The sequence below is a fragment of the Streptomyces griseofuscus genome, from assembly GCF_014673495.1.
GTDB lineage: Bacteria > Actinomycetota > Actinomycetes > Streptomycetales > Streptomycetaceae > Streptomyces > Streptomyces murinus.
Genome location: NZ_CP051006.1, coordinates 4,505,413 through 4,617,037 on the forward strand (window position 1 = coordinate 4,505,413; position 111,625 = coordinate 4,617,037).

102 protein-coding genes, 6 tRNA genes, 3 rRNA genes, 1 pseudogene and 1 riboswitch (1 of these 113 cut by a window edge) are annotated in these 111,625 nt (G+C 70.5%); of the genes and pseudogenes, 59 read left to right on the forward strand and 53 right to left on the reverse strand.

Features of this window, described 5'->3' with window-relative positions; genetic code table 11:
- Positions 1–136 precede the first annotated feature (136 nt).
- Complete coding sequence (locus HEP81_RS20060; RefSeq protein WP_037650674.1) at positions 137–454, reverse strand: histone-like nucleoid-structuring protein Lsr2; 318 nt, start codon at positions 452–454, stop codon at positions 137–139.
- Between the two features lie 310 nt (positions 455–764).
- On the opposite strand from HEP81_RS20060, the gene purS reads away from it, so the two are divergent.
- Genes purS through purL form a run of 3 tightly spaced genes read left to right on the forward strand, consistent with a single transcriptional unit; the run spans position 765 to position 3,969 of the window.
- Positions 765–1,037 carry a phosphoribosylformylglycinamidine synthase subunit PurS gene (gene purS / locus HEP81_RS20065; protein WP_037650676.1) on the forward strand — a complete coding sequence of 91 codons (273 nt, stop codon included), beginning with the start codon at positions 765–767 and terminating at the stop codon, positions 1,035–1,037.
- Positions 1,034–1,714 carry a phosphoribosylformylglycinamidine synthase subunit PurQ gene (gene purQ / locus HEP81_RS20070; protein ID WP_037650679.1) on the forward strand — a complete coding sequence of 227 codons (681 nt, stop codon included), beginning with the start codon at positions 1,034–1,036 and terminating at the stop codon, positions 1,712–1,714. Before purS ends, purQ begins: the two co-directional genes overlap by 4 nt.
- Positions 1,711–3,969 (forward strand): phosphoribosylformylglycinamidine synthase subunit PurL, encoded by a 2,259-nt coding sequence (gene purL / locus HEP81_RS20075; RefSeq protein WP_037650681.1) that lies wholly within the window; start codon positions 1,711–1,713, stop codon positions 3,967–3,969. Before purQ ends, purL begins: the two co-directional genes overlap by 4 nt.
- Before the next feature lie 59 nt (positions 3,970–4,028).
- On the opposite strand, the gene HEP81_RS20080 is transcribed toward purL, so the two are convergent.
- Entirely contained in the window at positions 4,029–4,613 is a 585-nt protein-coding gene (locus HEP81_RS20080) for a Uma2 family endonuclease (RefSeq protein ID WP_037650685.1), read from the reverse strand.
- Positions 4,614–4,719: 106 nt separating this feature from the next.
- Between HEP81_RS20080 and HEP81_RS20085 the strand changes: the two genes are divergently transcribed.
- The 4 genes from HEP81_RS20085 (at position 4,720) to purM (ending at position 8,844) form a co-directional block, all read left to right on the forward strand.
- Positions 4,720–5,517 (forward strand): maleylpyruvate isomerase family mycothiol-dependent enzyme, encoded by a 798-nt coding sequence (locus HEP81_RS20085; RefSeq protein WP_037650687.1) that lies wholly within the window; start codon positions 4,720–4,722, stop codon positions 5,515–5,517.
- Between the two features lie 45 nt (positions 5,518–5,562).
- Positions 5,563–6,009 (forward strand): META domain-containing protein, encoded by a 447-nt coding sequence (locus tag HEP81_RS20090; protein WP_037650690.1) that lies wholly within the window; start codon positions 5,563–5,565, stop codon positions 6,007–6,009.
- A gap of 203 nt (positions 6,010–6,212) precedes the next feature.
- Positions 6,213–7,742, forward strand: coding sequence for an amidophosphoribosyltransferase (purF, locus tag HEP81_RS20095; protein ID WP_037650693.1), 1,530 nt, complete (start codon positions 6,213–6,215; stop codon positions 7,740–7,742).
- 34 nt (positions 7,743–7,776) lie between these two features.
- Complete coding sequence (gene purM, locus HEP81_RS20100) at positions 7,777–8,844, forward strand: phosphoribosylformylglycinamidine cyclo-ligase (protein WP_037650696.1); 1,068 nt, start codon at positions 7,777–7,779, stop codon at positions 8,842–8,844.
- 92 nt (positions 8,845–8,936) lie between these two features.
- Here purM and HEP81_RS20105 read toward each other — a convergent pair whose 3' ends face one another.
- Both HEP81_RS20105 and HEP81_RS20110 read right to left on the reverse strand, forming a co-directional pair.
- Positions 8,937–9,185, reverse strand: coding sequence for a DUF3073 domain-containing protein (locus HEP81_RS20105; protein ID WP_037650699.1), 249 nt, complete (start codon positions 9,183–9,185; stop codon positions 8,937–8,939).
- Positions 9,186–9,503: 318 nt separating this feature from the next.
- Positions 9,504–10,607 (reverse strand): Leu/Phe/Val dehydrogenase, encoded by a 1,104-nt coding sequence (locus HEP81_RS20110; protein ID WP_037650702.1) that lies wholly within the window; start codon positions 10,605–10,607, stop codon positions 9,504–9,506.
- Positions 10,608–10,805: 198 nt separating this feature from the next.
- Between HEP81_RS20110 and HEP81_RS20115 the strand changes: the two genes are divergently transcribed.
- Both HEP81_RS20115 and bldC read left to right on the forward strand, forming a co-directional pair.
- Positions 10,806–11,648, forward strand: coding sequence for a DUF8083 family protein (locus HEP81_RS20115; protein WP_037650706.1), 843 nt, complete (start codon positions 10,806–10,808; stop codon positions 11,646–11,648).
- A gap of 554 nt (positions 11,649–12,202) precedes the next feature.
- On the forward strand, positions 12,203–12,409 hold the full coding sequence (gene bldC, locus HEP81_RS20120) for a developmental transcriptional regulator BldC (RefSeq protein WP_003949541.1): 207 nt from the start codon (positions 12,203–12,205) through the stop codon (positions 12,407–12,409).
- Positions 12,410–12,851: 442 nt separating this feature from the next.
- Here bldC and HEP81_RS20125 read toward each other — a convergent pair whose 3' ends face one another.
- The 3 genes from HEP81_RS20125 to hrpA all read right to left on the reverse strand — a co-directional run bounded on the left by HEP81_RS20125 (position 12,852) and on the right by hrpA (position 17,345).
- The gene (locus HEP81_RS20125; protein ID WP_167739826.1) at positions 12,852–13,004 is read right to left on the reverse strand and encodes a DUF6274 family protein; all 153 of its coding nucleotides are present in this window, start codon (positions 13,002–13,004) and stop codon (positions 12,852–12,854) included.
- A 224-nt stretch (positions 13,005–13,228) separates the two neighbouring features.
- Positions 13,229–13,303 (reverse strand) — tRNA-Asp (locus tag HEP81_RS20130).
- A 97-nt stretch (positions 13,304–13,400) separates the two neighbouring features.
- Positions 13,401–17,345 carry an ATP-dependent RNA helicase HrpA gene (gene hrpA, locus HEP81_RS20135; protein ID WP_037650709.1) on the reverse strand — a complete coding sequence of 1,315 codons (3,945 nt, stop codon included), beginning with the start codon at positions 17,343–17,345 and terminating at the stop codon, positions 13,401–13,403.
- 162 nt (positions 17,346–17,507) lie between these two features.
- Here hrpA and HEP81_RS20140 point away from each other — a divergent pair, with 162 nt between their 5' ends.
- Positions 17,508–18,548: a membrane protein gene (locus HEP81_RS20140; RefSeq protein ID WP_037650712.1), complete on the forward strand. Its 1,041-nt coding sequence runs from the start codon at positions 17,508–17,510 to the stop codon at positions 18,546–18,548.
- On the opposite strand, the gene HEP81_RS20145 is transcribed toward HEP81_RS20140, so the two are convergent.
- The 5 genes from HEP81_RS20145 to HEP81_RS20165 all read right to left on the reverse strand — a co-directional run bounded on the left by HEP81_RS20145 (position 18,545) and on the right by HEP81_RS20165 (position 20,912).
- On the reverse strand, positions 18,545–18,886 hold the full coding sequence (locus HEP81_RS20145; RefSeq protein WP_051849826.1) for a hypothetical protein: 342 nt from the start codon (positions 18,884–18,886) through the stop codon (positions 18,545–18,547). The two genes, HEP81_RS20140 and HEP81_RS20145, sit on opposite strands and share 4 nt — an antisense overlap.
- A gap of 77 nt (positions 18,887–18,963) precedes the next feature.
- Positions 18,964–19,037, reverse strand: a tRNA-Phe gene (locus tag HEP81_RS20150).
- Between the two features lie 24 nt (positions 19,038–19,061).
- Positions 19,062–19,136: transfer RNA gene (locus tag HEP81_RS20155), tRNA-Asp, on the reverse strand.
- A 39-nt stretch (positions 19,137–19,175) separates the two neighbouring features.
- Positions 19,176–19,248, reverse strand: a tRNA-Glu gene (locus tag HEP81_RS20160).
- A gap of 80 nt (positions 19,249–19,328) precedes the next feature.
- Positions 19,329–20,912 (reverse strand): metallophosphoesterase family protein, encoded by a 1,584-nt coding sequence (locus HEP81_RS20165; protein ID WP_037650714.1) that lies wholly within the window; start codon positions 20,910–20,912, stop codon positions 19,329–19,331.
- 83 nt (positions 20,913–20,995) lie between these two features.
- On the opposite strand from HEP81_RS20165, the gene HEP81_RS20170 reads away from it, so the two are divergent.
- The 7 genes from HEP81_RS20170 to HEP81_RS20200 all read left to right on the forward strand — a co-directional run bounded on the left by HEP81_RS20170 (position 20,996) and on the right by HEP81_RS20200 (position 27,505).
- Positions 20,996–21,346, forward strand: coding sequence for a metallopeptidase family protein (locus HEP81_RS20170; RefSeq protein ID WP_037650716.1), 351 nt, complete (start codon positions 20,996–20,998; stop codon positions 21,344–21,346).
- Between the two features lie 149 nt (positions 21,347–21,495).
- A complete protein-coding gene (locus HEP81_RS20175) occupies positions 21,496–22,014 on the forward strand; it encodes a hypothetical protein (protein ID WP_037650851.1) in 519 nt (172 codons plus the stop codon).
- Between the two features lie 218 nt (positions 22,015–22,232).
- The gene (locus HEP81_RS20180) at positions 22,233–24,389 is read left to right on the forward strand and encodes a DEAD/DEAH box helicase (RefSeq protein ID WP_051849827.1); all 2,157 of its coding nucleotides are present in this window, start codon (positions 22,233–22,235) and stop codon (positions 24,387–24,389) included.
- A gap of 112 nt (positions 24,390–24,501) precedes the next feature.
- Positions 24,502–26,013, forward strand: a complete 1,512-nt coding sequence (locus HEP81_RS20185) for an amino acid permease (protein WP_037650718.1) — start codon at positions 24,502–24,504, stop codon at positions 26,011–26,013.
- Between the two features lie 88 nt (positions 26,014–26,101).
- Positions 26,102–26,174, forward strand: a tRNA-Lys gene (locus HEP81_RS20190).
- A gap of 66 nt (positions 26,175–26,240) precedes the next feature.
- Positions 26,241–26,777 carry an NADPH-dependent FMN reductase gene (locus HEP81_RS20195; protein ID WP_037650720.1) on the forward strand — a complete coding sequence of 179 codons (537 nt, stop codon included), beginning with the start codon at positions 26,241–26,243 and terminating at the stop codon, positions 26,775–26,777.
- Positions 26,774–27,505 (forward strand): leucine-rich repeat domain-containing protein, encoded by a 732-nt coding sequence (locus tag HEP81_RS20200; protein ID WP_243279500.1) that lies wholly within the window; start codon positions 26,774–26,776, stop codon positions 27,503–27,505. The genes HEP81_RS20195 and HEP81_RS20200 overlap by 4 nt, the downstream gene beginning before the upstream one ends.
- 35 nt (positions 27,506–27,540) lie before the next feature.
- On the opposite strand, the gene HEP81_RS20205 is transcribed toward HEP81_RS20200, so the two are convergent.
- Positions 27,541–28,194 (reverse strand): DUF2637 domain-containing protein, encoded by a 654-nt coding sequence (locus HEP81_RS20205; protein WP_051849828.1) that lies wholly within the window; start codon positions 28,192–28,194, stop codon positions 27,541–27,543.
- 379 nt (positions 28,195–28,573) lie between these two features.
- Between HEP81_RS20205 and lspA the strand changes: the two genes are divergently transcribed.
- From lspA to HEP81_RS20230, 5 genes are all read left to right on the forward strand, one after another.
- Entirely contained in the window at positions 28,574–29,098 is a 525-nt protein-coding gene (lspA, locus tag HEP81_RS20210) for a signal peptidase II (protein WP_037650723.1), read from the forward strand.
- Between the two features lie 23 nt (positions 29,099–29,121).
- Positions 29,122–30,303 (forward strand): dihydrofolate reductase family protein, encoded by a 1,182-nt coding sequence (locus tag HEP81_RS20215; protein ID WP_037650725.1) that lies wholly within the window; start codon positions 29,122–29,124, stop codon positions 30,301–30,303.
- A gap of 46 nt (positions 30,304–30,349) precedes the next feature.
- Positions 30,350–30,423: transfer RNA gene (locus HEP81_RS20220), tRNA-Met, on the forward strand.
- Positions 30,424–30,723: 300 nt separating this feature from the next.
- Positions 30,724–30,890, forward strand: a riboswitch (cyclic di-AMP (ydaO/yuaA leader).
- A gap of 9 nt (positions 30,891–30,899) precedes the next feature.
- Positions 30,900–31,967: a M23 family metallopeptidase gene (locus HEP81_RS20225; protein ID WP_037650726.1), complete on the forward strand. Its 1,068-nt coding sequence runs from the start codon at positions 30,900–30,902 to the stop codon at positions 31,965–31,967.
- 79 nt (positions 31,968–32,046) lie between these two features.
- Positions 32,047–32,991 carry an aldo/keto reductase gene (locus HEP81_RS20230; protein WP_037650728.1) on the forward strand — a complete coding sequence of 315 codons (945 nt, stop codon included), beginning with the start codon at positions 32,047–32,049 and terminating at the stop codon, positions 32,989–32,991.
- 1 nt (position 32,992) lies between these two features.
- Here HEP81_RS20230 and HEP81_RS20235 read toward each other — a convergent pair whose 3' ends face one another.
- The 4 genes from HEP81_RS20235 to HEP81_RS20250 form a co-directional block, all read right to left on the reverse strand.
- A complete protein-coding gene (locus HEP81_RS20235; RefSeq protein WP_037650730.1) occupies positions 32,993–34,396 on the reverse strand; it encodes a PrsW family intramembrane metalloprotease in 1,404 nt (467 codons plus the stop codon).
- 54 nt (positions 34,397–34,450) lie between these two features.
- A complete protein-coding gene (gene trmB, locus HEP81_RS20240; protein WP_037650732.1) occupies positions 34,451–35,263 on the reverse strand; it encodes a tRNA (guanosine(46)-N7)-methyltransferase TrmB in 813 nt (270 codons plus the stop codon).
- A gap of 13 nt (positions 35,264–35,276) precedes the next feature.
- Entirely contained in the window at positions 35,277–36,524 is a 1,248-nt protein-coding gene (gene lhgO, locus HEP81_RS20245; RefSeq protein ID WP_037650735.1) for an L-2-hydroxyglutarate oxidase, read from the reverse strand.
- Between the two features lie 85 nt (positions 36,525–36,609).
- The gene (locus HEP81_RS20250; RefSeq protein ID WP_037650737.1) at positions 36,610–38,034 is read right to left on the reverse strand and encodes an NsdA family TPR-like regulatory protein; all 1,425 of its coding nucleotides are present in this window, start codon (positions 38,032–38,034) and stop codon (positions 36,610–36,612) included.
- Positions 38,035–38,743: 709 nt separating this feature from the next.
- Here HEP81_RS20250 and HEP81_RS20255 point away from each other — a divergent pair.
- Both HEP81_RS20255 and HEP81_RS20260 read left to right on the forward strand, forming a co-directional pair.
- Positions 38,744–40,807 carry an asparagine synthase-related protein gene (locus HEP81_RS20255; RefSeq protein ID WP_037650739.1) on the forward strand — a complete coding sequence of 688 codons (2,064 nt, stop codon included), beginning with the start codon at positions 38,744–38,746 and terminating at the stop codon, positions 40,805–40,807.
- A gap of 164 nt (positions 40,808–40,971) precedes the next feature.
- Positions 40,972–44,223: an ATP-binding protein gene (locus tag HEP81_RS20260; protein WP_435841346.1), complete on the forward strand. Its 3,252-nt coding sequence runs from the start codon at positions 40,972–40,974 to the stop codon at positions 44,221–44,223.
- Positions 44,224–44,229: 6 nt separating this feature from the next.
- On the opposite strand, the gene HEP81_RS20265 is transcribed toward HEP81_RS20260, so the two are convergent.
- Together HEP81_RS20265 and HEP81_RS20270 are read right to left on the reverse strand one after the other, a co-directional pair.
- A complete protein-coding gene (locus HEP81_RS20265) occupies positions 44,230–46,056 on the reverse strand; it encodes a sigma-70 family RNA polymerase sigma factor (protein WP_167739827.1) in 1,827 nt (608 codons plus the stop codon).
- 214 nt (positions 46,057–46,270) lie between these two features.
- A complete protein-coding gene (locus HEP81_RS20270; RefSeq protein ID WP_037650743.1) occupies positions 46,271–47,065 on the reverse strand; it encodes a TetR/AcrR family transcriptional regulator in 795 nt (264 codons plus the stop codon).
- Positions 47,066–47,441: 376 nt separating this feature from the next.
- Here HEP81_RS20270 and HEP81_RS20275 point away from each other — a divergent pair, with 376 nt between their 5' ends.
- From HEP81_RS20275 to HEP81_RS20285, 3 genes are all read left to right on the forward strand, one after another.
- A complete protein-coding gene (locus HEP81_RS20275) occupies positions 47,442–48,803 on the forward strand; it encodes an NAD(P)/FAD-dependent oxidoreductase (RefSeq protein WP_037650745.1) in 1,362 nt (453 codons plus the stop codon).
- Positions 48,804–48,935: 132 nt separating this feature from the next.
- Positions 48,936–50,591 (forward strand): ATP-binding SpoIIE family protein phosphatase, encoded by a 1,656-nt coding sequence (locus tag HEP81_RS20280; protein WP_037650746.1) that lies wholly within the window; start codon positions 48,936–48,938, stop codon positions 50,589–50,591.
- A 52-nt stretch (positions 50,592–50,643) separates the two neighbouring features.
- The gene (locus HEP81_RS20285) at positions 50,644–51,429 is read left to right on the forward strand and encodes a methyltransferase domain-containing protein (protein WP_037650748.1); all 786 of its coding nucleotides are present in this window, start codon (positions 50,644–50,646) and stop codon (positions 51,427–51,429) included.
- Between the two features lie 61 nt (positions 51,430–51,490).
- Here the strand turns inward: HEP81_RS20285 and HEP81_RS20290 are convergent, their stop codons facing one another.
- Positions 51,491–52,753, reverse strand: a complete 1,263-nt coding sequence (locus HEP81_RS20290; RefSeq protein ID WP_172624440.1) for an MDR family MFS transporter — start codon at positions 52,751–52,753, stop codon at positions 51,491–51,493.
- A gap of 134 nt (positions 52,754–52,887) precedes the next feature.
- On the opposite strand from HEP81_RS20290, the gene HEP81_RS20295 reads away from it, so the two are divergent.
- The 4 genes from HEP81_RS20295 (at position 52,888) to rrf (ending at position 59,208) form a co-directional block, all read left to right on the forward strand.
- Positions 52,888–53,436, forward strand: a complete 549-nt coding sequence (locus HEP81_RS20295; protein WP_037650751.1) for a MarR family winged helix-turn-helix transcriptional regulator — start codon at positions 52,888–52,890, stop codon at positions 53,434–53,436.
- Between the two features lie 637 nt (positions 53,437–54,073).
- Positions 54,074–55,598, forward strand: a 16S ribosomal RNA gene (locus tag HEP81_RS20300).
- A gap of 300 nt (positions 55,599–55,898) precedes the next feature.
- Positions 55,899–59,020, forward strand: a 23S ribosomal RNA gene (locus HEP81_RS20305).
- 71 nt (positions 59,021–59,091) lie between these two features.
- Positions 59,092–59,208: ribosomal RNA gene (gene rrf / locus HEP81_RS20310) — 5S ribosomal RNA — on the forward strand.
- The 16S, 23S and 5S rRNA genes sit together here, the layout of an rRNA operon.
- A 72-nt stretch (positions 59,209–59,280) precedes the next feature.
- On the opposite strand, the gene HEP81_RS20315 is transcribed toward rrf, so the two are convergent.
- Entirely contained in the window at positions 59,281–59,829 is a 549-nt protein-coding gene (locus HEP81_RS20315) for a cysteine hydrolase family protein (protein ID WP_037653498.1), read from the reverse strand.
- 52 nt (positions 59,830–59,881) lie between these two features.
- Between HEP81_RS20315 and HEP81_RS20320 the strand changes: the two genes are divergently transcribed.
- Positions 59,882–60,442 carry a GNAT family N-acetyltransferase gene (locus HEP81_RS20320; RefSeq protein WP_172636914.1) on the forward strand — a complete coding sequence of 187 codons (561 nt, stop codon included), beginning with the start codon at positions 59,882–59,884 and terminating at the stop codon, positions 60,440–60,442.
- A gap of 12 nt (positions 60,443–60,454) precedes the next feature.
- On the opposite strand, the gene HEP81_RS20325 is transcribed toward HEP81_RS20320, so the two are convergent.
- The 9 genes from HEP81_RS20325 to HEP81_RS20365 form a co-directional block, all read right to left on the reverse strand.
- Positions 60,455–62,002, reverse strand: coding sequence for a type IV secretory system conjugative DNA transfer family protein (locus HEP81_RS20325; protein ID WP_037653496.1), 1,548 nt, complete (start codon positions 62,000–62,002; stop codon positions 60,455–60,457).
- Between the two features lie 13 nt (positions 62,003–62,015).
- Positions 62,016–63,428 (reverse strand): ATP-binding protein, encoded by a 1,413-nt coding sequence (locus HEP81_RS20330; protein ID WP_037653495.1) that lies wholly within the window; start codon positions 63,426–63,428, stop codon positions 62,016–62,018.
- Between the two features lie 14 nt (positions 63,429–63,442).
- Entirely contained in the window at positions 63,443–65,002 is a 1,560-nt protein-coding gene (locus HEP81_RS20335) for an SCO6880 family protein (RefSeq protein WP_037653493.1), read from the reverse strand.
- A complete protein-coding gene (locus HEP81_RS20340; protein WP_037653492.1) occupies positions 64,999–66,351 on the reverse strand; it encodes a hypothetical protein in 1,353 nt (450 codons plus the stop codon). Before HEP81_RS20340 ends, HEP81_RS20335 begins: the two co-directional genes overlap by 4 nt.
- Positions 66,341–67,171: a DUF8175 domain-containg protein gene (locus tag HEP81_RS20345; protein WP_037653491.1), complete on the reverse strand. Its 831-nt coding sequence runs from the start codon at positions 67,169–67,171 to the stop codon at positions 66,341–66,343. Before HEP81_RS20345 ends, HEP81_RS20340 begins: the two co-directional genes overlap by 11 nt.
- Before the next feature lie 124 nt (positions 67,172–67,295).
- A complete protein-coding gene (locus HEP81_RS20350; RefSeq protein ID WP_014673544.1) occupies positions 67,296–67,604 on the reverse strand; it encodes a hypothetical protein in 309 nt (102 codons plus the stop codon).
- A 359-nt stretch (positions 67,605–67,963) separates the two neighbouring features.
- Positions 67,964–69,259 (reverse strand): S53 family peptidase, encoded by a 1,296-nt coding sequence (locus HEP81_RS20355; protein WP_037653490.1) that lies wholly within the window; start codon positions 69,257–69,259, stop codon positions 67,964–67,966.
- Positions 69,260–69,645: 386 nt separating this feature from the next.
- Entirely contained in the window at positions 69,646–70,995 is a 1,350-nt protein-coding gene (locus HEP81_RS20360) for a S53 family peptidase (protein WP_037653489.1), read from the reverse strand.
- A 257-nt stretch (positions 70,996–71,252) separates the two neighbouring features.
- Positions 71,253–71,855, reverse strand: a complete 603-nt coding sequence (locus tag HEP81_RS20365) for a TetR/AcrR family transcriptional regulator (protein ID WP_037653488.1) — start codon at positions 71,853–71,855, stop codon at positions 71,253–71,255.
- A 66-nt stretch (positions 71,856–71,921) separates the two neighbouring features.
- Between HEP81_RS20365 and HEP81_RS20370 the strand changes: the two genes are divergently transcribed.
- The 5 genes from HEP81_RS20370 to HEP81_RS20390 all read left to right on the forward strand — a co-directional run bounded on the left by HEP81_RS20370 (position 71,922) and on the right by HEP81_RS20390 (position 76,755).
- Entirely contained in the window at positions 71,922–72,845 is a 924-nt protein-coding gene (locus HEP81_RS20370; protein ID WP_037653487.1) for an oxidoreductase, read from the forward strand.
- 136 nt (positions 72,846–72,981) lie between these two features.
- A complete protein-coding gene (locus tag HEP81_RS20375; RefSeq protein WP_078967240.1) occupies positions 72,982–73,809 on the forward strand; it encodes an SDR family oxidoreductase in 828 nt (275 codons plus the stop codon).
- Between the two features lie 139 nt (positions 73,810–73,948).
- Complete coding sequence (locus HEP81_RS20380) at positions 73,949–74,719, forward strand: trypsin-like serine peptidase (protein WP_037653486.1); 771 nt, start codon at positions 73,949–73,951, stop codon at positions 74,717–74,719.
- 148 nt (positions 74,720–74,867) lie between these two features.
- Positions 74,868–75,875, forward strand: a complete 1,008-nt coding sequence (locus HEP81_RS20385; RefSeq protein WP_037653545.1) for a bifunctional lytic transglycosylase/C40 family peptidase — start codon at positions 74,868–74,870, stop codon at positions 75,873–75,875.
- A gap of 175 nt (positions 75,876–76,050) precedes the next feature.
- Positions 76,051–76,755: a phosphatase PAP2 family protein gene (locus tag HEP81_RS20390; protein WP_037653485.1), complete on the forward strand. Its 705-nt coding sequence runs from the start codon at positions 76,051–76,053 to the stop codon at positions 76,753–76,755.
- 46 nt (positions 76,756–76,801) lie between these two features.
- On the opposite strand, the gene HEP81_RS20395 is transcribed toward HEP81_RS20390, so the two are convergent.
- On the reverse strand, positions 76,802–78,397 hold the full coding sequence (locus HEP81_RS20395) for an FAD-binding oxidoreductase (RefSeq protein WP_037653483.1): 1,596 nt from the start codon (positions 78,395–78,397) through the stop codon (positions 76,802–76,804).
- A 330-nt stretch (positions 78,398–78,727) separates the two neighbouring features.
- Here HEP81_RS20395 and pstS point away from each other — a divergent pair, with 330 nt between their 5' ends.
- The 4 genes from pstS (at position 78,728) to pstB (ending at position 82,860) form a co-directional block, all read left to right on the forward strand.
- On the forward strand, positions 78,728–79,858 hold the full coding sequence (gene pstS, locus HEP81_RS20400) for a phosphate ABC transporter substrate-binding protein PstS (protein ID WP_037653544.1): 1,131 nt from the start codon (positions 78,728–78,730) through the stop codon (positions 79,856–79,858).
- A gap of 125 nt (positions 79,859–79,983) precedes the next feature.
- The gene (pstC, locus tag HEP81_RS20405) at positions 79,984–80,988 is read left to right on the forward strand and encodes a phosphate ABC transporter permease subunit PstC (RefSeq protein WP_037653482.1); all 1,005 of its coding nucleotides are present in this window, start codon (positions 79,984–79,986) and stop codon (positions 80,986–80,988) included.
- A complete protein-coding gene (pstA, locus tag HEP81_RS20410) occupies positions 80,985–82,046 on the forward strand; it encodes a phosphate ABC transporter permease PstA (RefSeq protein WP_037653481.1) in 1,062 nt (353 codons plus the stop codon). Before pstC ends, pstA begins: the two co-directional genes overlap by 4 nt.
- Positions 82,047–82,083: 37 nt before the next feature.
- Positions 82,084–82,860, forward strand: a complete 777-nt coding sequence (pstB, locus tag HEP81_RS20415; RefSeq protein WP_037653480.1) for a phosphate ABC transporter ATP-binding protein PstB — start codon at positions 82,084–82,086, stop codon at positions 82,858–82,860.
- Between the two features lie 91 nt (positions 82,861–82,951).
- On the opposite strand, the gene HEP81_RS20420 is transcribed toward pstB, so the two are convergent.
- Positions 82,952–83,224, reverse strand: a complete 273-nt coding sequence (locus HEP81_RS20420) for an NUDIX hydrolase (RefSeq protein WP_398738182.1) — start codon at positions 83,222–83,224, stop codon at positions 82,952–82,954.
- Positions 83,225–83,289: 65 nt separating this feature from the next.
- Between HEP81_RS20420 and HEP81_RS20425 the strand changes: the two genes are divergently transcribed.
- The 5 genes and pseudogenes from HEP81_RS20425 to HEP81_RS20445 all read left to right on the forward strand — a co-directional run bounded on the left by HEP81_RS20425 (position 83,290) and on the right by HEP81_RS20445 (position 85,714).
- Entirely contained in the window at positions 83,290–83,571 is a 282-nt protein-coding gene (locus tag HEP81_RS20425) for a hypothetical protein (RefSeq protein WP_387906442.1), read from the forward strand.
- Positions 83,555–84,085, forward strand: coding sequence for a DUF6879 family protein (locus HEP81_RS20430; RefSeq protein WP_037653478.1), 531 nt, complete (start codon positions 83,555–83,557; stop codon positions 84,083–84,085). Before HEP81_RS20425 ends, HEP81_RS20430 begins: the two co-directional genes overlap by 17 nt.
- Positions 84,082–84,779 (forward strand): annotated as a pseudogene (locus tag HEP81_RS20435) (Scr1 family TA system antitoxin-like transcriptional regulator). Before HEP81_RS20430 ends, HEP81_RS20435 begins: the two are co-directional and overlap by 4 nt.
- Before the next feature lie 61 nt (positions 84,780–84,840).
- Positions 84,841–85,281 carry a glycine-rich domain-containing protein gene (locus HEP81_RS20440; RefSeq protein ID WP_190276014.1) on the forward strand — a complete coding sequence of 147 codons (441 nt, stop codon included), beginning with the start codon at positions 84,841–84,843 and terminating at the stop codon, positions 85,279–85,281.
- Positions 85,282–85,303: 22 nt separating this feature from the next.
- Complete coding sequence (locus HEP81_RS20445) at positions 85,304–85,714, forward strand: hypothetical protein (RefSeq protein WP_172636916.1); 411 nt, start codon at positions 85,304–85,306, stop codon at positions 85,712–85,714.
- A gap of 90 nt (positions 85,715–85,804) precedes the next feature.
- Here the strand turns inward: HEP81_RS20445 and HEP81_RS20450 are convergent, their stop codons facing one another.
- Together HEP81_RS20450 and HEP81_RS20455 are read right to left on the reverse strand one after the other, a co-directional pair.
- Positions 85,805–86,803: an inorganic phosphate transporter gene (locus HEP81_RS20450; RefSeq protein WP_037653475.1), complete on the reverse strand. Its 999-nt coding sequence runs from the start codon at positions 86,801–86,803 to the stop codon at positions 85,805–85,807.
- A 7-nt stretch (positions 86,804–86,810) separates the two neighbouring features.
- On the reverse strand, positions 86,811–87,431 hold the full coding sequence (locus HEP81_RS20455; RefSeq protein ID WP_037653474.1) for a DUF47 domain-containing protein: 621 nt from the start codon (positions 87,429–87,431) through the stop codon (positions 86,811–86,813).
- Positions 87,432–87,665: 234 nt separating this feature from the next.
- Here HEP81_RS20455 and HEP81_RS20460 point away from each other — a divergent pair, with 234 nt between their 5' ends.
- Positions 87,666–88,010, forward strand: a complete 345-nt coding sequence (locus HEP81_RS20460) for a metal-sensitive transcriptional regulator (protein WP_037653472.1) — start codon at positions 87,666–87,668, stop codon at positions 88,008–88,010.
- A gap of 16 nt (positions 88,011–88,026) precedes the next feature.
- Here HEP81_RS20460 and HEP81_RS20465 read toward each other — a convergent pair whose 3' ends face one another.
- Complete coding sequence (locus tag HEP81_RS20465; RefSeq protein ID WP_164932561.1) at positions 88,027–88,188, reverse strand: hypothetical protein; 162 nt, start codon at positions 88,186–88,188, stop codon at positions 88,027–88,029.
- A 160-nt stretch (positions 88,189–88,348) separates the two neighbouring features.
- Positions 88,349–89,215 (reverse strand): SCO4651 family lipoprotein, encoded by an 867-nt coding sequence (locus HEP81_RS20470; RefSeq protein WP_037653471.1) that lies wholly within the window; start codon positions 89,213–89,215, stop codon positions 88,349–88,351.
- 114 nt (positions 89,216–89,329) lie between these two features.
- Here HEP81_RS20470 and HEP81_RS20475 point away from each other — a divergent pair, with 114 nt between their 5' ends.
- Positions 89,330–89,488, forward strand: coding sequence for a hypothetical protein (locus HEP81_RS20475; RefSeq protein ID WP_164932560.1), 159 nt, complete (start codon positions 89,330–89,332; stop codon positions 89,486–89,488).
- Here HEP81_RS20475 and HEP81_RS20480 read toward each other — a convergent pair.
- The 14 genes from HEP81_RS20480 to HEP81_RS20545 form a co-directional block, all read right to left on the reverse strand.
- A complete protein-coding gene (locus tag HEP81_RS20480; protein ID WP_037653470.1) occupies positions 89,485–89,904 on the reverse strand; it encodes an NUDIX hydrolase in 420 nt (139 codons plus the stop codon). The genes HEP81_RS20475 and HEP81_RS20480 overlap by 4 nt on opposite strands.
- Positions 89,901–90,938: a CHAD domain-containing protein gene (locus HEP81_RS20485; RefSeq protein WP_037653469.1), complete on the reverse strand. Its 1,038-nt coding sequence runs from the start codon at positions 90,936–90,938 to the stop codon at positions 89,901–89,903. The genes HEP81_RS20480 and HEP81_RS20485 overlap by 4 nt, the downstream gene beginning before the upstream one ends.
- Entirely contained in the window at positions 90,919–93,273 is a 2,355-nt protein-coding gene (locus tag HEP81_RS20490; protein ID WP_172636917.1) for an RNA degradosome polyphosphate kinase, read from the reverse strand. Before HEP81_RS20490 ends, HEP81_RS20485 begins: the two co-directional genes overlap by 20 nt.
- 256 nt (positions 93,274–93,529) lie before the next feature.
- A complete protein-coding gene (locus HEP81_RS20495) occupies positions 93,530–94,519 on the reverse strand; it encodes a hypothetical protein (RefSeq protein ID WP_037653467.1) in 990 nt (329 codons plus the stop codon).
- On the reverse strand, positions 94,516–95,388 hold the full coding sequence (locus HEP81_RS20500; protein ID WP_037653466.1) for an ABC transporter ATP-binding protein: 873 nt from the start codon (positions 95,386–95,388) through the stop codon (positions 94,516–94,518). The genes HEP81_RS20495 and HEP81_RS20500 overlap by 4 nt, the downstream gene beginning before the upstream one ends.
- The gene (locus tag HEP81_RS20505; protein WP_037653464.1) at positions 95,385–95,771 is read right to left on the reverse strand and encodes a GntR family transcriptional regulator; all 387 of its coding nucleotides are present in this window, start codon (positions 95,769–95,771) and stop codon (positions 95,385–95,387) included. The genes HEP81_RS20500 and HEP81_RS20505 overlap by 4 nt, the downstream gene beginning before the upstream one ends.
- Before the next feature lie 101 nt (positions 95,772–95,872).
- A complete protein-coding gene (mshD, locus tag HEP81_RS20510) occupies positions 95,873–96,799 on the reverse strand; it encodes a mycothiol synthase (protein ID WP_037653463.1) in 927 nt (308 codons plus the stop codon).
- A 124-nt stretch (positions 96,800–96,923) separates the two neighbouring features.
- Positions 96,924–97,754 carry a serine hydrolase domain-containing protein gene (locus tag HEP81_RS20515; protein ID WP_037653462.1) on the reverse strand — a complete coding sequence of 277 codons (831 nt, stop codon included), beginning with the start codon at positions 97,752–97,754 and terminating at the stop codon, positions 96,924–96,926.
- A gap of 40 nt (positions 97,755–97,794) precedes the next feature.
- A complete protein-coding gene (locus HEP81_RS20520; protein ID WP_037653460.1) occupies positions 97,795–99,276 on the reverse strand; it encodes a sensor histidine kinase in 1,482 nt (493 codons plus the stop codon).
- Positions 99,273–100,007, reverse strand: a complete 735-nt coding sequence (locus HEP81_RS20525; protein ID WP_037653459.1) for a response regulator transcription factor — start codon at positions 100,005–100,007, stop codon at positions 99,273–99,275. The genes HEP81_RS20520 and HEP81_RS20525 overlap by 4 nt, the downstream gene beginning before the upstream one ends.
- A gap of 153 nt (positions 100,008–100,160) precedes the next feature.
- The gene (locus HEP81_RS20530; RefSeq protein WP_037653458.1) at positions 100,161–100,409 is read right to left on the reverse strand and encodes a hypothetical protein; all 249 of its coding nucleotides are present in this window, start codon (positions 100,407–100,409) and stop codon (positions 100,161–100,163) included.
- Between the two features lie 85 nt (positions 100,410–100,494).
- Complete coding sequence (locus HEP81_RS20535) at positions 100,495–101,544, reverse strand: S1C family serine protease (protein WP_037653457.1); 1,050 nt, start codon at positions 101,542–101,544, stop codon at positions 100,495–100,497.
- 154 nt (positions 101,545–101,698) lie between these two features.
- The gene (locus tag HEP81_RS20540) at positions 101,699–102,724 is read right to left on the reverse strand and encodes a LacI family DNA-binding transcriptional regulator (RefSeq protein ID WP_078967239.1); all 1,026 of its coding nucleotides are present in this window, start codon (positions 102,722–102,724) and stop codon (positions 101,699–101,701) included.
- 149 nt (positions 102,725–102,873) lie between these two features.
- A complete protein-coding gene (locus tag HEP81_RS20545) occupies positions 102,874–103,653 on the reverse strand; it encodes a response regulator transcription factor (RefSeq protein ID WP_037653454.1) in 780 nt (259 codons plus the stop codon).
- Between the two features lie 179 nt (positions 103,654–103,832).
- Between HEP81_RS20545 and HEP81_RS20550 the strand changes: the two genes are divergently transcribed.
- The 4 genes from HEP81_RS20550 (at position 103,833) to HEP81_RS42370 (ending at position 106,753) form a co-directional block, all read left to right on the forward strand.
- Positions 103,833–104,657: an alpha/beta hydrolase family protein gene (locus tag HEP81_RS20550; RefSeq protein ID WP_106979870.1), complete on the forward strand. Its 825-nt coding sequence runs from the start codon at positions 103,833–103,835 to the stop codon at positions 104,655–104,657.
- A 51-nt stretch (positions 104,658–104,708) separates the two neighbouring features.
- Positions 104,709–104,963 (forward strand): MoaD/ThiS family protein, encoded by a 255-nt coding sequence (locus tag HEP81_RS20555; RefSeq protein ID WP_037653452.1) that lies wholly within the window; start codon positions 104,709–104,711, stop codon positions 104,961–104,963.
- A 4-nt stretch (positions 104,964–104,967) separates the two neighbouring features.
- Entirely contained in the window at positions 104,968–106,236 is a 1,269-nt protein-coding gene (locus HEP81_RS20560) for a hypothetical protein (protein WP_037653451.1), read from the forward strand.
- 64 nt (positions 106,237–106,300) lie between these two features.
- Complete coding sequence (locus HEP81_RS42370) at positions 106,301–106,753, forward strand: DUF6879 family protein (protein ID WP_338058774.1); 453 nt, start codon at positions 106,301–106,303, stop codon at positions 106,751–106,753.
- Here the strand turns inward: HEP81_RS42370 and HEP81_RS20570 are convergent.
- Both HEP81_RS20570 and HEP81_RS20575 read right to left on the reverse strand, forming a co-directional pair.
- Positions 106,740–107,012, reverse strand: a complete 273-nt coding sequence (locus HEP81_RS20570; protein ID WP_037653447.1) for a DUF397 domain-containing protein — start codon at positions 107,010–107,012, stop codon at positions 106,740–106,742. The genes HEP81_RS42370 and HEP81_RS20570 overlap by 14 nt on opposite strands.
- The gene (locus HEP81_RS20575; RefSeq protein ID WP_037653446.1) at positions 106,994–107,836 is read right to left on the reverse strand and encodes a DUF5753 domain-containing protein; all 843 of its coding nucleotides are present in this window, start codon (positions 107,834–107,836) and stop codon (positions 106,994–106,996) included. The genes HEP81_RS20570 and HEP81_RS20575 overlap by 19 nt, the downstream gene beginning before the upstream one ends.
- Positions 107,837–108,016: 180 nt before the next feature.
- On the opposite strand from HEP81_RS20575, the gene HEP81_RS20580 reads away from it, so the two are divergent.
- From HEP81_RS20580 to HEP81_RS20590, 3 genes are read left to right on the forward strand one after another with little or no spacing between them, the layout of a single operon-like run.
- Positions 108,017–108,283, forward strand: a complete 267-nt coding sequence (locus HEP81_RS20580; RefSeq protein ID WP_051850008.1) for a hypothetical protein — start codon at positions 108,017–108,019, stop codon at positions 108,281–108,283.
- Positions 108,280–108,513, forward strand: coding sequence for a hypothetical protein (locus tag HEP81_RS20585; protein ID WP_051850007.1), 234 nt, complete (start codon positions 108,280–108,282; stop codon positions 108,511–108,513). Before HEP81_RS20580 ends, HEP81_RS20585 begins: the two co-directional genes overlap by 4 nt.
- Positions 108,514–108,545: 32 nt before the next feature.
- Positions 108,546–108,908 carry a DsrE family protein gene (locus HEP81_RS20590; RefSeq protein WP_037653445.1) on the forward strand — a complete coding sequence of 121 codons (363 nt, stop codon included), beginning with the start codon at positions 108,546–108,548 and terminating at the stop codon, positions 108,906–108,908.
- A gap of 19 nt (positions 108,909–108,927) precedes the next feature.
- Here the strand turns inward: HEP81_RS20590 and HEP81_RS20595 are convergent, their stop codons facing one another.
- Positions 108,928–109,191 carry a DUF3099 domain-containing protein gene (locus HEP81_RS20595; protein ID WP_037653444.1) on the reverse strand — a complete coding sequence of 88 codons (264 nt, stop codon included), beginning with the start codon at positions 109,189–109,191 and terminating at the stop codon, positions 108,928–108,930.
- Positions 109,192–109,365: 174 nt separating this feature from the next.
- Here HEP81_RS20595 and HEP81_RS20600 point away from each other — a divergent pair, with 174 nt between their 5' ends.
- The 4 genes from HEP81_RS20600 to HEP81_RS20610 all read left to right on the forward strand — a co-directional run.
- Positions 109,366–110,112, forward strand: coding sequence for an LmeA family phospholipid-binding protein (locus tag HEP81_RS20600; protein WP_037653443.1), 747 nt, complete (start codon positions 109,366–109,368; stop codon positions 110,110–110,112).
- Between the two features lie 207 nt (positions 110,113–110,319).
- Positions 110,320–110,400, forward strand: a complete 81-nt coding sequence (locus HEP81_RS42685) for an Ms5788A family Cys-rich leader peptide (protein ID WP_350751515.1) — start codon at positions 110,320–110,322, stop codon at positions 110,398–110,400.
- A 124-nt stretch (positions 110,401–110,524) separates the two neighbouring features.
- Positions 110,525–111,370 carry a sulfurtransferase gene (locus HEP81_RS20605; RefSeq protein WP_037653440.1) on the forward strand — a complete coding sequence of 282 codons (846 nt, stop codon included), beginning with the start codon at positions 110,525–110,527 and terminating at the stop codon, positions 111,368–111,370.
- A gap of 30 nt (positions 111,371–111,400) precedes the next feature.
- A protein-coding gene (locus HEP81_RS20610) for a DUF1416 domain-containing protein (protein ID WP_006348354.1) crosses the window boundary here: on the forward strand, positions 111,401–111,625 show its 5' portion. It continues 63 nt past the right edge of the window; only the first 225 of its 288 coding nucleotides appear in the window; the start codon lies at positions 111,401–111,403; the stop codon falls past the right edge of the window.

Below are 111,625 nucleotides of genomic sequence, written 5' to 3' on the forward strand. Positions count from 1 at the left end.
GTCTCAGACATTAGCTGATCAGCAGGGGGGTAGCGCAAGTCGGCTCCCCGGGCGGCCGCTCCGGCGCCCCAAGTGCACGGCGCCCAGGGCCCGCTGACGGACCCTGGGCGCCGCCCCTTCGCGGGCCTGGCACGCCTCACTGCGCGCTGCTGAACGCCTCGTAGACCTTCTTGGGGATGCGCCCGCGCGCGGGCACGTCCATCTTGTTGGCCTGGGCCCAGGCGCGCACGGCCGCCGGGTCGGGAGCGACCTCGGTCTGCTTGTACGCCTTGCCGGAGCGCGACCGCTTGCGGCCGGCCTCGACGAACGGCGCGAGCGCCTTGCGCAGTTTCTTGGCGTTGGTTTCGTTCAGGTCGATCTCGTACGACTTGCCGTCGAGTCCGAAGGCGATCGTTTCCGCCGCTTCCGAGCCGTCGATGTCGTCAAAGAGAGTGACCACGACCTTTTGCGCCACGAATATCGGTCCCTTCGTGCGGCACGTCGATACAGCTCACCGGCGTCGACATGCCGAGTATCGGCTATTGCCAATTCATTTGTACAGTGCCCGGCAATGCAAAGTGAAGCCCGACTAAATCCGTCCGCGTGTCCGAACGCAATAGGGGTTGCGGGCGGCCCGTCGAACTTTCCCAGAACTTTTCACGACCACCGGGCTCCGACACCCGATCGTGATGCGCCTCACGTAGTTTCCTCCAACTCTACTCGCGTAGAAATTTTGTGCGGGTAGTCTGAAGGAACCTGCTCAGCACCACACATCGGGAGTGCCAGTGGCACGCGTCGTAGTCGACGTCATGCTCAAGCCGGAGATCCTCGACCCCCAGGGCCAGGCGGTCCAGCGTGCGCTGCCGCGCCTGGGATTCGAAGGGATCTCGGACGTCCGTCAGGGAAAGCGTTTCGAACTGGAAGTTGACGGCCCGGTCGACGAGGCCGCGCTCGCCCGCATCCGTGATCTCGCGGAATCCTTCCTCGCCAACACGGTGATCGAAGACTTCACCGTCAAGGTGGAAGAGGGCGCGGAAGTCGCGGAGGCGGCGAAGTGACCGCTCGTATTGGCGTCGTCACTTTCCCCGGGAGCCTGGACGACCGGGACACCCAGCGCGCGATCCGTCTCGCGGGCGCCGATCCGGTCGCCCTCTGGCACAAGGACAAGGACCTCAAGCAGGTCGACGCCGTGGTCCTGCCCGGTGGTTTCTCCTACGGCGACTATCTGCGGGCCGGTGCCATCTCCCGTTTCTCGCCGGTCATGGACACGGTCATCGAGCAGGCGAAGGCCGGCCTCCCGGTCCTCGGTATCTGCAACGGCTTCCAGGTGCTCACCGAGGCCCATCTGCTGCCCGGCGCGATGCTCGGCAACGACCACCTCCACTTCATCTGCCGCGACCAGAAGCTGCGGGTGGAGAACGCGGAGACGGCCTGGACCGGCGACTACCGCCAGGGCCAGGAGATCCACATCCCGCTGAAGAACATGGACGGCCGGTACGTCGCCGACCCGTACACGCTCGACAAGCTGGAGGCGGAGGGCCGTGTCGTCTTCCGCTACCTGGACATGAACCCGAACGGCTCGCTCAACGACATCGCCGGCGTCACCAACGAGGCGGGCAATGTCGTCGGCCTGATGCCGCACCCCGAGCACGCCGTCGAGCCGCTGATCGGTTCCGGCCGTACCGACGGCCTCCCCTTCTTCACCTCGATCCTCAAGAAGCTGGTCAACGCATGAGCCGGACGCCTCTGGACACGGTCGAGCACGCGGCCGCGACCCCCGACGTCGAGCTGCCCTGGGCCGAACTCGGCCTGAAGAAGGACGAGTACGAGCGGGTGGTGGAGATCCTCGGCCGCCGTCCGACCGGCGCGGAACTCGCCATGTACTCGGTCATGTGGTCCGAGCACTGCTCGTACAAGTCCTCCAAGGTCCATCTGCGCCAGTTCGGCGAGAAGGCGCCCGAGTCGGACGCGCTGCTCGTCGGCATCGGCGAGAACGCCGGTGTGGTGGACGTCGGCCAGGGCTACGCGGTCACCTTCAAGGTCGAGTCGCACAACCACCCCTCGTACGTGGAGCCCTACCAGGGCGCGGCCACGGGCGTCGGCGGCATCGTCCGCGACATCATCGCGATGGGCGCCCGCCCGGTCGCGGTGGTCGACCCGCTGCGCTTCGGCGCGGCCGACCACCCCGACACCAAGCGCGTCCTGCCGGGCGTGGTCGCGGGCATCGGCGGCTACGGCAACTGCCTGGGCCTGCCCAACATCGGCGGCGAGGTCGTCTTCGACGCCTGCTACCAGGGCAACCCGCTGGTCAACGCCGGTGCCATCGGTGTGATGCGGCATGAGGACATCCACCTCGCCAAGGCTTCCGGCGCGGGCAACCAGGTCATCCTGTACGGCGCCAGGACCGGCGGCGACGGCATCGGCGGCGCCTCGATCCTCGCGTCCGAGACGTTCGACGACGCGAAGCCCTCGAAGCGGCCCGCGGTGCAGGTCGGCGACCCCTTCCAGGAGAAGCTGCTCATCGAGTGCACCCTGGAGGCGTTCCGGGAGAAGCTGGTCGTCGGCATCCAGGACCTGGGCGCGGCCGGACTCTCCTGCGCGACCAGTGAGCTGGCGTCCAACGGCTCCGGCGGTATGCGCGTGACCCTGGACGACGTCCCGCTGCGCGACTCGACGCTCTCGCCCGAGGAGATCCTCATGAGCGAGTCGCAGGAACGCATGTGCGCGGTCGTGGAGCCGGCCAAGGTCGAGCGCTTCCTGGAGATCTGCGCGAAGTGGGACGTCATCGCCACCGTCATCGGTGAGGTGACCGACGGCGACCGGCTGGAGATCTTCTGGCACGGGGGCAAGATCGTCGACGTCGACCCGCGCACGGTCGCGCACGACGGTCCGGTCTACGAGCGGCCGTACGCGCGCCCGTCCTGGCAGGACGAGCTCCAGGCCGACGACGCGAACAAGCTGCCGCGCCCGGCGACTTCGGAGGAGCTGCGCGAGCAGGTCCTGAAGCTGGTGGCGTCGCCGAACCAGGCGTCCAAGAAGTGGATCACGCAGCAGTACGACCACTTCGTGCAGGGCAACACGGTGCTGGCGCAGCCCGAGGACTCGGGCATGATCCGGGTGGACGAGGAGTCCGGCCTCGGCGTCGCCATCGCGACGGACGGCAACGGCCGTTACACCAAGCTGGACCCGTACACGGGCGCGCAGCTGGCGCTGGCGGAGGCGTACCGGAACGTGGCGACGACGGGCGCGAAGCCGCTCGCGGTCTCGGACTGCCTGAACTTCGGCTCGCCCGAGGACCCGGCGGTGATGTGGCAGTTCGCGGAGGCGGTACGCGGCCTCGCGGACGGCTGTCTGCAACTCGGCACCCCGGTGACCGGCGGCAATGTCTCGCTCTACAACCAGACGGGCGAGGCGGCGATCCACCCGACGCCGGTCGTCGCGGTCCTCGGTGTGATCGACGACGTCGCCCGCCGTACCCCGGTCGCCTTCCAGGAGGAGGGGCAGCTGCTCTACCTCCTCGGCGACACCCGCGAGGAGTTCGGCGGCTCCGCCTGGTCCCAGGTGATCCACGACCACCTGGGCGGTATGCCTCCGGTGGTCGACCTGGAGCGTGAGCGGCTGCTGGCCGAGATCCTGATCTCCGCCTCCCGTGACGGCATGATCGACTCCGCGCACGACCTGTCCGACGGCGGTCTGATCCAGGCCGTGGTGGAGTCGGCCCTGCTCGGCGGGAAGGGCGCGCGCCTGGTCGTCCCGGACGGCCTGGACGCCTTCACCTTCCTCCTCTCCGAGTCGGCCGGCCGCGCCCTCGTGGCCGTCCCCCGCTCGGAGGAACTGCGCTTCAACGACATGTGCGGTGCCCGCGGCCTCCCGGTCACCCGCATCGGCGTCGTGGACGGCGACTCGGTGGAGATCCAGGGCGAGTTCACCCTCTCCCTGGCCGACCTGCGCGAGGCCCACGAGAACACGATCCCGTCCCTGCTGGCGTAGGCACGGAACCGGCCTCCCCCGCCCGGATTCAGGTTCCGGGCGGGGGATTCTCGCGAGGTTCAGCGGACGTAGTTCTTGAGGATCTCCGTGTCCAGCTCGATGTTCATCGGGCCGGGAACGAGTACCTTCTCTCCGAACTTCGCGGTGTGGACGTCGCGGTATCCACCGACGTGCCGGTCCGGGTTGCTGTGCACGGTGACGGTGCAGGCGTCCCGGTCGATCAAGAGATACAGCGGGATTCCTGACTGGCCGTACGCGGTCGGCTTCTCGTGCCGGTCCCGCCGGTCGGTGTCGGAGTCGTACGAGGTGACCTCGACGACCATGAGGGCTCCGGCCGGGTCGGCCCACTCGCCGTGTCCAGCGAAATGGGCCATGGGCGCCAGCACCGCATCCGGCTTTGCCCTGCCTTCTCGGTATGCCTCCACCCGGAGCCCCTGGCCGTAGACCAGATCCAAGTCGGGCCGGACTTGCATACACCGCCGGGCAAGCCAGGAGACGATCACGTTGTGGTCTCCATCCGTCACCTTCTTGACTCCGATCCGTCCGTTGATGAACTCCAACGTGACGGTCTCGGGAGCGGCGGAGGCGATCGTTTCGAACTCCTGCACCGACATCTGAGACGTGCGCTCGGCCATAACCGTCATGTTGCACCCCCTTCCAGGCGGAAGCCAGCCTTGCCCGCTCCCGGCGACCCGGCGCGGGTTTCCGTCGGTGCTCACCCACACGGGTGAGAGCGCATAAGCTCCCCCCATGCCCCCGGCCAAGAAGCGTGCCCGTACGTACGATCCCGTCCGGACCCGTGCCGCGGTCCTCGGTCAGTTCGGGGCGGTGCGGGATGCCGTACGGGGGCTGAGCCAGGAGCAGTTGGCGGGGGATACCCGGCTCGCGGGCTGGTCCGTGCGGGAGTTGGTCGTGCACATCGGGATGGCGGTGACGGCCGTACAGCGGGCGATCGCGCATCCCGAGCCGGCCAAGGCGGACGCCGTGCTGCTCGACTGGCCGTTCGCGACCGCCGCCAACTCCGCCGCCATCGACGCGTTCACCCGGGACCTCACCGCCGAGCATCCCGACCTCGACGCCTACCTCGCGGACATCGACGCCTCCCTGCGCGGCCTTCTCGCCGAGCACCCCGGCAGCCGGCTGCTGCCGACCAACGCCGGGGTCCTGTCCCTGGACGACTACCTGGTCACCCGGGCCGTCGAACTCGTCGTGCACACCGACGACCTGAACGCGGCCGTGCCGGGGCTCGACGTGCCGTACGACCGGCAGGCGCTGGCCGCCACCACCCGGCTGCTCGCCGACGCGCTCGCCGCGAAGGCGCCCGGCGGCTCCACCGAGGTGCGCGTGCCGCCGTACGCCGTGGTGCAGTGCGTGGAGGGGCCCCGGCACACCCGCGGCACCCCGCCCAATGTGGTGGAGACCGATCCGCTGACCTGGGTACGGCTCGCCACCGGGCGGACGGACTGGCGGACGGCCGTGGAGGACGCCAAGGTCAGCGCGAGCGGGGAGCGGGCCGATATCGGCTGGCTGCTGCCGGTCATGTCCTGAGGGGGACCGAGGGAACCGGGCGAAGCGCTTGGCCGTCGTAACGGTATGAAACGGACCAAAGCGCCCGCCGTCCTCGCCCTTCTCCTCCCTCTGGCGGTGGCCTGTGGCGCCGCGCCCGCGCACAGTGGAGCGGTGACCGTCGACGAACCCCTGGCCGGCGTCGAGTGGCGCGTCGTGAGCGTCACCGCCCAGGGCGCCACCCACCCCGCGCCGGCCTCCGCCCGGCTGCTCGTCCGCGACGACGGAACCGCCGCGGGCAACCTCGGCTGCAACAGCTTCAGCGCCCCCGTCACCCTGCGCGGCGACGGCGTCACCTTCGGACCGCTGCGCACCACCAGGATGGCCTGCGACAACGCCCGGATGGCGTTCGAGCGGCTGCTCGGCGGGCTGCTCGGCGGCCAGGCGCTCACCGGTACCCCCGACCACGGCAAGCTCACGCTCACCACGAGTCACGGAGACCACGTCAACCTCGCCCGCAGCACACCAGAATGATGTGCGACACCTCACTCACGCATACGGCCAAACCGCCCCGCGAGAAGTCGCGGACGGCCGGAGATATCCCCGAGTGACGCCGGACACGCCGTTCTGACCTGCGTAGACGTGGAAAGCGACAAGGTGATCCGGTAACCGCCCGGCCGTTACGACCGCGTATCCCCAATTCGGACCAGTGGTCGATCTCGCCTACACTCGGTGCCGTGCCACGTGGTGACGGTCGACTCAATCACGACCTGCTCCCCGGAGAGAAAGGCCCCCAGGACGCGTGTGGCGTCTTCGGTGTCTGGGCTCCGGGTGAAGAGGTCGCAAAGCTCACGTACTTCGGGCTCTACGCCCTCCAGCACCGGGGTCAGGAATCCGCGGGAATCGCGGTCAGCAATGGCTCCCAGATCCTCGTCTTCAAGGACATGGGCCTGGTCTCCCAGGTCTTCGACGAGACCTCTCTCGGATCACTCCAGGGTCATATCGCGGTCGGACACGCCCGCTACTCGACCACCGGTGCCTCCGTGTGGGAGAACGCCCAGCCGACGTTCCGCGCCACCGCGCACGGCTCGATCGCGCTCGGCCACAACGGCAACCTGGTCAACACGGCGCAGCTCGCCGAGATGGTCGCCGAACTCCCGAACGAGAACAACAGCCGCTCCACCCGGGTCGCGGCCACCAACGACACCGACCTGCTGACGGCGCTGCTCGCCGCCCAGGTCGACGAGGACGGCAAGCCGCTGACCGTCGAGGAGGCCGCCCATCAGGTCCTCCCGAAGGTCCGGGGCGCCTTCTCGCTCGTCTTCATGGACGAGCACACCCTCTACGCCGGCCGTGACCCCCAGGGCATCCGCCCACTGGTCCTCGGCCGCCTGGAGCGCGGCTGGGTGGTCGCCTCCGAGTCCGCCGCCCTGGACATCTGCGGCGCCAGCTTCGTCCGCGAGATAGAGCCGGGCGAGTTCGTCGCCATCGACGAAAACGGCCTGCGCAGCTCGCGATTCGCGGAAGCAAAGCCCAAGGGCTGTGTCTTCGAGTATGTGTACCTGGCCCGCCCGGACACCGATATCGCCGGCCGGAACGTGTACCTCTCCCGGGTGGAGATGGGCCGCCGGCTCGCCAAGGAGGCCCCGGTCGAGGCCGACCTGGTGATAGCGACCCCGGAGTCGGGCACCCCGGCCGCCATCGGCTACGCCGAGGCCTCGGGCATCCCGTTCGGCGCGGGACTGGTGAAGAACGCCTATGTGGGCCGTACGTTCATCCAGCCCTCGCAGACCATCCGCCAGCTGGGCATCCGGCTGAAGCTGAACCCGCTCAAGGAAGTCATCAAGGGCAAGCGCCTGGTGGTCGTGGACGACTCGATCGTGCGCGGCAACACCCAGCGGGCCCTGGTGCGCATGCTCCGCGAGGCGGGCGCAGCCGAGGTGCACATCCGCATCTCCTCGCCGCCGGTGAAGTGGCCCTGCTTCTTCGGTATCGACTTCGCCACCCGTGCGGAGCTGATCGCCAACGGCATGACGATCGACGAGATCGGCACCAGCCTCGGCGCCGACTCGCTCTCCTACATCTCCATCGACGGCATGATCGACGCGACCACCATCGCGAAGCCGAACCTGTGCCGCGCCTGCTTCGACGGCGAGTACCCGATGGAGCTGCCGGATCCGGAACTGCTCGGCAAGCAGCTGCTGGAGACCGAGCTGGCGGCCGGTCCCGCCGAAACGGCCGCGGCCGACGCGATCCGTCGCCCGTAACACCCCGCAGTACGACACGAAAGCTCTCACAGTCATGTCTGAGACAACTGGTGCCAGCTACGCAGCGGCGGGCGTCGACATCGAGGCGGGCGACCGCGCCGTCGAGCTGATGAAGGAGTGGGTCAAGAAGACCCGGCGTCCCGAGGTCCTCGGTGGCATCGGCGGCTTCGCCGGACTCTTCGACGTCTCCGCCCTCAAGCGCTACGAGCGCCCCCTGCTCGCCTCCGCCACGGACGGCGTGGGCACCAAGGTGGACATCGCCCGCCGCCTGGGCGTCTACGACACCATCGGCCACGACCTGGTCGCCATGGTCATGGACGACATCGTGGTGTGCGGCGCCGAGCCGCTGTTCATGACCGACTACATCTGTGTCGGCAAGGTCCACCCCGAGCGGGTCGCCGCCATCGTCAAGGGCATCGCGGAGGGCTGTGTACTGGCCGGCTGCGCCCTGGTCGGCGGTGAGACGGCCGAACACCCGGGCCTGCTCGGCGCGGACGACTTCGATGTCGCGGGCGCCGGTACGGGCGTCGTGGAGGCCGACCGGCTGCTCGGCTCGGATCGCATCCGCAAGGGTGACACCGTGATCGCCATGGCGGCCTCCGGGCTTCACTCGAACGGGTACTCCCTGGTCCGCCACGTCCTGCTGAACACGGCGGGTCTGGCCCTGGAGTCGGAGGTGGCCGAGCTCGGCCGCACCCTCGGCGAGGAACTGCTGGAGCCCACCAAGATCTACTCGCTGGACTGCCTGGCGCTGACCCGCACGGCCGATGTGCACGCCTTCAGCCACATCACCGGCGGCGGTCTCGCGGCCAACCTGGCCCGGGTGATCCCGGACGATCTGCACGCCGTGGTCGACCGCACCACCTGGACCCCGGGCGCGATCTTCGACCTGGTCGGCAGGACCGGGAACGTGGAGCGCCTGGAGCTGGAGAAGACGCTGAACATGGGCGTCGGCATGATGGCGATCGTCCCCGAGGAATCCACCGAGGTGGCCCTCGCGACGCTGGCCGACCGGGGCGTCGAGGCCTGGGTGGCCGGCGAGATCACCGAGCGTGGCGACAAGGACAGCGGCGCGGAGCTGGTGGGGGACTACGCGAGCTGACGCCCGGTGTGGTGCCCGCGAGACCTGCTCGCGGGTAGCACAGAAGCCGGTCGGTGGCTGTGCCACCGACCGGACTGGTGCTCAGTGCAAGGTCAAGCGCCGCGACGGTGTTGTGAGGGACCGTCGTCCTCGTCGTCGTCGTCCTCATAGAGGTCGGCGTAACGGGAGTAAAGGTCGTCCTCGTCCTCGTCATCGTCCTCGAAAGGCTCGCCGTTCGGCGGCTGGTTCGAAGTTGATGCGCCCAGTTCACTGGCCAGACGTGACAGGTCAGTCCCACCGCTGTTGTACTTCAGCTGGCGGGCGACCTTTGTCTGCTTGGCCTTGGCCCGGCCGCGCCCCATGGCTCGACCCCCTCGGTGACGGGGCTCGACGGCCCCAGAGTCTGACACGCGTTCATGATCTGGATCGGACTCTCCGTGGAGAGGCCGGTCCGTAGGGCTTCCACGGTACCTGAGCCCGCGCCCATACGGTACGTCGCCCGCAGCACGCGCGTGTGCACAGAACCTTCGAGGCGCCCTGTCCTCGCTGGTCAGTGGCGATTTTAACCACTTATCGGGGAACGACCCGCCGATGGAAGTGAGAGTTCTCTCTAACCGGCCCTCGGCGGGTACCGCTCATGTGTGCGAACTGGGGTGCGCGCAGCCTTTCGCGCGACCGGGTCAGTGCCCGGTGCGGCCCGCGCGCGCCTCGGCCATCCGCTGCTCGGCGATCCGGTCGGCCGCCGCGGCCGGCGGAATTCCGTCTTCCTTCGCACGTGCGAATATGGCCAGCGTGGTGTCGAAGATCCGCGTCGCCTTCGCCCTGCACCGCTCGAAGTCGAAGCCGTGCAGCTCGTCGGCCACCTGGATGACCCCGCCCGCGTTCACCACGTAGTCCGGCGCGTAGAGGATCCCGCGGTCGGCGAGGTCCTTCTCCACACCCGGGTGGGCGAGCTGGTTGTTGGCCGCGCCGCACACCACCTTGGCGGTGAGCACCGGCACGGTCTCGTCGTTCAGGGCGCCGCCGAGCGCGCAGGGCGCGTAGATGTCCAGGCCCTCCAGCCGGATCAGCGCGTCGGTGTCGGCGACCGCCGTCACGCCCTCGTGCTCGTCGAGGATCCGCTGGACGGCGTCCGGGCGGACATCCGTGATGACGACCTTCGCGCCCTCGTCCAGCAGGTGGCGCACCAGATGGTGGCCGACCTTGCCGACCCCGGCGACACCGACCGTGCGATCGCGCAGCGAGGGGTCGCCCCACAGGTGCTGGGCGCAGGCGCGCATGCTCTGGTAGACGCCGAAGGAGGTCAGCACCGAGGAGTCGCCTGCGCCGCCGTTCTCCGGGGAGCGGCCGGTGGTCCAGCGGCATTCGCGGGCCACCACGTCCATGTCGGCCACATAGGTGCCGACGTCGCAGGCGGTGACGTAGCGCCCGCCGAGGGAGGCGACCATCCGGCCGTAGGCGAGCAGGAGTTCCTCGGTCTTGTCGCGCTCCGGGTCGCCGATGATCACGGCCTTGCCGCCGCCGTGGTCCAGGCCGGCCATGGCGTTCTTGTACGACATACCGCGCGCGAGGTTGAGCGCGTCGGCGACGGCCTCGGCCTCGGTGGCGTACGGGTAGAAGCGGGTGCCGCCGAGGGCCGGGCCCAGAGCGGTGGAGTGGAGCGCGATCACGGCCTTGAGGCCGCTGGCGCGGTCCTGGCAGAGCACGACCTGCTCATGACCGCCCTGCTCCGAGTGGAACAGGGTGTGCAGGACATCAGCAGGCGCGCCGGTTACGTCGGTCACTGTGGTGACTCCTGTGTACTAGCGGCGAGTGGGGCCAGCTCCCGTACGGGTGGCGGGTGCTGGTGGCATGAGCGTAGAGCCTGGGTCCGGGCACCGTCCGCGCAGTGTTCAGGATCACCCGCACGGGCTCACCGCACCTTCTTGGCCATGGCACGATTTGCAGTGTTTCCAGCCGGGTTCGATGGGGAGGGAGCAGGCGTGCCGAAGGTTTCCTCCGTGGTCGTCCCCTATGCCGCCTACCTGCGCGTGTACGAGCCGCTGGGCGCCTTCCCGGAGCCGGAGCGCGGCCACTGGGCGCGCTACGCCCGCCGCCGGGACCGGCCCTCGTACCAGGACGAACTGCGGCGCTCGCTGGCCGACTTGGTGCCGACCCCGCCCATCGCGGTACCGGTGCGCGAGAGCGGCGACGCCTTTGTGCTGGAGGTCGACGGGGTGGTCTGCGTGTGCCCCTGGCGGACCCGGCTGCGCGGCTGGCAGGCGCTGGAGGAACTCGGCGCGGAGCTGCCCCCGCCGGTGCTGGACGCGGTGCTGCCCCCGGTGGTGCGCCGGCAGGCGGCCCTGGACTACGAGCGCTGGCTCGGGCGCAATCCCGACGCCCGCCCGTGGATCCGCACGGCGACCTGGCAGGTGCCGGTGAACTGGTTCGTGCTGGTCACGGACGAGGAACGGCGGTACGACAAGGGGGCCGCCGAGGCGCCCCCGGTGCTGCGCTACCGCACGCCGATGGTGCAGGCCCGGCGCCGGGTGGCCAGGGCGCTGCGCACCCTGAAGGAGTCCGTGGGGGAAGGGCCGCTGGTCGACGGTCTGCTGGACGTCGGCCGCTGGCTGGAGGAGTTCCATCCGAGGTCGCTGGTGGAGCTGGACTACGGCGGTCTGGTGCATGTGCTGCCGGCCGACGAGTTGGCGGACGACCACTCGGCGGCGGATGTGGCCGAGGGCATCGAGGCGCTGCGCCGGGGGGACGAGGCCGCGGCCGGGGAGGCGTACGCGCGGCTCGTGGAGCGGTGGCGTGCGGTGCGGGATCGGCGTTCGGCGAACTGACGTTCAAACAGAAACCGCCAGAACGTGATCCGCGTCACAGCTCAGACGGCGTTCAACGGCGTACGGTCAAGCGCGCTTCACCCAACTGACGGGGCGTCGGCCCCGATCCGGGCGTTTGCGTCAAGGACGCCCGAAAGGTGATGGACTGCACGTACGGGGCCCTTGCGCCTCTTCCCCCTCCTCATGCCAAAATAGGACAAGGAGTCCGGGGAGGGCTCCTTCCGTCCAAGTGTGGTGCACTATGGGCGGAATCTCTGCATTGCACGCTTTGGGGGGTCTGATGCCTCCTGATCGCCCTGTGACTGATCGTCACGGTGGCGTGACTGTCCGCTATGGCATGGTCCATCGGCTTCCGTCGCTGATGAACACCTGGGAGGGCAATTCCATCGGTTTGGCCGACCGGGCTGGACAGATGGTGTAGTTGTAGTGCCGAGGACAAGCCGTTCGTCCTATAACCGACTCGACTCGCGTCCGCCATTTCGGGCAACGCGGGTCAAGGTGCAGAATTTAGAGGAAAGAACCGAGAAGGTTCGGTTCTCCCGAGGAGGCCGCTCATGACCGCTCGCACCCCTGATGCCGAGCCGCTGCTGACCCCGGCTGAGGTCGCCACCATGTTCCGCGTCGACCCCAAGACGGTCACGCGGTGGGCGAAGGCCGGCAAGCTCACGTCGATCCGCACGCTCGGCGGGCACCGCCGTTACCGCGAGGCTGAGGTCCGCGCTCTGCTCGCGGGCATCCCGCAGCAGCGCAGCGAGGCCTGACCGAGCAGGCGGAACAACTGAATACAGGGCGAAACGGCAGGCCCCCCAACCTGCCGAGGCGCCCGAAACCCTAGCTTCAAGCGACGCGGGACCTGCCCCAACAGGCCCCACGCCCAGGCCGAAAAGAACGTTGTAGGCAAGCGACACAGGGTGCGTCGTCGATCGCGCTGGACTCCGCCGGGTCCAGCGCGATCTGTTTTGTGCGCTGGTCGGGGGCGGGGTGAAGGGTCGATGAGGGTGCCGAGGGCGCACTCCGGTATGGAGTGCAATTGCACATATTAAATTGACCCGTTGTAGGAGAGGTGTAAGTTGCGCTGTTCTGAAAACTCATGCAGTGACACCCGTCACATGCCGGGTGACTTGTTGCCGCGGGCATGCGTACGCTAATGGAATCACCGGTTCCACTCTCCCCTGCGTGAAGGGGAGTTGGGACCCGCGCCGGTCACGCCGTACGAGATGGCCGGCCCTCGCTCATCGCCAGCCGCAGCAGCCGGTGGCAGTCCGGGCAGTGCCGGGTGAGATGCCGGTACGACGAGGCGGCCGCGAGGTGCGCTCGCAGCAGCGCCCGCGTCTCGTGCCTGACCGAGGTCCCCATGTCCTTCTGGGTACCGAGTGAAGTGGACGCAGTCAAGGCCGCGCGACGGCATGGAAGCGTCCGTAAGCGCCCAGACGGGGCCGCGTGAGCTTCTGATCGGGTTTGCCGACTTTCGTTGCCCTCAGGGGCCGTCAGGCGGCGCCGTGCGGGCGCGACTCCCCCTCTGGGGCCGGGACATGAGTAAGGCCCGCGATCCTCAAGGGATGCGGGCCTTACTTCTGCTGCGGTCCTGACGGGATTTGAACCCGCGGCCTCCACCTTGACAGGGTGGCGAGCACTCCAAGCTGCTCCACAGGACCAGGTTTCGCGGCACTTGGCTTGTTGCTTTGTGCTGCGAGATGAGACTGTACAGGAGGTGGGCCCGCCAGGTCGAACTCACCCCCTGTGAGCGGTCGGTTACGGTGCGGCCGCGTCGATCGCCTTCACGATCCGCTTGTCGGAGACGGGGTACGCCGTGCCCAGCGCATGCGCGAAATAGCTGACCCGCAGCTCCTCCAGCATCCAGCGGATGTCCAGGACCTGCTGCGGAACGGGCCGCCCCTGCGGAAGCTGCTCCAGCAGCCAGGCGTACTCGTCCCGCATCTCATGGACCTTCTCCATACGCGTGGTGTCCCGCTGCACGTTCGCCGGCATCTGCTGGAGCCGCCGGTCCGCCGCCACCAGGTACCGCATCAGATCCGGCAGCCGGCGTATCCCCGCCCAGGTGACGAACCCGGGCTTCACCAGCGCGTCCAGCTGCTCGCGGACGTCCGTGAGGTTCGCGAGGAGCGCGGGGCTGCGCACGGCCTTCAGGCGCCGCTCACAGGCCCCCCACGCGGCCAGCACCTGCTGCACCTGGCCGACCGTGCGCACCGTGGTGTCCACGATCTCGGCGCGCACCTTGTCGTACAGCTTCCGGTACGACTCCTCGTCCCACGCGGGGCCGCCGAAGTCCGCGATCAGCTTGTCCGCGGCGGCCATCGCACAGTCGTCGAACAGGGCCTGGATCGACCCGTGCGGATTGGCGGACAGCCCCAGCTTCTGCTGGTTGCTGAGCTTCTCGGACGCGAACTTGGCAGGGTTCACCGGGATGTTGCGCAGGATCAGCCGCCGGGTGCCCTTCCACATGGCCTCCGCCTGCTCGGCCTCCGTGTCGAAGAGCCGTACGGAGACCGTGTCGCCGTCGTCCACCAGCGCCGGGTACGCCCTCACCGGCTGTCCGGCCCGGCGCGTCTCGAAGACCCGGCTGAGCGTGCCGATCGTCCAGTCGGTCAGCCCCTCGCGCTCCAGGGCGGGCCCGCCCTCGCGGGACGCGGACGCCGCCGCGGCCTGGGAGAGCGCCTTGCGCGCCTTCGGCTTCAGGCTGAGCTTGAGCGCCTCCAGGTCCTTGTCCTCGGCCAGCTTCCGGCGCCGCTCGTCGACGATCCGGAAGGTGATCCGAAGATGCTCGGGGACCTTGGCCCAGTCGAAGTCCTCCGCCTCGAACGGCACCCCGACCATGCGCTTGAGCTCACGCGCCATCGTCACGGTCAGCGGCTCCTGGAGGGGCACCGCCCGCTCCAGGAACGCCTTGGCGTAGTTCGGCGCGGGCACGTAGTTGCGCCGGATCGGCTTGGGCAGGGACCGGATCAGCTCCGTGACGACCTCTTCCCGCAGGCCCGGGATCTGCCAGTCGAAGCCCTCGTCGGTGACCTGGTTGAGGACCTGGAGCGGGATGTGCACGGTCACACCGTCCGCGTCCGCGCCCGGCTCGAACTGGTAGGTGACCCGGAACTTCAGGGCACCCTGCCGCCAGCTGTCCGGATAGTCGTCCTTGGTGACGGCCTCCGCGGACTCGCGGATCAGCATCTCCCGCTCGAAGTCCAGGAAGTCCGGCTGCTCGTGCCGCTTCCGCTTCCACCAGGAGTCGAAGTGCGCGCCCGAGACGACATGTTCGGGCACCCGCTGCTCGTAGAAGTCGAACAGCGTCTCGTCGTCCACCACGATGTCCCGGCGCCGCGCCCGGTGCTCCAGCTCCTCGACCTCGCTGAGGAGCTTGCGGTTGTCGGCGTAGAACTTGTGGTGGGTGCGCCAGTCGCCCTCCACCAGCGCGTTGCGGATGAACAGCTCGCGGGAGACCTCGGGGTCGATCCGGCCGTAGTTCACCTTGCGCTGGGCGACGATCGGCACGCCGTACAGCGTGACCTTCTCGTACGCCATCACGGCCGCCTGGTCCTTCTCCCAGTGCGGCTCGCTGTACGTGCGCTTCAGCAGATGCCCGGCGATCGGCTCGACCCACTCGGGCTCGATCTTCGCGTTGACCCGCGCCCACAGCCGGCTGGTCTCCACCAGCTCGGCCGACATCACGAACTTGGGCTGCTTCTTGAACAGCGCCGAGCCCGGGAAGATCGCGAACTTGGCGTTGCGGGCGCCCAGATACTCGTTCTTGTTGCCCTCCCGTACGTCCTTCATCCCGACGTGGGAGAGGAGTCCGGCGAGCAGGGAGACATGGACGCGGTCGGCGGGGGCGTCGTCCTCGGCGAGATGGATGCCCATCTGCTTGGCCACGGTCCGCAGCTGGGTGTAGATGTCCTGCCACTCGCGGATGCGCAGGAAGTTCAGGTACTCCTGCTTGCACATCCGCCGGAACGAGCTGGAGCCGCGCTCCTTCTGCTGCTCGCGCACATACCGCCACAGGTTGAGATAGGCGAGGAAGTCGCTGGTCTCGTCCTTGAAACGGGCGTGCTGCTGGTCGGCCTGCGCCTGCTTGTCGGCGGGGCGTTCGCGCGGGTCCTGGATGGACAGGGCGGCCGCGATGACCATGACCTCGCGGACACAGCCGTTGCGGTCCGCCTCCAGCACCATCCGGGCGAGCCGCGGGTCCACGGGCAGCTGGGCGAGCTTGCGGCCGGTGTCGGTGAGCCGCTTGCGGGGGTCCTTCTCCGCGGGGTCGATCGCGCCCAGTTCCTGGAGGAGCTGCACGCCGTCGCGGATGTTGCGGTGGTCCGGCGGGTCGATGAACGGGAACTTCTCGATGTCGCCGAGGCCGGCCGCGGTCATCTGGAGGATGACGGAGGCCAGGTTGGTGCGCAGGATCTCCGCGTCGGTGAACTCCGGCCGGGCCAGGAAGTCGTCCTCGCTGTACAGCCGGATGCAGATGCCGTCGGAGGTACGGCCGCAGCGGCCCTTGCGCTGGTTGGCGCTGGCCTGCGAGACCGGCTCGATGGGCAGCCGCTGGACCTTGGTGCGGTGGCTGTAGCGGCTGATCCGGGCGAAGCCGGGGTCGATGACGTACTTGATGCCCGGGACGGTCAGCGAGGTCTCGGCGACGTTCGTGGCCAGCACGATCCGGCGCCCGGTGTGCTGCTGGAAGACCCGGTGCTGCTCGGCGTGCGACAGCCGGGCGTACAGCGGCAGCACCTCGGTGAATCTGTACTTCTTCTTCTCCAGCGCGTCCGCCGTGTCGCGGATCTCCCGCTCGCCGGAGAGGAAGACGAGGATGTCGCCCTTGCCCTCGGCCTGGAGCTCCTCGACCGCGTCACAGATCGCGGTGATCTGGTCGCGGTCGGCGTCCTCGGACTCTTCTTCGAGCAGCGGCCGGTAGCGCACCTCCACGGGGTACGTCCGCCCGCTGACCTCGACGATCGGGGCGTCCCCGAAGTGCCGGGAGAAGCGCTCGGGGTCGATGGTCGCCGAGGTGATGACGACCTTGAGGTCCGGCCGCTTGGGCAGCAGCTGGGCGAGATAGCCCAGCAGGAAGTCGATGTTGAGGGACCGCTCGTGGGCCTCGTCGATGATGATCGTGTCGTAGGCGCGCAGCTCGCGGTCGGTCTGGATCTCGGCGAGCAGGATGCCGTCCGTCATCAGCTTCACGAAGGTGGCGTCCGGGTTCACCTGGTCGGTGAACCGCACCTTCCAGCCGACGGCCTCGCCGAGCGGGGTGCGCAGCTCCTCGGCGACACGCTCGGCGACGGTACGGGCGGCGATCCGGCGGGGCTGGGTGTGCCCGATCATGCCGCGCACACCGCGGCCCAGTTCCAGACAGATCTTGGGGATCTGCGTCGTCTTTCCGGAACCGGTCTCACCGGCGACGATGACGACCTGGTGATCGCGGATGGCCGCCGCGATCTCGTCCTTCTTCTGGCTGACGGGCAGCTGTTCGGGATAGGTGACGGCCGGCACGCGGGCGCGCCGCTCGGCCATCCGGCCCGCCGCCTTGTCGAGCTCGCCCTCGATCTCGGCGAACACGGCATCACGGGCTTCGGGCTTACGGATCTTGCGCGCGCCCTCGAGCCGCCGTCCGAGCCGGTGCGCGTCACGCAGCGACAACTCGGTCAGACGGGCGGCGAGGGAGCCGAGGGCGGGGGCTGGATGCGTAGACATACGCGATCCAGGATCTCACCTCGGCCGAAACCCGGTCGACTGATTTGCCGCCGGTGCGGGGCTGTGCCGATATGCGGCCCCCGCGTGGGCGCGATCAGCCGCCGCGAGCCCGCACCCGGCGATCGACAGGCACCTCCCACGGCGAGATGCCAGAGTTCCCCTATGTCCGATTCGCGTATTTCCGAGTCGCGCTGGACGACGTTCAAGCGGTCCCCCTTCCTCCCCGCCACCGTCCTGCTCCTTCTCATCTCCGCCGCCGCCGGCCTCTTCGCGGGCTCCTACACCTACGCCATGGCGAACCCGACCCCGCACAGCATCCCGGCCGCGGTCACCGGCCCCTACGACCGCCCGCCGGCCCGCCCCTTCATCGCGGGCATGGAGCACGCCCTGTCGGCCTCGCTGAAGCTGCACCCGTACCCGGACCGGGCCGCGGCCGTCCGCGCCGTGGACCAGCAGCGCGTCTTCGCGGTGATCGGCGCGCCCTCGGGTGGCGGCCCGGTCCGGGTGGACGTCTCCGCGGCCTCCGGTGCGACCGTCGCGCAGGTCCTCGGGGAGGCCGCGGGGAGCGTGGGCCGGGCCACCGGGACAGCCGTCGTGCTGCACGACCTCAAGCCGCTCCAGAAGGGTGACCCGCGAGGGCTGGCGATCTTCTACATCTCCCTCGCCGCCGTGGTGATCGGCTTCATCGGCGCGATCCAGCTCAGCGTGCACGCGAAGGCGCTGAACCCGTTGGAGCGCATCGCCTTCACCGTCGGCTACGCCCTGCTCGGCGGGTTCACGATCGCCGCGGTGGTGGACTGGTGGCTGGGCGCGCTGCGACTGCCGTTCGTGGAGTCCTGGCTGATCCTCGCCCTGACGATGTTCACGTCCGGCATGGTCTTCACGATGTTCAACACGATGTTCGGGCGCTGGGCCATGCTGCCGACCTGGGGCCTGATGGTGCTGCTCGGCAACCCCTCGTCCGGGGGTGCCGTCTCCTGGCCGCTGCTGCCGTCCGCGCTCGGCACCATCGGCCGCTGGCTGCCGCCGGGCGCCTCGGTGAACGCCCAGCACACCGCGGTCTACTTCCGGGGCGACCAGCACGCCTTCCCGTTCCTGGTGCTGGCCGGCTGGTCCGTCCTGGCCTGTGCGATCTTCCTGGTCTGGCGGCACCGCCACCCGGGCGGACGCCCGACGGGCCCGGCCCGGGAGGTCGGCGCCTAGGAGGTCGGGGCGGGCGTCGCGGGGGTGGGAACGGCGTCGGTGCCGGCGGGGGCCGCAGGCGCCGAGGGGGCCGGCGCGGGCGGCTGCTGGACCGGCCCGCCGGCCAGGGTCATGGACCGCGCGGTGTTGGAGACGGCCTTGATGCCCAGATAGGCGGTGGTCATGCTGCTGACCGCGGTGAAGGCGGCGGTGAGGATGCCGACGATCACCGAGGTGTCGCCCTTGAGCCGCCAGACCCCGACGACCGCCACGGCGACGATCGCGACATTGCTGGCTATCACCGCCAGCAGGCCGAACTTCGCCTTGTCCTTTTCGAGCTCGATCTCGGTGCCGCTCATGGGTCCCCCCGACCTGGCTGAAGCGCGACGCTGCCATACGACGAAGGCCCCGTTCGTCGAACGGGGCCTTCGGGTTGTGGCTGGGGCCGGGGTCGAACCGGCGACCTATCGCTTTTCAGGCGATCGCTCGTACCAACTGAGCTACCCAGCCACGAGGTTTCACGTGAAACCTCAGCGGTCCTGACGGGATTTGAACCCGCGGCCTCCACCTTGACAGGGTGGCGAGCACTCCAAACTGCTCCACAGGACCAAGCTGTTTGTGTGCAACAGTGTCGCACACGATCTTGCGTGCCCCCAACGGGATTCGAACCCGTGCTACCGCCTTGAAAGGGCGGCGTCCTAGGCCGCTAGACGATGAGGGCTATCGGCCCGCCTGGGCGCTTCTCAGCGCGTCGGGGACGTGAGAAGCATATGGGATGGCGAGGGGGATCGCCAAAACGGTTTACGGGCGGCGGGCGGAGCCCCCGTTCCCGGAGGGCGAGGGAGCGGTCGACGGGGGTGTCGCGCCGGACCGGTTGTCGTCCGCCAGATGGCGGCTGACCTCGGCCGTCGTCAGTCCGAGGCCACCCAGCCGGATCGCGTCCCACGCCTGGAGCCGATGGCTGTCACGGTCGAAATAGAGCACCGACGCCTCGATCGGCGCGGGGTGCTTCCCCTCCACCGCGCGCAGCCCGCTGCCCCCGGTCGAGCCCTCCATCCGCAGCCGTGTCCCGTACGGCAGCTTCTCGTCCCCCTCGTGGTGCAGATGCCCGCACAGCACCAGCGGCACCTCCCCGTCCGTCTCCCGCGCCGCCACCGGTTCATGCGCGATCGCCACGTCCACCGGTGTCCCCGCGGTCCGCTGGGAACGCAGCGCGCTGTCCAGCCGGTCGCCCGCCAGCCGCTCGGCGGCGTCACCGCCCGGCACCACCGCGCGGTCCGGGGTGAACTGCGGATCGCCGATGCCCGCGAAGCGCAGCCCGCCCACCGTCCGCGCCCGGCCGTCGTCCAGCACCCGGACGTTCTTCATACGCTCCAGATAGCGCTGGGTGGTCCTGGAGTCGTGGTTGCCCCGCACCCAGACGTACGGCACGCCCAGCTGGGCGATCGGGTCCAGGAAGCCGTTCTCCGCCGCCGTGCCGTGGTCCATCGTGTCGCCGGAGTCCACGATCACATTCACCTTGTACTGCTTCACCAGCGAGGCGATGATCTTCCAGCTCGCCGGGTTCAGATGGATGTCCGAGACATGCAGGACCCGGATGGTGGAGGGGTCCGGCTGGTAGGTGGGCAGCGTGGACGTGACGTCGTACAGCTTGGTCACGTTCGTCACCAGGCGGGCCAACTCCTGCTGGTAGACGTCGAAGTCGCTGACGATGCCGCGCGCGTTGCCGATCACCGAGGGCGCGGAGGACAGCAGTCCGGAGAACCTCGGCTCCAGTACCGACTTGGGGTTCCAGGTGGCGTACGCGGAGATGCCCGAGGCGGCCAGCAGCGCGAGGGCGAGTCCGCCGGCCGTGAGCGCGCGGCTCGGGCGCCGGTAGACGGCGAAGCCGAGGGCGCCCGCGCCGACCACCACGGCGACGCCGGAGCGCACGGCGAGGTCGAGGGTGCCGTGCTCCACGTCGTGGACCACCTCGTCCTGGAGACCGGAGATCCGGTCCGGGTGGTCCACCAGTTCCTGGGAGCGCAGCGGGTCCAGCTGGTCGACGTTGACGTCCAGCCGGACCGGCGCGACATGGCTGTCCAGGGTGAGCGCGCCCAGCGGGGACACATTGATCTTGGTGCCGCCGGTCAGTGAGGGGCGCAGCGCCATCGTGGTGTTCATCGGGCCGACCGGTGTCCGCACATTGCCGACGACCAGCAGTCCCAGCCAGGCGCCGACCAGCACGACCGCGGTGAGGCCGAGCGCGCCGAGCCACGGCCGGGGGCGGGCGGCGAGCTCCAGCTCGGGGAGCGGCCGGGGGCGGGAATCGGGACGGGGGCGGCGGAAGAGGGCGGCGGCGAGGTTCGGCATGCGGTTCAGGACGGCGACGGGGACGCGGACCATTGATCCCGTATGCCCAAATGCGGGCGGGGGTATGCGGCGCTCCGCCGCTCCCGTACCACTGTCACGTGCCCGACAATGGCGCTGTGCTGGAGATGACGCGCGAGGAGTTCGAGGAACTGGTCGCCGAGGCGCTCGACCGGATCCCGCCGGAGCTGACGCGGCTCATGGACAACGTGGCGGTGTTCGTGGAGGACGAACCGCCCGCCGCCGATCCCGATCTGCTCGGTCTGTACGAGGGCACCCCGCTGACCGAGCGGGGCGAGTGGTACGCCGGGGTGCTGCCGGACCGGATCACGGTCTACCGGGGGCCGACGCTGCGGATGTGCGACACCCGCGAGGACGTCGTGGCGGAGACCGAGGTGACCGTGGTGCACGAGATCGCCCATCACTTCGGCATCGACGACGCCCGGCTGCACGCGCTCGGCTACGGGTGACGGGGCGTCGGGGCGGATGCGGGGGAGGCGGGCGCGGCCGCAGGAGCCGTACGGGCCGGGTGGGTTGATGCGTACGTGGCGCGTGTCCTCCTGCGGGCGACGGGAGTTGGACAGGTTGACCCCGTTCCCTGTCCCCGGAGGTGGCCGCCGTGCGCCCCTTGCCCGTACCCGTACGTCTGGTCGTCACGGCACTGGCCGTCTCCGTCGCCACCGGCTGTGTGAACGTGGGTGACGCCGCCGGCCGGACCGCGCCCTCGCACTCCACGGAACGGCACGGCGGCGCCGGAGCGGCGGTGGGCGCAGGACCCGCGGCGGACGGCGCGGCCGGGCCGGGCCGCGTCGCACCCGGGGGTGACGGCAAGCACGGGCACGGCGGGAAGCCGAAGCCGGGGGAGTCGGCACCGGCGTCCTCGGCCGACGCGTCCGGCGCCGACAGCGCCTCCGCGGACCCCGCCAAGCCCCGCAAGAGCCCCGGGGCCCCGCCGGCCCCGCCCGCGCAGCAGCCGACCCCCGGGTCCACCACCGCGCCGCCCCCGCCCCCGCCGACCACCCCGCCGCCGCCCGACACCGAGCCACCTTCGGCCGAACCCTCCTCCTCGGCGCACGAGGACCCCGGCCCCCAGCTGGTGCAACGCGAACCGGCACCCGCGGCGGGCGTCCCGATGTGACCGGACGCACCCTCCGAGGCGGCCCATCGGTTTGCCTTCAGGGGTGGGGGGTGCGTATGGTGGTAGATCGTTTGATCCCATTTGCCCGGCGCCACTGCAGAGCGCGCCGTGTGGCGCGTACTCTCCCTTGCCGTGGCGGACCGCATTGAGGCGGTCGTGTGCGAATCACGGAGTTGACGGGCGCGTGCCGAAGAGACTCCGGAAGGTTTCGCATTCGCATGTCCGTGTCCAGTTTTGACCAGATCGTCGTGCCCGAAAACGAGAACGTGAACGAACTCGTGGACGAGGCGACCGAGGCCACTGAGACCCAGGCCACTGAGGCCCCCCAGACCCCCCAGATCACCTTTGCCGACCTCGGCCTCCCCGAGGGCATCGTGCGCAAGCTCGCGCAGAACGGCGTGACGTCCCCCTTCCCGATCCAGGCCGCGACCATCCCGGACGCCCTGCTCGGCAAGGACATCCTCGGCCGCGGCCGCACCGGCTCCGGCAAGACCCTCTCCTTCGGTCTGCCGACGCTGGCCCGGCTGGCCGGCGGCCGCACCGAGAAGAAGCGCCCCCGCGCGGTCATCCTCACCCCGACCCGTGAGCTGGCCATGCAGGTCGCGGACGCCCTCCAGCCGTACGGCGACGTCGTCGGCCTGAAGATGAAGGTCGTCTGCGGCGGCACGTCCATGGGCAACCAGATCTACGCCCTGGAGCGCGGCGTCGACATCCTCGTCGCCACCCCGGGCCGGCTGCGCGACATCATCAACCGCGGCGCCTGCTCGCTGGAGGACGTCCAGATCACCGTCCTGGACGAGGCCGACCAGATGTCCGACCTGGGCTTCCTGCCCGAGGTCACCGAGCTGCTGGACCAGGTCCCGGCCGACGGTCAGCGCATGCTCTTCTCCGCCACCATGGAGAACGAGATCCAGACCCTCGTCGACCGCTACCTGAAGAACCCCGTCTCCCACGAGGTGGACGCGGCCCAGGGCGCGGTGACGACCATGTCGCACCACATCCTCATCGTGAAGCCCAAGGACAAGGCGCCGGTCACCGCCGCGATCGCCTCCCGCAAGGGCCGCACGATCATCTTCGTCCGCACCCAGCTGGGCGCCGACCGCGTCGCCGAGCAGCTGCGCGACGCGGGTGTGAAGGCCGACGCGCTGCACGGCGGCATGACCCAGGGCGCGCGTACCCGCACCCTGGCGGACTTCAAGGACGGTTACGTCAACGTCCTGGTCGCCACCGACGTCGCCGCCCGCGGCATCCACGTGGACGGCATCGACCTGGTCCTCAACGTGGACCCGGCCGGCGACCACAAGGACTACCTGCACCGTGCGGGCCGTACCGCGCGTGCGGGCCGTACCGGCACCGTCGTCTCCCTGTCGCTGCCGCACCAGCGCCGCCAGATCTTCCGTCTGATGGAGGACGCCGGCGTCGACGCGGGCCGCCACATCATCCAGGGCGGCGCCGCCTTCGAGCCGGAGGTCGCCGAGATCACCGGCGCCCGGTCCATGACCGAGGTGCAGGCCGAGTCCGCGGGCAACGCCGCGCAGCAGGCCGAGCGCGAGGTCGGCCAGCTGACCAAGCAGCTGGAGCGTGCCCAGCGCCGCGCCACTGAGCTGCGCGAGGAGGCCGACCGCCTGGTGGCCCGGGTCGCCCGCGAGCGCGGTGAGGACCCGGAGACCGCGGTGGCCGAGGCGCAGGCCTCCGCCGCCGAGGAGCTGGCGGCCGAGGCGCCCGCCGCCCGGGAGACCGAGCGCGAGGAGCGTCCGGCGGCTTCGGCGGCGCCCGAGCGCCGCGACGACCGTCGTCCGTTCGACCGTGACCGCCGCGACGACCGCGGTGGCCGTGGCTTCGAGCGCCGTGACGACCGTGGTGGCCGTTCCTTCGAGCGCCGTGACGACCGTGGCGGCTTCCGCCGTGACGACCGCGGTGACCGTCGTGACGACCGTGGTGGCCGCTCCTTCGAGCGCCGCGACGACCGTCGTCCGTTCGACCGTGACCGCCGTGACGACCGTGGCGGTCGCTCCTTCGAGCGCCGTGACGACCGCCGCGACGACCGTGGTGGCCGTTCCTTCGAACGCCGTGACGACCGTGGCGGCTTCCGCCGTGACGACCGCGGCGAGCGCCGTGACGACCGTGGTGGCCGTTCCTTCGAGCGTCGTGACGACCGCGGTGGCGACCGTGGCGGCTTCCGCCGTGACGACCGCGGTGGCCACCGGGGCAGCGACCGTCCGTTCAACCGCGACCGCCGCGACGACCGTCCGGGCTTCCGCTCCGGCGGCCACGAGCGCCCCTACGGCCGTCGTGACGACCACCGCGGCACCGGCGGCACCGGCTCCTCCTTCGGCCGCCGCGACGACAAGCCGCGCTGGAAGCGCAACGGCTGACGGATCGCCGTAGAACAGCGAAGGGCCCGCACGACCCACGTCGTGCGGGCCCTTCCGCGTACCGCCCCCGAGTGACGCATGTCACGCCCGTGGCAGGGGAATTGCTGGGGGCATGACAGAAGACACGACAGCGGGTGTGCCCTCGGACGAGGAGCGGCTGGCCCAGCTCGGTTACACGCAGGTCCTCGCCCGCCGTATGTCGGCGTTCGCCAACTACGCGGTGTCCTTCACGATCATCTCGGTCCTGTCGGGCTGCCTGACCCTCTACTCCTTCGGCATGACCACGGGCGGCCCCGCCGTGATCACCTGGGGCTGGGTCGCGGTCGGCCTGATGACGCTGCTCGTGGGGCTGTCGATGGCCGAGATCTGCTCGGCCTACCCGACCTCGGCCGGACTGTACTTCTGGGCCCACCGGCTGGCGCCCGAGCGCTCGGCGGCGGCGTGGGCGTGGTTCACGGGCTGGTTCAACGTGCTGGGCCAGGTCGCGGTCACCGCCGGCATCGACTTCGGCGCGGCCTCCTTCCTCGGCGCGTATCTGAACCTCCAGTTCGACTTCGAGGTCACACGCGTGCGCACGGTCCTGCTCTTCGCCGCGATCCTGCTGCTGCACGGCCTGCTGAACACCTTCGGCGTGCGGATCGTCGCCTTCCTGAACAGCGTGAGCGTGTGGTGGCACGTGCTCGGGGTGGCGGTCATCGTCGGCGCGCTGGCCGTCGTACCCGACCACCACCGCTCGACATCCTTCGTCTTCACCCACTTCGTCAACGGGACGGGCTGGGGCAGCGGTGTCTACGTCGTCCTGCTCGGCCTTCTGATGGCCCAGTACACGTTCACCGGCTACGACGCCTCCGCCCATATGACCGAGGAGACGCGCGACGCGGCCACGGCGGGCCCGAAGGGCATCGTGCGCTCCATCTGGACGTCCTGGATCGCGGGGTTCGTCCTGCTGCTCGGCTTCACCTACGCCATCCAGTCGTACGACAAGGAGCTGGCCTCCGCGACCGGCGCGCCGCCGGCCCAGATCCTCCTGGACGCGCTGGGCGCCACCTCCGGCAAGCTGCTGCTCCTGGTGGTGATCGGCGCCCAGCTCTTCTGCGGCATGGCCTCCGTGACCGCCAACAGCCGCATGATCTACGCCTTCTCGCGCGACGGCGCGCTGCCCTTCTCCCGGCTCTGGCACACGGTGAGCCCGCGCACCCGCACTCCCGTGGCGGCGGTCTGGCTGGCCGCGTTCGCCGCGCTGGTCCTCGGTCTGCCCTATCTGATCAACTCGACGGCGTACGCGGCGGTGACGTCCATCGCGGTGATCGGCCTCTATCTCGCCTACGTCGTCCCGACCTTCCTGCGGGTCCGCAAGGGCGCGGCGTTCCAGCGGGGCCCCTGGCACCTGGGCCGCTGGTCGGGCGTGATCGGGGTGGTCTCGGTCCTGTGGGTGCTGGCGATCACGATCCTCTTCATGCTGCCCCAGGTCTCCCCCGTCACCTGGAAGACCTTCAACTACGCCCCGATCGCCGTCCTGGTCGTCCTGGGCTTCGCCGCCACCTGGTGGCTCGTCTCCGCGCGCCACTGGTTCCTCGACCCCGCGCGCGCCCGCACCCCCGCCTCCACCCCCGTCAAAAACTAGCCATCCCACCCCCCGACGCGGCCGGGTCCCCCCTACCCGATCGGAGACCCGGCCTCCTGCGGCTATGCTCGGACAGGCAACATCGCCTGGGCCCTTAGCTCAATTGGCAGAGCAGTGGACTTTTAATCCATTGGTTGTGGGTTCGAGTCCCACAGGGCCTACGGAATCGCCCCCAGCTCAGAGGCAGTTCGAGCTGGGGGCTTCAGCCGTTTTCAGGGGGTTCGGTGATGATTCTGCTGCTGTCCGGGAGCCTGCGGGCCCATTCCGCCAATGAGGCGTTGCTGCGCACGGCGCGGGCGGTGGCGGCACAGGCCGGGGTGCGGACCCTGATGTACGACGGGCTGGGCGGGCTTCCGCACTTCAATCCCGATGACGACCGGGAACCGCTGCCGGCGGCCGTGGCCCGGATGCGGGCGGCCATCGAGGCGGCGGACGCGGTACTGATCTGCGCGCCGGAGTACGCGGGGACCCTGCCGGGCGCGTTCAAGAACCTGCTGGACTGGACGGTCGGCGGGACCGAGATCTGCGACAAGCCGGTCGCCTGGGTCAATGTGGCGGCGCCGGGCCGGGGAGAGGGCGCGACGGCCACCTTGCGGACGGTGCTCGGGTACACCGGGGCGGCCGTGGTGGAGGCGGCCTGTGTACGGGTGCCGGTGGGGCACGGTGATGTGGGGGAGGACGGGGTCGTCGCCGACCCGGAGATCCGCCGGCGGGTCGGGGACGTGGTGCGCCTGCTGGTGGCGGCCGGCGCGGGGGAGGCGTGACGCAGGACTCCGCGCGGGTGCTGGATCTGTGGCGGCGGCAGCTGGGGCAGGTGCCCGAGTCGGTCTGGGAGCGTGCCGGGCTCCAGGTGCTCATCCTCGCGGACAACGGGCTCACCGCGCTGCCGGGCGCCATCGGACGGCTGCGGGCCCTGCGGACCCTGGACCTCGGGCACAACCGGCTCACCTCGGTGCCCCCGGAGATCGGGGAGCTGACCGGGCTCGACGGCTTCCTCTATCTGCACGACAACGCGCTCGGCGGGCTTCCCGAGGAGCTGGGGAACCTGACGCGGCTGCGCTATCTGAACGTCGGGGAGAACGCGCTCACGGCCCTGCCCGGCAGCATCGGCCGGATGGCCGGGCTCGTCGAACTGCGGTCGCAGCACAACCGGTTGACCGCGCTGCCCGATGCCGTCGGAGATCTCGGAAGCCTTCGCGAGCTCTGGCTGCGGGGCAATGAGCTGGCGGACCTGCCCGCCTCCATGGGCGCGCTGACGGAGCTGCGCCACCTCGATCTGCGGGAGAACGCGCTGCCCGAACTGCCGCGATGCCTCGCCGGGTTGCCCCTGCTGCGGCAGCTGGACGTGCGCGGCAACCGGCTCACCCGGCTGCCCGACTGGATCCTGGAGCTGCCCGCGCTGGAGAAGCTGGACCTGCGCTGGAACGACTGCCCCCGGGGCTCCCCCCTCACGGCGGAGCTGGAGCGGCGGGGCTGCGTCGTCCTGCTGTGACCGCGCCCGCCGGTGTTCCCGGCGGGCCGGCTCACTCACCTGACGTCGTACGGCCCCTGCGCCTTGGGATTGCGGCGGCTGTGCGCGGCATGCCGGGGGCGGGCCACCTTGGAGGAGACCTGGCCGACGATTTCCCAGAAACACACCAGGGCGGTGATCGGCGGAATTCCGAAGATGATCAGGGAAAGCGGGGAATGCGCCGCATGGCAGACGCACAGGGCGACCGCCATCGCGGAGGCACCCAGCAGAACTCCCCACGATCTCCTGGCACTTCGGCTCTGGACCGTCGCCCGCAGAATGGACAGCGCCGCCACGAGCCAGGGTCCGTACACCGTCAACGGCCACCACTGCGCGAGGCGCATCGGCAGTACCGAGGAAGCGGTGGCACGGAGTTGTGCGTAGGAATAGGAGAAGGACCAGCCCAGCATGCACAGCGCGCACACCGAGATGGTGGCGATCAGCAGCGTGACGGGCGCACCGCGCTGATTGTCGCGCAGCAATCCGGGCTCGGTACGGATGCGCCGACGGTTTCTCCGGTGGCTGGACCTGCCGTGCGGCGGGGCCGGATCGGGATTCGCGGCGGACGCCCCGGACAGCATCTGGGCCAGTTCTTCGACCGGGTCCCATTGCATCTCGAGCGTGCTGAACTCATAGTCACACAAAACGTCTTCATCGTGAATCCTGTCCATGGGCTGACTCCTAGAGCCTCACCATCGCCCGCAGGTACTCACTCTCCAGCTGGCGGATTCTCTTCAAGAAATCGTCAAGAAGATCTGAACAGCCGTCGGTGAACACCTCGCCTTCCCTGCTTTCCAGCCGGAATGTGACCGGCGAGTGGAGATTCAGCGCTGTGCGTCTCTCAGTGCGTGCCACGGTCAGCTAACGAGCCTCTCGGGAGATGAGGGTGTGGGGCATTCGGGTGCTTCTGTAGCTCGAAAGCGGGGTCCGGCGGTCCTATGACAGCAACTGGCGAAAATACGAATGCCGTTTCCGCGGGCCATGGAAAGCGGTGACGTCCCGCCGGCCGGCCCGTACGCTGGGCGGGAATCGGGGAGGAGTACGAGGGTGATGCCGAGCGAGTCGAACGGGCACGGGACGCGGCGGCGGGTGTGGGTGCTGTGGCTGGTGGCCGCCGTCGCCTACGCCGTCGATCTGGGGAGCAAGCTCGCGGTGGTCGCGGGCCTGGAGGGCCGGGACCCCGTGCCGGTGCTCGGGTCCTGGCTGGAGCTGCGGGTGCAGCGCAATCCCGGCGCGGCCTTCGGCATGGGCAGCGCCACGACCATCGTGTTCACCCTGATCGCGCTCGCCGTGGCCGCCGTCATCGTGCGGGTGTCGCGCCGGCTGACCAGCGCACCCTGGGCGATCGCCCTCGGCCTGCTGCTGGGCGGCGCCGTCGGCAATCTGACCGACCGGCTCTTCCGCTCACCGGGCGGCATGCGCGGCGCGGTGGTCGACTTCATCTCGGTGCGCGACTTCAGCGTCATGAACCTCGCCGACTGGGCGATCACCTGCGGCGGTGTACTGATCGTCGTCCTGTCCTTCGCCGGGCACGAACTGGGCGACGCGCGCCTTCCCCGGGAGCAGGCCGGCTGACCCCGGGCCGCACACTGGAGCCGATGAGCACCGAGCGAGCCCACCCCGAGTCCGCGCCGTACCCGTACGTGCTGCTGTCCGCCGCCGTCTCCCTCGACGGCTGCCTGGACGACACCGGCCCGGAGCGGCTGCTGCTGTCCGGACCGGCCGACTTCGACCGGGTCGACGCGGTACGGGCCTCGGCCGACGCCCTCCTGGTCGGCGCCGGCACCCTGCGGGCCGACAATCCGCGCCTGCTGGTCAACTCCGCCGAGCGGCGCGCGATGCGGCTCGCGCGGGGCCGGCCGGAGTACCCGCTGAAGGTCACCGTCACGGGCAGCGGCGACCTCGATGCCGGGGCCCGCTTCTGGCACACCGGCGGCGACAAGCTCGTCTACACGACCGACCGGGGCGCGGCGAGGGCCGCCCGGCTGCTCGGCGGCGCCGCCGAGGTCGTCGCGCTCGGCCCGGAGCTGGACTGGCGGGCGCTGCTCGGCCATCTGCGCACCGAGCGCGGGGTCGGCCGGCTGATGGTGGAGGGCGGCGCGGCCGTGCACACCCAGCTCCTCCAGCAGGGCCTCGCCGACGAGCTGCACCTGGCGGTCGCCCCGCTGGTCGTGGGCGATCCGGCCGCCCCGCGGCTGTTCGGCCCCGGCCGCTACCAGGAGGGCCGGCTGCGGCTCGTCGAGTCCCGCCGGATCGAGGACGTCGTGCTGTTGCGCTACGAGCCCACCGCGCCCGGCACCGGCCCGCTGGCCACCGCTGCCGACCGGCACTGGCTGCGCACCGCCTGCGAGCTGGCCGCGCTGTGCCCGCCCTCGGAGACGGCCTTCAGCGTCGGCGCGGTCGTGGTCGCCGCCGACGGCACCGAGCTGGCCCGCGGCCACTCCCGGGAGGGCACGGACCCGGTGGTGCACGCGGAGGAGGCGGCGCTCGCCAAGACCGACCCCGCCGACCCCCGGCTGCCCGGCGCCACCGTCTACAGCAGCCTGGAGCCCTGCGCCCGCCGCGCCTCCCGCCCCGCGCCCTGCGCCGAGCTGATCCTGCGGGCGGGGGTGCGCCGGGTGGTGACCGCCTGGCGCGAGCCGGACACGTTCGTGGTGGCGGCCGACGGCACGGGGGTGCTGACCGGCGCGGGCGTCGAGGTCCTCGTACTGCCCGAGTACGAGGACCTGGCCAAGGCCCCGAACCGGCATCTGCCGGGCCGCTCCGGGGCCCCGTCGTAACCGATGTGCTTTCCACCCCGGTGATGGCGTACAGTAGAGACATCGCCGCGGGGTGGAGCAGCTCGGTAGCTCGCTGGGCTCATAACCCAGAGGTCGCAGGTTCAAATCCTGTCCCCGCTACTGATATCTCAGGGCCGGAATCCAGTTGATGGATTCCGGCCCTGAGTGTTTTCCGGGCCCCGGATACGGGGGTTACCCGTAGTGACCGTTCAACCTCCCTGTGTATAACATCTGAGTCACCATCAAAAACCCGATGACTCCTGGACCCCGGTCAACTCGCCCGGTTTGACGGCCCGCTGGGCGGTAAGTCCACCGGTCGAAGCGTTAATGATCAAGCCGAACGGCTTGGAAAGTTCCCCCCGGGTCTATTAACGTTCGATAACGCAGCGCGGTCGTCCCAGCCGTCACCCGAGGCGGCTCCGTGCGCACGCGCCGAATCCCGTAAGGGAACCGGGGAACCACCACCTTGGGGTGAATCACGCGGACACCGTCGCGGACTCAGCGAGTCCGGGAGCGGTATACGCGCGTAGGAGACCTTCCTGCTCCGAACCCGTCAGCTAACCCGGTAGGCGGAGGAAGGAAAGGAGCACGCCCCCGTGGCGTCCAACCGGCCTGCCCCAGAAGCCCCGTTCGTGCCCGCCCAGCGTGAACCCGAGTCGTTCGGCCCCGGCCCCGGCCCCGGCCCCGGCCTCGACGACGACGGCCCCTGGGAGGAGTGGAACCCCACCGAGGAGACCGTCACCCCGGTCCGCGGCCGGCACCGCGTCGCCAAGCAGCGCGGCGGCTTCGCCCGCAGCTCCACCGTCCTCGGCGTCGGTGTGATCGCCGCCGTCGGCGCGGGCGGCATCGCCAGCGCCAACACCGGCAAGCCGCCGGTCTCCATCTCGGTGCCGGACATGCCGAACGTCTCGGTGCCGCATCTGTCCACCGTCGAGCACTTCTTCGGCGACGACTCCGCCGCCGCGACCAAGGCCGAGCCCGCCACCGCGCTCACCGACCTCGGGCAGACCACCGAGGGTGCCAAGGACAGCGGCGCCGGCGAGGCCCTGCGCAACCGGATCATGGCCCAGGCCGAGCAGCAGCAGGGCCAGGCCGACAGCAAGGCCACCGCCGCGATGGTCGCCGCCGCCCAGCAGCAGAGCGACGCCGCGGCCGCCAAGGCGGAGAAGGAGGCCGCCGACAAGGCCGCCGCCGCCAAGGAGAAGGCGGAGGCCGCCGTCAAGAAGGCGGCCGAGGCCAAGCGGCTGGCCGAGCTGGCCAAGCAGTACACGCTGCCCGTCGTCTCGTACACGATCACCGGCACCTTCGGGCAGCCCGGCGCCATGTGGTCCTCCGGCTACCACACCGGCCTCGACTTCGCCGCTCCCACCGGCACCCTGATCAAGGCTGTGCACGGCGGCACCGTCACCCAGGCCGGCTGGGCCGGCGCCTACGGCTACCGCACCGTCCTCACCCTGGACGACGGCACCGAGCTGTGGTTCTGCCACCAGTCCTCGATCAATGTCTCGGTCGGCCAGAAGGTCAGCACCGGCGAGGTCATCGGCCGCGTCGGCGCCACCGGCAATGTCACCGGGCCGCATCTGCACCTGGAGGTCCACCCGAACGGGCAGGCCACCGCGATCGACCCCGCGCCCTGGCTGCGCGACAAGGGCCTCAACCCCTGACGGAACCCGCGCGGAATCCGCGCGGATCCCCCCACCGGCGGCGGAATGCGATCATCCGCCGCCGGTGTTGATGTGAAGCATGACTTCTCTGCGCACACTGGGCTCTTCCGACCTCGAGGTCTTCCCGCTCTGCCTGGGCGGCAATGTCTTCGGCTGGACCGCCGACGAGCAGACCTCCTTCGCCGTCCTGGACGCGTACACGGCCGCGGGCGGCAACTTCATCGACACCGCCGACGCCTACAGCGCCTGGGTCGAGGGCCACCAGGGCGGCGAGTCCGAGACCGTCATCGGCAAGTGGGTCAAGGCCCGCGGCAACCGCTCCGACGTCGTCATCGCCACCAAGGTCAGCCAGCACCCGCAGTACAAGGGCCTGTCCGCGGCCAACATCAAGGCCGCCGCCGACGCCTCCCTGGCCCGGCTGGGCACCGACCATATCGACCTCTACTACACCCACTTCGACCAGCCCGAGGTGCCGGTCGAGGAGATCATCGGCGCGCTGGACGAGCTGGTGAAGGCAGGCAAGGTCCGGCAGATCGCCGCGTCCAACATCAGCGCCGAGCGGCTGAAGGAGTCCCTGGACTTCTCCACCCGCGAGAACCTGGCCCGCTATGTGGCGCTCCAGCCGCACTACAACCTGGTCTCCCGGGACACCTACGAGGGCCCGCTCCAGGACCTCGTCGCCCGCGAGGGCCTGTCCACGGTGCCGTACTTCGCGCTCGCCGCGGGCTTCCTGACCGGCAAGTACCGGCCCGGCACGAAGGTGGACAGCGCCCGCGCCGGCGGGGCCGCGAAGTACGCGGAGACCGAGCGCGGCCAGAAGGTCCTCGCCGCCCTCGACGAGATCGCCGCCGCGCACGACGCCGCGCACGCCACCGTCGCCCTCGCCTGGCTGGCCGCCCAGCCGACCGTCACCGCGCCCATCGCCTCGGCCCGCACCCTGGAGCAGCTCCCGCCGCTGCTGGCGGTCGGCGACCTGAAGCTGACGGACGACGAACTGAAGCGGCTGACGGACGCCTCGGCGTAGGTCACATCCGGTACGGGTTGTACGACGGGTATGGTGCCGCCGGGTAGCCGTACCCGGGCCCCGGTCTCTGCGCGTGCCCGGGGCCCTGCGGATATCCGTACCCGGGTCCGGGACCGTACCCGTGCCCCGGCCCCCGGACATACGCGTGCCCGTACGGCGCGGGTGCCCAGCCCGGCGGGACGGGGGCGGGGGCCGCCTTGCGGGCCGCGTACTCCAGGGCGGGGCGGGCGGCCTCCCGGCGCTGCCACAGCTGCTCCAGCAGCTCCCGCTCACGGACGGCGAAGTCCGCGCCCGCCCGGCCGCGGCGGCCCCGCGCCCGCAGCAGCGCGAGGGCGGTGGCGTACGTCTCGTACTGCGCGACCGCCCGTGCCGTGGGGCGTCCGGCGTGGTGGCGGGCGTAGTCGCGGGCCATCCTGCGGGCCCGCATCGAGCCCAGCGCGCCGGGCTCGGCCGGGCCCAGCCAGCCGGCCAGCACATACGCCGGCAGCTCCTCGCTCACTGTGCGCAGCTCCCGCTGCCGGGTCCATATCCCGAGCCAGGTCAGCAGCCCGAACACGGGCAGCATGAAGGCGCCGTAGACCGCGAGGAAGCCGTACTGCCCGAAGGCGGCGGAGCCGTTCCACAGGGCGTGCATGCACATCGCGAGGAGCAGTCCGCCGAGCGGGATCAGCACTCGCCGGGCGCGCCCGCGGGAGCCGTACACCGCGGCGAGGCCGAAGCCGATGCCGGTGCAGGTGGTGAACAGGGGGTGCGCGAACGGGGACATCACGATGCGCACGAAAAAGGTGGCGGCGGTGACCGAGACGATGCCATGGCCGCCGGTGACCTGGTCGGTGCCGAAGGCGGTGCCGAGATAGAGGATGTTCTCGGTGAACGCGAACCCGGTGGCGGTGATCCCGGCTATCACCATCCCGTCCACGACCCCGGTGAACTCGCGCCTGCGGAAGAGGAACACGAGCAGCACGGCCGCGGCCTTGGCGGACTCCTCGACGATCGGGGCTATCACGGTGGCGCCGAGGGTGTTGGCGCCCGCCGGGTCCGCGGTGGAGGTGGCTATCCATTTGGTCGCGAAGCTGTTGGCGACGATGGCTATGAGCGCCGCCGCGAACGCGCCCCAGCAGAACGCGAACACCAGGTTCCGCCAGGCGAAGGGCGCCACCCGGTCCAGCCAGCGGAACGCGGTGATCAGCCAGGGCACCGGCAGCACCGCGAGGCCGAGCCCCACCAGGAACCCCTCGGTGCCGGTCTCCTTGCGCACCAGCGCCAGGATGACGAGGGCGGACATCGCCAGCAGCGTGATCAGCGCGCCGTACCGCACCCAGCGCAGCTGCCACCAGTGCGGGTGGCGCAGCGCCTCGGTACCGGGGTGCGGGGGATACGTCGGGTACACGGAACTGGTGGCCACGGCATCGACCCTAACGGTGGCGGGACGAGGGGCTGAGCGGTTTACCGGCGGCGGCTACCTGCGGTGGAAGAGGAGATCGCGCACGACATGGCCCTTGTCCAGTCCCTGTCCCTCGAAACGGGTCAGCGGCCGGAACCCGGGCCGGGGCGCGAAACCGCCGTCGGCCTGCGTGTTCTCGAAGTCGGGGTGGGCCGAGAGCACCTCCAGCATCTGCTCGGCGTACGGCTCCCAGTCGGTCGCGCAGTGCACCAGCGCGCCGGGCCGCAGCCGGGTCGCGGCGAGGTCGAGGAACTCGGGCTGGATCAGCCGCCGCTTGTGGTGGCGCTTCTTGGGCCAGGGGTCGGGGAAGTAGACCCGCAGCCCGGCGAGCGCGTCGGGCCGCAGCATCTCGCGCAGCAGGATGATCGCGTCCCCGTTGCCCACCCGGATGTTGTCCAGCGCGTTCTGCTCGGCCAGGTTCAGCAGATTGCCCTGGCCGGGGGTGTGCACATCGACCGCGAGCACATTGGTGTCCGGGTCGGCGGCGGCCATCTGCGCGGTGGCCTCGCCCATGCCGAAGCCGATCTCCAGGACGACCGGACGGTCGTTGCCGAACAGCTCGGCGAGGTCGAGCACCCGCTGTCCGTCGATGTCCAGTCCCCAGGCGGGCCACAGCCGCTGGAGCGCGTCGGCCTGCCCGGTCGTCACCCGGCTGCGGCGCGGCTGGAAGCTGCGGATCCGCCGCTCGAAGTGCGAACCGGCGGGATCGGGCTGCGGGCCGTCCGGGAAGCGCGGCTCGCCCTTGGCCCGGGCGGGCCGGGGGTCGGCACCGGGGGCGTCCGGGGCCGGCTCGGACAGGACGTCGGGGGTGTTCAGCGCATCAGACACAGTACGAACGAGTCTACGGGCGCGGCGCGGAGATGCCCGCGCCGCCGACCGCCGCCAGCATCCCCAGCGCCCGGCGCGCGACCTCCCGGCCGATCGGCAGGGACGCGGTGGCCGCCGGGGACGGCGCGTTCAGCACATGCACCGCGCGGGGGCCCTCCTTGATCAGGAAGTCGTCCACCAGGGAGCCGTCCCGCAGCACCGCCTGGGCCCGCACCCCGGCAGGCGCCGGCACCAGGTCCTCGGCCCGCGCCGCGGGCAGCAGCCTGCGCACCGCCTCAAGGAAGGCGCCCTTCGACAGCGAGCGGTGCAGCTCACCCGTGCCGTAGCGCCAGTGCCGCCGGGCTATCGCCCACGATCCGGGCCAGGCCAGGGTGCCGGCCAGCTCCCGGGGCCGTACGACCGTCCAGTCGTACCCCTCGCGGGCCAGGGCCGGGACCGCGTTCGGGCCGATGTGCACGCCGCCGTCGACGCCCCGGGTCAGATGCACGCCGAGGAACGGGAACGCCGGGTCCGGCACCGGGTACACCAGGCCGCGCACCAGTTCGGGCCGGGCCAGCTCGTAGTACTCGCCGCGGAACGGCACGATCCGTACGCCGGGCTCGTCGCCGGTCAGCCGGGCCAGTTCGTCGCAGTACAGACCGGCGCAGTTCACCAGGACCCGGCCGCGCACCACGTCCCCGGCCGCGGTGCGCACGGCGACGCCCCGCTCCGGGCGCCGGTCCACCTGGACGACCCGCGCGCCGTAGCGGATGTCGGCGCCGGAGGCGAGGGCGAGCTGCCGGGCCACGCCCGTGTAGTCGCACACGCCGGTGCTGCCCACGTGTATCGCGGCCAGTCCGCGCACCTCGGGTTCGTACTCGGCGATCTGGGCGGCGCCCAGCTCGCGCACCGGTATTCCGTTCTCCCGGCCGCGCTGGACCAGGGAGTGCAGCCGGGGCAGCTCGGCGCGCTCGGTGGCCACGATCAGCTTGCCGGTGACGGCGTGCTCGACGCCGTACTCGGCGCAGAACTTGACCATCTCGGCGGCGCCCCGCACCGCGTACCGCGCCTTGAGGGAGCCCGGGCGGTAGTAGATCCCGCTGTGGATCACCCCGCTGTTGCGCCCCGTCTGGTGGCGCGCGGGGCCCGGCTCCTTCTCCAGCACGGTCACCCGTGTCCCCGGCGCCGCCCTGCCGACCGCGTACGCCGTCGACAGCCCGACGATGCCCCCTCCGACCACGAGCACATCACAGTCGTACGCCCCGACCGGCACCTGCACCACCTCCCACGTCGATAGTGCACTGCGCCACTGACAGTGCCTTCAAACGCCGGGGTGATCAGTACCGCACCGGTGCCGGGGCGCGGCGCTACGCCGGGGTCATCAGCAGGGGCCTGGCCCGCTCCCGCAGCTCGACCACCCGCGGCTCGTCGCCGTAGGCCTCCAGCCGGTGCAGCAGGTCCCGCACGTACTCCGTGGTCCGCGCCGAGGAGATCCGGCCGGCCACCTCCACCGCCCGCACCCCCTGTTCGCAGGCCGCGTCGAGGTTCCCGGACTCCAGCTCGGCCACCGCGGAGACGACCAGCCGCAGCCCGTGCGAGCGCACGAACTCCTCCGTCGGCTTCGAGAGCGCCTGCTCGGTGAACCTGCGCACCTGGCGCGGCAGCTTCAGGTCCCGGTAGCACTCGGCCGCGTCCGCCGCGAAGCGGTCGTAGCCGTAGAACCCGAGCCACGAGGGATCGTTGTCCCCCTCGCGGGAGCGCTCCAGCCAGCTCTCCGCCGCCTTCAGCGCCCCGCCCGCCGCCTGCGCGTCCCCGGCGCGCGCGTGGGCGCGCGCCTCCACCAGCCGGAAGAAGCTCATGGTGCGCGCCGTGGCCAGCCCCCGGTTGCGTTCGAGGGCGGCCTGCGCGAGGTCGACCCCTTCGTCCCCGAAGCCCCGGTATGTCGCCTGGAGCGACATGGAGGCGAGGACGTACCCGCCGAGCGGTACGTCGGCGGCCGCGCGCGCGAGCCGCAGCGCCTGGATGTAGTACCGCTGCGCCGCCTCCTGCTGGCCGGTGTCGAAGGCCATCCACCCGGCGAGCCGGGTCAGTTCGGCGGAGGCGCCGAACAGCGCGCGGCCGACCTCGTCGGAGTACCCGCCGAGCAGCAGCGGCGCCGCCTCGACGCGCAGGCACTCCGGCACCATCGAGGAACGCCAGTCGCCGCCCCCGTACTTGGAGTCCCAGCGCCTGGCGTCCTCGGCGGCCTCCCGCAGCTTGCGGACATCGCTGTGGCCGACTCTGACCGGTGCGCCGGCGCCCTCGACGGAGCCGTCCTCCCGCGCGACCGAGCTGTCGGCGGGGGTTATCAGCCAGCGTGAGGCGGGCGTCGCGTAGGCGCTCACCGCGAAGGAACCGGCCAGCGACTGCCAGATCCCGCCCGAGCCGGCCCGGCGTCCGGCGAGGTCGAGGCGGTACAGCTCGGTCGCCGACCGCACCGCCTGCGCCACGTCCCTCGGGAAGGCGAGGCCGACCTCGGGCGCGGGGTCCGCGTCCGCCAGGCCGATCTCGTGGAGCGGCACCGGGCGGCCGAGTTTCTGTCCGATGGCGGCCGCGATGAGGTGGGGCGCGGCGCCCTGCGGCACCATGCCCTTCGACACCCAGCGCGCCACGGACGTCTTGTCGTAGCGAAGTGTCAACCCGCGTTGGGCGCCAAGATCATTGACGCGACGCGCGAGTCCTGCGTTGCTGATTCCCGCGAGGGCGAGAACGGCGCCGAGTTTTTCGTTCGGCCCGCGTTGCTCCCTGGACATGCGCCACCCCTCGACACAGACGGCCGCCGCGCGGGCATAACCGTGCGGCATTCGTAAACCCAGCGTAGTTCGCCGCATCCCAAGCGTTAAGGGGCATTGTTCCGGATGGCGGGATTGTGGTCCGTACGGGAGTACGGACCAGTACGCACCGTGCACGGACCGGCCGACGCGTGCCCCCGCGCGTGTGGCCGTGCGCCCGGCCGTGCGCTCTTCTCCGGCCAACTCGCGGGCGGTTTCCTGGTCTTGCGTGGGTCGGCCCGCTGTACTGGATCCAGTGGGCTGGGGGACACCGCCACCTTCATCCCCGCGGGTGGCGGACCGGTCCGGGAGGCGGATGCCGTCTCCCGGACCGTGCGTGCGTCCGGGGCGCCGCGATCACCGCGAGCCCCTACGGAGCGTGCTCATCTCCCGGACACGATCTGGTATTTGGCTGAAAATCGTCCCGCAGAAGTTGGGGTGATTTCTGCGCCGACCATGCAACTTAGGGGCGCGAAAGGCGTTTTGGGGGAGCGTACAGGGGCGCATTCGCGTCGGGCCGTCCCTGGTGGCACCCGACCGAATGCCGGATCATGGTGGCCGCGCGGTCGCGAACCCCCTTACTCCTCCCGCCGTTTCGTGCGGTGTCACCACACCTCTCCCAGGCGTCCTTCGTGGCAGCATGGGTCCGGTTCGATCGGTGCAGTGGTTGTCCACAGGCTGTGGAGGCACGATGCGGTGGTTGGTGGGGTGGAGCAGTGCCGCCGCGGGCACGGCCGGGCTCGGCTCCGCAGGCTCGGTGGGCTACGACGGCGAGACCCTGCACCCGGTCGGCTCCCAGCTCCTGTGGGGCGACCCCGACCCGCTGTGGGCGGTCGGCGACTGGCGCCCGGACGAGGTGCGCGTGGTCACGGCCGACGAGCAGAACCGGATCGCCGTCCTCGGCATCTGCGGCGCCTCCGACGAAGAGCTGCGGCGCGGCCTGTTCACCGCGCGCGGCGGCGCGCTGCGCCATCTGACGAACTGGCCCGGCAGCTACACCGCCGTCGTCCAGGTCGGCCGCCGCGTCACCGTCTGCGGCGATCTCGCGGGCGCCCGCCCGGTCTTCCACACCCCATGGGCGGGCGGCACGGCCTACGCCACCGCCGCGCTGCCGCTGGCCGACCTCATCGAGGCCAACCTCGACTTCGGTCATCTCGCCGCCCTGCTCGCCGCCCCGGACGTCCCGGCCGCGCTGCGCGACACCACCCCCTACGAAGGGGTACGGCGCATTCCGCCGGGGCACGCGCTGGTGCTGCGCACGGGGGCGCGGGAGATCGCCGGGTACGAACAGGTCTCCTCGCTCGCCGTGTCCGCGCCCTCGGCCGACCCCGACCGCGCGGTGGACGCCGTGCGCGACGCCCTGGTGGAGGCGGTGCGCACCCGGCTCGCGGCGCCCCGGCACGTACCCGACCTCGATCCCGGCCCGGTGCCCGGGATGGGGCCCGCCGAGCGGCGCGCCCGGCGCGGGATGCCGGTGCCCGGGATCGGCGCCGATCTCTCCGGCGGCCCGGCCTCCGCCACCCTCGCGCTGCTCGCCGCCGGGCTGCCCGGCCGGCCCGGCACCCTCCTCGGCCACGGCACCGGCGAACGCCTCCTCGCCGTCACCTTCAACGACCTCGCCGTCGGCGGGCGGGAGGCCGAGGTGCAGCGGGCGGGGGCGCTCGCGGCCGACCCGCGGCTGCACCATGTGGTGGTGACCGGCGGCGAGGAGGCCCTGCCCTACGCCGACCTCGACGGCCCCCTCACCGATGAACCAGGACCCTCGCTGGTCATGGCGGGACGCCACCGGGCGCGGCTGGCCGCGGGCAGCGCGGACCACTTCACCGGGCACGGCGCGCGCCAGGTCCTGGACGCACACCCCGCCCGGCTCGCCGACCTGCTGATGGACCGCAGACGCCGGCACCTGGTCGGGCCGGTCGCCGCCCTCGCCCGGGCGGACGGCTCGGTCCTCGTCCCGGCGCGGGTGTACGGGGCGGCCCGACGGCTCGCCCGTACGTCGTACCGGGCGGGGCTGGAGGAGCTGGCCGAGCGGCTGATGCGGCGCCGGTTCGAGGAGCCGAAGGGGGCGGTCGGGGCCTCGCTCGCCGCGCTGACCTGGGCCGCGCCGGGTCCGGCCGCGCGGTGGCTCACGGGGGAGGCACTGGCTGAAGTATCGGTTCTGCTCGGGGTGGAGGGCGACCGGTCGGGTACGGGCGTCCAGCGGCCCGGCGAGCACCGGGCACGGGCGGCGCTCGCCCGGTACGCCGCGGACCTGCGGGTGCTGGAGCAGTCCGCGGAGGTCCGTTCGCAGCGGCTGCACGCACCCTTCCTCGACAACCAGGTGGTCCGCGCCTGCCGTGAACTGCCGGAGGCGCTGCGGGTACGGCCAGGGGCGCGGGCCGAGATCCTGCGCACGGTCCTGGAGAGCACCGGCATCACCGACCTGCCGCCCGGCTGGGGCACCCCCTCGCACGCGTCCTCGGCCGCCGCCGCGCGGGCGGGCCTGCGGCTGTCCGCCGACCCCCTGCTCGACCTCTTCTCCCGCCCGCTGCTCGCCGACGCGGGGCTGGTGGACGGGGGCGTGATCCGCGGGGCGCTGCGCTCGGCGGCCACCGGGGCCACGGTGGAGGGCCTGGCCGACCTGGTCTCCCTGGAGCTGTGGCTGCACCGGCTGCTCTCCCGCCGGGGGACGTGCTGGTCGGGGACGCCGGCGCGGTCCAGGGCGGTGCCGGCGGGGATCCAGCGGCGGCGGGACGCGTTGGCCTCCGGCCTGTGAGCGGGGGACTCCGGTCGCGTTTCGCGGGCGGCCCGGTGGGTGGCTGATCGCGCGGTTCCCCGCGCCCTTTGGTAACCGCGGTGCCGTCGCCCCCGTGGCGCGGGCCCCTCGGCCCCGCCACAAACCCTTCGTGCGGAATGCCGGGCACCGGCGACAATGACCCGGTGCGGTACAGAATTCTCGGCATCACCCAGGCGGCGGACGGCCAGGGCACCCCCCACCCCCTCACCGCCCCCCGCCTCCGCACCCTTCTCGCCGCCCTCGCCCTGCGCCCCGGCCGTACCACCAGCCCCGACACCCTCGTCCAGGAGATCTGGGCCGACGCCCCGCCGCAGGACGCCCCCGCCGCCCTCCAGGCGCTCGTCGGCCGGCTCCGCCGCACCCTCGGCAAGGACGCCGTCACCTCCACCCCCGGCGGGTACCGCCTCGAAGCGACCGAGGACGAGATCGATCTGTACGTCTTCGAACGGCTCACCCGCACCGGCACCAGGGCCCTCGCCGACGGCGAACCCGCCACCGCCCACCGCACCCTGACCGCCGCCCTCGCCCTCTGGTACGGCCCCGCCCTCGCCGACCTCCCCGACCGCACCGCCGCCACCCGCCCCGAGGCCCTGCGCCTGGAGGCGACCCGCGCCCGCGCCGCCGCCGCGCTCGCCCTCGGCCGCGCCCGGGACGTCGTACCGGAGCTGCGGGAGCTGACCGCCGCCCATCCGTACGACGAACCGCTGCACGCCCTCCTCATCCGCGCCCTCGCCGACACCGGCCGCCCCGCCGACGCCCTCGCGGCCCACGAGTCCGTCCGCCGCACGCTCGCCGACACCCTCGGCACCGACCCGGGTCCCGAACTGCGCGCCCTGCACGCCGAGCTGCTGGCACAGGAACACCGGCCCGCCCCGCCGCCGGCCCGCCGGGGCAACCTCCGCCCCCGTCTCACCTCCTTCGTCGGCAGGGAAGGCGAACTCGAAGCCGTACGCGCGGACTTGAGACGCTCCCGCCTCGTCACCCTCACCGGGCCGGGCGGCTCCGGGAAGACCCGGCTCGCCGAGGAGGCCGCGGCCGCCCTCGCCCCGGCCTGGCTGGTCGAACTGGCCCCGCTGGACCAGCCGGACGCGGTGCCGGGCGCCGTGGTCAGCGCCCTCGGGCTGCGCGAGACCGTGCTCCTGAACCCCGAGCTGGCCCCTCAACAGACCGACCCCACCAATCTGTTGATCGAGTACTGCGCCCCGCGCGCCGAACTCGTCGTCCTCGACAACTGCGAGCACGTCATCGACGCGGCCGCCGCCCTCGCCGAGACCCTCCTCACCCACTGCCCGCACCTCACCGTCCTCGCCACCAGCCGCGAACCCCTGGGCGTGCCCGGCGAGTCCGTGCGCCCGGTCGAACCCCTGGTCCCGGAGCAGGCGCACCGCCTCTTCGCCGAACGCGCCAGGGCCGTACGCCCCGACGCCGACGCGGTGCTCGGCGACACCGCCGCCGTGGCGGAGATCTGCCGCCGCCTGGACGGACTGCCGCTCGCCATCGAACTGGCCGCGGCCCGGCTGCGGTTGCTGACCCCGCGGCAGATCGCCGACCGCCTCGACGACCGCTTCCGGCTGCTCACCTCCGGCAGCCGTACGGTGCTGCCCCGCCAGCAGACCCTGCGCGCGGTGGTCGACTGGTCCTGGGACCTGCTGGACGAGCGGGAGCGCACCGTGCTGCGCGAGGTCTCCGTCTTCGCCGGCGGCTGGGACCTCGCCGCGGCCGAGGCCGTGTGCACCGGTCCGGTGGCGGACCTGATCGGGGCACTGGTCGACAAGTCCCTCGTCGTCGCCGCCCCCGGCGGCTGTGGCGGCATGCGCTACCGGATGCTGGAGACCATCCACGAGTACGCCGCCGAGCGTGCCGCCGAGGCACCCGGGCAGCGTGCCGCCGCCGAGCGCCGCCACCGCGCCTGGGCGCGCGCCCTGGTCGAGGAGGCCGATCCGCTGCTGCGCTCGGCGGACCAACTCCGGTGGATCTCCCGCCTGGAGAGCGACCTGGACAACATCCGCGCCGCCCTGGACCGCGCGGTACGGGCGGGCGAGGAGGAGGCGGCGGGCGCGCTCGTGCGGTCCATGTGCTGGTTCTGGTGGCTGCGCAACTACCGCCAGGAAGCGGTGACCCGGGTACGCCAGGTGCTCCGGCTCGGCGCCGCCCTCGACGCCGGTGCGGCGGACGACCCGGCGACCCTCGCGGCCCGGACGGAGTCGGCCGACCACGTGGCGGCGCTGCTCGCCGCCCCCGACGCCGAGGCCGCCCACCCGCTGCGCGAACTCCGCATGGACCTGCGGCTGTTCGAGCTGTTCCTGACGGCGGGCGGCAGCATGGACCACATGGCCACCGACGACCGGGCCCCGCGCTACCTCACCCTCGTCCGGGCCGCCTACGAGCCCGGTGGGCCGATCGCCGCCCGCCTCCCCGGCGTCATCTGGCCGATGACCGCCTACTACCTGGGCAGCCCGGAGGACGCCGCCCGGGACACCTCCCCGGTGGTCGACAACTGCCGTGCGTACGGCGGCGATTGGGAGCTGGGCGCCGCGCTGATGTTCCGCGCCCATGTGCGGGTCGACTCCCCGGGCAATCTGCTCGGGGTGGACGAGGACCTGGCCGAACTGCGGGTGCTCGGCCGCCGGGTCGGGGACCGCTGGATGCGGGCGCAGGTGTGCAGCGCGGCCGGCGAGGCGCACATGGCGCGCGGCCGGTTCGCCGAGGCGCGCGGTGAGTACGCGGAGGCGCTGCGGCTCGCCTACGAGGTGGGCGCGTACGCGGAGTCGCCGTTCCTGCTGGCCCGCCTCGCCGACATCGCCTTCCGCTTCGGGGACCGGGACACCGCGCTCGCCGCCCTGGACGAGGCGGGCACCGCCGCGGAGCGGTACGCGGTCCCGGAGTCCCGCGCCTTCGTGCTGCTGATGCGGGCCTGGATCGCCCTGTCCGACGGCCGGTCCGCCGAGGCCCGGGCGCACTTCGACGCGATCCGCGAGGTGGCGGGGCCCGAGACGTCCCCACCGCAGTTCGTGGCCGGGATGCGCACCATCGAGGCGCTGCTGGTCGCCGCGGAGTCCGGCCCCGAGCGGGGCCTGCCGATCCTGGCCGGGGCGCTGGAGGAGGCCGTCGCCGTGCGCTGCGCCGAGTCGGTCACCGGCGGCATGGTGGACGCCGCGGCCGGTCTGTTCGCCCGGCTCGGTGACCTGCCGGCCGCGATACGGCTGTACGCGGCCGCCGACCACTGGCGCGACGGCTGCCCGCGCAGCGAACCCGAGCGCACCGAGGCCGCCCGGATCCGCGCCGACGCCCGCGCGGCCCTGCCCGCCGACCGGTACGCGGCCGAACAGGCCCGGGGCGCGGGCTACGACGCGTCGGACGTCCTGCGCGAGCTGCGCCGGACCCCCACCGGATGAACCGGGCTACCGGCAGGTGAACCGGGACTCCGCCCAGTCCGCCAGCGCCATCCGGTCGAAGGCGTTGCCGTGCGGGCGCACGACGAGCTGGACGGTCCTGCGCCCGGTGAGATCCACATGGACGGGGACGGCCCGCTCGCGGCCCTTGACCATCCCCGAGTGCCACAGCGGGACCCCGTCCCCGTAGACGGCGAAGTCCACCTTGCCGAGGCCGAGGGTCAGGTCGTCCACGCCGGCCATCGCGTCGTACGCGGTGCACTGCCGGTTGAGGTCGATGGTCACGGAGGACTGGCCGCGGACGGTGGCGCCGTGCGCGAACCGCGTGCCGCCGATGTCGAGGCCGTACCGCTGCCACACCCAGCTGCTCGCGCCGAGCGCGATCTCGGGCTGGGTGCCGTCGCCGCTCACGTCGTAGTTCAGCTCGCTGAGCTGGTAGACGGCGGGCGGCGCCGGAGGCGGGGGCGTCGGGGTCGGGGTGGGCGTGGGGGTGGGCGTCGGGGTCGGTGTGGGCCTCGGGCTCGGCTTCGGCGGCGCGGGCTTCGGCGTCGGCTTCGGCGGGGGTGTCGGGGCCGGCTTCGGCGCGGGCGCGGCGGGCACCACCGGCGTGGGCGTCGGCTTCGGGGTGGGCGCCGGCTTCGGCGGGGTGGGCTTCGGAGAGGGTTTCTGTACGACGACCGGCGGGGCCGGCGCGGAGGGCTTGGCGACCTCCTTCGCCGGATGGCTGTCGTACACGAGACCGAAGGCCACCGCCGCGGCGGCCACCGCGACGACACCGGCGGCGATGCCCGCCTTGACCGGCGCCCCGATCGCCTCCGAGGCGGCCCCGCCCGCGGAACCGGCACCGCCCGATGACCCGCTCGCCGCGGCCGCCGCCCCCGCGGCACCCGCCGCCCCGGCCCCCGCGCCACCCGCGACCAGGCCGAGCGCCTTGGCGTACCCCGCGGCCCCGAACCAGCCGATGACCGCGACCGGCACGACCGCGGGGATGCCCCCCGCGACCTCCTCGATCTGCGCCGCCGCGAGCCGGCACCTGGCGCACTCCTCCAGGTGCTCGCGCAGCCCCCGTTCGGCGCGGACGCGCAGCTTGCGGCGGGCGTAGCCGCCCAGCTGATCGGCGTAGCGCGCGCACTCCGCGTCATCGGTGAGGGTGGTGCTGACGTGGGCCTGGAGGTACGCCTGCTTCAGGCCCTCACGGGCGCGGCTGGCGAGCACCCGGGTGCCGTTGGCGTCCAGGCCGAACAGGACGGCGACCTCGCTCGGGGACTCGTCCTCCACCTCGGTGTGCCACAGCACGGCCTGCCAGCGCTCCGGCAGCGAGCGGAACGCCCGCATGGCCATGGACTGCTCGGCCTCGTGCAACGCCCGTACGTCCGCGCCGAGTTCGAGGGTGTCGTCGTCGGACACCGCCGAGGAGCGGGCGGCCTGCTGGGCGAAGGCGGCGAAGTCGTCGACGAGCTGCTCGCGCCGGGCCGAGGTGATCCAGTGCGCGGCGACGCGCCGTACCGAGGTCAGCAGATAGGCCCGCACGGCGTGCTCGGGACCGGAGCCGCCGCGCACGGCCTGGAGCATCCGGGCGAACACCTCGGCGGTCAGGTCGTCGGCGGTGTGCGCGTCCCGGCAGCAGGTGCGCGCGTACCGGCGCACCGCGGCCGCGTGCCGCCGGTACAGCTCCTCGTACGCGGAGTCGTCGCCGCCCCGCATCCGCTCGATCAGCTCGGCGTCGCCGGTCGGCATGCCCCGCTGTGCGGGGACGTTCCTGCTGCCTGTCCGGCGCCCCTGGCTGGGCACCTGGGTCCCGGCGCCCTCGTCCTCACGCGCCCCGTCAACACTCATCGCGGAACGCCCCCGCCCCAGCCCGACATCACGACCCCAGCGTCCCACATCGTCATTTCTTCAACGACCCTCTCCGCCTCCTGTCACCCGTCCGAGGGGCCTTGCCGGAAAAGGACCACGAAGAAAGGCGCGAAAACGGCCACCCGCGTCACCCGGGCGTGAAGATCGCTCGGATGACGCGGGTGGCCGGACGAAACTCCCGCCGAGGACGGGGTCAGCCGATCGCGGGCCGGGATCGCAGCCCCTCCAACAGGATGTCCAGCAGCCGCGCCGAGGCCGCCGCCTGCTGCGCGGCGTCCGGCAGCGACGGCGCCGCCGTGGCGATCACCAGCAGCACATCGGAGACGGACACATCGGCCCGCAGCTCCCCGGCCGCCCGCGCCCGCTCCACCAACTGCCCCACGACCGCGAGCAGTTCACCGGAACCGGAGTCCTCCGAGTAGCCGGAGTCCTGCCCCACGAGCCGCAGTTCACCGGGCCCGGGCTGAAGCCGCTGCTGCGGCACCCGGGCCTCCTCGACGACCGAGCGGACGCCGTCGGCCGCATCCGCGGAACCCTCAGAGGAGCCGACCCGCAGCACCTGCGGAGGCAGCAGCCTGCCCGCCCCCGACGCGACCGACGTGCGCAGGAACCGGGACAGCGCCGACCACGGCTCGTCCTCCTGCCCGAGCGCCGTCCGCGCCTGCTCGGTGAGCCGCGCCGTCTCCTCCTCGGCTATCCGCCTGACCAGCACGTCCTTGCTGGGAAAGCGCCGGTAGACGGTCCCGACCCCGACCCGCGCACGCCGCGCCACGTCCTCCATCGGCGCGCCGTAGCCCAGCTCGCCGAACACCTCACGCGCCGCACGCAGCACGTGCTCCAGATTGCGCTGTGCGTCCACCCGCAGCGGCGTCGTACGCGCCCCGTCCGCGCGCCCGTTCGCCGTCGCGACCGCCGGCACCGCCGGCATCGCCGATCCTCCGGCCGCCACCGCGGTGGCGGCGGACCAGTGCGTGTCCTGAATATGCATGTGTTTCCCCCGGTGCATGACGTCTCCCCCCGGAGACACTCCCCGTCACTGATGCCGGGGTGTGCGAAGGGGCACCGATCGCCGCGGGCCGGCCCGTCGCTGAGCCCGTACGACCACATCCCCTACACCCCGTCGACACGAACATAGTTGAGAGGCAGTCAATTCAGAAGGGGCAGGTTCCGCACACTGCGCCCCCCGATCGGAGCACGAGTCATATACGTCCCGATTCCCGGCGCGTCCGCCCGCGTGTCCGACCCCGCTGACCTGCCCCCTTTCCACCACCTTGGCCACCGGGTCCGCATCACCCGTCACAGGACCGCCGGTCACACAAATTGCCGGGGCTGTGGACAAACCACAGCGCCGGGTGCGTCATGGGATGGTGAAGGAACGTGCGCGCATTCTGGTTGTCGGCGGCGGCTACGTCGGGATGTACACGGCCCTGCGCCTCCAGCGGAAGCTGAAGGCCGAGCTCAGGCGCGGTGAGATCGAGATCACCGTCGTCACACCCGACCCCTATATGACGTACCAGCCCTTCCTGCCCGAGGCCGCCGCGGGCTCGATCTCACCCCGCCATGTCGTCGTGCCGCTGCGCCGCGTCCTCGACCAGTGCCATGTCGTCGTCGGCGAGGCGACCGCCGTCGACCACGCGGCGCGCACCGCCACCGTCACCACCCTGGCCACCGCCGACGCGGGCCGCACCGAACTGTTCGGCTACGACGAACTGGTGCTCGCCCCCGGCTCCGTCGCCCGCACCCTGCCCATCCCCGGCCTCGCCGAGTACGGCATCGGCTTCAAGACCGTCGAGGAGGCCATCGGGCTGCGCAACCACGTCATCGAGCAGATGGACATCGCCTCCTCCACCCGCGACCCGGCGATCCGCGACGCCGCCCTCACCTTCGTCTTCGTCGGCGGCGGCTACGCGGGCGTCGAAGCCCTCGGCGAACTGGAGGACATGGCCCGCTACGCCGCCCGCTACTACCACAACGTCCGCGCCGAGGACATGAGATGGATCCTCGTCGAGGCGAGCGACCGCATCCTGCCCGAGGTCGGCGCCGACATGGGCCGCTACACCGTCACCCAGCTGCGCCGCCGCAACATCCAGGTGCTGCTGGGCACCCGCCTGGAATCCTGCGCCGACCGGGTCGCCCTGCTCAGCGACGGCCAGCGCTTCCCGACCCGTACGGTCGTGTGGACCGCCGGCGTCCGGCCGCACCCGCTGCTCGCCGCCACCGATCTGCCGCTCACCGACCGCGGCAGGCTCAGGTGCACCGCCCAGCTGACCGTCGAGGGCACCGCACACGCCTGGGGCGCGGGCGACGCCGCGGCCGTACCGGACGTCACCGCCGCCCCCGGCGCCCTCACCGCGCCCAACGCGCAGCACGCCGTACGCCAGGCCAGGGTCCTCGGTGACAACCTTGTCCACACCCTGCGCGGCGAACCCCTGGACACCTATGAGCACGCCTACGCGGGCTCCGTCGCCTCCCTCGGTCTGCACAAGGGCGTCGCCCAGGTCTACGGACGGCGGCTGAAGGGCTACCCTGCCTGGTTCATGCACCGCGTCTACCACCTCAGCAGGGTGCCCACCGTCAACCGCAAGGCCCGCGTGCTCGCCGAATGGATCCTCGCCGGACTCTTCAAACGGGAGATCGTCTCGCTCGGTTCACTCGAACACCCGCGCGCGGAGTTCGAACTGGCGGCCAGGGGAAAGCATCCTCACGACCCGAAGGGGTCGTCCTGACCGGATCCAGGAACTCCACGGCCCGCCCCACCGTCTGACGGATGTCGCCCGCCGCGGCCGGCTCCCTGCCAGACTGCCCCACGACATCGGACGGGCCCCGCCCGCCCTAGCACCCACGAGGCCTTGCCCACAGTGAACTTCACGCGCTGGAGCGCCCGGCTCCCCGGAACGCAGCGCCGCGCCGCCGCGCGGACCGAGACCGCGGTACCCACGGACCGGCGAGGGGAAGGCTCCGTGCCCGCGGCCCGCGCCGGGGGCCCCGCCGACGGGACCGGCCCGGTCCCCGCCGTCGACGGACTGCCCGCCCGCGCCGTCCTCGACCGTGTCCCGGCCCTCGTCGCCCTCGTGCACGGCCCCGAGCACCGCCTCGCCTACGTCAACGAGGCCTATACGACGGCCTTCGGGCCCCGCCCCACCGGCGCCCCCGTCCATGAGGCCCTGCCCGAACTCGCCGGCCTCGGCCTGCTCCCGCTGCTCGACCAGGTGCTGCGCAGCGGCCGCCCGCGCACTCTGAAGTCCCGCCGCGCGGTGGACGGCCGCTCGTACACGTTCACCTGCACCCCCGTCGCCGCGGACGGCGGCGACGGCGACGGCGCGGTCCTCGTCTTCGCCACCGACGTCACCGACCACGCGGAAGCCGCTGAACGGCTGCGCGCCAGCGAACGCCGCCAGCGCGAGACCGCCGTCACCCTCCAGCGCTCCCTGCTCCCGCAGGACCTGGAGGAACCCGACGACCTGCGCGTCGCCGCCACCTACCAGCCCGGCGGCACCGAGGCCGCGGTCGGCGGCGACTGGTACGACGTGATCACCCTCGGCGGCGGCCGCACCGCCCTCGTCATCGGCGACGTCATGGGCCGGGGCGTGCGCGCCGCCGCGGTCATGGGCCAGCTGCGCACCGCCGTCCGCGCCTACGCCCGCCTCGACCTGCCCCCGCACGAGGTGCTCCAGCTCCTCGACGGCCTCGCCACCGAGATCGACCCCAACCAGATCGCCACCTGCGCCTACGCCGTCCACGACCCCAACGAGGGCCGGCTGGTGTACGCCTCCGCCGGGCATCTGCCCATCCTGGTCCGCGACGAACACGGCACGGTCTCCCGCGCCGACGAACCCACGGGCCCGCCGCTCGGCACCGGCGGCTGGCTGCACTCCTCGGGCTCGATCCCCCTGCTCCCCGGCTCCACCGCGGTCCTCTACACCGACGGCCTGGTGGAGCGCAGGAACGAAGACCTGGACGAGGGCATCGCCGCCCTGGAACGCGCCCTGGCCGGCGCCACCGGCTCCCCGCAGGTCGTCTGCGACCGCCTGGTCCGCTCGGCCGGCGTCACCGCCGACCATGACGACGACGTGGCCGTCCTCGTCCTCCAGCACCCCGCCCGCACCGGCCCCGACGGCGAGCTGTTCCGGGGCGCGGCCCTGGAGCTCCTCGGCGGCGTCGAGGCCGCCCCGCGCGCCCGCGCCTTCGCCTCCGGCGTCCTCACCAGCTGGCGCTTCCCCACCGAACTGCACGACCTCGGTGTCCTCGCCACCAGCGAACTCGTCGCCAACAGCCTCCAGCACGGCACCCCGCCGATGCGGCTGCGGCTGCGCCGCACCGACCGCCGCCTCATCGTGGAGGTCACCGACGGCGACGACCACCTCCCCCGGCGCCGCCGCGCCGAACCGGCCGACGAGTCGGGCCGGGGCATCGCCATCGTCGCCACCATCGCCTCCACCTGGGGCTGCCGCCGCACCCCGGGCGGCGGAAAGGCGGTCTGGTGCGAGTTCCTGCTGCCGAAACCCAGACCCTGAGCGACGATCACGGGTTGGCCCCCACACCCTTCCCGGTGTTACAAGCACACCTATGGCAGACGCATGCAGCACCGAGGGCCCCGAGGCGTACGACATCCACAGCGCCCCGATCATGGCCCCCTTCGTGGCCGCCCTGCTGGACGCGGTGCGCCCCGCCCCCGGTGAGAGCGTGCTCGACCTCGCCTGCGGCACCGGGTTCGCCGCCCGCGCGGCCGCCGCCCTGGTCGGACCCACCGGCCGGGTCCGTGGCACGGACCTCGACGAGGGCATGATCCGCGTCGCGCGGCAGCGAGCCCCCCGCATCGACTTCACCGCCGCCCCCGCCGACCGTCTCCCCTACGACGACTCCGCCTTCGACGCGGTCGTCTGCCAGCAGGGCGCCCAGTTCTTCCCCGACCTGACGGCCGCCCTCACCGAGACGGCCCGCATCACCCGGCCCGGCGGCCGGTTCGCCGCCACCGTCTGGGCCCCGCTCGACCGCCAGCCCTACTTCCTCGCCCACGAGCACGCCCTGCGGACGTACGCCCCCGACGCGCTGCGCTACTTCCACCGCGCCTACGTCCGTACGGCCGACCAGCTCACGAGCGCCCTGCGGACGGCGGGCTACAGCGCCCTCACCCATCGCGAGGTCACCTCCGACGTCGTTCTCCCGCCGCTGGGCGCGTACGCCCACGGTCATCTGGCCGCGCTGTGGGGCGGTCTGCTCCGGGAGGCGGGCGGGGAGAAGGCCGTCCTGGGCGCCGCCCGACTGGTCCGCGACGAACTGGCGGACCGCACCGCGCCCGACGGCACGGCGGCCCTCCCCTTCACCGTGCATCTGGTGACGGGAATCCGCTGAACCGTGGACATACGGCGACGGCCGCCACCCGAAGGTGACGGCCGTCTGGGACACCGCGGGCTCAGGCCTCCGCGCCGACCGTCTCCGCGGCCGCCCCGCCCCGGCTGACCACCCGGCTCGCCCGCACCGACCACGGCTGGTCCTGCACCGCGGTGAGCTGCCGCCCGAGCCGCAGCGCCAGATACGTGATGCCCAGCGAGAACAGCACGAAGGTCACGATGTACGGCGCGTGCAGCGACGCCCCGAGCGGACCGCCCACCGCCGGTCCGACGGCCAGCGCCAGCTGCTTGACCAGCGCGAACGCCGAGTTGTACTGACCGGCGAGACCCTCCGGCGCCAGATCGGCGACCAGCGGGGCCACCGTCGGCGACAGCATCGCCTCGCCGAGACCGAACAGCGCGTACGTCGACACGAACGCGGCCGTCGCCATCTCCTGGCTGCCGTGCCCGAGCCCCGCGTATCCCGCGGCCACCCAGGCCACCGCCCAGATGAGACCCACCAGGGCGATCACCCGGGTGCGCCGGGCGCGCTCCACGAACCTGAGCACCGCGAACTGGGCGACCACGATCATCAGCGTGTTCGCGGCCAGCGCCGTGCCCAGCGTGGAGGTGGATATCCCGGCGGCCTCCACGCCATAGGCGCTCAGACCCGACTCGAACTGCCCGTAGCAGGCGAAGAACAGCACGAAGCCCAGCACGCACAGCTGCACCATCGCCCGGTTGCCGAGCAGCCGCTTCCAGCTGCCCTTCGCGGACGCGGGCGCGTCCTCCAGCCGGGGGGAGTGCGGCATCCGCACGGTCGCCATCACCGCGACCAGCAGCAGGAACATCGCCGCCTCGATCGCGAACAGCAGGGTGAACGAGGAGACGCGCGTGGTGTCGACCAGATGGCCGCCGATGAGGCCGCCGATGCCGAGGCCCAGGTTCTGGAGGAAGAACTGCATCGCGAACGCCCGGGAGCGGGTGTCGGCGCTGGAGCAGTCCACGATCATCGTGGCCAGCGCCGGCTGCATCACGGCCTGGCCGGCACCGAGCGCCGAGGCGGCGAGCAGGACGGACCACGCGCTGCCCGCGAGCCCCAGGCTCAGCGCCCCGAGCGCGGCGGTGACCAGGGCGGCGAGCAGAACCGGCAGCGGGCCGCGACGCACGATCGCCCGGCCTGCGAACGGCAGCACGATCAACGCGGCCACGGCGAAGACGGCGAGCACCAGTCCCGCCGTCATGGCACCCAGACCCCGCACCTGCGCCACATAGACGTACAGGTAGGGGACTGTGAAGCCGAGTCCGAATGCGCTGAGTGCGTTGCCCACGTGGATCCGGCGCATCGCTGCGCCCATCGCCCTGGTCACGTTCACCTCTCTCACTAGTTAGGAGTGAAGACTTCAAAGCTAAAGTTCGAAGCTAAAGAGTACACAGTGAAGGACTTCAAGGCAAAGCGGCCGCGTGCCATACTCGGCCCATGGCCGACACCGCCGGCGTCGCTGAGCCGACCCTCGAAGAACAGATCGCCGCCTACCAGCGCGAGTTCCAGGACCTCGACCCGCAGGTCGAGAAGATCGTGTCGGCCCTGTCCCGGCTCAACCGCCGGATGAACGTCGCGTACGGCCGCCAGACCGCCGCCCTCGGCATCAGCAACGCCGAGTGGGAGGTCCTCAAGGCGCTGGTCCTCTCCGGTGCCCCGTACCGCCTCGGCCCCAGCGACCTCGCCAAGCGCCTCGGCCTCACCCCGGCCGCCATGACCCACCGGATCGACCGCATGGTCACCGAGGGGCTGGTCACCCGGGAGCGCGACGAGGCCAACCGGGTGCGGGTCATCATCGAGCTGACCCCCGAGGGCCGGGAGAAGTGGCTGGAGGCGATGCGCCTCGCGACCGTCTTCGAGGAGGACCTGCTCCAGGACCTCACCCCGGCGGAGCGCTCGGTCCTCGGCGAGGTGCTCACCACGCTCCTGCGCCGGGTGGAGCACGCCCAGCCGGACGCCGGTGGCCGGCTCAGCGACCTCGACTGAGCGACCGAAAAGATCTTGACAGGGCGCGGTTGACACGCCTCGACCCCATCCGTATAGTTCTTCGGGTTGCCGCAGAGCCGTACTGTCTCTGCGGTGACACCTTGGCCGCTTCGAGCGGCACCCCTCACACCATCAGCACGATCTCCCTCTGGGTTGATTTCGGCGTGCCCGAATTCAATTCGAATAGGGATTCGGCGGCCCGATTGGGAATTGCCGAAGCGATCCGCTAAGGTTTGAGACGTCGGAACGGCCCAACGGCCGGGAAGACAAACCCCGCTGACTGGGGGTCAGACGCCGAAAGGATCTGATAGAGTCGGAACCGCCGGAAAGGGAAACGCGAAAGCGAGAACCGGAAGGCGCCGAGGAAATCGGATCGAGAAAAGATCTGATAGAGTCGGAAACACCGAAGGGAAGCCCGGAGGAAAGCCCGAGAGGGTGAGTACAAAGGAAGCGACCGTTCCTTGAGAACTCAACAGCGTGCCAAAAGTCAACGCCAGATATGTTGATACCCCGTCTCCGGTCATCACGACCGGGACGTGGTTCCTTTGAAATAAACACAGCGAGGACGCTGTGAACGGTCGGACTATTCCTCCGACCGTTCCGCTCTTCAGTTTGTGCACCGGATTACCGGTAAACATTCACGGAGAGTTTGATCCTGGCTCAGGACGAACGCTGGCGGCGTGCTTAACACATGCAAGTCGAACGATGAAGCCCTTCGGGGTGGATTAGTGGCGAACGGGTGAGTAACACGTGGGCAATCTGCCCTGCACTCTGGGACAAGCCCTGGAAACGGGGTCTAATACCGGATATGACCATCTTGGGCATCCTTGATGGTGTAAAGCTCCGGCGGTGCAGGATGAGCCCGCGGCCTATCAGCTTGTTGGTGAGGTAATGGCTCACCAAGGCGACGACGGGTAGCCGGCCTGAGAGGGCGACCGGCCACACTGGGACTGAGACACGGCCCAGACTCCTACGGGAGGCAGCAGTGGGGAATATTGCACAATGGGCGAAAGCCTGATGCAGCGACGCCGCGTGAGGGATGACGGCCTTCGGGTTGTAAACCTCTTTCAGCAGGGAAGAAGCGAAAGTGACGGTACCTGCAGAAGAAGCGCCGGCTAACTACGTGCCAGCAGCCGCGGTAATACGTAGGGCGCAAGCGTTGTCCGGAATTATTGGGCGTAAAGAGCTCGTAGGCGGCTTGTCACGTCGATTGTGAAAGCTCGGGGCTTAACCCCGAGTCTGCAGTCGATACGGGCTAGCTAGAGTGTGGTAGGGGAGATCGGAATTCCTGGTGTAGCGGTGAAATGCGCAGATATCAGGAGGAACACCGGTGGCGAAGGCGGATCTCTGGGCCATTACTGACGCTGAGGAGCGAAAGCGTGGGGAGCGAACAGGATTAGATACCCTGGTAGTCCACGCCGTAAACGGTGGGAACTAGGTGTTGGCGACATTCCACGTCGTCGGTGCCGCAGCTAACGCATTAAGTTCCCCGCCTGGGGAGTACGGCCGCAAGGCTAAAACTCAAAGGAATTGACGGGGGCCCGCACAAGCGGCGGAGCATGTGGCTTAATTCGACGCAACGCGAAGAACCTTACCAAGGCTTGACATACACCGGAAAGCATTAGAGATAGTGCCCCCCTTGTGGTCGGTGTACAGGTGGTGCATGGCTGTCGTCAGCTCGTGTCGTGAGATGTTGGGTTAAGTCCCGCAACGAGCGCAACCCTTGTCCCGTGTTGCCAGCAGGCCCTTGTGGTGCTGGGGACTCACGGGAGACCGCCGGGGTCAACTCGGAGGAAGGTGGGGACGACGTCAAGTCATCATGCCCCTTATGTCTTGGGCTGCACACGTGCTACAATGGCCGGTACAATGAGCTGCGATACCGTGAGGTGGAGCGAATCTCAAAAAGCCGGTCTCAGTTCGGATTGGGGTCTGCAACTCGACCCCATGAAGTCGGAGTCGCTAGTAATCGCAGATCAGCATTGCTGCGGTGAATACGTTCCCGGGCCTTGTACACACCGCCCGTCACGTCACGAAAGTCGGTAACACCCGAAGCCGGTGGCCCAACCCCTTGTGGGAGGGAGCTGTCGAAGGTGGGACCAGCGATTGGGACGAAGTCGTAACAAGGTAGCCGTACCGGAAGGTGCGGCTGGATCACCTCCTTTCTAAGGAGCACTTCTTACCGGGCTCTGCTCGGTCAGAGGCCAGTACATCAGCGAATGTCTGATGCTGGTTGCTCATGGGTGGAACGTTGACTACTCGGCACACTTCGGATGATGAGAACGCCAGTACTGCTTCGGCGTGGAACGCGGATCTTGTCAGCGAGGGGTGTCGGGCACGCTGTTGGGTGTCTGAGGGAATGATCTTCCTTCAGTTACCGGCCCCGGTAAAGCATCGACGTAAGTTGGTGTGTGACGGGTGGCTGGTCGTTGTTTGAGAACTGCACAGTGGACGCGAGCATCTGTGGCCAAGTTTTTAAGGGCGCACGGTGGATGCCTTGGCACCAGGAACCGATGAAGGACGTGGGAGGCCACGATAGTCCCCGGGGAGTCGTCAACCAGGCTTTGATCCGGGGGTTTCCGAATGGGGAAACCCGGCAGTCGTCATGGGCTGTCACCCGCTGCTGAACACATAGGCAGTGTGGAGGGAACGAGGGGAAGTGAAACATCTCAGTACCCTCAGGAAGAGAAAACAACCGTGATTCCGGGAGTAGTGGCGAGCGAAACCGGATGAGGCCAAACCGTATGCGTGTGAGACCCGGCAGGGGTTGCGTGTGCGGGGTTGTGGGATCTCTCTTCTACGGTCTGCCGGCCGTAGGGCGAGTTATAAACCGTTGATGTAGACGAAGGACATGCGAAAGGTCCGGCGTAGAGGGTAAGACCCCCGTAGTCGAAATGTCAGCGGCTTGCTTGAGAGACACCCAAGTAGCACGGGGCCCGAGAAATCCCGTGTGAATCTGGCGGGACCACCCGCTAAGCCTAAATATTCCCTGGTGACCGATAGCGGATAGTACCGTGAGGGAATGGTGAAAAGTACCCCGGGAGGGGAGTGAAATAGTACCTGAAACCGTGTGCCTACAAGCCGTGGGAGCGTCGGATGCAGCTTGCTGTATCTCGTGACTGCGTGCCTTTTGAAGAATGAGCCTGCGAGTTTGCGGTGTGTTGCGAGGTTAACCCGTGTGGGGAAGCCGTAGCGAAAGCGAGTCCGAACAGGGCGATTTTAGTAGCACGCTCAAGACCCGAAGCGGAGTGATCTAGCCATGGGCAGGTTGAAGCGGAGGTAAGACTTCGTGGAGGACCGAACCCACCAGGGTTGAAAACCTGGGGGATGACCTGTGGTTAGGGGTGAAAGGCCAATCAAACTCCGTGATAGCTGGTTCTCCCCGAAATGCATTTAGGTGCAGCGTCGTGTGTTTCTTGCCGGAGGTAGAGCACTGGATAGGCGATGGGCCCTACCGGGTTACTGACCTTAGCCAAACTCCGAATGCCGGTAAGTGAGAGCACGGCAGTGAGACTGTGGGGGATAAGCTCCATGGTCGAGAGGGAAACAGCCCAGAGCATCGACTAAGGCCCCTAAGCGTACGCTAAGTGGGAAAGGATGTGGAGTCGCACAGACAACCAGGAGGTTGGCTTAGAAGCAGCCACCCTTGAAAGAGTGCGTAATAGCTCACTGGTCTAGTGATTCCGCGCCGACAATGTAGCGGGGCTCAAGCGTACCGCCGAAGTCGTGTCATTGCAGCAATAGCCCCAACGGGTGCTGTGATGGGTAGGGGAGCGTCGTCTGCCGGGTGAAGCAGCACCGGAAGGTAGTTGTGGACGGTTGACGAGTGAGAATGCAGGCATGAGTAGCGATACACACGTGAGAAACGTGTGCGCCGATTGACTAAGGGTTCCTGGGTCAAGCTGATCTGCCCAGGGTAAGTCGGGACCTAAGGCGAGGCCGACAGGCGTAGTCGATGGATAACCGGTTGATATTCCGGTACCCGCTGTGAAGCGTCAAACATCGAGCATCGTGATGCTAAGGCCGTGAAGCCGCCCTGATCTCTTCGGAGTTGAGGGGAGTGGTGGAGCCGCTGAACCAAGCGGTTAGTAGGTGAGTGATGGGGTGACGCAGGAAGGTAGTCCATCCCGGGCGGTGGTTGTCCCGGGGTAAGGGTGTAGCCCGAGTGGTAGGTAAATCCGCCATTCATATAAGGGTGAGACCTGATGCCGAGCCGATTGTGGTGAAGTGGATGATCCTATGCTGTCGAGAAAAGCCTCTAGCGAGTTTCATGGCGGCCCGTACCCTAAACCGACTCAGGTGGTCAGGTAGAGAATACCGAGGCGTTCGGGTGAACTATGGTTAAGGAACTCGGCAAAATGCCCCCGTAACTTCGGGAGAAGGGGGGCCACACCTGGTGAGAACACTTGCTGTTCGAGCTGGGGGTGGCCGCAGAGACCAGCGAGAAGCGACTGTTTACTAAAAACACAGGTCCGTGCGAAGCCGTAAGGCGATGTATACGGACTGACGCCTGCCCGGTGCTGGAACGTTAAGGGGACCGGTTAGCTCCATTTCGGTGGGGCGAAGCTGAGAACTTAAGCGCCAGTAAACGGCGGTGGTAACTATAACCATCCTAAGGTAGCGAAATTCCTTGTCGGGTAAGTTCCGACCTGCACGAATGGCGTAACGACTTCTCGACTGTCTCAACCATAGGCCCGGTGAAATTGCACTACGAGTAAAGATGCTCGTTTCGCGCAGCAGGACGGAAAGACCCCGGGACCTTTACTACAGTTTGATATTGGTGTTCGGTTCGGCTTGTGTAGGATAGCTGGGAGACTTTGAAGCTCATACGCCAGTGTGGGTGGAGTCGTCGTTGAAATACCAGTCTGGTCGTGCTGGATGTCTAACCTGGGTCCGTGATCCGGATCAGGGACAGTGTCTGATGGGTAGTTTAACTGGGGCGGTTGCCTCCTAAAGGGTAACGGAGGCGCCCAAAGGTTCCCTCAGCCTGGTTGGTAATCAGGTGTTGAGTGTAAGTGCACAAGGGAGCTTGACTGTGAGACCGACGGGTCGAGCAGGGACGAAAGTCGGGACTAGTGATCCGGCGGTGGCTTGTGGAAGCGCCGTCGCTCAACGGATAAAAGGTACCCCGGGGATAACAGGCTGATCTTCCCCAAGAGTCCATATCGACGGGATGGTTTGGCACCTCGATGTCGGCTCGTCGCATCCTGGGGCTGGAGTCGGTCCCAAGGGTTGGGCTGTTCGCCCATTAAAGCGGTACGCGAGCTGGGTTTAGAACGTCGTGAGACAGTTCGGTCCCTATCCGCTGTGCGCGTAGGAGTCTTGAGAAGGGCTGTCCCTAGTACGAGAGGACCGGGACGGACGAACCTCTGGTGTGCCAGTTGTTCTGCCAAGGGCATGGCTGGTTGGCTACGTTCGGGAGGGATAACCGCTGAAAGCATCTAAGCGGGAAGCCTGCTTCGAGATGAGGACTCCCACCCACTTGATGGGGTAAGGCTCCCAGTAGACGACTGGGTTGATAGGCCGGATCTGGAAGCCAGGTAACTGGTGGAGGTGACCGGTACTAATAGGCCGAGGGCTTGTCCTCAGTTGCTCGCGTCCACTGTGTTGGTTCTGAAACCACGAACAACCATTTGCTGGTTGATAGTTTCATAGTGTTTCGGTGGTTATAGCGTTAGGGAAACGCCCGGTTACATTCCGAACCCGGAAGCTAAGCCTTTCAGCGCCGATGGTACTGCAGGGGGGACCCTGTGGGAGAGTAGGACGCCGCCGAACAATTTTTAGGGAGACCCCCGCACCTTTGGTGCGGGGGTTTTCTGCGTTCCGGGACAATTTCCGGGACAGCTGTCAGAAGGTGACGTCCGCGGTCTTCACGGTGCCGGCCGTACGCCCGGGTGCGGACTGGTTGCTCCAGTACAGATTGGTGTGCGCGATCACCTGCTCCGGGGTCGGTGCACCGTACTCGGTGAGGTCCTCCGTGGTGTGGGCGTCGGCGACCAGCACCGCGTCGTACCCGCGGACCAGGGCTCCGTGCAGGGTGGAGCGGACACAGCAGTCGGTCTGAGCGCCCGTCACCAGCAGCCGGCCCACCCGGCGCTCGGCGAGCACGGACTCGAGGGCGGTGTCCTCGAAGGAGTCCGGGTAGCTCTTGGCGACCAGGGGCTCGGTGTCGAGGCGCTTCAACTCGGGCACGTACTCCCAGTTCTCCGTGCCCGGCACCAGGTCCTCGTCCTGATGCTGCACCCACACCACCGGGACACCCGCCGAGCGTGCCCCATCCAGCAGGGTGTTGATGTTCGCGAGGACGTCGGCCAGGGCGGGGGCGCCGGCGACGACCCCGTTCTGGACGTCGATGATCAGCAGGGCGGTGTGGGGTCGTTCCTGAAGAGTGGTCATGCGGTCAGATTATGGGGTGCCGAGCGCCTGCCGCAGCACTACGGTTGCGGGCATGACCAGGTTGACCAGCGGAGACTACGTCGTACGAGCCATACGCCCCGCGGAGTGGGAGAAGGTGAGGGGCCTGCGGCTGGACGCGCTGCGGGACCCGGCCGCGCCGCTCGCCTTCCTGGAGGGGTATGAGGAGGCCGCCACGAAGGCCGACCTCTTCTGGCAGGATCGCGCGGCCGGCTCGGGCGAGGGGTCGGCGACGGCGCAGCAGTTCATCGCCGAGCTGCCCGACGGGTCATGGGCCGGTTCGCTGACCGTGCTGATCGAGGAGGCCGGCACCGAGGACTGGGCCGGTTTCCCGGTCGAGCGTCGCCAGGGGCATGTCGTCGGCGTGTATGTGCGGCCCGAGCACCGGGGGAACGGGCTGATCAAGGCCATGTTCGACGCGGGTGTGAGCTGGGCGTGGGGGCGTGGCGCCGAGCGGGTGCGGCTGCTGGTGCACGAGGACAACGAGCGGGCTCAGGGCGCCTATCGCAAGGCGGGGTTCCGGCCGAGCGGGGTGCGGGTGCCGTTCGTGAAGGACGCGGCGCAGAACGAGCTGGAGTTCGTCCTGGACCGCTAGACCGTTGGTTCGTCAGACCGGGAGTCCGGGCAGGCCCGGCAGCTCCTGGTGCGGCCAGCGGGCGCGGGCCTGTTCGCGGGAGCGGAAGAGGGCGAGCGTCGGCAGGCCCTGTTCGTCCCCGGTGGCCAGCAGGTCCGGGAGTTGGGGGAACGGGGCGACGGCGGCGATGTCGTCCAGGACCAGCGTCAGTGGTGGGTCGAGCCGACCGGAGGATGACCGTGCGGCCATGTGCCGGCCGTGCTCGACCACGCTGGAGACGAGGGCCGTCAGGAGGGGCATCGCGCCGGGCGTGCTCCTCGGGTCCTCGATGGATTCACCGACTACGTAAAGCGTGCCCCCTTCATCGGCGAAGGAATCCAAGGCGAGCGCATCAGTTCGGTTTGGTGTGCATGCCTCGCGGATGTTGACCGTGGAGAGCGCGGCGAGCGCCCTGCCGGTCAACTCCTGGGCGATGTCACGCCGTTCGGGATGCGCGGTGAGGGCGGCCTCCAGCTCACCCGCGGCTCCCGAGGCGGCCTTGGGATGGGTGCGCAGGGTGCGTACGGCGTCCTGTACCTGGGTGCCCTGAGACCAGCGGTGGACATGGCGGACGGTGCGGTTCTCCAGGGCGGCGGCGTGCAGATAGCTGCGCAGGAGGGTGGTCGCCGTGTCCACCACGGCCTGGTCGATACGGGCGGTGGGGCGCACGGGGGCGAGCAGCGCGGTCGCCCGCTGGAGCGCGGTCTGCTTGTCCGCGCAGCCGGCCGTGGGGGACCAGTGGAGGCGGGCCGGGGTGTCGCAGCGGTGGGTCGGGTCGTAGAGATGGACGGGGCCCAGCTTGGCCCTGGCGTCCTTGGTCTCGGCCCACAGGGACGGGTTCGAGGTGACGACGAGGGTGGGCCCCGCCGCGTCCCGTACGGCCTGTGCGGCGGCCGTACGGCGGGTGTCGGGCGGCGCGATGAGGATCTTCTCCCGCCCGCCCACCGGCCCTCCTGCCACGGGGAGCTGGGTCAACGGGGCCTCGGTCGGCGGCTGTTCGACCCCGACCGGCGCCTGCGGCATCTTGTGCCGCTGCACCGGGACGTCGTGCCGCTGCGGTGTCTCCAGGGGCGCCGCGACCGCCGTGAGCGGCTCAGGGGTGGGCATGGACATGGGCTCCGGCTGCGAAACGGGCTTCCCGGTACCGGCCCGTGTCCGCGCCCGGCCCGCGCGCCAGCGGGCCACCGTGCCCAGCACGAACACGGTGGCGACGACCAGGACCATCAGCTCGGCGATGAACAGCCCCCAGAACAGGCCCCAGCCGGAGAGTCCGGACGCGGGGGTGTCCGGCCAGGCGCCGGCGAGGTCGTGGGGCCGGCTGAGCAGATGGCGCATGGCCAGGGGGGTGCGCAGGAAGGTGACGCCCGCGGGCCAGGCGCCCTGGGCGAAGAGGGCCGCGAGGCCCGTGGCCGTCCACACCAGCACGGTGATGCCGAGCAGGAAGGCGAGGATGCCGAGCAGCAGCCCGTCGGGGATGCCGCCCTGCCCCTGCCCCTCCTGCGGCCGCCGGTTCTCCCGGGGTGCGCGAGCGTCCGGTCTCACCTGCCGTGCCTCCCTACGCCACCGTCGACTCGGAGTCGCCGAGGTGCTGTTCCACGAAGGCCGCGGCCCGCTCCTCCGCCTCCAGTTCCGCCGCGCGCAGGACATCGTCCGATGCGTGGTCGCTGGAGGACTCGGTCATCGCGCGGTCGGTGAAGACCAGCGGGCGTTCGGACTCGGTGATGAGGTGTTTGACCACCTGGACATTGCCGTTGACGTCCCAGACCGCGATGCCGGGGGTCAGCGTCGGGATGATCTCCACGGCCCAGCGTGGCAGGCCGAGGACGCGGCCGGTGGCCCGTGCCTCGTCGGCTTTCTGGGCGTAGATCGTCCTGGTCGAGGCCATCTTCAGGATCGCCGCCGCCTCCTTCGCGGCCGCGCCGTCCACCACGTCGGACAGATGGTGGACGACCGCCACGAAGGACAGGCCGAGGCGCCGGCCGAACTTCAGCAGACGCTGGAACAGCTGGGCCACGAAAGGGCTGTTGATGATGTGCCAGGCCTCTTCGACCAGGAAGATGCGCTTCTTGCGGTCGGGCCGGATCCAGGTGTGCTCCAGCCATACGCCGACGATCGCCATCAGGATGGGCATGGCGATGGAGTTGCGGTCGATGTGGGACAGGTCGAAGACGATGAGCGGGGCGTCGAGGTCGATGCCGACCGTGGTCGGGCCGTCGAACATGCCGCGCAGGTCACCGTCGACCAGCCGGTCCAGGACCAAGGCGACGTCCAGGCCCCAGGCCCGTACGTCGTCCAGGGCGACGTTCATCGCCTCGGCCGAGTCCGGCTCGGGGTGCCGTAGCTGCTCCACGATGTCGGTGAGGACCGGCTGGCGGTCCACGATGGTCTCGTTGACGAAGGAGTGGGCGACCTTGAGGGCGAAGCCGGAGCGCTCGTCCAGGCCGTGGCCCAGCGCCACCTCGATGATGGTGCGCAGCAGCGCCAGCTGGCCGGTGGTGGTGATCGCCGGGTCCAGCGGGTTGAGGCGGATGCCGTGGTTGAGGGCGGCCGTGGGGTCCAGCCGGATCGGCGTTATCCCCAGCTCCTCGGCGATGAGGTTCCACTCGCCGACCCCGTCCTCGCCCTGGGCGTCCAGGACGACGACCTGGCGGTCGCGGAAGCGCAGCTGGCGCAGTACGTACGTCTTCTCCAGCGCCGACTTGCCGTTGCCCGACTCGCCGAGGACCAGCCAGTGCGGGGCCGGGAGCTGCTGGCCGTAGAGCTGGAAGGGGTCGTAGATATAGCCCTTCCCGGAGTAGACCTCGCGGCCGATGATGACGCCGGAGTCCCCGAGGCCCGGCGCGGCCGTGGGCAGGTAGACCGCCTGTGCCTGGCCCGTGGAGGTGCGCACCGGCAGCCGGGTCGTCTCGACCTTCCCGAAGAGGAAGGAGGTGAACGCCTCGGTGAGGACGGACAGCGGATCCCGCATCGGCGAATCAGCCCCTACCTTCGGATGCCGGTGGCGAAAGGAAGTGTGTTCACGAAGGCGCGGTGGTGCTCCCGGTCGCACCACTCCAGCTTGAGGTACGACTTGCCGGCCGAGGCCCTGATCGTCCGCTTGTCGCGGGCGAGGGACTCCGGGGTACGGGCGGAGACGGTGATGTAGCCGACGAGGTTGACGCCCGCGGCGCCGCTCGCGAGGTCCTCGCCGCGCTGGTCGAGACGGTTGTGCGCGGCGATGTCGCGGGGGTCGACGGTGCGGTTCATCTTGGCGGCGCGGGACGCGTCGGCCACGTCGTTGGTCTTCTCGGTCAGCATCCGCTCGATGGCGACCTCGGTGGGTTCGAGGTCCATGGTGACCGCGACCGTGCGGATGACGTCCGGGGTGTGCACCAGCAGTGGCGCGAGGAAGTTCACGCCGACCGGGGTCATCGGCCACTCCTTGACCCAGGCGGTGGCGTGGCACCAGGGGGCGCGAGTGGTGGACTCGCGGGTCTTGGCCTGGAGGAACGTCGGCTCGGTGGCGTCCAGTTCGGCCGGCCAGGCGTTGCGCCGGGTCATCGCCTGGATGTGGTCGATGGGGTGGTCCGGGTCGTACATGGAGTGGATCAGGGAGGCGAGCCGGCCCTGGCCGAGCGGCTGGCGGACGCGGATGTCGGCTTCCTGGAGGCGGGAGCAGATGTCGGTCAGCTCGCGGGCCATGACGACGGCGAGCCCGGCGTCCCGGTCGAGTTTGCGGCCGGACCGGGGGCGGGCGGCGCGGGCCATCGCCTGGGCCTCGGCGGCCAGCTCACGGCTGTAGTGCATACAGGCGACGAGGTAGGCGCGATGCTGCTCGCTGCTCGTGGACACCATCGACTGGAGCTGGTCGTAGGACCGCTGGAGCCAGGCCGGGGAGCGGTCGTCGCCGCGCTGGGAGACGTCCTTGGCGTGGGCGTCGGGGTCGGCGGGCAGGGTGCGGGCGAGCATCTGGATGCGAGTGACGAAGCCGTCGCCGTTGGCGACGTGCTTGAGCAGCGTGCCGAACCGGTCGACCAGGGCCTCCTGGTCCTCGGAGTCGCGCAGGCCGACGCCGGGGCCCTCGATCTCGATGGCCGCGGTGACGGTCTTGCGGTCGGCGTGCAGCAGTACGGCGATCTCGTCGGGGCCGAAGGGGGCGGCGAGCCAGTTGATGCGGCCGATGCCCGGCGGCGGCCCGACCTCCACCTCCTCGCCGTCGATACGGGTACCGGCCTCCATGACGCCCGCGCGGTAGGTGGCGCCACGCTTGACGGTGCGCTTGTAACTGCGGTTGATCTCGAACCACTTGTAGAACGTGCGGCGCTTGTACGGCACGTACACCGCGGCGAGCGCGAGCATCGGGAAGCCCATCAGCAGCACGATCCGCAGGGAGAGGGCGGGCACCAGGAGGCCGCACATCATGCCGAGGAACGCGCCGACGATGATCAGCGCGATCTCTCCGGTCTCGCGATTGCGGCCGACGATCGCGTTCGGCCGGGCGCGGCCGATGAGATACGTACGGCGGGGCGTGACCGGATGGGACAGATGGGACTCGGTCGTCAACGCCCTTCACCTCCCGTGCGGTTGTTGCGGGTGTTGCCTGTGTGCGGGGTATTGATGGGGCTGGGGGCCCGGGGTGCGGGGGCGGCGGAGGGGACGGCTCCGCCGCTGCCACCGGGAGTACGGCTGCTGTGCGCGGCGACGCCGCCGGTGACGGGGTTGGCCGGGCGGGGGGTGCTGGAACCGCCGCTGCTCTGGGCCGCGTTGCTGTCGGCGCGGGTGCTGTGGGTCTTGATGCCCTGGGCGACGAGGGAGGCGGGGGAGCTGATGACGGCGGCGGCCTTGCCCTCGGCGCCCTGCATGATGCGGTTGTTGCGGCCGGCGGCGATCTCGTCGCCGAAGCCGGGGACGAAGCGGTAGATCGCGGCGCTGGCGAAGATGGCGAGCAGGATGATCGCGAGGCCGGAGACGACGGCGGAGAAGGCGTCGGGCCCGTTGCCGGAGGAGAGGGCGCCGGCGAGGCCGAGGACGATCACGATCACCGGCTTGACCAGGATGACGGCGATCATGATGCCGGCCCAGCGCCTTACGTGGCCCCACATGTTCTTGTCGACGAGGCCCGCGTAGACGACGGTGCCGAGGAGGGCGCCGACGTAGAGGAGGGCGGCGCGGATGACCAGCTCAAGCCAGAGGACGCCGGCGGCGAGGATGCTCACCAGGGAGACGACGATCAGCATGATGGGGCCGCCGCCGATGTCGGTGCCCTTGCTCAGCGCGCCGGAGAACGTGCCGAAGAACGTGTCCGCCTGATCGCCGGTGGCCTTCGCCAGCACGTCGGTGACGCTGTCGGTCGCGGAGACGACGGTGTACAGGATCAGCGGCGTGAACGCCGAGGCCATCACCGTCAGCCACAGGAATCCGACGGCCTCGGAGATCGCGGTCGTCAACGGCACGCCGCGCACCGCGCGCTTGGCGACGGCGAGGAGCCAGAGCAGCAGCGTGAGGATGGTCGAGGCGGCGAAGACGATGGCGTACTGCTGAAGGAACTTCTGATTGGTGAAGTCGACGTTGGCGGTGTCTTTGACGGCGGAGCTGAGCTTGTTGACCGTCCAGGAGGCGGCTTCGGCACAGCCCTTGGCGAGCGAGGACAGGGGGTCCATGGTGGAGGAGTCCGGCACACTGGCACCCCCCGATCCACTGGACGTGTTGCCGCGCTCGCAGTACTTCTTGGCATCGCCGGTGATGACACCGCAGTTGTACTTGTGCCCCGAGGGCGAGGGCGAGGGCGACGGGCTGCCCGGCGGGGAGGGCGAGGGCGCGGCGACGGCGCGCGTGGCCAGCAGCACGGCCGTGGTCTGTACGGCCGTCACGATTCCGGCGAGCTTGAGCGCACGTTGCGGGCTACCGGGCATACGTGAACCCTCCGTACTCTTCGATGGCCTTGGAGATCTCGTCGGAGGTGGCGGCCGGGTCGTCACCGGGTACGGGAGAGGGGCCGTCCTTCTGGGTGTCGTCGGCGATCTTCCAGTCGCCGTCGGACCATCGCAGGTCGAAGGTCCAGGTCTTCCAGGACGACGTGACCGGATCGGTGGAGCTGTTGCCGGCCATACCGATGAGTCCCACACACCAGACCGCGACCTTGGCGTCGCTGTCCGAGTACTGCTGCACCGTCGCACCGACCGGGCTCACCCGGGAGACGAAGGTGCTGCCCTTGGGCGCGTTGCCGCCCGCGTCGAGACCCATCTTGGAGAGGAAGTCCGCGCTGTAGGCCTGGTCCATCTCGCCCTGGAGGCGCTCCGCAGCATCGGGCACGTACAGGAGTTGCAGCAGTGTGTCGCGGCTGTCCTTCTTGAACATCGCCGTCGAGCCGAGAGCCACGGCGTAGTTCGAGGCAGCCGATTGCGCGCCCTGCCCCGTATGCGCGAAGTTCGAGGGGATGCCGTTGGTTTTGGTCTGTACCGGGTGGGTTCCGGTGGGGGAGGTGGGGGAGGTGTGGGGGCGGGAGGATTTGGGGGTCGAGGTGTTCCCCGATGAGTGGTCGCCGCGGTTTGCGAAGGCGATTGCCGCGATCAGCAGGACGACGACGCCGACGACCGTGATGAGTCCACGGGACGGCGAGCGGCCGGGGCGGCGGGGCGCGCCGCCGTAGGGGTCGTGGTCGGGCAGGCGCGTACGGGTGTGGCCCGTGTCGTCGCCGTAGTCGGAGTAGCCCTGCTCGTCTCCGTGACTCATGCCGTGTACGCCCCCTCCACCTCGTAGACATACGACGGTAGCCGTGCTGGTTCCCGCGCGGGCGCGGTGTGGTGACTCGACATCAGGGAGACGCAACCTCTAAGGGGAGGGGAACACGGGTGCGCTAGACCGCCATGCCGTAGACGATGGTGAACAGCGTGCCCAGGGAACCGATGATGAAGACCCCGGTGAGCCCGGCGATGATGAGGCCCTTGCCCTGTTCCGCGCTGAAGGTGTCGCGCAGCGCCGTCGCCCCGATGCGCTGTTTGGCCGCACCCCAGACCGCGATGCCGAGGCACAGCAGGATGGCCACCGCCATGACCACCTCGATCATCACCTTGGCCTCGTTGCCCAGGCTGCCGAAGGGCCCCCAGTCCGGAGCGATCCCGCCGATGATGGTGTTGATGTCTCCCTTGTCGGCCGCAAAGAGCATGTAAGTCACCGCCCCTGATGGGTAGTTCCGCGAGCCCTCTGCGGTGTGCAGAGGTCAGGCCTCATTGTCGCCGACAACGTCGCCGTCGTATGTCGACTTGACGTCATTGACTGGCGGGTTTCGTACGAATACCTCGTATGGTCACTCTGTGTATCACGGCAGGTCACCCCGGGCAATGAGGTCCGACCGGAACCTGGCCCGTGGTTCCGTCGTTGACCCCCTTTACGCCCTGGCCCGGTTTTTGACGACCGGCCGGGTGCGGAGCCGCTTCGATGGTCTCACGCGCGGGCGCCGAAAAACGGCCGAGACCCCGGCGGCGGACGCCACCGGGGCCTGCGGGCGAGCGGGTTGACGAGCGGTCAGCCGGTGAAGGCCGAGACGCCCTCGGGGGTGCCGACGCCGGTCGGGCCGTCGTACCCCGAACGGGCGGTGCACAGGTAGCTGCCGCCGCAGGAGCCGTTGCTGCCGCTGGTGACGTCGTTCAGCGCGGAGGTGCCGGCCTTGGCGTACGGGAACTTGGCCGGGTACGAGCCGCTGCTCGGGGTGCCCGCCAGGGCGTAGACGCCGGCGATGATCGGCGAGCTGGCGCTGGTGCCGCCGAAGGTGTAGAAGCCGGCGGTGACGCCGTAGGAGTCGTAGACGGAGACGCCGGTCGCGGGGTCGGCCACGGCGGAGACGTCGGCGATGGTGCGCTTGGCGCAGCCGGTGTCGGTCTGCCAGGACGGCTTGGCGTCGTAGGCGGAGCAGCCGGAGCCGGTGCCCTCGGTGCTGGAGGTGTTCCAGACCGACTCGGACCAGCCGCGGGTGTTGGAGGCCTTGGACAGGGCGGTGCCGCCGACCGAGGTCACGTACTGGGAGGCGGCGGGGTACTCGGCGCCGTAGCCCCCGTCGCCCGCGGAGACGGTGATGGCGACGCCCGGGTGCTTGAAGTACGAGGTGTCGTAGCTGGTGTCGGAGGAGGACTCCGAGCCGCCGTAGCTGTTGGAGACGTACTTGGCGCCCAGCGTCACGGCCTCGTTGACGGCGGTGCCGAGGTTGGCCATGGTCGCCGAGTTGGCCTCGACGAGGAGGATGTTGCAGTTCGGGCAGATCGCGGAGGCCATGTCGAGGTCGAGGGATATCTCCTCGGACCAGCCCGCGTCGCTGCTGGGCAGCGAGGTGGTGGAGCCGGTCTGGCTGACCTGCTTGAAGCAGCCGCTGGCCTTGGTGCAGGCGGATAGGCCGTAGTAGGAGCGGTACTTGGCGAGGTCGGCCTCGGCGTTCGGGTCGTTGTAGGCGTCCACGATCGCGATGGTCTCGCCGGCGCCCTTGGACGCGGCGGCGGAGGTCAGGCCGTACGCCGACTGGAGGTCGGAGGGGCCGTAGCCGGAGGGCGTCGCGGCCTTGGGCGTGATGCCGTCGGCGGCCTGCTGCTTCTGGAAGGCGGTGAGTCCGCCGGTCACCCGCAGCGAGTTGCAGGCGAGTTCGCCCTTGTGCTTGGGGGTGGCACAGGGGGTCTTGGCCCAGGTCGCCTTGGCCGGCGCGGCGGTGGCGGCGTCGGCCTGGACGGCGGTGCCGAACCCGGCGAGGGCAAGCGCGGCGGCGGCCGCGAAGGCGGCGCCGATCCGGCGTCTGCGGCCGGTGGCCGTGGTTCCGGCGGTGGGGGACGTACGCATGTGTGCAGCCTCCAGGTGTTCCGGACATGGGGGGAACAGGGACGTTGCTGGTGCGTGCGGCGGTACGACGAAGACGATGACTTGTTGAGTACGCGACAACAAGAGCGCGTGGCCGCCCCGTGGGAATCCTGGCTTCCGCCTTACCTCCCGTTGCCGCAGCCTTGACCCAACTCACAGACAACGGACGGGAAGCGGGGCGGGGGCCGGGCGACGCTCGCGGCGGCGGTCGGTCCGTGTTCCCCCGGGGAACGGCCGGAGGGCGGATCCCGGCTGGTTGCCGGGATCCGCCCTCCTTCTTTCCCTGCCGCCGAGGGGGCCCCACGCCCCCCTCTGTGCCGGCGGCGCCCCCGTGACCCGACGGGGTGTCACGGCCTCGGGGCGGTGGCTCAGCCGGTGAAGGCGGAGACGCCCTCGGGGGTGCCCAGGCCGGTCGGGCCGTCGTAGCCGGACCGGGCGGTGCAGAAGTAGCTCGTGGAGCAGGAGCCGTTGCTGCCGCTGGTGACGTCGTTCAGCGCGGAGGTGCCGGCCTTGGCGTACGGGAACTTGGCCGGGTAGGAGCCACTGCTCGGGGTGCCCGCCAGGGCGTAGACCGAGGCGATGAGCGGGGAGCTGGCGCTGGTGCCGCCGTAGGTGTTCCAGCCGGTGCCGTCGGCGCCGTAGCTGTCGTAGACGGAGACACCGGTGGCCGGGTCGGCCACGGCGGAGACGTCCGCGATCATGCGCTTGCCGCAACCCGTGTCGGTCTGCCAGGACGGCTTGGCGTCGTAGGCGGAGCAGCCGGAGCCGGTGCCCTCGGTGCTGGAGGTGTTCCACACCGACTCGGACCAGCCGCGGGTGTTGGAGGCCTTCTTCAGGGCGGTGCCGCCGACGGCGGTCACGTACTGGGAGCCGGCCGGGTACTCGGCGCCGTAGCCCTCGTCGCCCGCGCTCGCCGTGATGACGACGCCCGCGTGGTTGTAGTACGACGAGTCGTAGCTGGAGTCGGAGGAGGACTCCGAGCCGCCGTAGCTGTTGGAGACGTACTTGGCGCCCAGCTTCACGGCCTCGTTGACCGCGGTGCCGAGGTTCGTCATCGACGCGGACTTCGCCTCGACCAGCAGGATGTTGCAGTTCGGGCAGGTCGCGCTGACCATGTCGAGGTCGAGCGAGATCTCACCGGCCCAGCCGCTGTCGGCGGACGGCAGCGAGGTGGTGGAGCCCGTCTGGCTGACCTTCTTGAAGCAGCCGTTGGACGTGGTGCAGGCGGAGAGGCCGTAGTACGAGCGGTACGTCGCGAGGTCGGCCGCGGCGTTCGGGTCGTCGTAGGCGTCCACGATGGCGACGGTCTCGCCGGAGCCCTTGGAGGAGGCGGCGGAGGCCAGGCCGTAGGCCGACTGGAGGTCCGAGGGGCCGTAGCCGGTCGGGGTGCCGGAGGAGGCGTTGGGCTTGATCGTCGCGGGCGCGACACCCTTGACCGCGGCCTGCTTCTCCATGAAGGCGGTGGTGCCACCGGTCACGCGCAGCGCGTCACAGGAGGCGTAGCCCTTCTTGGTGGTCGTGGCGCACGCGTTCGTGGTCTGCACATGAGCCTTGGCGACCTGGGTGGCGATCGTCTGGGCGCTGACCTTGTGGGGAGTGGCGGCGTCCGCCTGGGCGGCGGCACCGAAGCCGGCCAGGGCGAGCGCGGTGGCCGCAGCGGCGGCCGAGCCGATCCGGCGCCATCTGCCGGATATGTGGGGGGAGTTGGTCGTACGCAAGGTACAGCCTCCTGGAAGTGGTGGGGCAGAGGCCCCCGGTGGGGGACCAGCGGCGTGTTCGCCGATGGGGGCGGCGGCCCGCGACGACCCTCGCTTGTTGAGTACGCGACAACAAGAGGCTTTCGGAATTCTGACTTCCGCGTTACCTAAATGCGGTGCCCGGCTTACTGATCAATGACGGCACGATGGCGGGGAGATGACCGTCCGGGCAGGTCAAGTGGGTTATGGGAGGCCGGGTTTGACCAAGTGGACGCGGCTCAGCGGGGCTTGAGGCCGTACAGCAGCAGATGCACATGCTCGTCCAGCCCCGCCACGGCTTCGTCCGCGTCCAGTGCGGAGCTGGCGATGAGGGCGGCCAGGCCGTGCAGATGCGCGGCGGCGGTCAGCGCGATGCGCTCGGGGTCGCCGTCGACGATCTCGCCGCTCTCCTGGGCGTCCGCGAACAGCCGGGTGAGCGAGCCGAAGGTGCGGTCGACCGCCGCGCCGAGCTGCGCCGAGCTGTCGGGGCGGTGCTTGCGCGCGAACATCAGCTCCAGCAGCTCGGGATGCTCGACGGCGAAACCGAGGTAGGCGTGCGCGAGCGCCGCCATCCGCTTCTCGAAGCCGGGACCCGCTCCGTACGCCTCGGCCAGGGCGCGGTCCAGCCGCTCGTACCCCTCCATCGCCAGGGCGTCGAGCAGGGCCTGCTTGTCCTTGAAATGCCGGCCCGGCGCCGCGTGGCTGACGCCGATGTCGCGGGCCAGTTCGCGCAGCGACAGCGCGCCGGCCCCCTTCTCCCGCAGGGTGCGCTCGGCGCTCTGGAGCAGCGCGGCGCGCAGGTCTCCGTGGTGATAGGGGCGGCTTGCGGGCATGTGCGCCATCGTATCTTGGCGCACACCCGCATTGTTGTCATTGACAGCATTGTAGCCGGTGTCTACATTGAGGTCATGGCTGAGACGACCGGCGCGCGCGGTGCGCGCAAGTGGAACGTGAACCGCATCCCCGACCAGACCGGCCGTACGGCCGTGATCACCGGCGCCAACAGCGGCCTCGGCCTGGTGACGGCCGAGGCGCTGGCGCGGGCCGGCGCGCATGTGGTGTTCGCCGTACGGGACGAGGCGCGCGGCGGCGCCGCCGCGGCCCGGGTGGCGGGCAGCACCGAGGTGCGCCGGCTCGACCTCGCGGACCTGGACTCGGTGCGCGCCTTCGCCGCGGGCTGGGACCGCCCGCTGGATCTGCTGATCAACAACGCGGGCGTGATGATGCTGCCGGAGGAGCGCACCGCGCAGGGCTTCGAGCGGCAGTTCGGCACCAACCACCTCGGGCACTTCGCGCTGACGAACCTGCTGCTGCCGCACCTCACCGACCGCGTGGTGACGCTGGCCTCCACCGCGCACCGCTGGGGCGATCAGCGCATCAGCTTCGAGGACGTGAACCTGCGCGGCCGGTACACCCCGACGCGCGCCTACGCCCAGTCCAAGCTGGCGAACCTCCTGTTCACCCTGGAACTCCAGCGCCGTCTGGCCGCGGCGGGCTCCCGGGTGCGCGCGCTGGCCGCCCACCCCGGCTACGCCGCCACCAACCTCCAGAGTCACCACGCGAGCCCCCTGGCCCGGATCGGCATGGCCGTCGCCAACCGGGTCGTCGCCCAGAGCGACCGGGCCGGCGCCCTGCCCACGCTCTTCGCGGCCACCCAGGACCTGCCGGGGGCGGCGTACGTCGGCCCGGACGGACTCGGCGAGTTCCGCGGTGCCCCGACCCTGGTCGCCCGCAGCGCGGCGGCGAGCGATCCGGAGGCGGCGCGGCGGCTGTGGACGCTGTCGGAGGAGCTGACGGGGGTGGAATGGAAGGCGGGCGGCGGGAACGGGTGAACGAGCAGGGGCGAAGGTGACGGGACGGGGTGAGGGGGAGGGGAAACCCCTGGGGGACCGGATACGGTGCGGATAAGGGATTCCCCGGAACTCTCCAGGAATCGTCAGGACGCACCACGGACCGAGACCGACCCCCATGACCTCGGCAGACACGGGCGCCGGCAGCGGCGGCCCGGTGAACGGCGGCGACCCCGCGACCGGCGGCGGCCCCGTGACCTTCCGGCTCGACGGCCGTACGGCCCTCGTGACGGGATCGGCGCGCGGCCTCGGCCTGGAGATGGCGCGCGGTCTGGCCGGGGCCGGTGCGCGGGTGGTCCTCAACGGCCGTGACCCGGTGGCCCTCGCCGCGGCGGCCGAGCGGCTGCGGGCGGAGGGCGGGTACGACATCGCGACCGCCGCGTTCGACGTCACGGACCGGGCGGCCGCACAGACGGCGGTCGAGGAACTGGGCGATCTCGACATCCTGGTCAACAACGTGGGCCACCGGGACCGGCGGGGCGTCGCGGAGCTGACGCCCCACGACCTGAACGCGCTGCTCGACGTGGATCTGACCTCGGCGTACGCGCTGAGCCAGGTGGTGGCCCGGAGCCTGGCCGCGCGCGGGGTGCCGGGCCGCATCGTCAACGTGTCCTCGGTGGTGGGGCAGTTGGGCCGTACGGGTGATGTCGGCTACGCCACCGCGAAGGCCGGCCTGGACGGTCTGACCCGGGCCCTCGCGGCGGACCTCGGGCCGAGCGGTACGACCGTCAACTCGGTCGCGCCGGGCACCTTCGCCACCGAGGTCAGCGCCGAACTCACCACGGATCCCGGCTGGGAGCGCTGGCTGCGGACCCGTACCGCGCTCGGCCGCTGGGGCCGGCCGGAGGAGATCGCCGGAGTGGTCGTCTTCCTTGCGAGCGACGCGGCGTCCTTCATCACCGGGCAGACCATCGCGGTGGACGGCGGGATGACGACGACGTTCTGACGCACGGTGACCGGTGGGGAGGCGGCCTTGGCGGGGGGACAGTAGCGTGGTGCCCGCACCGGCCATCGGGAGGTTTCTGCGGAAATTCTCAGCGAAGTCGGAGCGGGTTTCTCACCTTCGTGAGACAGAGTGAGGCCTGATGAAGCGCATCTCACGCATCTCGGTCACCTCGCGTCCCGCGTTGCTCGGGGCGGTGGTGATGCTCGCCCTGACGTCGGCGTCCGTGGCTTCCGCCGATGACGGGCCGGGACCCTTCGGGGTCACCGCGGACGCGGTCGCGTCCGCGCGCGAGGCCCGGGTGGGCGCGCTGTTCGACGCGGACCGGGCGTCGCGGCTGGCCGGCGGCCACTTCTGTACGGCCTCGGTGGTGCACAGCCCGCGGGGCGACCTCATCGCCACCGCCGCGCACTGTGTGAACGCCCAGGACCGGGACCTGGTGTTCGTACCGGGCTACCGGGACGGGCAGGCGCCGTACGGGGTGTGGAAGGTGACCCGGCGCTTCCTGCCGGACAGCTGGGCGAAGGACCAGGACGAGGACAGCGATGTCGCCCTCGTGACGGTGGCCGATCTCGACGGGCGGAGCGTCGAACAGGTGGTCGGTGGCAACCGCTTCGTCACCGACGCGACGACCGGCGCGACCGCGGTGACGGTCACCGGTTACCCCGACTCCCGCGAACTGCCCATCCGCTGCACCAACAAGCCCCGCCGCCAGGGCCCCACCCAGCAGCGCATCTACTGCCCCTCCTTCACCGGCGGCACCAGCGGCAGCCCCTGGATCAACGGCGACCACCAGGTCGTCGGCATCCTCGGCGGCCACGAGGAGGGCGGCTCCACGGACGACGTGTCGTACAGCGTGGTCCTGAGCACGGAGGCGGCGGAACTGTACCGGGACGCGACGACGGCCGCCTGAGCGCGCCGACGGGCCCCCCCTTTTCCTCCGGAGCGGCCGAATCCTTCTCCGGAACTGTCGAACCGCTTTGTCTCGGACGGGCGTTCTCGTGCTGAGCCCCTGCGGCTCCTACACTGCATTCGGCGGACTGGCCGACGGTGAGGGGCGGTTGACGGTGCGTAAGGCGTGGGTCGTCGGTGGTGCCGTCGTGGCGGGCGGGCTCAGTTTCGTCATGGTGCTCGTGGTCGCGGTGTACCTGGTCGCCGGGAACCTCGTGGGCGGCATGGCCGCGAGCGGGCGGGCGCTGGCCAAGGGCGCGGTGCCTGCGGCGTACCAGCAGCTGGTCGCGAAGTGGGGGAACCTGTGTCCCGCGCTGTCCCCGGCGCTGCTCGCGGCGCAGCTGTACCAGGAGAGCGGCTGGAACCCCAGGGTGGTCAGTCCGGCCGACGCCCGCGGGATCGCGCAGTTCATCCCGAGCACCTGGGCGACGCACGGCATCGACGGCAACGGGGACGGCAAGCGCGACATCTGGGATCCGAATGACGCGATTCCGTCGGCGGCGTCGTACGACTGCGAACTGGCCAAGTACGTCAAGGACGTTCCGGGCAACGTCTCCGACAACATGCTCGCGGCGTACAACGCGGGCGCGTACCGGGTCATCCAGGCCGGCGGGGTGCCGGGCATCAGCGAGACGCAGAACTACGTCCGGCGCATCAACAGCCTCGCGGTGAGCTTCGCCGCGCCGCCCAGCCGGCTCGATCCCACCCGGCAGGCCGCCGGCGCGATCGACTTCGCGCAGAAGAAACTGGGCACGCCGTATCTGTGGGGCGGCGAGGGTACGGCCGCGCAGGGCGGGCGTTTCGACTGCTCGGGGCTGACCCAGGCGGCGTACGCGAGCGTCGGGATCAAGCTGCCGCGCGTGGCCAACGACCAGTACAACGCCGGTCCGCACCCCTCACGCAGCCAGTTGCTCCCCGGAGACCTAGTGTTCTTCTCCCATGACCCCACCGACTCCCGGGCCATTCACCACGTGGGTATCTACGTCGGCGGCGGGTACATGATCGACGCGCCGCGCACAGGGGCGGTGATCCGCTTCGACCCGATCGACGGAGCGGACTATTTCGGTGCCACCCGGGTGACCGAAGATGGCGCAAAAGCGCTCCCCACGGCGGTGTAAACCGCGCGTGAACCTACCCCCTGAGCTGCGATGATGAGTCTCTCTTCGATAACGTCTGCGTGATCTTTCGGTGGAGAGTGGAACGCAATGGTGGTGGCCGTGCGTTCCTGTTGACGGGGGTCGGTGCGACGCACACGAGGTGCGTCCGGGAAGACGACGAAGGGGCCGCAGCACCATGGCTGTACTCGCCGAATCCGGATCGAACCCCGACGTCGAACTGCTCTATGACATCAACGGTCTGGCCAGGAGCGCTCCGCACTGGTTCGACCGGACCATGGAGTTCGTGGGCGAGTACGGACTGCTGCTCGCGATGGTCCTGCTCGTGGTGTGGTGCTGGTGGTCCGTGCGGCGCCGGGGCCAGGAGGACGCGGCGACATCCGTGGCCGCGCTGGTGTGGGCGCCGCTCGCGGCCGGGATCGCGGTGCTGGTGAACATCCCGATCCGGGGCTTCGTGTCACGGCCGCGGCCCTTCGTGGACCACCAGGGCCTCGATGTCCTCGTCTCCGGCAAGACCGACTTCTCCTTCGTCAGCGATCACGCCACCCTGACGATGGCGCTCGGCGTGGGACTGTTCGTCGCCAACCGCAGGTTCGGCATCGCCGGGATCGGGCTGGCCCTCCTGGAGGGCTTCTGCCGGGTCTACATGGGCGTGCACTATCCGACCGACGTGATCGGCGGATTCGCCCTCGGCACGGCCGTGACCCTGCTGCTGGCCCCGCTGGCCTCCGCCCTGCTCACCCCCCTGATGAAGGCGGTGGAGCGGGCGCCGAAGGTGTCGTGGATCGTGCGCCGCAGGGCGGCCGCTGACGTGCCGGTGGTGCCCGGCGCGCGACGGTCCGTGGAGCCGATGGACTCCGAGGAACGGGACCTGGCGGCGTAACCGCGCTGAGGCGGCGCCCCCCTGAGGGGCGCCACCCGGACCCGCCCTACACCCCTTGGGCGTACGAGAAGAACCGCGTCGGGTCGTACTGCTGCTTCACCTTCGCCAGCCGCGCCGCCGCGTCCCCGTAGTACGCCTTGCGCCAGTTCGTCAGCGTCGGGTCGGTGTAGTTCTGGTATGCCGCGCCCGAGGCGTACGGCGCCATCGCGCGATGGGCGGACGTCAGCCATGACTGCGCCGTACCGCCGGAGGCCCCCGCGGGCCAGGACGCGATGTACTGCGCCAGCATCCGCGAGCGCCGGTGCACGAAGGCCGTCGCCGTCGGCGCGACCCGGTTCACCGCCCCGCCCAGCGCCGTGAACGCGACGCTGCCCGCCCCGCCCCGCACCCCCGCGATCTGCCGCAGCACCGTCTGGATGCCGGCCGCGGACAGGGACCGGTCGAAGAAGTCCGAGCGGGCCGCGTACGTCTCCCGCCCGAGCGCACCCTGCGCCGAGCGGCCCGGCGTGCTGCCGGGCAGATGGCACTGGGCCTGCGCGGAGAAGGAGGAGCACCCGGCGTAGATCTCCATCGCCTCCTCGTAGCCCCGCCGGTGCAGGGAGACGGAGGTGGCGTTGGCGCCGGCCTGGTGGGCGAGGCGGTCCACCGCGTTCTTCAGCTCGTTGTAGCCGCCGATGGAGAAGCAGGAGACGGAGATCGTCGGCTTACCGCCCGGCGCGCACGCCAGGTGCAGGGAGGACCAGATCTCGTCCGGCTGCGTCGGCCCCCACTCCTGCCATGCCTTGAGCACCGCCGCCGCCTTCGACCACGGCCAGGACAGATACGCGGTGACCGCCTGCGGCGCCGGATGGGTGCGGAAGTGCAGCTCGGTGACGACGCCGAAGTTGCCGTTGCCCGCCCCGCGCAGCGCCCAGAAGAGGTCCGAGTGCTGTGTCGCGTCGGCGGTGAGCTGCTTGCCGTCGGCCGTGACCAGGGTCGCCTGGGTGAGGCTGTCGCAGGTCAGGCCGTACGCGCGGGAGACGACCCCGTGGCCGCCGCCGAGCACCAGGCCGGAGACGCCGACCGTGGGGCAGGAGCCCGCCGGTATGGTCACGCCCTTCGTGGCCAGACCCCGGTACACGTCGATCAGCTTGGCACCGGCGCCGACCACCGCCTGGCCGCCGCTGACCCGTATCCGGTTCAGCCGGGAGACATCGACGATCAGCCGGTTGTCGCCGGAGGAGTAACCGGCGTAGGAGTGGCCGCCGTTGCGTATCGACACCGGTATGTGCCGGCTCCTCGCGTACGACAGCACGGTGCGGATGTCGGCGGCGTGCGCGACGTAGGCGACCGCGGCGGGCTTCAGGCCGTCGAAGCGGGTGTTGTACAGCTGGTGCGCGGTCTTCCACTGGGCGTCGCCGGGCCGCACCAGGGAGCCGTCGAGATCCCGGCCGAGGGCGGTCCAGTCGGCGGGGCCGCTTGCCCCCGCCGTAACGCTCGCGCTGGTGGTCCTCATCGCCGTGAGCGACGACGAGGAAGCCCCGGACAGGCCCGGGGAGTGTGCCTGGGCCGCGGCGGAGTGCCCCCCGCCCGTGCCGCACGCGGTCAGTGCCGTCGTCGCCAGCGCGGCCGCGCCGCCCGAGATGAACGTACGCCGTTCCATGTCTCCGTCGCCTTTCCGCGGCCAAAGTGGCCTCCGGGAGACGAGACGACGGCGGGTACGGCAGGGTTCCCCCGTACGGGTGCCGGACATCGCATATGTGTGCCTGTGCCCCGGTCGCCGGGATCGGCGCGTGGCCTCCCCGTGAGCATTCCGTGACCTCACCGGGCCGACGGCAGGGGTTCACCCGCCGTTCATTTATGGCCTTCGGCCGCTTCACCTGATCTGCCTAATTTCGGCCTTACCCGGTGCGGAGTGCGGTTCGGATGCGCTCCCCGCACCCACGACGTGCACGCCGCCGACAGCGGCGGCTCCTGGAAGGAACTCCCGAACGTGAAGCTTCAGCGCAAGAACCGGCTGCGCGCCGTGACCCTCGGTGCTCTCGCCGTCTCCGGCGCCCTGGCCCTGACGGCGTGCGGCTCCGACGACAACGGCGGCGGTTCCAAGCCCTCGGGTGGCGCCTCGGCCTCCAACGCCTCTTCCATCAAGTGCGACGGCGCCAAGGGCCAGCTGCTCTCCGACGGCTCTTCCGCGCAGAAGAACGCGATCGACGCCTGGGTGAAGAACTTCTCGCAGGCCTGCGGCGTGCAGATCAACTACAAGGCCGGCGGCTCCGGCGCCGGTGTGACCTCCTTCACCCAGGGCCAGATCCCGTGGGCGGGCTCCGACTCGGCGCTCAAGCCCGAAGAGGTCGCCGCGTCCAAGAAGGTCTGCTCCGGCGGCCAGGGCATCGACCTCCCGATGGTCGGCGGCCCGATCGCCATCGGCTACAACCTGAACGGCGTGGACAACCTCGTCCTGGACGCCCCGACCCTCGCCAAGATCTTCGACGGCAAGATCACCAATTGGAACGACGCCGCGATCAAGAAGCTGAACCCCTCGGCGAAGCTTCCCGACCTGAAGATCCAGGCGTTCCACCGCTCGGACGACTCCGGCACCACGGACAACCTCACCAAGTACCTGAAGGCCGCCACCCCGGACAACTGGAAGTACTCGGGCGGCAAGACCTGGCAGGCCAAGGGCGGCCAGTCCGCCGCGCAGTCCTCGGGCGTGGCCCAGCAGGTCAAGCAGACCAACGGCGCCATCGGCTACTTCGAGCTGTCGTACGTCGGTGACGGCGCCAAGGCCGTGAGCATCAGCACCGGTGCCGCCCAGCCGGTCGCCCCCAGCACCGAGAGCGCCACCAAGGCCATCGCCGACGCCAAGGTCGTCGGCACCGGCAGCGACCTGTCGCTCCAGCTGAACTACAACACCAAGGCCGACGGCGCCTACCCGATCACCCTGGTGACGTACGAGATCGCCTGCGACAAGGGCAACAAGGCCGACACCCTGCCCACCGTCAAGGCGTTTCTCAACTACATGGCTTCCGAGGACGGCCAGAAGCTCCTCAGCGGCATCGACTACGCGCCGATGCCCGACGCGATCATCGGCAAGGTCCGCACCACCATCGCGGGCCTGAGCTGACCTGATCCGAGAGTGCGGCCCGGTCCCACGGCCTCCCCGCGGGCCGGGCCGCACCGTCCGGTGCACCGCCGCCACGAGTCGCCCGCCCCCACCGGGACGAGCGGCTCCGCAGACCGGAGATCCCGATGGACATAACGAAGACAACCGACGTACCACCCCCCGCATCCCAGCCGACCGCCGAACCGAAGAAGAGCGTGAACCGCGGCGCCACCCGCGCCGGTGACCGCATCTTCCTCGGGCTGTCCCGCGGCTCCGGCATCCTGCTTCTGGTGATCATGGCCGCGATCGCGGTCTTCCTCACCTACCGCGCGTCCCTCGCGATCAGCAAGGACCACGGCAACTTCCTGACCACCTTCGAGTGGAACACCAACCTGATGCCGCCGTCGTTCGGCATCGCGGTCCTCGCCTTCGGCACGGTGGTCTCCTCGATCGTCGCCATGGCCCTCGCCGTGCCGGTCGCGGTCGCCATCGCGCTGTTCCTCACGCACTACGCCCCCCGCAGGATGAGCGGCCCGGTCGCCTATGTGATCGACCTGCTCGCCGCGGTGCCGTCCATCGTGTACGGCCTGTGGGGCGCCCTGGTCCTGGTACCGCACCTGAACGGCCTGTTCGGCTGGCTCAACGACTACTTCGGCTGGACCGGGATCCTCTCCTGGCAGGGCGGCCCGCCCCGCTCGATGCTCACCGTGGGCATCCTGCTCGCGATCATGATCCTGCCGATCGTCACCAACGTGAGCCGCGAGGTCTTCCGCCAGGTGCCGCGGATGCACGAGGAGGCCGCACTGGCCCTCGGCGCCACCCGCTGGGAGGTCATCCGCATGTCGGTGCTGCCCTTCGGGCGCTCCGGCGTGATCTCCGCCTCGATGCTCGGCCTCGGCCGCGCGCTCGGCGAGACGATGGCCGTGGCCACGGTCCTCTCCCCGACCTTCGACATCCAGACCAGCCTGCTCGACCCGGGCGGCGGCACCTTCGCCCAGAACATCGCCAGCAAGTTCGGCGAGGCGACCCAGGACGGCCGTGACGCGCTGATCGCCTCCGGTCTGGTCCTGTTCGTCATCACCCTGCTGGTCAACGGCGCGGCCCGCGCGATCATCGCCCGCCGCAAGGAGTACTCGGGGGCCAACGCATGAGCACCGCAGCCGTCACCGACAAGCGCCGCAGCTCGCTGCGCAGCGCGAGCCTGCCGAAGTGGTCGCCGTGGGCGATCGCCGCGGGCTCGATCGTGGTCGCGGTGGGCATCGGCGAGGGCGCCGGACTGACCAGCCACATCCAGTGGGGCCTGATCGCCGCGTTGCTGTTCGTCCTCGGCACCTACGTCATCGCCTCCGCGGTGGAGGGCCGGCGCCAGGCCAAGGACCGCATCGCCACCTCGCTGGTGTGGGTCGCCTTCCTGCTCGCCGTGGTCCCGCTGGTCTCGCTGGTCTGGACGACCGTCAAGCGCGGTGTGAAGGTCCTCGACCCCTACTTCCTGACGCACTCCATGGGCGTCGTCGCCGACTCCGAGCCGGGCGGTGGCATCTACCACGCGATCATCGGCAGCCTGGAGCAGGTCGGCCTCGCCACCCTGATCGGCGCGCCGATCGGTGTGCTCACCGCGGTCTACCTGGTGGAGTACGGCCGCGGCGGCCTCGCCCGCGCGGTCACCTTCTTCGTCGACGTCATGACGGGCATCCCGTCGATCGTCGCCGGTCTGTTCATCCTCAGCCTGATGCTGATGGCCGACATGCAGCCCTTCGGCTTCGCCGGCTCGCTGGCGCTGGCGATCCTGATGATGCCGGTCGTGGTCCGCTCCACGGAGGAGATGCTCAAGCTCGTACCGAACGAGCTGCGCGAGGCGTCCCTGGCGCTCGGTGTGCCCAAGTGGCGCACCATCCTGAAGGTGGTCCTGCCGACCTCCATCGGCGGCATCACCACGGGCATCATGCTGGCCATCGCCCGTATCGCGGGTGAGACGGCGCCGGTCCTGCTGCTGGTGTGGGGCAACTCCTTCATCAACAACAACCCGTTCTCGGGTGCCCAGCAGTCGCTGCCGCTGTACATCTACCAGCAGTACTCGCAGAGCTCCGGTTCCACGGCGGCGTTCGACCGTGCCTGGGCGGCCTCGCTCACGCTGATCGCCTTCGTGATGATCCTCAACCTGGCGGCCCGCGGCATCGCCCGCTGGAAGGCCCCGAAGACCGGTCGCTGACGCGGCCCCTCAGCGACTGACGGAAGTGAAGTAAGCAATGGCCAAGCGAATCGACGTAAGCGGACTGACCGCCTACTACGGCTCCCACAAGGCGATCGAGGACATCTCGATGACCGTCGAGCCGCGCTCGGTGACGGCGTTCATCGGGCCCTCCGGCTGCGGCAAGTCGACGTTCCTGCGCACCCTGAACCGTATGCACGAGGTCACCCCGGGCGGGCGGGTCGAGGGCAAGGTGCTGCTCGACGACGAGGACCTGTACGGCAACGGGGTCGACCCGGTGTCGGTGCGGCGCGAGGTGGGCATGGTCTTCCAGCGCCCGAACCCGTTCCCCACGATGTCGATCTTCGACAATGTGGCGGCCGGTCTCCGGCTGAACGGCAACTACCGCAAGAGCGAGCTGAACGACATCGTCGAGAAGTCGCTCAAGGGCGCGAACCTCTGGAACGAGGTCAAGGACCGGCTGAACAAGCCCGGCTCCGGCCTCTCCGGTGGCCAGCAGCAGCGGCTGTGCATCGCCCGGGCGATCGCGGTCGAGCCCAAGGTGCTGCTGATGGACGAGCCGTGCTCCGCGCTCGACCCGATCTCCACGCTCGCGATCGAGGACCTGATCGGTGAGCTGAAGGAACGGTTCACGATCGTCATCGTCACGCACAACATGCAGCAGGCGGCGCGCGTCTCCGACCGCACGGCCTTCTTCAACCTCGCCGCGGTCGGCCAGCCCGGCCGGCTGATCGAGATCGACGACACAGAGCGGATCTTCTCCAACCCGTCGGTCCAGGCGACGGAGGACTACATCTCCGGCCGCTTCGGCTGATCCCCCGATTTCCTCACCGGTGCTGCATGGCGGTGCCACCGGGAGGATGCAAAGGGCCCGCCCCCGGACTCCGGGGGCGGGCCCTCGGCGTCTACCGGGCCGCGGGCATGTTGCCCTCGCGCCAGTCGTTCACGCGCTTGCGGATGGGAGGGACCATCGGAAGCGAGTCGACTTCCGCGGGCCGGAACCAGCGGACATCCGTGGACTCCTCGGACACGGCCGCCCGCCCGGCCGTCGCCCGCGCCAGGAGGCAGACGGAGAACTCCTGCCGCACCTCGCCGTCGTCGTAGGCGAAGACATGACGCGGGTCGCTGTACGTCCCGACGATGCCGACGACGCCGTGTGGCCTTTGGCGGAATCTCAAGGGCGTCGGTCTCGCACGCGACAGAGGCCGGCGGCTCGTCCGCTTCGTGGTGACGATTTCCAGTAATGGAAACCAAGGGCTCTTGCCGAACGTGCGGCACGCTCGGGACGATCAGTGAGAACGCCCGGGTCCATGTGTGGGAGGAGTCTGCGGTGGTAAAGCTGACGCGGCTGGTAGGTGACTGCGACGAGGACGAGTGTCCGACGCTGTACGCCAACGATCGGGGAACCTTAGTCGTGCAGGGAGGCCTGCTGACCGATCACGGTCGGGAGATCCCCCCGCACGAGGCCCTCGTCGAAGTCCCCTTCGAACTGATCCGAAAGGCTGTCCGTGGCAACCTCGTCTAGCCGGACGTTCGGGGAGTGGTTCACCGCGTTCGAGCGCGAAGCGTTCCGGCTCGAAACGCTGGACGACTACAGCCAGTCGGGAGGAGTCGATGCCTATCAGGCGTTTCTGGCGGGGCGCGAGCAGCCGGATTCGTACCAGGCAGCCGAATGGCTGACCACGGTGGGGAACGCCACCGAGGCCGGGAAGCGCGTGTATCGCGTTCATGTTCTGTCCCGTCCGCTCACGGATTATCTCCGGTTCGAGCTGTCCTGGGGATACCGGCGCAACATGACCGCCGGTGAGGAGTTCTTCATCCTCGACGTCACCGACAAGGCGAACCCGATCCCGGACGCGCCCGACTTCTGGATGTTCGACAACACGGCCGTGGCAGTGATGTCGTACGACGGTGCCGGTAAATACCTGGGGAGCGAATTCGCCGAGGAAGACCTGCTTGCCGAGTTCCGGGCCTACCGCGACACCGCGCTGGCGCACGCCGTGCCGTTCGCGGAATGGTGGGCACGGCACGGGGAGTGAACAAGGCTGAGCTGGGGTCCGCGCTGCGGGCGCTGCGGCAGGCATCCGGATGGGAAGCCAAGACCGTCGCCCGCAGGGCGGCCATGTCCGGTTCGAAGCTGTCGAAGATCGAGAACGGCAGCGTGATGCCGAGCGTCGTGGACGTGGACCAGATCCTGACCGCCATAGGGATTTCCGAGGAAATCAAGGCCGAGTACATGTCGGTCGCCAGGGCGGCGGCGACCGAGGCGACGGCCTGGCGTCTGTACCGGCGGCTCGGATACCACCGGAAGCAGCAGCAGATCCAGGCGATCGAATCCCGTACGACTCTGTTGCGGCTCTTTCAACCCTCTCTCGTACCCGGCCTGCTTCAGACGCCGGAATACGTCCAGGCAGTGCTCGGCCGTAAGAATCTCACCGCGGACCAACTCGCACGCTCATCTCCGTTTCCCGGATCCCCGGTGTCGATTTCCGTGTCGTGCCGCTTTCGGTGCGTCAGACCGACTTCCCCAGTCACTCGTTCTCGATCAAGGATGACCGCATGGTGACGGTGGAAACCGTGCACGCGGAGCTTGCGGTGACCGATCCGCGAGACGTCGCCCTCTATATCGAGAAATTCGAGGGATTCGCAGCCGCAGCCGTTTCCGGAGATGCCATGCGAAGCATGGTCGAGGAAATCCGCGATCAATTCTTGAGAGAACAGGAAATCGGCTAGAGCGGTGCGCGCGGCCTGTCGAAGATGAGGCGTGTCGGATCAACCGGAGAGAGGAACCCTCATGACTGTGGCCCCTGACCGGCCGGCCGTCGCCCTGCGGCACGGCCGGGACCTCGTGTCCCCCGAGCTGTTCGAACGGCTGACGGACTTCTGCGCCGAGGAGTACGGGTACGAGCGCTCCCTGGCCGAGCGGATCATGGACGAGGCCCTGGCGTTCGTGGACGTCATGGGCCGGACCGGCGAGGGCATGTCGCCCTCCAGGGCCGTGGACCCGGGGTGGCACACGTTCAGGCTGCACACCGAGGAGTACGACGCGTTCTGCCGGACGCGGTACGGCCGGTTCGTCCATCACACGCCCAAGTCCCGGTACCGGGACAGGGCGACGATGGCGGATGCCGTGGCGCGGATCCGCGCCCATGGCTTCTCCGTGGACGAATCCCTGTGGGGTACCAGGGCGGACTGCAACGAACCGGCGTGCTGCGGTGACGGCCCCTGCTGCTGAGCCCGTGGCGACCACCGGAGGGATGAAAGGCCGAGGGCGGGTGACCGCCTTCTCCCTGTTCGGGCCCGTCTTCGGCTACGCGACCACGCTCGTGGAGGACCGGCAGTTCGCGTATGTGGGGCCGCTGACCCCCGGTGTCGGGTGGCGTCTGCTGTGGCGGATGGCCGAGAGGTGCCACAACGACGGGGTGACGGAGGCCAGGAAGGCCGAGTGGATCGTGTCGCAGGCGTCCCGGGCGTTCATCTGCGGAAGCGGCGTCGTGGCGAAGCTCTCCGACACCGAGTGGGTGATGGAGCCCGGTGGCTGGGCCGTGCGGCTGGACGGCTCCTGGTGCAATCAGGACGTCCTGGTCACCGGTGATCTCACGGTGCCGGTGCTCGCGGCCGGGCAGATCGCGGCGAGGCACAGCCGTTTTCCGCAGTACACCGGCTGACGTCCCGGCCCGCGGGGGCAGAAAAAAGCCCACCCTCTCGTCGGCCCTGCGGCCGGGCGAGAGGGTGGGCAGGAGGGGAAGAGAGGACGGTCAGAGGACCGTCAGCTTCACCAGGCCGAAGGCCAGTGCGGCGACCAGCGCGGCCGCCGGCATCGTGATGAACCAGCCCAGGACGATGTTCTTGGCCACGCCCCAGCGCACCGCGTTCACCCGCTTGGTCGCGCCGACGCCCATGATGGCCGAGGTGATGACATGCGTCGTGGAGATCGGCGCCTTGAAGAGGTACGCCGTACCGAACATGATCGACGCACCCGTCGCCTCCGCGGCGAAGCCCTGCGGCGGGTCCAGTTCGATGATCTTCCGTCCGAGCGTGCGCATGATGCGCCAGCCGCCGGCATACGTACCGAGCGACAGCATCATCGCCGAGACCAGCTTCACCCACACCGGGATCGGGTCGTTGAACGTGCCGTGCCCGGCGATGACCAGGGCCATCACCACGACACCCATCGTCTTCTGGGCGTCCTGGAGACCGTGGCCGAGCGCCATGCCCGCCGCGGAGACCGTCTGCGCTATGCGGAAGCCCCGCTTGGCCTTGTGCGGATTGGCGCGGCGGAAGAGCCACATGATCAGCAGCATCACGAGGTAGCCGACGATCAGACCGACGACCGGGGACAGGAACATCGGCACGATGATCTTGTTGACCACACCGTCCCAGTGGACCGCCGTACCGCCCGCGAGCGCCGCCCCCACCAGGCCGCCGAACAGCGCGTGCGAGGAGGACGAGGGCAGGCCGTAGTACCAGGTGACCAGGTTCCAGGCGATCGCGCCGAGGAGCGCGGCGAAGAGGATCCCCATCCCCGTACCGCCCGACGGCGTCTCGATCAGCCCCTCGCTGACGGTCTTTGCGACCCCGGAGCCGAGGAACGCGCCGGCGAGGTTCATCACGGCGGCCATCGCCAGCGCCGCCCGCGGGGTCAGCGCCCGCGTGGACACCGACGTGGCGATCGCGTTCGCCGAGTCGTGGAAGCCGTTGGTATAGGTGAAAAGAAGCGCGACCGCTACGGTCACGACCAGAGCCAGGGTGTCCATCGACGCCTCAGGACTCCTTGACGGCGATGGTCTCCACCGTGTTCGCCACGTGCTCGAACGCGTCCGCCGCCTCTTCCAGCACGTCCACGATCTGCTTGAGCTTCAGCACCTCGATCGCGTCGTACTTGCCGTTGAAGAGGTGCGCCAGCAGCTTGCGGTGGATCTGGTCGGCCTGGTTCTCCAGACGGTTGACCTCGATCCAGTACTCGGTGAGGTTGTCCATGGTGCGGAGGTTCGGCATCGCCTCCGCGGTCAGCTCGGCCGCGCGGGCCAGCACCTCGATCTGCTGCTCGACGCCCTTGGGCAGTTCCTCGACCTGGTACAGGACGACGAGGTCGACGGCCTCCTCCATGAAGTCCATGATGTCGTCCAGGGAACCGGCGAGGGCGTAGATGTCCTCCCGGTCGAACGGCGTGATGAACGAGGAGTTCAGCTGGTGGAAGATCGCGTGCGTGGCATCGTCACCTGCGTGTTCCGCTGCCCGCATACGCTCTGCGATCTCGGCCCGGGCGGAGGAGTCCGCCCCGAGCAGTTCCATCAGGAGTTTCGAGCCGGTGACGATGTTGTCCGCGGAAGCGGCGAACATGTCATAGAAGCTCGTCTCCCTGGGGGTCAGACGAAAGCGCACGTGGGGTCCTCGGGGTGCTTCGGTTTCGGTCAGGCTGATGCTAGGCGCATCATCCGGCCACGGCTATCGGGCCGCCCTCCAGTGTCGCCCATCGAGCAGAGCGATCATCACGGGGGCGTACCAAGGCCCCCCATACCCAGCAAAATTCGGTACCATATACCCAGTAGGGGTATGCCGGGCGATATGTCCCCCGGTGTGTGACCGAGAACACCCGTCCCGAGATGGAGGCCCGCTATGACGACCACCGAGGCCGGCGCCACGGCACCCTCCGAGCAGACGGAGTGCGGTGAGCACGCCACGCACGGTTACCACAAGCAGAAGGACGAGCACCTCAAGCGGCTGCGCCGGATCGAGGGCCAGATCCGCGGCCTTCAGCGGATGGTGGACGAGGACACCTACTGCATCGACATACTCACCCAGGTCTCGGCCTCCACCAAGGCGCTCCAGTCCTTCGCGCTCCAGCTGCTGGAGGAGCATCTGCGGCACTGTGTGGCGGACGCGGCCCTCAAGGGCGGGGACGAGATCGAGGCGAAGGTGGACGAGGCGACGAAGGCGATCGGCCGCCTGCTGCGCACCTGAGGCGCGCTGCGGCGCCTCAGCTGTCTCGTTCCTGTCGTTCCACCCGCAGTACCTCGTCGATGCTCTCCAGGCTGAGCCGGTCCTCGGCGGCCGAGGCCGCGATGATCAGCTCGCCGCACAGCTCGATCTCGGCGAGGGCCACATGGTCCTGAACCGCCGTACCGCCGACCGCCGCCACCCGCCTCACCTCTTCCCTGACGTCACCGAACTCCTAGGGTAGGAGGCGGTTTACCTACCGCGCATGGCACGGACGGGCTACTTACGGGGTGGCGTCAAGGGACTAGTACGGGGTCGGCGGCTGGCCGGATCCAGCCCCTGTCAGTCCCTGTCAGGTTCTCTCAGGCACCGTCGGTCCCCGCGTCCTCCGCGATACGGCCGGCGTAGATGTCCCTCTCGTGCGGCAGTGCGACGACGGCGGGGGCGCCGAAGTCGTACAGCAGTGTCGTCGAGGTGACCGCGACGGGCGTCTTCTGCCGGCCGTTGACGAAGCTGAAGCGCTGACGCAGCTTGCGCAGACGGCCCTGGTCGTCCAGATAGGCGTCGAAGGGCACCTGTTCCGTGGCGAACCCTTTCGCCGCGGCTGCCAGGGATTTCCGCACGTCCGCGGGCGCGTACCGGGCCGCGCGGGCGAGGTCGGCGGTGCCCCGGTAGTGCCGTACCGGCACGCCGGCCAGCTCGGTACGGCCGACATAGCTCGCCCGCCGGGTGCCGCGCAGCACCTCGGCGGCGGTGTAAGGGTCGGTGACGCCACCGGTGACCAGATTGCCGTCGGAGAGCGTGGCCGTCTCCACCCGCACCCATTTGTCGGTGGGCACCCCGGCCCCCCGGTTCTTCATGAACAGGGCGCCGGGCGCGAGGAGTTCGGTGAGCGGGCGGTGCTCCTCGGCGCCCGCCGGGTCCTCGGGCAGTACGACGGTGAGCCGGCCGAGCCGGTGCACGTAGTCGTAGACCCCCTTGCCGCGGATGGTGACCCGGGTGCCGCCCGTGGCCATCTCCATGGCGGTGCCTGCCTTGGAGCTGCCCGCGTCGGTCAGCGCCGCGGCGGCGCCGGTCAGCAGGGTGATCGGATCGCCCGCGCCGCTGCTGACGTCCTCGGCGGGGAGCCCGAGGTCCGAGCAGCCGCCCACGCCCGTGCCCAGCGCGAGCGTGAGGCCCAGCGCGCCGGCCGTTCTGACCGTGCGCCGTCTGTACTGCCGCCGTTCCATCGCCCTGCCTTCCCCCAGCCGGTACGTCCGTTACGGCCCCCCTGTCGTCCGGTTAACGACGAGTAGGGGACTGCCGTCACGCTCTGCCCTTGGCTTCTCGGTACGGTGGACGGCGTGGCGGAGCAGGACGCGCGGGACCCGGACCATCTGACGACGACGACCGAACAGGGCCGCTTCTGCGTGGCCCACTGCACCTGCGGCTGGCGCGGCCCGGCCCGCAGGGCACGCAGCCAGGCGAGAACGGACGCGACCCGGCACGAGAGCGGCTGCTAGCGCGGAACCCTCGCGATCGCCGCAAGTGCCGGTGGGATCAGGTCTCTGTCGTGGGGATACGTCAGGCGCTCGCGGGCCTCGGCCGGGGGGAGCCAGAGGAGGGTGGTGACCTCGGCGTTGGGGGTGAAGGAGCCGCCCGTCGACTCGGCCGCCCAGTACGTGACCTCCTTCGGGCGGCCCGCGTGGTCGAGGTAGCGGGCGGTCGGCAGGGCGGTGCCGAGACGGCAGGTGTGGCCCGTCTCCTCCTCGACCTCGCGCAGCGCGGCCGCCTCGGCGCTCTCGCCCCGCTTCAGCTTCCCCTTGGGCCAGGACCAGTCGGACCACTTGGGGCGGTAGACCAGGGCCAGTTCGACGGCCCCGGCGGGGGAGCGGCGCCACAGGACGCAGCCCGCGGCCCGTACCGGGGTGCCGGTCATACCGTCTCCACCGCCTCTCGCTGCCAGGCGCGCTGGAAGGCGAACCGGGCCGCCTCCACCTCATGGCGCTGGTCCGCGTGCAGGACGCCGAGGGCGTAGGCCGTGGCGGGAGCGATCCGGGGGGTGCGGGCGGCCTGGGCCGCGGCGGCGGCCGCCTCGGAGGCGTCGCGGTGCCGGTTCAGGGCCTGGCCCGCCGCCAGCAGCCGTACGTCCACGGGGGTCTGGGCGTCCAGCACCTCGCGCGCGTAGCGGTGCAGACGCAGCAGCAGCCGTACCTGGTGCCAGGGGCCGTCCTGGGGGTGCGGGGACGGATCCGCGGACAGGCCGTGGATCAGGGCCTCCGCGTTGTACGGGTGGCCCGCGGTGAGCAGCGGCAGCGCGGCGATGGCGTCGGTGAGCCGCTCGCGGGCGGCGCCGGCCAGCGGGCGCAGGTCGGTGGTGGTGGCGGTGGGGGTGAGGGGCACCTCGCTGGCGAGTACGGCGACCTTGTCGGCGACGGCGTGGAAGCGGCTGGAGCCGAGCGCCTGGAGGGCGGTGGAGTGGGCGCGGGTCCGGGCGAGGGTGAGCTGGCGGTCGAGCAGGGCGCCCGCCTTCGCCGCGCCCACCGTCAGATTGCCGCGCTCCGGCGGGGCGGCCGCGGGGCCGCCGGACACCCTCACCTGCTCGGGGAAGGCCGCCGCCCCCGACAGCCGGTGCAGCGCCTGCAACAGCCGCTCCAACCGGGCCTCGTACGCGTGCTCAAGGGCCAAGGTGCCCGAGAGCCATGCCAGTTCGGGCCGCATCGACTCCGACCAGGCGGGGTCGAGCAGCGGGCGGTAGGTGTGCAGGCTGCCGCTGATGCGCCGGGCCGAGCGGCGCAGGGCGCGGGCCGCGTCGACGGATTCCTCGCCGGAGCCCGTGGCGCCCCCGGTCTCCCGGTGCAGGCGCAGGGCGCGCAGGAACTCCGTGGCGTGGGTGCGCAGATAGCCCGCGAGGGCGTCCCCCGTCACCACCTCGGCCGTGGGGCCCGTCGGGTCAAGGTGTTGCTGTGCCACGCCGGCGCCTCCGGGCGTCTATGAGCATCTCCTGGATGTTGCGCAGGGGTTGGCCGTCCGCGTCGGTCGCGTGCCGGGTCCACTCGCCGTCCGGGCCGAGGTGCCAGGACGCGGTGGTGTCGGACATGCCGGTGTCCAGCAGCCGGTTGATGGCCGCGCGGTGGCCGGGGTCGACGACCCGCACCAGGGCCTCGATCCGCCGGTCGAGGTTGCGGTGCATCATGTCGGCGCTGCCGATCCACACCTCGGGCTCGCCGCCGTTGCCGAAGGCGAACACCCGGGAGTGCTCCAGGAAGCGGCCGAGGATCGAGCGGACCCGGATGTTCTCCGAGAGCCCGGGGACGCCGGGCCGGATCGCGCAGATGCCGCGGACCCAGACGTCCACCGGCACGCCCGCCTGGGCGGCCCGGTAGAGGGCGTCGATGACGGCCTCGTCGACCATGGAGTTGACCTTGATGCGGATGAACGCCGGGCGGCCCGCGCGATGGTGCTGGATCTCCTTTGTGATCCGCGTTATCAGGCCGTCCCGCAGGGACTTGGGGGCGACCAGCAGCCGGCGGTAGGTCTCCCGGCGGGAGTAGCCGGACAGCCGGTTGAACAGGTCGGAGAGGTCGGCGCCGACCTGCGGGTCGGCGGTGAGCAGGCCGAGGTCCTCGTACAGCCGGGCGGTCTTCGGGTGGTAGTTGCCGGTGCCGACGTGGCTGTAGCGGCGCAGGGTCTCGCCCTCCTGGCGGACCACCAGGGACAGCTTGCAGTGGGTCTTCAGACCGACCAGTCCGTAGACGACGTGGCAGCCGGCCTCCTCCAGCTTCTTCGCCCACTTGATGTTGGCGTGCTCGTCGAAGCGGGCCTTGATCTCCACCAGCACCAGGACCTGCTTGCCGGACTCGGCGGCGTCTATGAGCGCGTCCACGATCGGGGAGTCGCCGGAGGTGCGGTACAGGGTCTGCTTGATCGCGAGGACGTCCGGGTCCTCGGCGGCCTGCTGGAGGAAGGCCTGCACGGAGGTGGAGAAGCTGTCGTAGGGGTGGTGCAGCAGTACGTCCCGCTGGCGCAGCGCCGCGAAGATGTCGGGCGCCGAGGCCGACTCGACCTCGGCGAGGTCGCGGTGGGTGCCGGCGATGAACTTGCGGTACTTCAGCTCAGGCCGGTCCAGGCCGTGGATGCGGAACAGACCGGTGAGGTCGAGCGGGCCGGGCAGCGGGTAGACCTCGGCCTCGGAGACCTTCAGCTCGCGCACCAGCAGGTCGAGCACCTCGCGGTCGATGGACTCCTCGACCTCCAGGCGCACCGGCGGCCCGAAGCGGCGCCGCATGAGTTCCTTCTCCAGGGCCTGGAGCAGGTTCTCGGCGTCGTCCTCCTCGACCTCCAGGTCCTCGTTGCGGGTGAGCCGGAAGGCGTGGTGCTCCAGCACCTCCATGCCCGGGAACAGCTCTTCGAGGTGCGCGGCGATGACGTCCTCGACGGGGACGTACCGGCCGGGGCTGGACTCCAGGAAGCGGGAGAGCAGCGGCGGCACCTTCACCCGCGCGAAGTGCTTGTGGCCGCTGACCGGGTTGCGTACGACGACGGCCAGGTTCAGGGACAGGCCGGAGATGTACGGGAAGGGGTGCGCGGGGTCGACGGCGAGCGGGGTGAGGACCGGGAAGATCTGGTGCCGGAACAGCGTGAACAGGCGGGCCTGCTCCTTGTCCGTCAGCTCGCTCCAGCGCACCAGGTGGATGCCCTCCTCCGCGAGCGCGGGGGCGACGTCCTCGTGGTAGCAGGCGGCGTGCCGGGCCATCAGCTCGCGCGAGCGGCCCCAGATCATCTCCAGGACCTCACGTGGCTGGAGCCCGGAGGCGGACCGGGTGGCCACGCCGGTGGCGATGCGGCGCTTGAGTCCGGCGACCCGGACCATGAAGAACTCGTCCAGGTTGCTGGCGAAGATCGCGAGGAAGTTGGCGCGCTCCAGCAGGGGGGTGTTCGGGTCCTCGGCCAGTTCCAGGACGCGTTCGTTGAAGGCGAGCCAGCTGCGCTCCCGGTCGAGGAAGCGGCCCTGGGGCAGCGGGGCGCCGTCGGCCTGGGACTCCTCGTAGGCGTCGAGATCCGCGTCGAGGTCGGGTTCCAGGTCGGAGACCGCGGAGGTCACCGTGTGCGGCCGGTGCGCCGCGATGGAGCCCACGGGGGGCTGCGGGTGCTGTGCCTCTGCCTGGGTGTCTTGCTGGCTCATGAACCCATTCTTCCGCGCGACCGGTGCGACAGGCGCGTCGGAACGTGCGGGCGGGAGCGTCACGGTCCCGTTCCCCGCGGGCCCCTCGGGGGGCGGCGAAGGTTCTGGCACGACGGGTTTCATTGGCCGAGCGTCGCAAGCCCGTCTGAATCGATGGTTACGGGGACATGACGTGCGGGATAGCGCGGGGCGGCTCCCGGGGGTCCGGGGCGCGAAAGCGACGGATTCCGCAGCGGCCCGGACGCGGTCGTACAAGGTCGTACAGGTACGAAAGCCGGGGTGCTCGTACGGGTACGAAAGCCCGGGTGCGGGACCGTACGGCAGCGTACGGTCCCGCACCCGGGCGGAGAAGGGCCGGACGGCCCGTGCCGGGGAGGGCTCAGGGCCGCGCGGCGCGCAGCGTCCCGGTCTGCCGGCGCAGGACCAGGAAGCAGCCGGTGACCAGCAGCGCGGCGACGGCCAGGGTCAGCGCGGTCGTGGTGAGCTGGAGTCCCCAGAGGTGGGACTGCGGCTGGTAGGTGTTGTAGCGGCCGGTGAAGCGGTCGAACGCCGCCGCGCAGGACGCGACGGAGTCGCACGTCGGGGGCGGCACATGGGCGCCGGATGCGGTCACCATGCCCTGGTCGACCACCATGCCCTTGCCGAGGAAGCCCTGGTCGACGGTGCTCAGCCGGGTCACCGCGGGCCACAGGTGCGGCATCGCCAGCTCGGTCAGCCAGCGCACCACGCCCACCGCCACCAGGCCGACCGCCAGCGCGGGCAGCGTCCGGCGCAGCAGCAGGCCCGCCAGGGCGCCTGCGGCGAGCCCGGCGAGGGCCATGGCCGCGAGGGTGGGGCCGCCCGCGTGGAAGGTGAAGCGGTCGTACCACTCCTTGGCGCTCTCGATCCGGCCCTGGCTCGCGGTCCAGGCGCGGTGGTGCAGCCAGGCCAGCAGTCCGGTGCAGACGGTGACGCCGAGCGCCGGGACGGCGAGGCGCACGGCCAGCCAGTGGGCCGGGGAGGTGGCCTGGGTCCAGGCGAGCCGGGCGGTGCCGGACTCCAGCTCCCGGCCGGTCAGCGCGGCGCCCGCCCAGGCGGCCAGCACGAAGGGCAGCACGTTCAGGGCGATGGTGGCGTAGTTGTAGTAGTCCTTGTAGCGCAGGATCGCGTTCTGGTCGTAGCTGCACCGCTCGCTCGTGGTGCAGCTCTCGTACTGCCGCCAGGCGTCCGCCGCCGCGTTCAGGAGCGGGCCGTCGAGGGCGAGCAGCAGGGTGACCAGGGCGAGCCAGAGCACGGCCCAGGTGTAGATCGCGGGCCGGTGCAGGCGCAGCAGCCAGCGGGTCTGCCGGGGCCGGTCGACGGGCGCGGCCGTCAGGGTCAGGGCGCTCACGCGGCACGCTCCTCGGTCGGGTTCGGTGCGCCGGCGTCCCGCAGATGGGCGAGGACCAGCTCTTCCAGGGAGGGCGCGGCGGTGCGCCAGTCGTCGGTGAGCGGTCCGGCCGGGCGGATCAGCGCGGTGAGCTGGCGGCCGGTGACACGGGACTCGATCACGGTGTGCGGGGCGAGGTCGGCGCTCGCGGCGCCGCTGACGCGCAGATGGGCGCCGAGCAGCTCGTCGATCTCGCCGGCCAGCCGGACCTGGCCGCCCGCGACCAGCAGCAGATGGTCGCAGGAGTCCTCCAGCTCCGCGATGACGTGCGAGGACAGCACGATCGTGGTGCCGTGCATCGCGGCCTGGCCCATCAGCGTGCCCATCAGCTCGTGCCGGGCCAGCGGGTCCAGGTCGGCCATCGGCTCGTCCAGGAGCAGCAGCTCGGGCCGCTTGCCGAGGGCGAGGGCGAGCGCGACACGGGTGCGCTGGCCGCCGGAGAGGGTGCGGACCCGGGCGGTCGCGTCCAGCTCCTTGACGATGTGCCCGGCCAGCTCCGCGTCCCAGCGCCCGGGGTTGAGGTCGGCGCCCATGCGCAGCGTCTCCGCGACGGTGAGCTGCGGATACAGCGGCTTGTCCTGGGCGACGTAGCCGACCCGGGGCCTGGCCTGCGCGGCGGTGGTGCCGAGGACGGTGAGGGCGCCCGCGGTGGGGCCCGTCAGTCCGGCGGCGAGGGCCAGCAGGGTGGACTTGCCCGCCCCGTTGGGGCCCACGACGGCGCACACGCGCCCGGTCGGCAGGTTGAACGCGCAGTCCCGCAGGGCCCAGCGGCCCCGGCGGCCGAACCGCTTGCCCAGAGCGTCGGCCCGCAGGGCCGTGTCGCTGCTCATGACGGATCTCCCTGGAAGTGCTTGTCGAGTACGGCGGTGAAGAGCGCGGCCACGTCCTCCCGCTCCAGGCCGGCCGCGTCGGCGCGGCGGGCCCAGTCCTCCAGCTCGGTGCGGAGCGGGGAGTCGGCGGGGGCGGCGCCCAGTGCCCGGCGCACGAAGGTGCCGAGTCCACGCCGTGCCTCGACCAGGCCCTCCCGCTCCAGTTCGCGGTAGGCCTTGAGGACGGTGTTGGGGTTGATGGCGGTGGCCTCGACGACCTCGCGGGCGGTGGGCAGCCGGTCGCCGGGGCGCAGCAGGCCCAGGCGCAGGGCCTGTTTGGTCTGCTGGACGATCTGGACGTACGTGGCGACACCGCTGTGCCGGTCGATGCGATATTCGACCACGCGTTGCACCACCCTTTCACTAATTGAGTAGTGAAAGGGTGGTGCAAAGAAGGGGCGGCCGTCAAGGTGACCGCCCCTTAAGGGTCCTTACGGGCCTTATGTCACGTCTCTGTCCGGTACATCAGGTCCGTCTCGTACGTACGGAAGCCCAGCCGCTCGTACACCGAGACCGCGGCCTTGTTGTCGGCGTCGACGTAGAGCATCGCGGTCGGCAGGCCCTGCGCGGCGAGGTGGCGCAGGCCGATGGTGGTGAGCGCCTTGCCGAGGCCGCCGCCCTGCTCGCCGGGGCGGACACCGAGTACATAGACCTCGCCGAGGCCCTCCTCGGCGTGCACCTTGGTCCAGTGGAAGCCGATCAGCTCCCCGCGCCGCTCGGCGAGGAAGAACCCGGCCGGGTCGAACCACGGCTGGGCCTTGCGGTCGTCCAGGTCGCGCTGGGTCAGCGAGCCCTGCTCGGGGTGGTGGGCGAACGCGCCCGCGTTGACCGCGAGCCACGCGGTGTCGTCCTTGCCGGGCTCGAAGGCGCGCACGCTCACGCCCTCGGGCAGCTGCGGGTCCGGCAGTTCGAGACCGGTCAACTCCCGCCGCATCTGGCGCAGTTCGCGGAACAGGGTGAGGCCGAGCACCTGGGCGAGATGGCGGGCGGCCGGGTGTCCGCCGTGCGCCCACACCCGCAGCCGCTTGCCGGAGGCGGCGAGCAGAGCCGCGCCGAGCGCCCGCCCGTGTCCGTGCCCGCGGAACTCGGGGCCGATGACGAGTTCGGCGGCCGGCGCCTCCACCGGATCGGTGTCCTCCAGCTGGGCGTAGCCGACGAGTTGGCCGTCGACCGACAGCAGCAGATGCGAGACGCCCTCCCGGGCTCCTCCGCGCAGCTGTAGCCGGCCCTGCTCGGACACCGGCTGCTGCCCGTCGACCCGCGCGGCCTCGCCGAGCAGAGTGAGCACGGCCTCGGCCTGGTCCGGGGTGAGCGCGGAATGGGTCTCGATGGAGCGGGCGGGAAAGGCCCGTACGGTGTCGTCGCTGCTCATGCGTACGAGGGTACGGGGCGGTCACGGGCACCGCCGAGAACACCGGCCGGGAGTCGACCGGCGCGGGTGCGCCGGGATGCCGTCGCGGTGTCCTTCACGGTGTCCACGGTGTCCGCGGTGTCCGTCACGCGGGCCGGACGGCGGCCCGCAGGGTGTCAAGGGCCAGCTTGTCCGTCGCGGCGCTCGCACCGGAGAGGCGGTGCACGAGGATCCAGCCCTGCGGTACGGCACCGGCGAAGACGGACGCGCCGCGGGTCGCGCCGTTGTGCCACAGCAGGCGCCCGGCCTTCTGCCACGCGGGCGCGGGCTCGCCGAGCCTGCGGTCGACGAGCAGGCCGGTGACGAGGCTGGCGGCGGCCCGGGGGGTCGCCCACAGCCCGCCGGCGGGCAGGATCGCGCCGGTCATCGTCCAGGGGCGCCGCGGCCGCCCGAACAGCCCCCGGCGGCACAGCCGTACGCCGGCGGGCGGGTCGGCGGTGACATCGGTGACGCCGAGGGGGTCGAGGAGGTGACGGCGCAGGAGTTCCTCGTACGGGGTGCGGGTGGCCGCGACCAGGGCGGCGCCGAGCAGGGCGTAGCCGAGGTTGGAGTACTCCTCGGTGCTGCCCGCGGGCGCCGTGGCCAGCGTGTCGAGGCGTCGTACGACCGAGTCCAGGGCCCGGTCGTCGAAGCCCGCGTACGGGTCGCGCCCGCGGATCCCCTCGGGCAGCCGGGGCAGGCCCGAGGTGTGCTCGGCGAGATGGCGCAGGGTGATCCCGGTCCCGACGGGCGCCGGCAGGAACCGTTCCAGCGGGTCGTCGAGTGCCAGGACCCCGCTGCCGGCCAGGGCGGTCAGCACGGTCGCGGTGAGCGTCTTGGTCAGGGAACCGATCTGCACGAACAGCCCGGGGTCGTGGCCGTGCAGGATCCGGGGCGCCTCGAAGCTGCTGAGTACGCAGGTGGGTACGCGGGACATGGTGATCCTTCGGCGGGACCTTCGGCGGTACCGGACAGGGCTACCCTGCCACCTCGGCCGCCGCCGGTTCCGGAGGGGGGACCGGGGCGCCGGGCAGGCGTACGGTCGCCACCGAGCCGCCGCCCGGTGCCGGGGTCAACGTGACCTCGCCGCCGGACTGTCGGACCGTACGCGCGACGATGGACAGGCCGAGGCCGGAGCCGGGGAGGGCGCGGGCGCCGGGGGAGCGCCAGAAGCGGTCGAAGACATGGGGGAGTTCGTCCTCGGGGACGCCGGGGCCGTGGTCGCGGACGGTGAGGACACCGTCGGTCAGCCGGACCTCGACCGTGCCGCCCTCCGGGCTGAACTTCACCGCGTTGTCCAGGATGTTGACCACCGCGCGCTCCAGCGCCGACGGCTCCCCGACCACGAACCAGGGCTCCAGATCCGCCGTGATCGTCAGCTCCGGGCCGCGCAGCCGGGCCCGGCGCAGCGCCGCCTCCACGGTGTCCTGGAACGGCACCACCTGCACCCGCTCGCCGCGCTGCCCCTCCGAACGCGACAGTTCCTGCAAGTCGCCGATCAGCGAGGCCAGTTCCGTCATCTGCGCCTTCACCGAGTTCAGCAGCGCCTTGCGGTCCTCGGGCGGCAGCGGGCGGCCGGTCTCCTCGCTGCGGGTGAGCAGTTCGATGTTGGTACGCAGCGAGGTCAGCGGGGTGCGCAGCTCATGCCCGGCGTCCGCGATCAGCCGCTGCTGGAGCTCCCGGGAGCCGGCCAGCGAGGCCGTCATGGAGTTGAAGGACCGGGACAGCCGGGCCACCTCGTCCTCGCTGTCGTCCTCCACCGGGATCCGGATGGTCAGATCCTCGGTGCGGGAGACGTGCTCCACGGCCTCCGTGAGCTTGTCCACCGGCCGCAGCCCGGCCCGGGCGACGGCGAGACCCGCGGCACCGGCGCCCAGGACGCCGACACCGGAGACCAGCAGCAGGACCAACGCCAGATCATTGAGGGTCTTCTCGGTGTTCTTCAGGGGTACGGCGATCATCATGGCCGCGCCGGGGTACAGCTGGGGGCCTACGTTCGTGTCGATCACCAGTGGCATGGTGAGCACCCGGACGTCGTTGCCCGCGGTGTCGGTGCCGTTGCGCAGGATGCCATCGCCGTGGATCACGGAGTCGCGGACCACTGTCCGGTCGACGTCGGTGGTCTTCACCGCGCCCGCCGAGTCGCTCGGGACACAGGCCGTGCCGTCCGGCTTGACCAGCTGGCTGTAGACGGTCTCATGGGTGCGCAGGACGCCGTAGGGCGAGGTGTCCGCGGGCTTGTGCGGACACGCCGAGAGCAGGTTGTACACCGTCTCCGCCGCCGGTCGTGGCGCGGTTCTGCGCAGATCGTTGTCGATCTGCTCGTACAACTTCCCCTGCACGATGAACCAGCAGGTCACCGACACCGCCGCCACCGCGAACGCCACCGCCGCCGCGACCAGCACGGCCAGCCTGGCGCGGATCGGGAGCGAGCGGTAGCGCCGTACGACCTTGTTCACTCGGCGCCGCCCTGCCGCAGGACGTAGCCCACGCCCCGCACGGTGTGCACCAGCCGGGGCTCCCCGCCCGCCTCGGTCTTGCGGCGCAGGTACATCACGTACACGTCCAGGGAGTTGGAGGACGGCTCGAAGTCGAAGCCCCAGACCGCCTTGAGGATCTGCTCCCGGGTGAGGACCTGGCGCGGGTGCGCCATGAACATCTCCAGGAGCGTGAACTCGGTGCGGGTCAGCTCGACCTGCCGGCCGCCCCGGGTGACCTCCCGGGTCGCGAGGTCCATGCGCAGATCGCCGAAGGTGAGGGCCTCGTCCGCCTGGGCCGCCGGGGAGACGGCGGCCGCGTAGGAGCTGCGCCGCAGCAGGGCGCGGATCCGGGCGAACAGCTCGTCCAGCTCGAAGGGCTTGACGAGGTAGTCGTCGGCGCCCGCGTCCAGGCCGGTCACCCGGTCGCCGACCGTGTCGCGGGCGGTGAGCATGAGGATCGGGAGGGTGTCCCCGCCGCCGCGGATACGGCGGGCCGCCGTCAGACCGTCCATCCGGGGCATCTGGATGTCCAGGACGACCAGGTCCGGCTGGTACGCCGCGGCCTTCTCCAGCGCGTCCGCGCCGTCGACGGCGACCTCCGTGTCGTACCCCTCGAAGGCGAGGGAGCGCTGGAGCGCCTCGCGTACGGCCGGCTCGTCGTCGACGATCAGGATGCGCTGGGTGTCACGGTCGCCTTCGGCGGGGCTCATGCTCGCGATTCCTTGTGGAGATGGGTCGTGTGGTGAGGGTTGTCCGTGTTCAGGCCGTTCAGGCTGTTCGGGTCGTTCAGGTCGTTCGGGCGTCTTGGTGACGTGCCCTCCAGCCTCCCATGGTGCCGGGCCGGGAGGCACGGATGCCAAGGGTCAGGCCGTCATGGCCGCGAGATTGCGCATCGCGGTCAGCCGGTGCAGCGGCACCTTGTGGCCCCGGCGGTGATGCCGGTCCGCGGAGCTGCGGCGCAGCCCCATCAGCTGGGGGACGAGTGCCGGGACGATCTCCGCGGCACGGGGTTCGGGGGCGGCCGGTGTGTGCAGTCGGCGCGCCACCGCGAGGGCGACGGTGAGGTCGGCCGGGCCGAGGCCCGCTTCCCGGTGGAAAGTCAGCTGGATCATGATGTTCCTCCAGACACCCCGAGTGACGCTGAAAGGCCCTGGTGAGGACCGGGTCAGGACCCGATGGGGCCCTTGGGTTCCGCCCTTAGTTCCGCCCGCCCGACCGCAGCTTGGCCAGGTCGGACTTGACCGTGTTGACGGGGATCGCGAAGCCGAGGCCGATGCTGCCCGCGTCCGAGGACGAGGAGGCCTGCTGGCTCGACGAGTACATCGCGGCGTTGATGCCGATGATGTTGCCGGCCGCGTCGATCAGCGCGCCGCCGGAGTTGCCGGGGTTGAGGGAGGCGTCCGTCTGGATCGCCTTGTACGTGGTGGTGGACGAGCCGGTGTCGCCGTTGAAGTTGCGGCCGCCGAACTGGAACGGCCAGCTTCCGTCGCCGCCCTGGCCCTGCGCCTGGCTCTCGTCGGTGGGCACGGTGACATCCCTGTCGAGCGCCGAGACGATACCGCTGGTGACGGTGCCGGTCAGGCCCTCGGGCGAGCCGATCGCCACGACCGAGTCGCCGACCTGCACCCCGCTGGAGTCGCCGAGGGTCGCCGCCCGCAGCCCCGAGGCGCCCTGGAGCTTGATCAGCGCGAGGTCCTTGGAGCTGTCGGTGCCCACCACGTCGGCGGTGTAGCTGTGCCCGTCGCTGGTGCGCACCTTGACCGACTGGGCGCCCGCGATGACGTGGTTGTTGGTGACGATCTCGCCGTTCGACGAGATGATCACGCCGGAGCCGGTGGAGGAGCCGTTGTCGAGGGTGGCGTTGATCTCCACCACGCTCGGGCTGACCGCGGCCGCGATCGCGGCGACGTCGCCCTTCTTGCCGGCCGGCACCACGGGGGTGCCGGTCCCGGTGGCGGTCACGTCGTTCTTGCCGGCCAGCTCCTGGAAGCCGTACGCGGTGGCGCCGCCGACCGCCGCCGCCACGATCGCGACCGCCGCGAGGAGGGCGACGGAACCCCGGGCCCGCCTGCGCCGCGGCTCCGGCTCCGGCCCGGCGGCCGGCAGGGGCGAGGCGGCCGTCGGCTCGTACGCCGGCGGGGGCGGCCACTCCGGGTTCACGGGAGCGGAGTAGCCGTGACTCTGACTGTAGGGACCCTGCGGGGCGTCGTAGTCGTACTCGCCGCTGCGGCGGAAGCTCTCGGTCATGGAAGTAGCGTCCCCGGCGACCATGAGAGCTTCCTGAGTGCTCGCTGAGAAGCCCGGCAGAACCTCGTTTGCCCGATATAAAGACGTCTCTCGGCGCTCGGCGAGGGCTCTCAGCAACCGTTAAGAAGCGGCTCGTGAGAACCCGACGACGTTGTCAGTGCTCGCACCCGCAGGAGGGGCGCACCACCAGACGGGAGGGGAACGTCTTCAGCCGCTCGCGCCGGGACCCGGCCACCCGCAGCCCGTCGTCCAGCACCAGATCGACCGCGGCCCGCGCCATCGCCGAGCGGTCGGAGGCGACCGTGGTCAGCGGCGGATCGGCGAACGCGGCCTCCTTGATGTCGTCGAAGCCCGCCACGGCCAGCTCCCCCGGCACGTCCAGGCGCAGCTCGCGGGCGGCCCGCAGCACGCCGATCGCCTGGTCGTCGGTGGAGCAGAACATCGCCGGGGGCCGGCGGGGCCCGGACAGGATCTCCAGGGCCGCGCGATAGGCGTCGTACCGGTTGTACGGCGCCTCGAACAGCCGGCCCTCGGTGCTCAGGCCCGCCTCGGCCATGGCCCGCTTCCAGCCCTCGACATGGTCGGAGACCGGGTCGCCGACGGCCGGGGTGTCCGCGGTGCCGCCCATGCAGGCGACGTAGGGGTGGCCGTGCTCCAGCAGATGGCGCACGGCGAGCTGGGCGCCGCCGAGGTCGTCCGTCACCACGGCGACGTCGTCGATGGCCTCGGGCCGCTCGTGCAGCAGCACCACGCGGGCGTCCCAGGCGTCGATCTCGGCGGCGGCCTGGTCGTTCAGCGCGTGGCTGACCAGGATCAGACCGGAGACCCGCATCCCGAGGAAGGCCCGCAGATAGTGGACCTCGCGCTCGGCGATGTAGTCGGTGTTGCCGACCAGCACCATCTTGCCGCGCTCGGAGGCCGCCTGTTCCACAGCGTGCGCCATCTCCCCGAAGAATGGCTGGCGGGCGTCAGGGATGATCAGCCCTATGAGGTCGGTGCGCCGGGACGCCATCGCCTGGGCGACCCGGTCCGGGCGGTACCCCAGCTCCTTGATCGCGGCGAGGACACGCTCGCGCGTGGCCGGGGCGACCGGCCGGGGTCCGTTGTTGATGACATAGCTCACGACGGCGGTGGACGTCCCCGCCAGCCGCGCCACATCATCCCGAGTCACCTTGGCCACGCGCGGAGTCTACGCGGATTGACCCAGTTCGGGCAGGGTGTTCGGCACCCTTGCTGCGGGCGTCCCGCGCCGGTCGGCGACGCTTTCCGCACCGGGGTCGCGCGTTTGCCGCGAGGAAGCGGGGAGAAATCGTCGGAAGGTGTGGAGGATCAAGCGTCCGCGTGGACCTCGGCCTCGACCGGGGCGCCGGATGTGTCCGGCTCGTCCGCCTTGGCCCGGTTCGCCTCGGCCCTGCTCTCCTCCTTGCCCCGGTCGCCCTTCTCCGGGGTAACGAATCGATAACCGACGTTCCGTACGGTGCCGATCAGCGACTCGTGCTCCGGGCCGAGCTTGGCCCGCAGCCGCCGTACGTGCACATCGACGGTCCGGGTGCCGCCGAAGTAGTCGTAGCCCCAGACCTCCTGGAGCAGCTGGGCGCGGGTGAAGACCCGGCCCGGGTGCTGGGCGAGGTACTTCAGCAGCTCGAACTCCTTGAAGGTCAGGTCGAGGACCCGGCCCTTGAGCTTGGCGGAGTACGTCGCCTCGTCCACCGAGAGATCGCCGTTGCGGATCTCCATCGGCGAGTCGTCGTGCGTGAGCTGCTGGCGCCCCATGGCGAGCCGCAGCCGCGCCTCGACCTCGGCCGGGCCCGCGGTGTCGAGGAGCACGTCGTCCACGCCCCAGTCGGCGGTGACGGCGGCGAGGCCGCCCTCGGTGACCACGAGCAGCAGGGGACAGCCGGGACCGGTGGAGCGCAGCAGCTGGCACAGGCTGCGCACCTGCGGCAGGTCGCGGCGGCCGTCGATCAGGATGACGTCGGCGCCGGGCGTGTCGACCAGGGCGGGTCCCTCGGCGGGCGCGACCCGCACATTGTGCAGAAGCAGGCCGAGGGCCGGCAGGACTTCCGTCGACGGCTGGAGGGCGTTGGTCAGGAGCAGCAGAGAACTCATACGTCTGGTTCCTCCTCGGTCCCTGCGAGAACTGTGCGGACGGGCACTGCTCTGCGTTCCCGAAGGCCCGTACACCGGGGGACGCCGAGGGGGTCCCGCTCCGTATACAACGCTTCCGAAAGCACAAAAGGACCCGGTGGCAACGCTGCCCGAGTCCTCTGCCCAGCAGAATAGCCCACATGGGCAATCGCGCGGCAGGACATGTGGCACGTTCCACCGTACGTCCGGATGACGAGACAGGCAGACCAGGCCCTGTCCGGACATACCTGCGCACGGCGGACGGCGTTCCGGTCGAGGTCGTATACGACCGGGGGGCGGCCGTATACGACCCGGACGCCCCGGTGCTGGTGATCGCGCACGGCTTCACGGGGGACGTGGATCGCCCGCATGTGCGAAGGGTGGCGGCCGGGCTGGCCCGTTACGGCGCCGTCGTGACCTTCTCCTTCCGGGGCCACGGACGCTCGGGCGGGCGTTCCACGGTCGGTGACAAGGAGGTCCTCGACCTCGCCGCCGCCCTCGCGTGGGCGCGCGGCTTCGGGCACGCGCGGGTGGCGACCGTCGGCTTCTCCATGGGCGCCTCGGTGGTGCTGCGGCACGCGGCCCTGCACCCGGGCACGGTGGACGCGGTGGCCGCGGTCAGCTCGCCCGCCCGCTGGTACTACCGGGGCACCGCCCCCATGCGCCGGCTGCACTGGCTGGTCACCCGCCCCGAGGGCCGCCTGGTCGGCCGCTACGGTCTGCGCACCCGTATCCACCACCGCGACTGGGACCCCATACCGCTCTCTCCCGTCGAGGCGGTCCCCCTGATCGCCCCGACGCCCCTGCTGATCGTGCACGGCGACCGCGACGGCTACTTCCCGCTCGACCACCCGCGAATGCTCGCCGACGCCTCCGGCGGCCACGCCGAACTGTGGCTGGAGCCGGGCATGGGGCATGCGGAGCACGCCGCGGACGACGCCCTGGTGGACCGCATCGGGGACTGGGCCGCCCGCCGGTCCGGCTAGCCTGGCTCCCGTTACTTACTGACTTTTACCAGCCGTCGATTGAGGAACCAGATGCCCAAGGTCACGGTGCGCTACTGGGCCGCCGCCAAGGCCGCGGCCGGGGTCGCCGAGGAGCCGTACGACGCGGCCACCCTCGCCGACGCGCTCACCGCCGTGCGCGCCCGGCACCCCGGTGAACTCACCCGCGTGCTCCAGCGCTGCTCCTATCTGATCGACGGCGACCCCGTCGGCACGCGCGCGCATGAGACGGTACGGCTGGCCGAGGGCGGCACGGTCGAGGTGCTCCCGCCGTTCGCAGGAGGGTGAGTCGATGACCGACCAGCCGTATCAGGGCGGCCCGTACGAGGGCTACGACCCGTACCAGCAGCAGCCCGCGCCGCCGCAGGACTGGCAGGGCACCGCACCGCAGGGTGCCCAGGGGGGCTACGACCCGCAGTCCACCCAGACCTGGCAGGGCCAGACCTGGGAGACCCAGACCCACGCACCGGTCCAGGCGGCGGAGGCGACGGCGTACATGCCGCCGGTGACGGGGTATCCGCAGCAGGGGTATCAGCAGGGCGAGGGTTTCGCGGGGACGCAGGTTCAGCCGCACTATCAGCAGGCCGGGCAGCCTCAGCCTCAGCACCAGTACCAGCAGGCGGCCCACCCCGGCCCCCAGCCGATGGCCCAGCCGCACCCGCACCCGCAGTCGGCGACGCCGATGCCGCAGCCGTACCCGACGGCTGCCCCCGCGCCCGAGTCCGCCGTGGGGGACCGCACCGCCGAGGAACCCTCCGGTGACGAGCCCTCCTACGGCCCCGCGACGCTCGCCGGCAACTCCCGGATCACCGACGCGCAGCGGGCCCGCCTGGAAGGCCGTTCGCCGATCATCGAGCCCGGGATGCAGCCGGCGCTGCTCACCGCGCTGCTCGGCCTGCTGCTGGCCGCGGCGGCGGGCCTCGGCTCGTACGCCCTGGCCGTCCCGCTGGTGCTGCTCCAGGCGGTGACCGCGGCGGGCTGGTTCCGGCTGAACGGCATGTGGCCGGCCCGGCAGGGCATCGCGCTGGCGTTCCTGGGCGGACTCGCGGCCGACGTGGCGGTACTGGCCGCGGGCCGCGGCAACGCGCCCGCCGCGATCCTGGGCACCCTCGGCGTCTGGGTCCTGCTCTCCCTGGTCCTCCAGCTCCGCTCGCACGCCTCGCCGGACGAGCGGATGTACGGCCTGATGGCGACGGTCGCCTCCGCGGCCCTGGCGATCCTGGCCACCGGCTACCTGGGCGCCGACCCGCACGCGGTCTCGGTGGGCGCGGCCGCGGTGGCGGTCGCCTCACTGGCGCGTGCGCTGCCGCTGCCGACCCCGGCGTCGGTCGTGGTCGCGCTGCTGGCCGCGGCGGGCGCGGGCATCGCGGTGGGCGGCATGACCGGCCTCGGCACACAGGGCGCCCTGCTCGGTGCCCTGGCCGGCGCGTGCGCCCTGGTCGGCCACCGGGTCGCCGGCTACGACTACCCCTCCCGCTTCGTCCACTTCACCGCGGGCGTCGCCCTGCCGCTGTCCGCGGCGGCACCGGTGGTGTGGGCGCTGGGACGGGTGCTGGGTTAGGCGTTCGGAAGCCCGTCTTTCACGCGAGCATGAAAGGCGCTCCAAACACTCGGCGTTCACTGATCTGCTTGCCCGGGCGCGCCACTCGGCCGTGCATCTGGAGATGCGCGACTCCTACGGGATCGGGGAAGAGGCGGCCGAGTTCGAGCGGTGGCGTTCCGGCTGGCGACCGGAGCCGAACCCGGAGACGTGGTGGAACGACTTCCATACCTGGGTGCGGGACGCAAAGGCCAGGGGAGTCGCCTTGCGTCGCGAGGGCGCCCGGCCGGTGTGGTTCTACAGCCTCGCCGACATGTCGTGGGCCTGCGTGCTGTTTCAGGACGGCGACCGGGCCCGGGTCTGGCAGTGGGGGCCCCGACGCCTCTGGGACGAGGCGGTCGGAGCCTACGAATGGTGGCGGGACCGGGGCTCGCCCGGACTCCACCGCTTCGGTCTGACGGTCAGTTCCTCTGGTCAACGGGTCTGGCTGGACAACCCGTCGGCCGAGTCATGGCCGCTGGACGTCAGCCCCGCTTGACCCCGCCCACGAAGGCCGCCCAGGCGGGGGCGCCGAAGAGGAGGGGGGTGCGGGTGGTGTCCTTGCTGTCGCGGACGGGGACGAGGGGGAGGTTGTCGGCGAACTCCAGGCACTCGCCGCCGGTTTGGTTGCTGTAGGAGCTCTTGCGCCAGTCGGCGGCGTGCAGGAGGTCGTCGGAGACCTCGACGCACGCGCCGCCGTCCTGGTTGCTGTAGCTGCTCTTACGCCACGTGATGGTGCTCAAGTCGATGGCTCGCATGGCGCTTCCTCCAGCATCCGCTTGATGAACTCCCGCGATCTGTCCGGAGATAGGGCCAAATCGCGTACCCGATCGTATCGGAGCTGGAGCGTCTCAACAGCTGTTGCTTCCTGGACGAGTTCGCCGGCGTAGCCCGTCTCGACCCACGCGACGGTCCGACCCCCGACGTCTCGCAGGAACATGGTGTCAGTGTTCGTCAGCCCGTGCAGGCCGACGGACAAGGGCATCACCTGGATGATGACGTTGGGGCGTTCCCCCGTCTCCAGAAGATGGCTCAATTGCGCACGCCATGCACCCAGGTCACGGAGAGGGCTGCGCAGCACGGTCTCGGAGACAATGGTGCGGAACTGCGGTGCGCCGTCTGCATAAAGCAGTTCGCAGCGGCCCATGCGAGCCGCTACCTGTGTCTCCAGTTCTGCTCCGAACTGACCACCCTGCTTGAGTAATTCCCGCGCATACTCGGGCGTCTGCAACAGGCCGTGGATGACGCTCGGTGCGAACTGCCACATGCTCGCTGCCCTGGCCTCCAGCGACATGTACTGCCGATACCGCTCCTTGAACTGCGTCGGGTCCGCCTTCGCCAGCTCCCAGAGCGTGAGCAACTTGTCGCCCGTGCCGTAGAACGTGTCCAGGGCCACCACGGTCTCCGGGCCCCCGAGCGACTGGCCCTTCTCCATCTTGCTGAAGAGGGTCGGGTCCCAGCCCACCTGCGCGGCCAGCGCCCGGAAGGTCAGCTGCCGTTCCTCCCGGAGTAACCGCAGCTCCTCGGCGAACCGAGCCCTCGGCTCCTGGCTGCGACCCGTGATCGCCCGTCGCTGCGGCACCGCGCCCTCCCCGGTTTGTGGAATTTGTGGCACATGGCCCGCACGACCTGGCACAAGGCGCCGTTCCGCGCGTTTCCGGCTCCGTGCTGGGTCATTCTCGTATCAGGCCAGGAACACGCAGAGTAGTGCAACTGGCGCATTTCGTATAGAAGTTGGAGCAAAGGAGCGAAACCGATGTGTATGGATCCGGCCAGTCAGGACACCGGGCCCTCCCTCTACAACCGCGCCCGCCTCAGCGCCGAGGTGCGGATCGCCAACGAGCGCGGGCAGGCGCTGCCGCCGGACCCGGACGACCTGAGCCGACCGCCCCGGGCGGTGCCGGGCTGTCCGGCGTGTCTGACGCTCGCGGAGCGGCGCGAGGTGGCGCGGGCCGAGTGCGACCGCAGCGCGGAGGCGGACGCGAACGTGCTGCTGCGCAGGCACCTGAGGGAGGAGCACTGCCCGTGACCAGGAACGATGAGAACCGGGCCCCGCTGAACCCCGGCTACGCGATCCCGCCGCCGCTGTTCCCGCCACCGCCCCGGCCCCTGCCGCCCGAGGCACCCGTCCCCGCCCCTGCCGTCGTACGGCGTCGTCGCCACCGTGCCCGCAGGGTCGACGGAGCGTTCGTGAGCGGCGCGCTGACCGTGCTCAGCCTGGCGGGCCTGCTGGTGGCGCTCGCCGTGGTGGCGGTCTGAGCCGTGCTCGCACCGCGGGCTACCCTTCCCGCATGGCGAAGAAGCTCGTGATCAAGGTGACGGCCGGGGCGGACGCCCCTGAGCGCTGCTCGCAGGCGTTCACGGTGGCGGCGGTGGCCGTGGCCAGCGGGGTCGAGGTGTCGCTGTGGCTGACCGGGGAGTCGTCCTGGTTCGCGCTGCCGGGACGGGCCGCCGAGTTCGAGCTGCCGCACGCGGCTCCGCTGCCCGACCTGATCGACTCGATCCTCGCGGCCGGCCGCGTCACGCTGTGCACCCAGTGCGCGGCGCGGCGGGAGATCACGGAGAAGGACGTCATCGAGGGCGTACGCATCGCGGGCGCGCAGGTCTTCGTCCAGGAGGCGCTGGGGGACGACACCCAGGCGCTCGTCTACTAGCTCGCCTGCCGCGGCTCCCTCAGGAGCGCGGGCGCTTCTTGCCGTCCAGCTCGTCCCACCAGTCGTCGGACTGGGGATCGCCGGACGGATCGTCCCACCAGCGGTCCTCCGGCCCCCGCCGATTCGCGATCATCGCGGCGACCGGCGGGATCACCATGGCGACGACACACATGCCGACGGCCGCCGGGACGGACCAGATCCGCACGACCCCCCACGCCAGGACGAACAGGCCGATACAGATCCCCATCATGGCGAAGTACACGTGACGTCGCCGTGCGTACATGCTTCCAGGGTAGGTCCGGGCGCCGGGTTCGGCGCCCGTAGTGCCGGGGACGCTTCGGATCGCCGCCTCCAACTGCGTGCCCTGTCACAGCTGATCGACATTTACCCTCCGCGAAGCCGCGCGGCGTTACCGTGGCGTAGCCGTGACCTTTGTCGACCTGGGGGGAAACACCACATGCGCGCCCTGCGAATACTGCTGATCATCGTCGTGATCCTGGGCGGGCTGTTCGTGATCGTGGACCGGGTGGCGGTGCACTTCGCTCAGGGGGAGGTCGCGGACAAGCTGAAGTCGTCGGAGAACCTGTCGGTGACGCCGGACGTGAACATCAAGGGCTTCCCGTTCCTCCCCCAGGTCGCCGGCGGCTCGCTGGACGATGTCGAGGTCGGGATCAAGAGCTATGACGCGGCCACCGGGGAACAGGGGAAGACGATCCGCATCGATGACCTGGAAGCCGACATGAAGGGCGTCTCCTTCTCCGGCGACTACAGCTCGGCCACCGCCTCCAGCGCCACCGGCACCGCGACCATCTCGTACGACGAGCTGATGAAGACCGCCAAGTCGCAGCCCACCGACATCGGCCTGGGCATACGGGCCAAGGTCGTCGGCCTCTCCGACGGCGGCAACGGCAAGATCAAGGTCGCCGTCAAGGTGAACGGCACCGTCGCCGGCGCCATCCCGATCGACCGCACGGTCTCCGTCCTGAGCACCGTCAGCGTCGTGAACAACAAGGTCGAGGTGCGCGCCGACTCCCTTCCCTCGGTCGCCGGTCTCGGACTCGCCGAGGACCGGGTCCGTACGATCACCGACTTCCAGCAGGTCATCGACCAGTTGCCGGGCGGCATCAAGCTGGCCAAGGTGGAGGCCGCCGAGAACGGCGTGAAGATCAGCGTGCAGGGTTCGGACGTCAAGCTGGCGGGGTAGAAAGCCGCGAAACGGCCCCGATGGGCACCGTTCGTCCGACAGACGAGACGGTGACGTCCGTACCGTAGATGCGATGGCGCGTCCGAGCGCCCGGAGGGCCTTCCCCTGGCCGCCGGGCGCTCTTCTCATCCCGCCATTCGGACGATCGTGTCTCGCCATACGACACACCGGTGACACGCGCGCCTCCGCGTACCTACGATCGAGGCCATGAAGCGACAGGCGGATCTCACGAAGCGGCGGGCAGTCGACCTGTGCCGCGTCGCCGCCATGCTCTGTCGCCCCTTCTGAGCGGAAGTCCCGCTTCCGCGTCTTTCACCCCCTGCCCTGCTGGGCACCCGTGCGCCGCTCGCACCCCGGGCGCGCGCCCCTTCGCACTCGCACGCCCCGCCGTAACTGCCCCGGAGGAGAAAGCATGAGTCGCAGCGACGTCCTGGTCGACGCCGACTGGCTTCAGGAGCACCTGGACGACCCGACCATCGCGATCGTCGAGGTGGACGAGGACACGTCCGCCTACGAGAAGAACCACATCAAGAACGCGATCCGCATCGACTGGACCAAGGACCTCCAGGACCCGGTGCGCCGTGACTTCATCGACCAGGAGGGCTTCGAGAAGCTCCTGTCGGAGAAGGGCATCGCCAACGATCACACGGTGATCCTCTATGGCGGCAACAACAACTGGTTCGCCTCGTACGCCTACTGGTACTTCAAGCTGTACGGCCACGAGAGCGTCAAGCTCCTCGACGGCGGCCGCAAGAAGTGGGAGCTGGACGCCCGCGAGCTGGTCGCGGGCGACGAGGTCCCCGAGCGCGCGAAGACCTCGTACACGGCCCAGCCGCAGAACACCGCGATCCGCGCCTTCCGCGACGACGTCGTCAAGGCGATCGGCGCCGAGAACCTGGTCGACGTCCGTTCCCCCGACGAGTTCTCCGGCAAGCTGCTCGCCCCGGCCCACCTGCCGCAGGAGCAGTCGCAGCGTCCGGGCCACGTCCCGAGCGCGCGCAACATCCCGTGGTCGAAGAACGCCAACGACGACGGCACGTTCAAGTCGGACGACGAGCTCAAGGAGCTCTACACCGCGGAGAACGTGGACCTCGCCAAGGACACGATCGCCTACTGCCGCATCGGTGAGCGCTCGGCCCTGACCTGGTTCGTGCTGCACGAGCTGCTCGGCGTGGAGAACGTCAAGAACTACGACGGCTCCTGGACCGAGTACGGCTCCCTCGTCGGCGTGCCGATCGAGCTCGGCGCCAACAAGTAAGCGACCCCAAGCGACCTCTGGAGAGACAGCATGTGCGGAGCGAAGGCCGGTGGCCCCGACGCCTCGACGATCAAGCCCGGTGAGACCACGATCCAGGGTCAGGTGACCCGCGACGGCGAGCCGGTGACGGGCTACGTCCGTCTGCTCGACTCGACCGGCGAGTTCACCGCGGAGGTGCCCACCTCGGCGACCGGTCAGTTCCGCTTCTACGCGGCCGAGGGCACGTGGACCCTGCGCGCGCTGGTGCCGGGCGGC

What these genes read in the sequence shown, in the direction of transcription:
- purL (WP_037650681.1), top strand. Translation starts at nt 1,711, where the DNA reads ATGAGCCGGACGCCTCTGGACACGGTCGAGCACGCGGCCGCGACCCCC.
- HEP81_RS20080 (WP_037650685.1), bottom strand. Translation starts at nt 4,613, where the DNA reads ATGACGGTTATGGCCGAGCGCACGTCTCAGATGTCGGTGCAGGAGTTC.
- HEP81_RS20085 (WP_037650687.1), top strand. Translation starts at nt 4,720, where the DNA reads ATGCCCCCGGCCAAGAAGCGTGCCCGTACGTACGATCCCGTCCGGACC.
- HEP81_RS20090 (WP_037650690.1), top strand. Translation starts at nt 5,563, where the DNA reads ATGAAACGGACCAAAGCGCCCGCCGTCCTCGCCCTTCTCCTCCCTCTG.
- purM (WP_037650696.1), top strand. Translation starts at nt 7,777, where the DNA reads ATGTCTGAGACAACTGGTGCCAGCTACGCAGCGGCGGGCGTCGACATC.
- HEP81_RS20105 (WP_037650699.1), bottom strand. Translation starts at nt 9,185, where the DNA reads ATGGGGCGCGGCCGGGCCAAGGCCAAGCAGACAAAGGTCGCCCGCCAG.
- bldC (WP_003949541.1), top strand. Translation starts at nt 12,203, where the DNA reads ATGACCGCTCGCACCCCTGATGCCGAGCCGCTGCTGACCCCGGCTGAG.
- HEP81_RS20125 (WP_167739826.1), bottom strand. Translation starts at nt 13,004, where the DNA reads ATGGGGACCTCGGTCAGGCACGAGACGCGGGCGCTGCTGCGAGCGCAC.
- hrpA (WP_037650709.1), bottom strand. Translation starts at nt 17,345, where the DNA reads ATGTCTACGCATCCAGCCCCCGCCCTCGGCTCCCTCGCCGCCCGTCTG.
- HEP81_RS20140 (WP_037650712.1), top strand. Translation starts at nt 17,508, where the DNA reads ATGTCCGATTCGCGTATTTCCGAGTCGCGCTGGACGACGTTCAAGCGG.
- HEP81_RS20145 (WP_051849826.1), bottom strand. Translation starts at nt 18,886, where the DNA reads ATGAGCGGCACCGAGATCGAGCTCGAAAAGGACAAGGCGAAGTTCGGC.
- HEP81_RS20165 (WP_037650714.1), bottom strand. Translation starts at nt 20,912, where the DNA reads ATGGTCCGCGTCCCCGTCGCCGTCCTGAACCGCATGCCGAACCTCGCC.
- HEP81_RS20180 (WP_051849827.1), top strand. Translation starts at nt 22,233, where the DNA reads ATGTCCGTGTCCAGTTTTGACCAGATCGTCGTGCCCGAAAACGAGAAC.
- HEP81_RS20185 (WP_037650718.1), top strand. Translation starts at nt 24,502, where the DNA reads ATGACAGAAGACACGACAGCGGGTGTGCCCTCGGACGAGGAGCGGCTG.
- HEP81_RS20195 (WP_037650720.1), top strand. Translation starts at nt 26,241, where the DNA reads ATGATTCTGCTGCTGTCCGGGAGCCTGCGGGCCCATTCCGCCAATGAG.
- HEP81_RS20205 (WP_051849828.1), bottom strand. Translation starts at nt 28,194, where the DNA reads ATGGACAGGATTCACGATGAAGACGTTTTGTGTGACTATGAGTTCAGC.
- lspA (WP_037650723.1), top strand. Translation starts at nt 28,574, where the DNA reads ATGCCGAGCGAGTCGAACGGGCACGGGACGCGGCGGCGGGTGTGGGTG.
- HEP81_RS20215 (WP_037650725.1), top strand. Translation starts at nt 29,122, where the DNA reads ATGAGCACCGAGCGAGCCCACCCCGAGTCCGCGCCGTACCCGTACGTG.
- HEP81_RS20230 (WP_037650728.1), top strand. Translation starts at nt 32,047, where the DNA reads ATGACTTCTCTGCGCACACTGGGCTCTTCCGACCTCGAGGTCTTCCCG.
- HEP81_RS20250 (WP_037650737.1), bottom strand. Translation starts at nt 38,034, where the DNA reads ATGTCCAGGGAGCAACGCGGGCCGAACGAAAAACTCGGCGCCGTTCTC.
- HEP81_RS20255 (WP_037650739.1), top strand. Translation starts at nt 38,744, where the DNA reads ATGCGGTGGTTGGTGGGGTGGAGCAGTGCCGCCGCGGGCACGGCCGGG.
- HEP81_RS20265 (WP_167739827.1), bottom strand. Translation starts at nt 46,056, where the DNA reads ATGAGTGTTGACGGGGCGCGTGAGGACGAGGGCGCCGGGACCCAGGTG.
- HEP81_RS20270 (WP_037650743.1), bottom strand. Translation starts at nt 47,065, where the DNA reads ATGCATATTCAGGACACGCACTGGTCCGCCGCCACCGCGGTGGCGGCC.
- HEP81_RS20275 (WP_037650745.1), top strand. Translation starts at nt 47,442, where the DNA reads ATGGTGAAGGAACGTGCGCGCATTCTGGTTGTCGGCGGCGGCTACGTC.
- HEP81_RS20285 (WP_037650748.1), top strand. Translation starts at nt 50,644, where the DNA reads ATGGCAGACGCATGCAGCACCGAGGGCCCCGAGGCGTACGACATCCAC.
- HEP81_RS20290 (WP_172624440.1), bottom strand. Translation starts at nt 52,753, where the DNA reads ATGCGCCGGATCCACGTGGGCAACGCACTCAGCGCATTCGGACTCGGC.
- HEP81_RS20295 (WP_037650751.1), top strand. Translation starts at nt 52,888, where the DNA reads ATGGCCGACACCGCCGGCGTCGCTGAGCCGACCCTCGAAGAACAGATC.
- HEP81_RS20315 (WP_037653498.1), bottom strand. Translation starts at nt 59,829, where the DNA reads ATGACCACTCTTCAGGAACGACCCCACACCGCCCTGCTGATCATCGAC.
- HEP81_RS20320 (WP_172636914.1), top strand. Translation starts at nt 59,882, where the DNA reads ATGACCAGGTTGACCAGCGGAGACTACGTCGTACGAGCCATACGCCCC.
- HEP81_RS20330 (WP_037653495.1), bottom strand. Translation starts at nt 63,428, where the DNA reads ATGCGGGATCCGCTGTCCGTCCTCACCGAGGCGTTCACCTCCTTCCTC.
- HEP81_RS20340 (WP_037653492.1), bottom strand. Translation starts at nt 66,351, where the DNA reads ATGCCCGGTAGCCCGCAACGTGCGCTCAAGCTCGCCGGAATCGTGACG.
- HEP81_RS20345 (WP_037653491.1), bottom strand. Translation starts at nt 67,171, where the DNA reads ATGAGTCACGGAGACGAGCAGGGCTACTCCGACTACGGCGACGACACG.
- HEP81_RS20350 (WP_014673544.1), bottom strand. Translation starts at nt 67,604, where the DNA reads ATGCTCTTTGCGGCCGACAAGGGAGACATCAACACCATCATCGGCGGG.
- HEP81_RS20355 (WP_037653490.1), bottom strand. Translation starts at nt 69,259, where the DNA reads ATGCGTACGTCCCCCACCGCCGGAACCACGGCCACCGGCCGCAGACGC.
- HEP81_RS20365 (WP_037653488.1), bottom strand. Translation starts at nt 71,855, where the DNA reads ATGGCGCACATGCCCGCAAGCCGCCCCTATCACCACGGAGACCTGCGC.
- HEP81_RS20370 (WP_037653487.1), top strand. Translation starts at nt 71,922, where the DNA reads ATGGCTGAGACGACCGGCGCGCGCGGTGCGCGCAAGTGGAACGTGAAC.
- HEP81_RS20375 (WP_078967240.1), top strand. Translation starts at nt 72,982, where the DNA reads ATGACCTCGGCAGACACGGGCGCCGGCAGCGGCGGCCCGGTGAACGGC.
- HEP81_RS20380 (WP_037653486.1), top strand. Translation starts at nt 73,949, where the DNA reads ATGAAGCGCATCTCACGCATCTCGGTCACCTCGCGTCCCGCGTTGCTC.
- HEP81_RS20390 (WP_037653485.1), top strand. Translation starts at nt 76,051, where the DNA reads ATGGCTGTACTCGCCGAATCCGGATCGAACCCCGACGTCGAACTGCTC.
- HEP81_RS20395 (WP_037653483.1), bottom strand. Translation starts at nt 78,397, where the DNA reads ATGGAACGGCGTACGTTCATCTCGGGCGGCGCGGCCGCGCTGGCGACG.
- pstC (WP_037653482.1), top strand. Translation starts at nt 79,984, where the DNA reads ATGGACATAACGAAGACAACCGACGTACCACCCCCCGCATCCCAGCCG.
- pstA (WP_037653481.1), top strand. Translation starts at nt 80,985, where the DNA reads ATGAGCACCGCAGCCGTCACCGACAAGCGCCGCAGCTCGCTGCGCAGC.
- pstB (WP_037653480.1), top strand. Translation starts at nt 82,084, where the DNA reads ATGGCCAAGCGAATCGACGTAAGCGGACTGACCGCCTACTACGGCTCC.
- HEP81_RS20425 (WP_387906442.1), top strand. Translation starts at nt 83,290, where the DNA reads ATGGAAACCAAGGGCTCTTGCCGAACGTGCGGCACGCTCGGGACGATC.
- HEP81_RS20440 (WP_190276014.1), top strand. Translation starts at nt 84,841, where the DNA reads ATGACTGTGGCCCCTGACCGGCCGGCCGTCGCCCTGCGGCACGGCCGG.
- HEP81_RS20445 (WP_172636916.1), top strand. Translation starts at nt 85,304, where the DNA reads ATGAAAGGCCGAGGGCGGGTGACCGCCTTCTCCCTGTTCGGGCCCGTC.
- HEP81_RS20450 (WP_037653475.1), bottom strand. Translation starts at nt 86,803, where the DNA reads ATGGACACCCTGGCTCTGGTCGTGACCGTAGCGGTCGCGCTTCTTTTC.
- HEP81_RS20460 (WP_037653472.1), top strand. Translation starts at nt 87,666, where the DNA reads ATGACGACCACCGAGGCCGGCGCCACGGCACCCTCCGAGCAGACGGAG.
- HEP81_RS20470 (WP_037653471.1), bottom strand. Translation starts at nt 89,215, where the DNA reads ATGGAACGGCGGCAGTACAGACGGCGCACGGTCAGAACGGCCGGCGCG.
- HEP81_RS20480 (WP_037653470.1), bottom strand. Translation starts at nt 89,904, where the DNA reads ATGACCGGCACCCCGGTACGGGCCGCGGGCTGCGTCCTGTGGCGCCGC.
- HEP81_RS20490 (WP_172636917.1), bottom strand. Translation starts at nt 93,273, where the DNA reads ATGAAACCCGTCGTGCCAGAACCTTCGCCGCCCCCCGAGGGGCCCGCG.
- HEP81_RS20500 (WP_037653466.1), bottom strand. Translation starts at nt 95,388, where the DNA reads ATGAGCAGCGACACGGCCCTGCGGGCCGACGCTCTGGGCAAGCGGTTC.
- mshD (WP_037653463.1), bottom strand. Translation starts at nt 96,799, where the DNA reads ATGAGCAGCGACGACACCGTACGGGCCTTTCCCGCCCGCTCCATCGAG.
- HEP81_RS20515 (WP_037653462.1), bottom strand. Translation starts at nt 97,754, where the DNA reads ATGTCCCGCGTACCCACCTGCGTACTCAGCAGCTTCGAGGCGCCCCGG.
- HEP81_RS20525 (WP_037653459.1), bottom strand. Translation starts at nt 100,007, where the DNA reads ATGAGCCCCGCCGAAGGCGACCGTGACACCCAGCGCATCCTGATCGTC.
- HEP81_RS20530 (WP_037653458.1), bottom strand. Translation starts at nt 100,409, where the DNA reads ATGATCCAGCTGACTTTCCACCGGGAAGCGGGCCTCGGCCCGGCCGAC.
- HEP81_RS20535 (WP_037653457.1), bottom strand. Translation starts at nt 101,544, where the DNA reads ATGACCGAGAGCTTCCGCCGCAGCGGCGAGTACGACTACGACGCCCCG.
- HEP81_RS20545 (WP_037653454.1), bottom strand. Translation starts at nt 103,653, where the DNA reads ATGAGTTCTCTGCTGCTCCTGACCAACGCCCTCCAGCCGTCGACGGAA.
- HEP81_RS20550 (WP_106979870.1), top strand. Translation starts at nt 103,833, where the DNA reads ATGGGCAATCGCGCGGCAGGACATGTGGCACGTTCCACCGTACGTCCG.
- HEP81_RS20555 (WP_037653452.1), top strand. Translation starts at nt 104,709, where the DNA reads ATGCCCAAGGTCACGGTGCGCTACTGGGCCGCCGCCAAGGCCGCGGCC.
- HEP81_RS20560 (WP_037653451.1), top strand. Translation starts at nt 104,968, where the DNA reads ATGACCGACCAGCCGTATCAGGGCGGCCCGTACGAGGGCTACGACCCG.
- HEP81_RS20570 (WP_037653447.1), bottom strand. Translation starts at nt 107,012, where the DNA reads ATGCGAGCCATCGACTTGAGCACCATCACGTGGCGTAAGAGCAGCTAC.
- HEP81_RS20580 (WP_051850008.1), top strand. Translation starts at nt 108,017, where the DNA reads ATGGATCCGGCCAGTCAGGACACCGGGCCCTCCCTCTACAACCGCGCC.
- HEP81_RS20590 (WP_037653445.1), top strand. Translation starts at nt 108,546, where the DNA reads ATGGCGAAGAAGCTCGTGATCAAGGTGACGGCCGGGGCGGACGCCCCT.
- HEP81_RS20595 (WP_037653444.1), bottom strand. Translation starts at nt 109,191, where the DNA reads ATGTACGCACGGCGACGTCACGTGTACTTCGCCATGATGGGGATCTGT.
- HEP81_RS20600 (WP_037653443.1), top strand. Translation starts at nt 109,366, where the DNA reads ATGCGCGCCCTGCGAATACTGCTGATCATCGTCGTGATCCTGGGCGGG.
- HEP81_RS42685 (WP_350751515.1), top strand. Translation starts at nt 110,320, where the DNA reads ATGAAGCGACAGGCGGATCTCACGAAGCGGCGGGCAGTCGACCTGTGC.
- HEP81_RS20605 (WP_037653440.1), top strand. Translation starts at nt 110,525, where the DNA reads ATGAGTCGCAGCGACGTCCTGGTCGACGCCGACTGGCTTCAGGAGCAC.